The sequence below is a fragment of the Streptomyces sp. CB01635 genome, assembly GCF_002803065.1.
Classification (GTDB): domain Bacteria; phylum Actinomycetota; class Actinomycetes; order Streptomycetales; family Streptomycetaceae; genus Streptomyces.
On the sequence record NZ_NNBL01000011.1, the window covers coordinates 106,424 to 218,626 of the forward strand.

The window sequence follows — 112,203 nt, forward strand, 5'->3', positions numbered from 1 at the left end:
CCGGTGGCCTGGTTGTTCTGGTTCCCACCCGCGTTACCGGTGGCCTGGTTGTTCTGGTTCCCACCCGCGTTGCCGGTGGCCTGGTTGTTCTGGTTCCCACCCGCATTGCCGGTGGCCTGGTTGTTCTGGTTCCCACCCGCATTGCCGGACGCCTGGTTGTTCTGATTACCGCCCGCATTGCCGGACGCCTGGTTGTTCTGATTACCGCCGGTGCAGGGGGTTTGCTCGGTGCACGCTGTCGGCGCGGCCTTTGCCTTTGGTGCCTCCTGATGTGCCGCTGTGGCGGTCGCCGCGCCTGCCCCGAGAGCAAGCGTCGCGGCCAGGCCGGACGCGCTTATCAGGCGAGGGATGCGACGCCGGATGCTTGTCACCATGGTGGCTTCCTTACATGTGAAAGCGGGGTTGCGCTTACCTGTCCCAGTCATCGTGGGGCGCCAGGCATCACCGTCGCGTGACGCTGGCGTGACCGGGCTGACGGCCTTCGCCGACGAGCACCTGCTGCAGCTGGCTCGCATGGTTCAGCCCCACCGCGTCGCCTCACGTCAGCGCCATACATGCGCTCGATGCCACGTGCCCCCGAGGGGCAGGGCCGAGGCCCATTCGCCAGATCCCACCCCGAAACCGACGGAACCCGCCACGAGACCGTGACGGGTTCGCATTGTCAAAGCCGATCGGCAGGGGTCGGCGTCTTCAGTTACCCGACACAGTCTGTGCCTGCTTCAGATCCAACTGCTGGATGGCCGGCGCGAACGCGATCCTGGGCCCGTTTACCTGGTTGTTCTGGTTGACGCCACCAGAAGCGCCATTCGCCTGGTTGTTCTGGTTCACGCCACCAGAAGCGCCATTCGCCTGGTTGTTCTGGTTGACGCCACCGGAGGAGCCATTCGCCTGGTTGTTCTGGTTCACACCACCGGAGGAGCCATTCGCCTGGTTGTTCTGATTCACACCACCAGAAGCGCCATTCGCCTGGTTGTTCTGGTTCACACCACCGGAGGAGCCGTTTACCTGGTTGTTCTGGTTCACTCCACCGGAGGCGCTAATTGCCTGGTTGTTCTGGTTCACTCCACCAGAGGCGCTAATTGCCTGGTTGTTCTGATTCACTCCACCAGAGGCGCCGTTTACCTGGTTGTTCTGGTTCTTCCCGCCGGCGGTCCCGGCCAGCTGGCGCGGCAGTTCCAAGAGACCGTCCGGCAGGCCGACAGTGCGGAGGATGTCCCTCGTCCGCGCGTTCGCCTGCCACGCGGCCGTCCGGTTCACACCCTTCGACGCCTTCTTCTCCAGCGCCTCTCGCTTCTTTTCCGCCGGTTGCTGCGCTTGCGGGGTGACGTCGCCCGACAGACCGACGGCGACGAATGGCCGAGTTCCTCCGTGGCCGGAGTCGCTGTAGTTGGCGGCATAGGCGCTTCCCGAGCCGAGAGCGACCAGACCGCCGACCGTTGCAGCGGCGATCACGACCTTCTGGAGCATGAGCATGAAATCTTGCCCTCCGTGCGTCTGCAGTGCAGAGCTGCATTACCCATTGCAATGCAATGACTACTTAACGTACATGCGCATTGGATGAGTCTTCCGCCAGGGGCCCGTGTCGCACCTCCCGATCACTCATTCATCCTCTCCAGCAGCGCTTCACACGCGTACGCCGTGAGCCCTCGGCATCTAAAGGCTGAGGGCTTCGTCGTAGGCCGTATGCGGTGGCTCGGCCTTGGCAGACACTTCGAGGTCCTCTCCGCCGACGGGCCACAGGCCTGACACCCGGCCGCTCCGGCGACTCTCGCTGGAAGCGGTTGACCGTCCCTGGTGGAGCCGTCCAGCCCGGGCCCGCGGCAAGGGAGAGCGCACCCGGTTCAGGGCCCGTCGAAGAGGTCACTCTCGCCGAACCCTGTTCGGCGGAGGTTGGTCGTTGTGACGCGCTGGCATCTACGTCCGACATCAACGACAGCGGAGTCGCACAGCGTGACGGTTCGGATCGACGTATACGGGACTGCCGGCGCATGGGCCGCTGAGGGGAGTGCTTCGTCTACGAGGAGGCCCAGGCCCCCGTCCCGGTACGTCCCGAATACGGAGCGAGTCGACGAGATCCTGCGGCGCCATGAGCCGAGCATTCCCGGAAAGGGATTCCCTACTTCATCGCTTCATCGAGGCTCGCCCCGTACCTGGATCACAGCATGCGTTCCCTTTGTTCGCCAGGATTCGGGTTCCGAGTCGTTCAGCGCGTCCTCCGTTTGTTTGTCCAGGCCCACGATTACGTCTGATTTGAGGGTGCGCAGGGCTGCTACGGGGGATGGGAAGTAGGAGGTGCACGTGGGGAATGGGGTTGTGGGGGGTCGGAGTTGGTCGCCTACCAGGCGGCGGTAGTTCAGGTCGCCCTTCAGGATCGTCAGTGTGGCTTTCTCGAAGCACTTCCTCAGGTCGCCCGGCATTGCGGCGTACGGCAGTGGGGCGCAGGAGAACGGGTGGGCGAGGAGCTGCAGTCGGCCCGTTGATGTCGCGTGCCATAGGCGTTCGCCCGTTTCACCTGCCTCGCCCGGGGCTCGTTTCAGGTGGCGCAGGGCGTCGATTACGTCCGTGGGGGTCGCGTCGGAGACGTAGTACGGGTGTGGCTTTACGTGGAGGACCACTTGTTCCGCGTGTCCGTGACGGAGGAAGTGGTCGATGAGGAGGAGGTCCGGAACCAGTTCGCGGCCCGCGTTGTCCGCCACCACGTGGACCGTGTTCCCGGCCCCGGGCGGCAGGAGCGACCAGAGGCGCTCCGAGTCGTCCACCAAGAGGGGAGTGGTGGGGGTGGGTGCGTCGGGGGCGGTCGCCGTCAGTTGGAAGCCGAGGTCTGCTCTGTTGCCCCACAGGGAGCCGTGGAGCAGCGCCCGGCCTTGGGTTTCCGGCGGTTCCTGCGCCAGGCGGTCCAGAGCGGTCAGTTCCGCCTGCGCCTCCGGGCTCCGTAGCTCCGCCTGTTTGAAGGGGCGGAAAGGGTCGATGCCCTGCCACGGTCCGGCGGAATCGAAGTAGCCGACCGCGTCCAGGAGCCTGCGGTAGAAGTAGCTCTCCGCCCACAGGAACGGCGCGTCGAACCACGACCCGCCCCCGTGCTCGCCGCTCCCCCACTCCTCCCACCGGTCGCGGTCCCGGGCGTCGGCCGGCAGCGGTTCCATCACGCCGGCCGGATCCGTGCTCTCGCTCAGGAGCGCGTCCAGCGCCCGCTGCCGCTCCGGGTCGTACGGGAACGCGTCCCGCACCCGCTGGATGAGCGCCGGGTGCCGTTCGCGCAGCACGCTGTACGGAAATGATCCGGGGGCGTTGCTCCGGATGACGTCGTCAACGTTCTCCATGGCTGATTGATCCTCCGGTCGTCGGGCCGAGCAGCATCGTCACCAGTCTCTCCGTCTGCTCCCCCGGGTCCCGTGCCGCGTCTCCCCATGTCGTCATCAACAGGTGGTGGACCGTCCCGACCAGCGCCAGCGCCGTCGCCGTCGTGTCCGTGGCCGGGGAGAGACGGCCCCGTTCCACTTCCGCGTCCAAGTACGCAGCGATCGACTGCTGGATCGCGTCGAAGCCCGGGGCGCCCGCCTCCAGGGCCTCGCGGATACGGAGCGACGCCGCCGGGTTCGAGACCGCCAGGCCCGCCGTCGTGGGGTTCAGGGACGTCAGGAGCGCGTATCCGACCGTCTTCAGGTTGGCCGCGACCGTGGACTCGCCCGCGCGGGCCGGAAGGTCCTCCGCCAGGCGCGCCGTGTGGGCGAAGCGGGCCAGGACGAGTTCCGCCACGAGTTCGTCCAGGCCCGCGAAGTGTCTGTGCAGCAGGCCCTTCGCGCAGCCGGCCTCCGTCGTGATCGCCCTGCTCGTCAGGCCTGACGGGCCCTCCCGCGCCAGGATCCGCTCCGCCGCGTCGAAAAGCCGCTCTCTTACGTCGGGGATCGCCACTCCGCGCGGGGACATGCTGCCTGCCTCTTCTCGTCGTGTGCGCCATCGGGTCCGGTCGTCGCGTCCGGCCATCGGGGTCGGCTGCCAGGGCCATGCCCGCTCAATGCCCTTGCCATCAGTATGGGCGCGTGCCCATACTTGATTTGGGCGGACGCCCATTCTACGCCGCCCATCGACCGGCGCGCCGCCACGAGGGGATTCCGTCATGCCGCACATCGCGAACGTCGATCAGTCCCGGGCCTGGAACGGGTACGAAGGTGAGCACTGGGCCCGTAACCAGGACCGCTGGGACGCCGTGAACGAAGGGTTCAACGCGCCCCTCCTCGACGCCGCCGCAGTCGGCCCCGGCGAGCGCGTCCTCGACATCGGCTGCGGCGCCGGATCCACCACCCGCCTCGCCGCCCGGCACGCGGGCCCGGACGGACGGGCGCTGGGGGTCGATCTGTCCGGGCCCATGCTCGCCCGGGCCGAGGAGACCGCTCGGCAAGAAGGGGCGGCCGGGGCCGGGTTCGAGCGGGGCGACGCCCAGATCCACCCCCCCCCGCCGGGGCCTTCGACGTCGCCATCAGCCGGTTCGGGGTCATGTTCTTCGCCGACCCCGTCGCCGCCTTCGCCAACATCCGGCGCGCCCTCCGGCCGGACGGGAGGCTGGCGTTCATCTGCGCCGCCGAGCCCGAGCGCAACGACTGGCTCCGGGCCGTCGCCGAGCTGCGCGGCATCCTGCCCGTCGGCGACTTCGGGGCGCCGGGCGGGCAGGAGGCCTCGCGCGGCCCGGGGATGTTCTCCCTGGCCGACCCCGACGCCACGCGCGGCGTGCTGTCCGACGCCGGGTTCGCGGGCATCGAGGTGGAGTCCGTGGAGGCGTACGGGCTGTGGGGACGGGACGCCGGTGACGCCGCCGCCTTCCTGCTCGGCTCCGGCCCCGGGCGGCATCTGACCGAACAAGTCGGCAGCGGCATACGGGAGTTGGCGCACCGCGCCCTCACGAACACCCTGAACGCGTACGAGCACGTCAGCGACGGGAGCGCGGGCAGGGGCGGTGGGGTACGAATGAAGAGCGTCGGATTCCTCGTCACCGCGCACAACCCTGAAGAGGTCGCCCACCCCCTGGCCAAGCCCTCACCTACAGTGTGAAGATCCTGTGTCTACGCAGGAGCTCATCATCTGGGGGGCCTCATGGCACTGTTCGGAAACGCTCACACCGTCGACCCCGTCGGCGCGCAGCAGGAGTACGCCAAGCTGTTCGGCCAGGGCGAGCAGGTGCAGGCCGCGTACCTGCTCATCCGCGACACCATCCTCTTCACCGACCGGCGTCTGATCTTCATCGACAAGCAGGGGATCACCGGCAAGAAGGTGGAGTACCACTCCATCCCCTACCGGAGCATCACGCACTTCGCCGTCGAGACCGCCGGTCACTTCGACCTCGACGGCGAGCTCAAGATCTGGATCTCCGGCACCGCGGCACCTGTCCAGAAGACGTTCAGCAAGGGCGTCGACATCTACGAGGTGCAGGCGATCCTGACGCAGTTCGTGGCCCGGTAAGCAACACGCGCAGCGGTGGCCCGGCGCCGGCGTCCTCGAACGTACGGCCGTCGCCGGGCCGCCACCGCGCAAACCCGCCCACCCCACCTGTTCGGCTCCCCTGGCTCGCCTAAGACGCCCGCCTGCGTGACGCCGCCTTCTTCGCAGGTGCCTTCTTTGCGGTCGCCTTCTTGGCCGTGGCCTTCGAGGCGCTCGCCTTCGAGTTACTCGCCTTGGACGTGCCGGCCTTGGCCGTACTCGCCTTGGACGTGCTCGCCCTCGAAGTGCTCGCCTTCTCCCCGGCCGTCGTCCTCGACGAGGCGGCCGACTTCTTGGCCGTGGTCTTCCTCGCCGTACCGCTCCCGGACGCCGCAGGCTTCGCCTTGGTCGAAGTCGACTTCTTCCCGCCGACCTCCTTCGGTGCCGTACGGGACTTCAGCGGGGTCACCGGGCTCACCTTCGCCTCCCGTTCCGGTGCCGCCGCGTCACCGCGGGCCTCCTTGGCCGCCTTGACGCTGCTCTTCAGGGCCGCCATCAGGTCGATGACCTTGCCGCCGCCCTCGGGGGCCGCGGGCGCCTGCACCACGCCCTCGCCGGACGCCTTCGCCTCGATCATCTCCTCGACCGCGGAACGGTAGTCGTCGTGCAGCGACTCCATGTCGACCTCGCCGAGGGTGTCCATCAACGCGTCCGCCAGGTCGAGTTCGGCCTCGCGCACGGTCACCTCGGTCTCGGGCGCCGCCTCCTCCGGGGCGCGCACCTCGTCGGGCCACAGCAGACCGTGCATCGCGATCACGTCGTCGACGACGCGCAGCATGCCGAGCCGCTCCCGCCCGCGCAGGGCGAACTTGGCGATGGCGACCTTCTTGTTCCGCTTGAGCGCCTCGCGCAGCAGGGTGTACGGCTTCGCCGCGGGGACGCCGTTCGCGGAGAGGTAGTAGGCGGCGTCCATCTGGAGCGGGTCGATCCGGTCGCCGGGGACGAAGGCCACGATCTCGATGGTCCGCGCGGTCGGGATCGGCAGGGAGGCCAGGTCCTCCTCCGTGATGGGGATGATCGCGCCGTCCGCGGCCTCGTACCCCTTGCCGATCTCCGCCGACGCGACCTCCTTCTCCTCCAGCTCGCAGAACTTGCGGTAGCGGATGCGGCCGCCGTCTTCCAGATGGATCTGCCGGAAGGAGATCGAGTGGCTCTCGGTGGCGTTGACCAGCTTGATCGGGATGCTGACCAGGCCGAAGGAGATGGCGCCGTTCCAAATGGATCGCACGGTGTCCCTCTCTGCGTAGTGCTCTGCCCTGTGCCCTGCGTAATGCCCTGCCGCGTGGCCCTGCTCTGCGCCCTGCCGTAGCCGAGCCCGTCGGCCACCCCGCCGTCGCCGCAGCCGGAGCCGAAGCCACCACCGCAGCCCTTTGGGATAGCTCGTCACGATTTCCGTGGGATTCTCATCGTATGACGCCCATCACAGAGGTGGAGGGGCGGCGGCTCGCGCTCAGCAACCTCGACAAGGTGCTGTACCCGGCGACCGGGTTCACCAAGGGCGAGCTGCTGCACTACTACGCGACGGTCGCCGGCGCCCTGCTCGCGCATCTGTACGACCGGCCCGTGTCCTTTCTGCGCTACCCGGACGGGCCCGAGGGCCAGCGGTTCTTCACCAAGAACGTGCCGCCGGGCACGCCGGCGTGGGTGCGGACGGCGGACGTGCCGCATTCGAGGAGCGCCCCGTCCCGCCAGGTCCTCGTACAGGATCTGGCGTCACTCATGTGGGCGGCCAATCTGGTGACGGAGTTCCATACGCCGCAGTGGCAGGCGGACGCACCCGGACAGGCCGACCGGCTGATCCTGGACCTGGATCCCGGGGAACCGGCGGACGTGGTGGAGTGCTGCGCGGTCGCGCTCTGGCTTCGGGAGCGGCTGCGCGCGGACGGGCTTCACTCGTACGTGAAGACCTCCGGTTCCAAGGGGCTGCACATGCTCGTGCCGCTGGAACCGACGCCGTCCGATCGGGTGAGCGCCTACGCGAAAACCCTCGCGGTGGAGGCGGAGGCCGAGCATCCGGAGCTGGTCGTCCACCGCATGACCCGCAGCCTGCGCCCCGGCAAGGTCTTCGTCGACTTCAGTCAGAACGCTGCCGCGAAGACGACGGCGACCCCGTACACGCTGCGCGCCCGCCCGGAGCCGACCGTGTCGGCGCCGGTGACGTGGGAGGAGGTCGAGGCCTGCACGGACGCGCGGGATCTGACGTTCCTGGCCGACGACATCGCGCCACGCCTCGAGACGTACGGGGACCTGCTCGGCCCCCTGATCAACCTGAACCGCGCGGGGCGTGTGCCGTGAGCGGCGCGCCGGGGCTGTCCCGGTGACAGTCCGACGCGAGGGGCGAGCCTCACCTCACCCGCGGGGCCGGCCGGGCAGACCCTGACGGAATGGATGAAAACGAGCCGACCGTGGCCCTACGCCCGCCGGTCGACGTCATGCGTCCCCAGGCTGTGGACGAAATCCCGGAACAAACAGGCACGCCGGAGAGTCTCCAGTACTCGCTCAAACTCGACGGATTCCGCGCCCTGGCCTTCGTCCTCGAGGGCGGCCGGGTCTTCCTGCAGTCACGCTCACAAAGGGACCTGGCCCCGGAGTTTCCCGAAATTGCCGCATATCTCGGAGAGCATCTGCCCGCCGGCACCGTACTGGACGGCGAATTGTGCGCCTACCGCGACGGGCGCCTGAGCTTCACCGATCTCCTCCGGTCCCACGCCGACCGCGCGCGATCGGGCATCCCGGTGTCCTACGTGGCGTTCGACATCCTCGCCGTCCCGGGCCGCGATGTCAGGGCCCTGCCCCTGAGGGAGCGCTGGGAACTGCTCGGCGCAGCGCTCCAAGACGTCGACCCGCCCCTGCAACGAGTACTGGCAACACTCGACGAGGAAACCGCGCACATCTGGTTTCGCGACATAAGGGCTGCCGGCGTCGAAGGAATTGTGGCGAAAGGACTGCGCTCGACCTATCGGGCAGGAGGAACCCAGGCATGGAGAAAGATCAGGCATGCGGATACGACGGACGGGGAACTCCTCGGAGTTTTCGGCCCGTTGGACAGACCGCAGGCACTTCTCGTACAACTCCCCGATGATCGAACCGTGAAGACGTCGCCCCACCTGACCCCGACGCAGTCACGGCAGATCGGCACATTGGTGCAAGGGCGCTTGGAGCACCCGACGGACCACCCGGAACACGGTCCGGTGCGGATGCTCACGGCCCCCCTCCTCATCGAGCTGCGCCGAGCGACCGGACGCCACGAGACCGTCCGCTTCGTGCGCGTGCGGTCCGACGGATGAGATGTCAGTCCTTCGTCGTACGGTGAAATCTCACGTACGGACGGGAGGGCCGAGGTGGCCGAGAAGACGCTGACCGGGACGACGGTCGCCGAGGTGATGGCCGAGCTGGCCGAACTCGAGGACCCGAAGGCACGCGCCGTGAACGAGAAGCACGGCGACGATCACGGCGTGAACCTCAGCAAGCTGCGCGCACTCGCAAAGCGGCTGAAAACGCAGCAGGAACTCGCGAGCGGGCTCTGGGAAACCGACGACACCGCGGCAAGACTCCTCGCCCTCCTCATCTGCCGCCCGAAGGCGTTCCTGCGGGACGAGCTGGACGCCATGGTGCGCGGGGCGCGCACGCCCAAGGTGCACGACTGGCTCGTGAACTACGTGGTGAAGAAGAACCCGCACGCCGAAGAGCTGCGTCTGGCCTGGTCGGCCGACCCGGATCCAGTGGTCGCGAGCGCCGGCTGGGCGCTGACCACAGAACGCGTGGCGAAAAAGCCGGAGGGGCTCGACCTCTCAGTGCTCCTCGACGTCATCGAGGCGGAGATGAAGGACGCCCCGGACCGCCTGCAGTGGGCGATGAACCACTGCCTGGCCCAGATCGGGATCGACCACGCCGACCTCCGCACCCGGGCAATCGACATCGGCGAGCGCCTTCAGGTACTCAAGGACTACCCGACGTCCCCGGGCTGCACGTCCCCGTTCGCCCCGGTCTGGATCACCGAGATGGTGCGCCGCCGACAAGCCCAGTAGAGAGACTCCCTGCCCTCGGGCGGCCCCGACCTCAGCACCCCCGGCCCGAGGGCCTCAGACCCGCAGCCACGTATGGCGGTCGCGGGCCATGGCGTGCAGGGCCTCGACGTCGGCCGGTTTCAGGACGCCGCCCGTGCGCGCCAGTGACTGGAGTTCGGTGTCGAGGACGATGCGTACGTCCCGTGGGGGTGCCGCCACCTCTACCGTCGCGGCACCCGCGACGGCCAGGACCGGGCGGACCTCGGCGGTCAGGGCGAAGGACGCGCGGGAGGCGTCCGCGCGAACGCGGCGCAGCAGCGGGTGCGGCTCCGAGCGGCCGGTCATGACCATCGGGTCGGCGACCCGGACGCGCTGTTTGCGGGCCGGAAGCGTGTGCAGCGCGTAGAGGCCGCCGGGCCCGATGAGGAGGTGGTGGATGCGGGCGCCGCCGGGCAGCGGCACGGAGTGCAGCGCGCGCCAGCCCGCCCGCTCGAACGCGTCGAGCGCTCCGCCGACGCACTGCTCGGCCTCCAGGGCCCGGCGCCGCGGGTCACCGCGCAGCCGCCGTGGCGGCCCGGGATCCCGGTCGACGGCGATCTGGAGGGCCTCGCCGGGCCGGTTCGGCGCGAGGTCGTCGTCCGGGTGGAGGGCGAGCCTGGCAAGTTCGACGGGGGTGGGCACGGGGGGCGGACCCACGGTGACCTGGCCGGTCAGGAAGGGCCCGAGGGCGTCCAGCACGGCGTCCCGGCGGGCTTCGCTGATCAGATTGACCCGGCCGGCCTCACGGTCGTACCAGGCGACATTCCTGCCGTCGTCGCCACAGACATAGAGCCGCTCCCGACCGTGCCGCCAGGTCGGTATGACGCGCAGACCGCTCATGCACCATCACCCCACGACCATGGGACCAGCCCCGGAGCCGCAGGGCAATATGCCGTCCCGCCCCTCGGTGACACCACCGCCCGCAGAGTTTCGGCCCGCTGTTACACAGCTGCCGAATTGCCGTGATGAGGGGTCTTTACGGTGATGAGGTCAGCGTTTACGCCACCTGGTGGAGCACACCGCACCGGGAGTAGAGCAGAGGAGACGTTCCGTGAGCACCACCCGTCGAGCATGCCTGCTGGCCCGCGGCACCTTCGTCGCCGCCGTTCTCGGCGGCGCGCTCCTGGTCCCGACGGCCGCGTTCGCGCACGCCCAGCCCGACCGCGCGGCGGCTCCCGCCCCGGCGAGCGAACCGGGGCACGGCACACCCGACTCGAACCCGCTGTTCCTGGCGGCGGGCGGCGGCATGGCGGCGGCGGGCGCGGGGGGACTCGCCTTCTCGATGTACCGGCGCGGGCGCACCGACGGCTGAGGGTTCGAGGTGCGCACGGTCCCGCGGGTCAATAAAAAGGACTTCCTGACCAATAAGGTGTCAGTGGAGTGACCGACCGGCACGCGGACAGGCAGGAGTGCAGTGAATTCAAGGCGCACCTGTACCGCAGCGACCGCCGTAACGGCGTCGGTACTGCTGCTCGCGGGGTGCGGCGACGCGGGCGAGCTGCGCAGCGCGGGTCCGACGTCCACGGCGATGGGACCCGCCCGGCTCTGGCCCACACTGCCGCCGGCGTCCGCCGCGGCCGACGACTACGGCTCGGGCAAGACCGAAGTGGTGAACGGCATCACCGCCAAGGGTGACGACATCCACCGCGTGAACCCGGTCGACGTGGTCCGCGCACAGGAGGCGGCCGCCTCGGCATCACCGAGCCCGTCCCCGTCCCCGTCACCGGACAAGGTCGTAGGGCTGGACGACTGCGGCACGAAAGACAGTGCCAAGTGCCCGGTCCTGAAGGCGTACTACCGGGACCTGACGGGTGACGGCAAGGACGAACTGGTCCTCGGGATCCGCCTGCCGAAACGCCAACTCGCCGTGCGCTGCTACAAGTTCGAGGACCACAAACTGACGCAGGTCATGGGCACGTCAGACGCGGTCGTGAGCGTGGAGATCGCCGGCCGCGACGTGATCCTGCGGGCGGTGGCGGACCTGCCGGGCTACGAGTACCGCACGGCGTGGTCCTGGGACCCGCACCAGCACGCGATGCTCCCCACCCGAGACGAAATCCTCCGCACGGGCCCCCCGGCGGCCCCGACCCCAACCCCCACCCCCAAGCCCGAACCCGCCTCCCCCACCACCGCCCCGCCGAAGACCCCGACGACAACCCCATCGGCCGCCGCCCGATGACCGGACACACGAGCCGAAGCCGCCCCACGCACACACGCCGGGGCTCCGCCGGCGCCACAACCCACCCGCACCCGCACCCGCGAGCGAACGGGAGCGGCCGGGCCGGTATGTCCGCGCAGAGCCGGCACACACCACTGACGCGTACGAAATCCAATGCCGAACCGTCCGTGCGAGGACGGCAACACCCGACCGGCCCCGCACCCACCCACACACGCAAGGCGCGAGAACACCGGCCAAGAGCAACCCCGCACCCGGCGACACCCGCCACGAGCCGCCCATGACCCCCGCACAACAGGCCGACCCGAGCCGCCCCGGGCCCAGACCCCGGCTCCCCGCCTGGACGGCCACCCTCACCTGGAAGGCTGCGGTCTTCATCACGGTGATGTGCTGCGCACTCGCCGCGTTCCTGGGCGCCCTGGTCCACGTATCGGTCAGCAACCAGACCGTCGGCCAGGCCCGCGACCACGCACTGGACCGGCTGGACGAGGCCACCAAGGCGTACGAGGCCGGCGCGAGGCTGGGCCCGCTCGCAGGGGTCGACCCCCCGGACCTGCCCGACTCGCTGCGCCGGCTCGCCACGGACGGTGAGCGCGGCACCATGGTGAGGAGCCACGCGAAGCAGCCCACGATGTGGGCGGCAGGACCCATCGACAGGAACCGCGTCCTGGCCGTGGAGGTCGACTACTCGCAGGGCGCCCGCACGATCGACGGCCTGGACAGGGCGATCGTCGGCTCGTCCGTGCTGGCGATCGGAGCGACGCTGCTGGTGGGGGCGTTCGCGGTGACGCGCGTGACGCGGCGCCTGCACGCGACCGCGAGAGTGGCCCGGAGGATCAGCGGCGGGGACCTCGACGCGCGGGTGGGCGATCCGAGGACGAGAAATCCGGCCAGGCACCAGGACGAGGTGGCAGCCGTGGCCGGTGCGCTGGACAGCATGGCGTCGTCGTTGCAGCGCAAGCTGCTCAGCGAGCAACGGTTCACGGCGGACGTGGCACACGAACTGCGGACACCGCTGACGGGCCTGCACGCGGCGGCCGAACTCCTCCCGCCGGGCCGCCCGACCGAGCTCGTACGGGACCGGGTCGCGGCGCTGCGGACCCTCACCGAGGACCTGCTGGAGATCTCGCGCCTGGACGCACGCAGCGAGCGCGTGGACCTGGACGACAACTGGCTCGGCCCGCTCGCCGAGCGGGTGGTGCGGGGGTCCGGCACGGAGACGGAGGTGGTCGTGGTGCGGGACGTCTGCGTACTGACGGACCGCCGGCGCCTGGAGCGGGTGCTCGGCAACCTCGTGGCGAACGCGCACAGGCACGGGCGCCCGCCGGTGGTCGTCACGGTGGACGGCCCGGTGATCACGGTGCGGGATCACGGGGAGGGCTACCCGGACTACCTGGTGGAGGGCGGTCCGCAGCGGTTCAGGACGGAGGGCGGCGCGAAGGGCCACGGCCTCGGCCTGACGATCGCGCTGGGCCAGGCGGAAGTGCTTGACGCTTCGCTCAGATTCACGAACGCGGAGGACGGCGGAGCGATGGCAACGCTGACGTTGGACGACCAGCAGCCCTGACGCGTCACCCCCACACATAACCCGGTACGAATCCCCGCCCGAAGCCCTCACCCAGAGCCCCCGCCGGACACACACCCAGTCAGATTAAAGAGACATAGCGGGATTTCCCGGCTATAGCTTGTTACGTTCCCGCCATGACCGGACCGACGGGATCAACGGGACCCATGGGCCCGGCAGGCGCGAGAGGCGGCGTCAGCCCTCCCGCGGTCCCCGCTGTCCGCCTCCCGCGGCGCCGTGGCACCGAACTCGTCCTGATCGTTCTGGCCGTCCTGCTCAGCGTCTACGGCTACTGCGACGTCGGACTCGCCGAGAACGGCTCCGTACCGCCCGGCGCCGCCGGGTACGGCGCCGGGCTCGGCGTGCTCGCGCTCGTGGCGCACGGCGCGATCCGCCTGCGCGCCCCGTACGCGGACCCGCTCCTGCTCCCTATCGGCGTGCTGCTCAACGGCCTCGGCCTGGTCCTGATCTACCGGCTCGACCTGGAGACGCCCGACGACCAGGCGGCGCCGATCCAGCTCATCTGGTCCACGCTGGGTGTGGCCCTGTTCATCGCGGTCGTGGTCCTCGTGCGCGACCACCGGGTGCTCCAGCGGTACGCGTATCTGTCGGCCGTCGCCGCGCTGTTCCTGATGGTCCTGCCGATCCTGTTCCCGGCGGTGAACGGCGCCCGTATCTGGCTCAGGATCAGCGGATTCTCCATCCAGCCGGGCGAGTTCGCCAAGGTGCTGCTCGCGATCTTCTTCGCCAGCTATCTCGCGGCGAACCGCAACGCGCTCTCGTACACGGGCAAGAAGATCTGGCGCTTCCAGTTCCCCACCATGCGGGTCTTCGCGCCGATCCTGGTCTTCTGGCTGATCAGCGTGGGCGTCCTGGTCCTGGAGCGTGACCTCGGGACCTCGCTGCTGTTCTTCGGCCTCTTCATCGTGATGCTGTACGTGGCGACGGGCCGCGGCAGCTGGATCGCGATCGGGCTGCTCCTCGCGGCGGGCGGCGCGGTCTTCGTCGGCGCGCTCGAACCGCATGTGAACAGCCGCGTCCACGACTGGCTGCACCCGTTCGCCTCGATCGACGCGGGCCAGGGGCCCGGCCAGCTCGCCCAGTCCCTGTTCGCGTTCGCGGCGGGCGGCATGCTCGGCGAGGGGCTCGGGGCGGGGCACTCGATCCTCATCGGGTTCGCCGCGAAGTCGGACTTCATCCTGGCGACCGCGGGCGAGGAGCTGGGGCTTGTCGGCCTGACGGCGATCTTCCTGCTGTACGCGCTGCTCGTGGAGCGCGGCTACCGGGCGGGGCTCGCGCTGCGCGACCCGTTCGGCAGGCTCCTCGCGATCGGTATCGCGTCGATCGTCGCGCTCCAGGTGTTCGTGATCGCGGGCGGGGTGATGGGCCTGATCCCGCTGACCGGCATGGCGATGCCGTTCCTCGCGCAGGGCGGCTCGTCCGTCGTCACCAACTGGATCATCGTGGCGCTGCTCGTACGGATCAGTGACTCCGCGCGGGGGCAACTCCTGTCCGACGAGGCGCTGGAGGCACATCGGTGACCCGTTACATCCGCCGGGCCGCGGTCTTCTGCCTGGTTCTGCTCGTCGCGCTGCTGGTCAACGCGGCCCGCGTGCAGATCTTCGAGGCGGACTCCCTCGACGACAACCCGGCCAACCGCCGCAACACGATCACGCGCTACAACCAGGCGCGCGGCAACATCCTCGTCGACGGCAAGGCGGTCACCGGGTCCAAGGATTCCGGCGAGCAGCTCCGCTACGAACGGACGTACAAGCACGGCCCGTTGTTCGCGCCGGTGACCGGGTACGCGTCCCAGATGTACGGCACCTCGCTGCTGGAGAACGCCGAGGACGACATCCTCTCCGGCATGGACCCGATGCTCGCCCCGCTCCCCCTGTGGAACGACCTGACGCGCTCACAGCAGCCGGGCGGCAAGGTGGCGACCACGATCAACGGGGCGGCCCAGCGAGCGGCGTACTCCGGACTGGCCGGGCGCCGGGGCGCGGTCGCGGCGCTCAATCCGGCGACCGGGGCGATCCTCGCCCTGGTGAGCAGCCCCTCGTACGATCCGGGGAAGATCGCCGGGACGGATTCGGCGACGATGTCGGCGTGGACGCGCCTGAACCGCGCGCCGAGTCAGCCGATGCTCAACCGGGCGATCCGGCAGACGTATCCGCCGGGCTCGACCTTCAAGATCGTCACCGCGGCGGCGGCCCTCGACGCGGGCATCGTGACGGATCTGGACGAGCCGACGGAGACGCCGAGCCCCTGGGTCCTGCCGGACACGTCGACCGTGCTGCGGAACGAGGCGCGCGGCTGCGAGGACGCGTCGCTCGCGGACGCGATCCGGGTCTCCTGCAACACGGTGATGGCGAAGCTCGGTGTGCAGGTCGGGCTGAAAGGGATGGTGTCGGCGGCAAGGCGGTTCGGCTTCGACGACGCGGGGGTGAGGATCCCGTCGAGCGTCTCGCGGAGCAACTTCGACACGGACATGGACCGTTCGCAGCTGGCGCTCTCGTCCATCGGCCAGTTCAACACGACGGCGACACCGCTGCAGATGGCCATGGTGTCGGCCGCCGTCGTCAACGGCGGGGTCCTGATGGCGCCTCATCTGGTGGACAGGACGACGGACAAGAACGGGAACACCCTCGCGCAGACCGGTGCGAAGACGTACCGGCAGGCGATGAACCCGGCCACGGCGACGCAGCTCCAGGAAATGATGACGGACGCCGTGGAGGACGGCACGGGCACGAACGCGCAGATCCCCGATGTGATGGTGGGCGGCAAGACCGGCACGGCGCAGCACGGCGTGGGCAACAAGGGCACCCCGTACGCGTGGTTCATCTCCTGGGCGCGGTCCCCGGAGCCGGGCGGCCCGGAGGTCGCCGTCGCGGTGGTCGTCGAGGACGCGTCGGCGAACCGTACGGACATCAGTGGGGGCGGCAGCGCGGCGCCGATCGCGCGGAACGTGATGGAGGCCGTACTCAAGTCGTTCCATCGGTAAGGGCAATTGAGCGATTGGTCCCTGATACCGACAGGTGAAATGGCCCTCTACGGCGACGCGTCCGCTGCCTGTCGTGCAGTCCATGACCGACTACGGGACTGCGCACACGACGGAAAACGGGACTCGGCACGAACTCGCCCAGGTGAACATCGGCCGCCTCACCGCCCCGCTCGACTCGGAGCAGCTGAGGGACTTCGCGGAGGGACTCGATCCGGTGAACGCCGTCGCCGACGCGTCGGACGGGTTCGTGTGGCGCCTGAAGGACGACACCGGGGACGCGACGAGCTTCCGGATCTTCGACGACGCGTGGCTGCCCACCGTCGAGGAAGCGGAGGAACGCCTGGTCCATCTGCGGACGCACGGCCCGACGCCGTACGCGTTCAATCTGCGTACGTCGTTCCCGGCGGGCGACGCCGGCCCCGAGCCGGAGCCGACGTCGGAGCCGGAGTCCGTCAGCCGATCGGCTTCCTGATCTCCGAGCGGATCTTCGCCGCGGTCGCGGCCGCCGCGTCGAGGTCCACCTCGGAGGGGGCCTGAAGGGCGATCTCGGGGGTGATCTCGGCGACGGTGGCGCCGGTGTTCCCGTCGGCCCAGGCGCACATCGGGATGGTCGCCTGCGCCTTGGTGAGCACCTGGCACGTGATGGTGACGTCGGAGCCGGCCGGCTTGAAGTCCTTGGCGGGCACGGCGACTTCGGCGCCGTCGCTCTTGGCGGCGCCCTGCATCATGTTCTTGCGGGCCAGGTCGGTGTTCTTGAACCGGCCGTACATGCCGGAGATCACCACACCCGCGTTCTTCTTGGCGGGGTCGGTCGCGGCGTACTGGCCGACGGCCGCCTTGGTGTCGCGTGCGTCCCAGGCGCCGTCCGCCTCGTCCTCGATCTCCTTGCCCTGGGTGCCGGACAGGTCCTCGGTGAGGGTGTACCTCCCGTCGAGGACGGTCTTCGGGATGGTCAGCTTGTACTCGGCCGCCGGGAAGCTCTTGTCGACCTCCGAGCCGAGCATGGCGACCGCGACGATGCCGATGACGACGACGCCGACCGCGCCGCCGACGATGCCGAGAATCATCCCGACCCGCCGCTTCTTGGGCGGCGGGCCCATCGGGGCACCGCCCCATCCGGGGTAGGGGGCACCGCCCGGGTAGGGCTGCTGGGCGTACGGACCGGGCTGGCCCGGCTGGGCGTACGGACCGGGCTGGCCGTGCGGGCCGGGCTGCTGCGGACCGTAGGGGCCGGGCCGGCCGTAGGGCCCGGCCGGGGGCTGCTGGCCGTACGGGCCGGGCTGGGGTGGCTGAGGCGTGGACACGTCAGCAAAATACTCCATGCGGGTGACACACCCCCACACCCCGGACACCCCGGATGGGCCCGGACTCGCCGGGTCCCGCTCGGGCGAGCCCTAGGGCTGCTGCGCGCCCTCCCCGATCGTCGACTCGACCTCCGCGACGCGCTCCAGTTCCTCCGCCGCGAAGCGTTCCGCGTCGAGCTTCTCGGCGATCTCCTCGTCCTGGGCCATCAGCTGGTCGAGGTTCGAGTTGCCCATCTCGAAGACGCCCATGTCGACGTACGCCTGCTGGAGGCGCTTGCCCCACAGGCCGATGTCCTTGACGCAGGGCACGATCCGGGAGAAGAGCAGCTGGCGGAAGAGGGCCAGGAACTCGGACTGCTCGCTGTACTCGTCGGCCTCCGCCTTGGAGATGCCGAAGTTCTCCAGGACCTCGACGCCGCGCAGCCGGTCGCGCATCAGGTAGCAGCCTTCGATGACGAACTCCTCGCGCTCGCGCAGTTCGGCATCGGTGAGCTGCTTGTAGTAGTCGCGCAGGGCCATCCGCCCGAAGGCCACATGGCGGGCCTCGTCCTGCATGACGTACGCGAGGATCTGCTGGGGCAGCGGCTTGTCCGTGGTGTCGCGGATCATGCCGAACGCGGCGAGCGCCAGGCCCTCGATGAGGACCTGCATGCCGAGGTAGGGCATGTCCCAGCGGGAGTCGCGCAGGGTGTCGCCGAGGAGCGACTGGAGGTTGTCGTTGATCGGGTAGAGCATCCCGACCTTCTCGTGCAGGAAGCGGCCGAAGATCTCCGCGTGCCGGGCCTCGTCCATGGTCTGGGTCGCCGAGTAGAACTTGGCGTCCATGTCGGGGACGGACTCGACGATGCGGGCGGCGCACACCATCGCGCCCTGCTCACCGTGCAGGAACTGGCTGAACTGCCAGGACGCGTAGTGCTTGCGCAGCTCGCCCTTGTCCTGGTCCGTCATCTTCGCCCAGTGCCGGGTGCCGTAGAGGGTCAGCGCCTCGTCGGGAGTGCCGAGCGGGTTGTGGGGATCGACCTCGAGGCCCCAGTCGATGCGCTTGGCACCGTCCCACTGCTTGTCCTTGCCCTTCTGGTAGAGCGCGAGGAGGCGGTCCCTGCCCTCGTCGTACTCCCAGCTGAATCTTGCCGAACCAGCCGCAGGTACTTGCCAGTTGAGCTCCTCGGGCGCCCTGGTGTACAGCTCATGCGTCGACATACAGGCAGGCTCACACGCTTGTGGACACGGGGTCAACAAGTGACGCGCAAGGGATTGACGGCCTTGCTGACAGGCAGTCTCATAAGACGTGACCGCTGGTAACTCCTGTGCCGCGGCACCGTTTCCCGTACGACGAGGTGGAGACAGCCATGACGACCGTGACGGAAGCCGACGCGTTCGAGGGTCTGCGCGACGCGCTCGGGCTGCTCAAGGACCGCGAGCAGGTGGCCGAGCGCCTGCTCGACTCCTCCGCCAAGCACTCCTTCGACCCGGACAAGGAGCTGGACTGGGACGCCCCCGACGTCGAGGGCATGTGGTACTGGCCCCCGGAGCTCTGCTCGCTCTACGACACCCCCATGTGGAAGCGGATGCCGCAGGAGCAGCGCATCGAGCTCTCCAAGTACGAGGCCGCCTCCATGGCGTCCATGGGCGTCTGGTTCGAGATCATCCTGATGCAGCTCCTCGTACGGCACATCTACGACAAGTCGCTGACCAGCAGCCATGTGCGCTACGCCCTCACGGAGATCGCCGACGAGTGCCGGCACTCCATGATGTTCGCCCGCATGATCAAGAGGAGCGTCGGCGAGAGCTTTCCCATGCCGCGTATCCACCACAACCTGGGGCGCGTGCTCAAGACGATCTCCACGACGCCGGGATCCTTCGCGGCGACGCTGCTCGGCGAGGAGATCATCGACTGGATGCAGCGGATGACGTTCCCGGACGAGCGCGTCCAGCCGCTGGTGCGCGGCATCACCCGCATCCACGTCATCGAGGAGGCGCGGCACGTGCGCTACGCCCGTGAGGAGCTGCGCCGCCAGATGGTGAAGTGCGGCCCGGCGGAGGGGGCGTACACCCGGATCGTGTGCGGCGAGGCCGCCCGCGTGATCTACACGGCGTTCCACAACCCGGCCGCCTACGAGCGGGCGGGGCTCGACCCGAAGGAGGCGCTGGCGCAGGTCAAGGCCAGCGGCCACCGGCGCGAGATCATGCAGACCGGCGCCAAGCGCCTGACGGACTTCCTGGACGACATCGGGGTCATGCGGGGCGTCGGACGCAGGCTGTGGAAGTCGTCCGGACTGCTCGCCTGACCGCCACGCAGCGGAGCCGCACATCGACAATGCCTGGACGACACCGGCGTCATGCGGGGCACCGGACACAAGCTGTGGAAGTCGTCCGGACTGCTCGCCTCGGACTGCGCCCGGGGCCCGGCGGAGCGCCTCCGTACAGGACCCTCGCACGAAAAGCCGGTTACGCTGCGGGACATGACCTCGGCACCCGGAACCCGCGCGTACCGACGGCTCAGCGTCGAGGAGCGTCGCAGCCAGCTCCTCGTCGCCGCGCTGTCCCTCTTCGCGCACCGGGCACCCGAGGAGGTGTCCCTCGACGACGTGGCGGAGGCGGCCGGTGTCTCGCGGCCGCTCGTCTACCGGTACTTCCCCGGCGGCAAGCAGCAGTTGTACGAGGCCGCGCTGCGCTCCGCGGCCGACGAGCTGGAGAAGTGCTTCGCGGAGCCGCAGGAAGGACCGCTGAGCGGCCGGCTCACGCGGGCCCTCGACCGCTACCTCGGTTTCGTGGACCAGCACGACATGGGGTTCGCCGCGCTGCTCCAGGGCGGCAGCGTGGTGGAGACGTCGCGGACGACGTCGATCGTGGACGGCGTGCGCAGGGCGGCGGCCGAGCACATCCTGAGCCATCTCGCCGTGGCGGACCCGGGTCCCCGGTTGCGGATGACCGTACGCATGTGGATCACGGCCGTGGAGGCGGCCTCGCTGATCTGGCTCGACGAGGACAAGAAGCCGCCGCTGGACGAGCTGCGCGACGGGCTCGTCGACCAGTTCATGGCCGTCCTCACGGCGACGGCGGGCCGCGACCCGCAGACCGCCGAGGCGGTGCGGCACGCGCTGGCCCTGGAGACGGCGGACGGGCCCGTGGGCCGGCTGGCCCGCCTGGTGCTGCCCGTGGTGAGTGACGCGGCACACCTGCTGTGACACTGGTGCCGTGAAGAGCGAAGAGACGCCGTTCGTCGGCGGGCCGATGGACGGGCGGGTGCTGCCCGTGCTGCTGGGACCGACGGGGCATCCGCCGAAGGTGTACCGCATCCCGGTGCCGGGCCCCGACGGTTCCCCGGGCACGGTGCTCATCTACCGCCGGGTGCCGATGACCCCCGGCAAGATCCGGTTCACTCACCGCTGGAAGTACGAGTACGACCCTTCGGGGCGCGACGACAGCGGGCTCCGGTGGCCCTGGTCCAAGCCGCGTCCGTAGCAGCCGACATCGTAGATCACCTTCGTGGAGTCCCCCGGCCGGGTGAGGTCCTTGGGCCGAACCGCCCAGCAGGAGGCGCGCGGGCGGGCGGACGTGTTGATGCTCACGGTGCGGGACGGACGGACCGCCCCGCACCGGAGGTGATGACGTGTCAGGAAGCCTTCTGCGGTGGGCCTGTGCGGCGGCGGTGGCATCGACGCTCGCGGCGCCGGGGCCCGCGTCCGCCGCACCCACACCGGACCCCCAGCCCCTCCCCGCGGCCAACCGCAACGCCGTCGCCACACTCCTGACGGATCTTCAGCGCCTTTACCAGGAAGCCGAGAAGGCCACCGAGAAGTACAACGCGACCGCCGAGAAGCTCAAGAAGCGCCGGAAGACGGCCGGCGACCTGGCCCGCAAGCTGGCCACGGCCCGCACCTCGCTCCACGAAAGCCGGGGCGCGGCAGGACGCCTCGCCCGCGAGCAGTACCAGGGCAGCAGCAACCTCTCCCCCTACCTGCGCCTGCTCCTCGCCCGCGACCCGCAGCACGCCCTCGACCAGGGCCATGTGATCCGGCGCGTGGCCCAGGAGCGCATGGCGACCGTGGACCGGCTCGTCGGCGGCGAGAAGCGCGCCGACAGCCTGGCGACGCAGGCACGCAAGGCGCTCGCCGAGCAGACTCGGCTGTCGGAGCGGCAGAAGAAGGACCGGGACGCTGTCCAGGCCCGCCTCAAGGACGTCGAGAGGCTGCTCGCCTCACTCGGCCCGGGCCAGCTCGCCGAGCTGACCCGCCTGGAGGACGCGGGGATGGCGAAGGCCCAGAAAACGTTCATGGCGTCGGGCGCGCTCAGTTCACAGCAGGCGCCGTCACGGGCCGGGGACGCGGCAGTCGCGTACGCGGTGAAGCAGATCGGGAAGCCGTACGTGTGGGGCGCGGAAGGGCCCGCGTCGTTCGACTGCTCGGGGCTCACGTCGCAGGCGTGGGAGCACGCGGGCGAGGTCATTCCCCGCACCTCGCAGGAGCAGTGGGCGAAACTGCCGCGCGTCCCGCTGAACAAGCTGCGGCCCGGGGATCTCGTCGTGTACTTCCGCGAGGCCACGCACGTGGCGATGTACCTGGGCGACGGGATGGTGGTGCAGGCGCCGCGGCCGGGCGCGAAGGTCAAGGTGTCGCCGATCGCGGCCAACCCGCTGCTCGGCGCCGTCCGCCCCGATCAGGGAGACGTGTCGATGAAGGGCTACACCCCGCCGAAGCTGCCCGGGGGCGCGACGGGCGGCGACGACACCGGGTACGGCGCCGCGGGGGCGCCCACCGGCTGACCGGTGCGCGCCCCGCCGCGGGATCAGCCGGAGACGGAGGCCAGGTAGGCGTTCGTCTTCTCGGGCTCATAGAAGAAGTTCTCGAAGTCGGCCGGGTTGTTGAAGCCGTTCGCGAAGCGGTCGGCGACCGGCTGGAGCTGGCCGGCGGCGCCGATCAGGTTGAGGACGTGCTCCGGCGGGACGCCCAGCATCGCGTTGGTCCACTTCACGACGTGCTGCGCGGTGTCCCAGTAGCGGTCGAAGGTGGACTGCATCCACTCCTCGTCGAACGGCTTGTCGCCGTGCTCGGTGATCGAGTCGAGGTACGAGGCGGCGCACTTGGACGCCGAGTTCGAACCCTGGCCCGTGATCGGGTCGTTGGCGACGACGACATCGGCGACACCGAGGACCGCGCCGCCGCCGGGCAGCCGCCCGATCGGGTTGCGGACGGTCGGCGCGTAACGGCCGGCGAGGGTCGCGTTGGCGTCGGTCAGCTCGACCTTCGTGGCGCGCGCGTACTCCCAGGGCGTGAACTTCTCCATCAGCTCCAGGGTGAGGGCCAGGTGCTCCGAGGGGTCCTTGACGCCCTTGAAGGCGTCCAGCGGACCGCCGGGGATGCCCTCCCAGAACAGGATGTCCGCGCGGCCCGAGGTGGTGAGGGTCGGCATGACGAACAGCTCGCCGACGCCGGGCACCAGGTTGCAGCGCACGGCGTCGAATTCCGGGTGCTCGGGGCGGGGGCCCATGCCGTGCACGTACGCGACGGCAAGCGCGCGCTGCGGCTCGGTGTACGGGGAGCGCGAGGCGTCGCGGCCGAACATCGAGACCAGCTCGCCCTTGCCGGCGGAGACGAGCACCAGGTCGTAGGTGCGGGCGAAGTAGTCGAGGTCGGAGACCGCGGCGCCGTGGATGACGAGCTGGCCGCCGCGCTGCGCGAACGTCTCCATCCAGCCGGCCATCTTCACGCGCTGGTCGACGGACTGCGCGTAGCCGTCGAGCTTGCCCACCCAGTCGATGGCGCGCTGCGAGGGGCCCGGGTCGAAGGAGCCGGGGGCGGCGACGGAGACGCCGAGGCCCTCGATCTTCGGGGCCTGGGACTCCCAGAAGTTCACCTGGAGGTCGCGCTCGTGCTGGAGCGCCGTGTCGAACATGCACTGCGTGGACATGACCCGGCCGGACCGGATCTCGTCCGCGGTGCGGTTGGACATCAGGGTGACCTCGTACCCGTTCGACTGGAGGCCGAGGGCGAGCTGGAGACCGGACTGTCCGGCTCCGACGACGAGTATCTTCCGCATGCGGGTGCCTCTTCTACTGCTGAGGGGTGGTGGCTATTCGGGGGTGGCGTCGAGCGCGTGGCCGACGAGGGCCAGGAGGGTCTCGACGACCGAGATGCGCTGCCGCGCGTCCATGATGAGGACAGGGATGTGCGGCGGCACCGTCAAAGCCTCGCGCACGTCGGCGGCGGCGAACTCGTCGGAGCCGTCGAAGTGGTTGACGGCGACGACGTACGGGAGCCCGCAGCTCTCGAAGTAGTCGAGGGCCGGGAAGCAGTCGGACAGCCGCCGGGTGTCGGCGAGCACGACCGCGCCGATCGCGCCGCGCACCAGGTCGTCCCACATGAACCAGAAGCGCTGCTGCCCCGGCGTGCCGAAGAGGTAGAGCACCAGGTCGTCGTCGAGCGTGATCCGCCCGAAGTCCATGGCGACCGTGGTCGTGGTCTTGTCCGGGGTGGCGGTGAGGTCGTCGGTCTCCTCGCTCGCCTGGGTCATCAGCGCCTCGGTCTGGAGGGGCTGGATCTCCGAGACGGCGGTGACGAGGGTGGTCTTGCCGACGCCGAAGCCGCCGGCCACCACTATCTTCGTGGCGATCGGGGCGCGGGTGCGGTCCGTCTGCCAGGCCTGGAGCTCTTCCTGGGGCTCGAAGGCGATGGCTTCACGGCCGGACGACGGCTGGGCAGGTACGAAGGCGGGCGTGACGCCCTCGGTGACGCCTTCAGAGACGACGGAGTCCACTCAGCACCCTTTCAAGCAGTGCGCGGTCCGGCTGGCCCGGGCCGTGGCCGGTTCCGTAAACGCGGATCTTTCCCTGGTCGGCGAGGTCGCTGAGCAGTACGCGGACCACGCCGAGGGGCATCTTCAGGAGCGCGGCGATCTCGGCGACCGTGCGCATGCGGCGGCACAGCTCCACGATCGCCCGCATCTCCGGCATGATCCGCGTCGAGAGCGTGCCCTGGCCTATCTCGAGGCGTTCCTCGGGCGCTTCGAGCGCGGCGACGAACGTCTCGACGAGCAGCACATGGCCGAAGCGGGTGCGGCCGCCGGTGAGCGAGTAGGGGCGCACCCGGGCCGGCTTGCGGTCGCCGCCCCGGGTGGGAAGTTTCGGGCCGCCGGTACTGAGATTGGTGACGCTACTGCTGCTGCTCACTTGGCGTTCTCCATCGACTGGCGCAGTTCACTGCGGAGTTCGGGCGTGAGGACGTGCCCGGCACGGCCGACGAAGAGCGCCATGTGGTAGGCGACGACGCTCATGTCGCAGTCCGGGGTGGCGTGCACGCCGAGCAGTGAGCCGTCGCTGATGGACATGACGAAGAGGCTGCCTTCCTCCATCGCGACCATGGTCTGCTTGACGCTGCCGCCGTCCATCAGCTTGGCGGCACCGATGGTGAGGCTGCCGATGCCGGACACGATCGTGGCCAGGTCGGCGCTTGACCCCTTGGGTCCGCCGCTGTGGTCGGCAGGGCTCTCATTGTTCCTGCCGGGGTCGGAGGAGAGCAGGAGCAGCCCGTCGGAGGAGACGACCGCGACCGAGAGGAGCCCTGGCACCTCCTCCACCAGATTGGTCAGCAGCCAGTGCAGGTTGCGGGCTTCGGTACTGAGTCCGAATCCGGGGGTGGACGCACTCGGCGTGCGACTGGGCGCAGTCAACTGCTTGCCTCCTCGACTGTGTCCCCCTTGGGTTCTGCGGTCTGTTCCGTCCCGCCGATCTCGGCCTCGACGTCCCGCCGTCCCTTGTTGGCCCCCTGGTGGAATCCGCCGAGCCTGCGGCGCAGGGCGTCCGCGTCGACGGATCCGGTGCGCGGCGCCGCGGCGGGCGCGGGGGCCGAGATCTTGGGGGTCCTCTTGGGCAGGCCCTTGTCCGTGACGCGCTCCCACTGGGGGGTACGGGCCGCGGGGATCACGGGCTCGTCCGCCGCCTCGGGAGCGGGAGGCGTGTCGGCCTTGGGCCGGGTGGGCAGGCCCGGGGTGCCGCTGGTCTGCCCGGCGCCCGTCTCGTCGGCGACCCGCTCGTGCGCGGGCTCGTCGTCGAGGTGCAGGGTCTGCGGCGCGGGCTCGGAAACTGCCGCCGGTACGGGTTCCGGGTCGACGGCGGGTACGGGTTCCGGGTCGACGGCCGGGATCGGCGCCGTCAGCGTCATGGTCGTCTCGGCGGGCGACTCGGCCGGGACCGCGGGCTTCGTGAGCTCCGGTTCGGGTTCCGCCACCGGTGCAGGCGCTTCGGCGGCTGTGCCCGCTTCCCGTACGGCGTGCTCCGCCGCGGCGATCAGCGGGTCGTGGCCTTCCTTGGAACGGCCGCTCAGGACATTGGAGTTGGCCTCGGCCTCGGATCCGGGCAGGTGCACGGCGGGCGCGGCGCCCGCCACCGGGACCCGCGGCGGCACGGCTGCCGCGGGGGCCGCCGCGAGGAGCGTCCTGGGCAGCACGACGACGACGGCGATCCCGCCCTGCTTCTGCTCGCGCAGCTGCACCCGCACGCCGTGGCGGGCGGCGAGCCGGGCCACGACGTACAGGCCGAGGCCGAGGCCGTCGCCGTCCTCGGGGTCGAACATCTCGTCGTCCGCGAAGGCGGCGAGGCGGGCGTTGAGCTCCTTCATCCGCTCGTCGGTCATGCCGATGCCCTCGTCCTGGACGGAGAGCATGACCTCGCCGCTCTCCAGGAGCCAGCCGGACACCTCGACGGAGGCGTCGGGCGGCGAGAACGACGTGGCGTTCTCCAGGACTTCGGCGACAAGGTGGCTGAGGTCGTCGGCGGCGAAGCCGGCGAGGTGCGCGTGCGGCGGGAGCGCGGAGATCCGGACCCGCTCGTAGCGCTCGATCTCGCTGACCGCGGCACGCACGACGTCGACCAGCGGGACGGCGCCCGGGTTTCCGTGGCCGTGCTCGGCGCCGGCGAGTACGAGGAGGTTCTCGCTGTGCCGCCGCATGACCGTGGCGAAGTGGTCGAGCTTGAAGAGGGTCGCGAGGCGCTCGGGGTCCTGCTCGCGCTCCTCCAGGTTCTCGATGACGCCGAGCTGGCGCTCCACGAGGCCGAGGGTGCGCAGGGCGAGGTTCACGAACGTGCCGTGGATGCTGTGCCGGACCCGGTCCAGGTGGGCCGCGGCCGCGGCGAGTTCGGCGCGCAGCTTCTCGCGCTCGTCGGCCATGGTCGCGCGCTGGCCGATCAGGTGCTTGCGGTCGGCCTCCAGCGTGGTGAGGCGCTCCTGGAGGCCGACCGTGTGCGCGTGCAGGGCGTTGACGGACCGTACGACCTGGGCGAACTCGTCGTTGCGGCCGGTGAACTTGACCGGCTCCTCGCTCACCGGGTCCCCCGCGAGGCGGGCCGAGCCGAGGCGGAGCACCGCGAGCGGCCTGGTCAGTGTGCGGGCCATGGCCATCGAGACGCCGACGGCGACGAGCAGGCACAGACCGGCCAGCGCGATGCGGACCTCGAGCGCGTCGACATCGTCGTCGCGCAGCAGGGCGAGGTCCTTGGTGCGCCGGTCGTAGAGGGACGACTCGGCGCCGCGCATCAGGTCGATACGGGCGGACAGCGCGGCGTCGATGTTCTTGGGGTTGCCGGCGAGGTCGTCGGCGGACAGCGTGGGCTCGTCCGTGAGGGCGGCCAGGTACTTGTCGGCCTTGGTGACGTCGGGCCCCGTGACCGTCGCGCCGTAGGAGGCGACGGACGCGGCCGGGGCGGCGTCCTCGAAGTCGGCGAGCGCGGCCTGTTCGCGTACCTGGGCCTGCTGGGCGGCGGCGCTCAGGGCGTCGCGCTGCTTGCCGTCGGCCGAGTCCTGGGAGACGACGGTCTTCGGCAGTCCGGTGACCGGGTCGATGACCGTGGACGTCTGGCTGGAGCGCGGCACGGCCAGCGCGGCGAGCAGGAGACCGCGGGCGGCGGAGGCCTGTTCGACGGCCCGGTCGAGGTCGGCGAAGGCGTGTGCTCCGGAACCCGCGCGGGGCGGGGTGCTCTCGGCGAGCTGCTCGGCGGTGCGGTGCAGCTCGTTGATCGCGTCGGAGTACGCCTTGTGCGCCTCGAGGGCGCTCCCCTTGCCGGTGAGCGCGGCCCGGCGGACGGCCGCGATGCCGGCGAGGTCGCGTTGCAGCGGGGCCGGTGCGTCGGTGCGGAGCTCTTCGAGCTGCCGGTCGACGCGGGCGCTGCGGCTCTCGGAGAGCCCCTCACCCTTGGGCCGCCCGGCGGCGATGAAGGCGGTGACCTCGTCGCGCTCGTCGGCCAGGGAGTGGGAGAGCGTGACGGTCTGCTGGGTCCGCGCCGCGAGGTCGACCAGCTCCTGGGAGTCGCCGACCTGCCCGGACGCGGTCATGAGGGCGGGTGCGGCGGCACCGGCGATCGCCGCGGCGACTACCGCCACGGCGATGATGAGCCGGTTGCGCACCCGCGCGGTACGTCGTCCTCCGGGGTTCGCGGGGGTGCCCGCCGGGGCCTGCGCGGCGGGTCCTGCGGGAACCGTCGTGCGCCCCTCGTCCGCTTCGGAGGCCGCTTGCTTGCCCTTGCGTCGAGGCCGCATCTTCCGCACCGGTGCTCGCATTCCTGACTCGTCTACCCATGGGCCCGGGTGACGATCTGTCAACGCGCGCGCCCCCTGGAATGGCTCCAGACCATTCCAGTGCCGGTGAGCAGTGGTCGCGCATCACCTAGCCAGCCACCCGAAGGAGTGAACATCGAGCGGGAGTTGGCGAGCAAGTCCCGGTGGCATGGGCACGGAGCCCGAACGGGGCGCCGGTTGGACGTCTCTCACAGGCTTTGGCAAGATGCCCCGCCACTCTCCGGCGGAGTCGATCATTCCGGGCGAAACCAGGCGCCTGACCTGCTGATGCGGCTCAACTCGCGGCTCAACGGGCCTCTTGTGAAGGGCTCGTGCAGACTGGCCGGATGCGCATCGAACTCGCGACGGAGCCCGGAAGCCCCGACCGACCCAACGAGGACTACGCCTCTGCGGCCGTTCCCGCCTCCGGACAGGGTGGAGCACTGGTGGTCCTGGACGGGGTCACGCCGCCCAGGGGCGAGACCGGCTGCCTGCATTCCGTCCCCTGGTTCACGGCCCGGCTCGGCGGCGCATTGGGTGAACTGTCCGTTTCACTCAGGGATATGACGCTGACCGCCGTCCTCGCCGAGGCAATCCGCCGCACCGCCGACACCCATCGGCGCACCTGTGACCTTTCTCACCCGCGTACGCCTCAGGCAACCGTGGTCCTGGCGCGGTGGGACGCGGAGCGGGTCGAGTATCTGGTGCTGTCCGACTCGGTGTTGCTGGTCGAGGACGCGTCCGGCTCGGTCACGGCGCTCGTGGACGACCGGCTCGACCGCGTGCCGCGCTCCGCCCTCGTCTCGGACGAGGTGGCCGACGCGACGGTGCGCAACAAGGAGGGCGGCTTCTTCACGGCCGCCGCCGACCCCTCGGCCGCCGCCCGCGCGGTCACCGGCGAACTCCCCCGCGCGCAGGCGCGCACGCTCGTGGCACTGACCGACGGAGTCACGCGCTGGGTGGAGAAGTTCCGCGAGGGCGACTGGGCAGACCTGTTCGCGCTCGTACGCAAGGAGGGCGCTCACGCGGCGGTCGCGCGCGTACGGGCCCTGGAGGACGCGGACGAGCAGGACCGGGTCTTCCTGCGGCGCAGCAAGACCCATGACGACGCGACGGCGGTGTACGTGGAGCTGTAGGGCGCGACTAGCCCTCGGCCCCGGCGTTCAACTGGTGCAGCAGGCGAGCCAGTTCCGCCACCTCGGTGCGGTCCCAGCCCGCGAGCTGGCGTACGTACGTGGCCCGGCGGGCGTCGCGCACCTGGCGGAAGTTGGCGCGGCCCTCGTCGGTGAGGTGGACGAGCCAGGCGCGGCCGTCGGCGGGGTCGGGCTCGCGCGCGACGAGCCCGAGGTCCTCCAGGGCGCGCAGCTGCCGGCTCATGGTGGCCTTGCCGACGCCGACGTACGCGGCGAGTTCGGTGGCCCGCTGCCGGCCGCACTCCTCCAGGCGTGCGAGGAGGCCGTAGGCGGCGGGTTCGAGGTCCGGGTGGACGGCGCGCGCCATCTCGCCGGAGGAGGCGCGGGCCCGTCTGAGGAAGACCGTCAACTCCCGCTCCAGGGACAAGAATTCGTGGTCCACACCACTCTCCGTCGCGTCGAATTCGGCGCCCGGCCGCGCGCCGTTCCCGTCCTCGTGCACGTCAGCACCCATGCCAGGGTTTCCCGTTCCTGAAAGTTTCCGCCATTCGCGGCCATTGCCGCAGCTCCGCCAGTATTTCGCAGGAGTAGACCAACGGCAGCATCCGGGCCCCCTTCCCTCCCGGCGGTCTACGTGCGTAGCTTCATTGGCGACATGTCCACACCAGTGACATGTCGAAAGGTCCCCCCACCGAGCTCACAGAAGCTCAACGAGGCCTTCGGAGGCACGCAATGCCCGTGCACAGATCCGGAACCGTCCGCCGCCCGCGCCTGAGGCGCATCCCTGCGGCCGGAGTCATCCTCGCGGCGCTCTCGCTGCTGTTCACCCTGCCCACCGCGGCGCAGGCGGCCGACGTCCCCGCCCGTGGCTCCGCCACGATGGGCATGGGCGTCGCCGAGCACGACGGCCGAGGCGGTCTGCCCGCCGACAACAAGGCGACCCAGACCGAGGGCGTGGACACCAGCAGCCACAACGGCAACGTGGCCTGGGCGACCCTCTGGAACAGCGGCGTGAAGTGGGCCTACGTCAAGGCCACGGAGGGCACGTACTACACGAACCCCTACTTCGCCCAGCAGTACAACGGCTCCTACGACGTCGGCATGATCCGCGGCGCGTACCACTTCGCGACCCCGGACACGACGACCGGTGCCGCCCAGGCCAACTACTTCGTGGACCACGGGGGCGGCTGGTCCCGGGACGGCAGGACCCTGCCGGGCGCGCTCGACATCGAGTGGAACCCGTACGGCGCGGCCTGTTACGGCAAGACCGCGGCCGGGATGGTCAGCTGGATCCGTGACTTCGTGAACCAGTACAAGGCCCGCACCGGCCGCGACGCCGTGATCTACACGGCGACGAGCTGGTGGACCGAGTGCACCGGCAACTCCAGCGCCTTCGGGGCGACCAACCCGCTCTGGATCGCCCGCTACAACACCGACCCGGGCGCGCTCCCGGCCGGCTGGGGCTTCTACACGATGTGGCAGTACACGTCGTCCGGCCCGACGGTCGGCGACCACAGCAAGTTCAACGGCGCCTACGACCGACTGCAGGCGCTGGCCAACGGCTAGCGGCCGCCGCACAGGGAAGGCCCGGGCCCCCAAGGGGACCCGGGCCTTCGTCATCCGGCCCCAGTGGGCGAAGCCCACCGAAGGGCAGTCGTCACGCCGCGACCGTAACCTCCAGGGCGGCCGGCGCCAGTGCCAGTTCGAGCACCTGCCGCACGTCCGTCACCGGGTGCACGTCCAGCTTCTCCAGGACCTCGGCGGGGACGTCGTCCAGGTCCGCCTCGTTCCGCTTCGGGATGACGACCGTCGTGATCCCGGCCCGGTGCGCGGCGAGCAGCTTCTGCTTGACGCCACCGATCGGCAGCACACGGCCGGTCAGCGACACCTCACCGGTCATCGCCACGTCCGTACGGACCTGGCGCCCGCTGAGCAGCGACGCGAGAGCGGTCGTCATGGTGACTCCCGCGCTCGGGCCGTCCTTCGGCACCGCGCCCGCCGGGAAGTGGATGTGCACGCCCCGGTCCTTCAGGTCGGCGACGGGCAGCTCCAGTTCGGCGCCGTGCGAGCGCAGGAAGGAGAGCGCGATCTGCGCGGACTCCTTCATCACGTCACCGAGCTGACCGGTCAGGGTCAGGCCGGCCGCGCCGGTCTCCGGGTCGGCCAGGGACGCCTCCACGTAGAGGACGTCGCCGCCCGCTCCGGTGACCGCGAGTCCGGTGGCCACGCCCGGCACCGCCGTACGGCGCTCGGCCGGGTCCTGCGCCGCCTCGGGCACGTGGTGCGGACGCCCGATGAGGCTCCGCAGGTCGGTGTCCTCTACGGTGAACGGCAGCTCGCGCTCGCCCAGTTCGTGCTGGGCCGCGACCTTGCGCAGCAGGCGTGCGACGGACCGCTCCAGGTTGCGTACGCCGGCTTCCCGCGTGTACTCCCCGGCGAGCTTGCGCAGCGCGCTCTCGTCGAGGGTGACCTCGCCCTTGTCCAGACCGGCCCGCTCCAGCTGGCGCGGGAGCAGGTGATCGCGGGCGATGACGACCTTCTCGTCCTCGGTGTACCCGTCGAGCCTGACCAGCTCCATACGGTCGAGCAGGGCCTCCGGGATGGCCTCCAGGACGTTCGCCGTCGCGAGGAACACGACGTCGCTGAGGTCGAGTTCGACCTCCAGGTAGTGGTCGCGGAACGTGTGGTTCTGCGCCGGGTCGAGGACTTCGAGCAGGGCGGCCGCCGGGTCGCCCCGGAAGTCGGACCCCACCTTGTCGATCTCGTCGAGCAGCACGACCGGGTTCATCGACCCGGCCTCCTTGATCGCCCGCACGATACGGCCCGGCAGGGCGCCCACGTACGTACGCCGGTGTCCGCGGATCTCCGCCTCGTCCCGTACGCCACCGAGGGCGACGCGGACGAACTTGCGGCCCATGGCGTGCGCCACGGACTCGCCGAGCGAGGTCTTGCCGACGCCGGGCGGGCCGACGAGCGCGAGCACCGCGCCGCCCCTGCGCCCGCCGACGACGCCGAGCCCGCGCTCGGAACGCCGCTTGCGCACGGCCAGGTACTCGGTGATGCGCTCCTTCACGTCCTCCAGGCCCGAGTGCTCGGCGTCGAGGACGCTCTGGGCGCCCTGGATGTCGTACTCGTCCTCGGTGCGCTCGTTCCACGGCAGTTCGAGGACCGTGTCGAGCCAGGTGCGGATCCACGAGCCCTCGGGGGACTGATCGCTGGACCGCTCCAGCTTCTCGACCTCCTTGAGCGCGGCCTCGCGGACCCTCTCCGGAAGGTCGGCGGCCTCGACCCGCGTGCGGTAGTCGTCGGACTCCTCGCCCTCCGACTCACCGTTCAGCTCGCGCAGCTCCTTGCGCACGGCGTCCAGCTGGCGCCGCAGCAGGAACTCTCGCTGCTGCTTGTCGACGCCTTCCTGGACGTCCTTGGCAATGGACTCGGCCACGTCCTGCTCGGCGAGGTGCTCGCGCAGCTGCTCGGTGGCCAGCTTGAGCCGGGCGACCGGGTCGGCCGTCTCCAGGAGCTCCACCTTCTGCGGGGTGCTCAGGAAGGGCGAGTAGCCGGAGTTGTCGGCGAGCGCGGAGACGTCGTCGATCTGCTGGACGCGGTCCACGACCTGCCAGGCGCCGCGCTTCTTCAGCCAGTTCGTGGCGAGTGCCTTGTATTCGGTGACCAGCTCGGTCACGGAGCCGGGCAGCGGCTCCGGCACGGTCTCCTCGACCGCGAGGCCCTCCACCCACAGGGCGGCGCCGGGGCCGGTCGTGCCCGCGCCGATCCGCACCCGGCTGCGGCCGCGGATCAGGGCGCCGGGGTCGCCGTCGGCGAGCCGGCCCACCTGCTCGACGGTCCCGAGCACGCCGGTGTTCGCGTACGTGCCGTCGATCCGGGGAACAAGAAGCACCTTCGGCTTGCTGCCGCCCACAGACCCGCTGGAACGGGCCGCTGCCTGGGCGGCCTCCACCGCGGCGCGTACGTCGTTGTCGTTGAGGTCCAGGGGCACCACCATTCCGGGCAGCACGACCTCGTCGTCGAGCGGCAGCACGGGCAGGGTGAGCGGTGTGGACGTCGATGCCATGATCTCCCCTTAAGCAGTCAAGTTGAGCTATGGAGACTCAATGCACGTGAGCCCGTGAATGTTCCCCTGCCGCTGTTCGCTCTCGGCGATCAGCGGATGGGCAGGGGAAATCCGCAGTTCAGAGGGGGTGTGTGACATGTACGACCATGGGCCGGCCGGGGGACTGCGTCAGGTCGCGGAGGATCCCGGCACGCGCCGCCACCGGCGCACCAGCGGCCAGGTCCCGATGCCAATGGCGAGGGCCATGAGGTGGCCCCAGTTCGCCATCGGGTCGGTGAACGCGATGAGGTCCTCGACCAGCATTCCGCCGCAGACGGCGAGCACGGTCCAGCGCAGCCAGGGCGTGAGGAGACCGGCGAGGGCGCCGATGCTCGCGGCCACGCCGAAGCTGATGCCGTAGTCGAGGCGGTGCAGGGAGCTCTCTGGCAGATGCCCGGCCATCACGGAGAGCCCGACCGGCACCTCGGTGGCGAGCGTCGCCACGGTGTGGCCGAGGACGAAGACACCGGCGGTGCGCAGGCCGCCGATCCTGCGCTCCAGCGCCGTGAGGACGACCAGGAAGCAGACCGCGAACGGGGATGTGATCCCGCCGGCGATCCACAGCGCGCTCGCGACCAGCACGAACACGGGCGTGTGCGCGAGGTGCGCCACGTCGGTACTGGAACCCCGCAGCGCGGACTCGACGACGCCGGGATCGGCGAACAGCGCGAAGAGGGACGTGCCGATGAGCACGGCGGCGTAGACGAAGGTGAACGGGGTCCCCGTGGGCGTGGGCAACAGCCGCCAGGGGCGCAGCCGGCGACGAGGGGCGGCGGTCTCGGGCGCCGTGCGCCCGCCGGTCGCGTCAAGCGCTGTGCCACTGCCCGGCGCCTGAGCCGGGATGGCGTCGAGCAGGTGCCGCGACAGGAGTGGCGAAGCCTCGGGCAGCGTCCCCGAAGAAACATCCGCCCCGCCAGCCTCGACCGTCACGCCACGCTCCACCTGCGGCATCCTTTCCCGTCCGGCCCGCCCCAACCCTTCGCCCCTCGCACCCGCACTGTCTATGACCGGCGCCACGTGCGGCCCGATCCACAGGACCTGCACAGGAGAGCCGCCAACTCCCTTTCAGGGACAGTCAGGCGTCGCGCCGGTTACGGCAGGATGGACGCCATGTCCACCTCGTACCCCACCCCGTACGACACCGACCACACCGCCCCCGTCGTCCTCGACCGGCGCGAAGGGCCCTTCGGAGAGGTCGTGCTGCGGCGCCACGGCGCGCTGCTCCAGATCATCGCCAACGGATGCTTCCTGATGGACACGTCCGACGGGCGCTCCGAGCGCCTCCTGGTCGACGCGGCGCTCGACGCCCTCGACGACCGCCCGGCGCCAAGAATTCTTATCGGCGGGCTCGGTGTCGGATTCTCCCTCACGCACGCGGCTGCGAATTCCCGCTGGGGCCGCATCGCCGTCGTGGAGCGCGAGCCGGCGATCGTCGACTGGCATCGCGAGGGACCGCTGTCCGAGCTGTCACGGTCCGCGCTCGCCGATCCGCGCACGGAGATTGTGGAGGCGGACCTTGTCTCGTACGTCCAGGAATCGACCGAGACGTACGACGCGCTGTGCCTCGACATCGACAACGGACCCGACTGGACGGTGACGGAGGGTAATGACAACCTCTACTCACCGGTAGGTCTCGCGGCCTGCCGGGAGAGGCTCGCCCCTGGTGGCGTGCTCGCCGTGTGGTCCGCACAGCCCTCCGCAAATTTTGAAGGAACCTTGTGGAATGCCGGATTCCGGTCGGTCCGCACCGAAGAGATCCCGGTTGTCCGGGGCGTTCCGGACGTCGTACATCTCGGGGTCAGGCCTGCGTAGCCGACTCGCGGTAACTCCCCGTACGCTGACTGCCGAAACCCAGATCATTCAAGCGTCAAGCGCACACGGATGTGCGCATTCAGGGGCGGGGCGATGGAGCAGACACACACCTCCCACAACGGCACCACGGCTACGCCGGGTGCCCAGCGACGGGTCCTGGTCGTCGAGGACGACCCCACGATCGTCGACGCCATCGCCGCTCGGCTGCGTGCCGAGGGATTCCTAGTGCAAACGGCACAGGACGGTCCGGCGGCGGTCGACACGGCCGAGGCATGGCAGCCGGACCTGCTGATCCTCGACATCATGCTGCCCGGCTTCGACGGGCTCGAGGTCTGCCGCCGTGTGCAGGCGCAGCGGCCGGTGCCGGTGATGATGCTCACGGCGCGCGACGACGAGACGGACATGCTCGTCGGGCTCGGCGTGGGTGCCGACGACTACATGACGAAGCCCTTCTCGATGCGGGAGCTCGCGGCGCGCGTGCACGTCCTGCTGCGGAGGGTCGAGCGCGCGGCGCTCGCGGCGGCCACGCCCAGGAGCGGCATCCTGCGGCTCGGCGAGCTGGAGATCGACCACGCACAGCGCCGCGTGCGGGTGCGCTCCGAGGACGTCCACCTGACGCCCACGGAGTTCGACCTCCTGGTCTGCCTGGCCAACACCCCCCGCGCCGTCCTCTCGCGCGAGCAGCTGCTCGCCGAGGTGTGGGACTGGGCGGACGCGTCGGGCACCCGGACCGTCGACAGCCACATCAAGGCGCTGCGCCGGAAGATCGGCGCCGAGCGGATCCGCACCGTGCACGGTGTGGGCTACGCGCTGGAGACGCCGACGCCATGACCGGCAGCGGCGGCGCATCCGACGTACGGGACGCGGACGGGTACGAGCCGGGGGCGCCGGGCCTTGCGCCCGGCGCTCCCCCGGCCGCCCGGCCCCTGGCGGGCCACTGGGTGCAGGCCGGCCTGCGGCCGTTCTCCATCAAGACCAAGCTCGGCACGCTGGTCGTCGTCTCGGTGTTCATCACGACCGGACTGCTGATGGTCGCCGTCCGCACCCAGACCGAGCTCCGTTTCATCACGGTCTTCTCGGTCATCGCGACACTCCTCATCACCCAGTTCGTGGCGCACTCGCTGACCGCGCCGCTCGACGAGATGAACACGGTCGCCCGCGCCATCTCGCACGGCGACTACACGCGCCGGGTGCGTGGCGCGGACCGGCGCGACGAGCTCGGCGACCTGGCCGCGACGATCAACCGCATGGCGGATGACCTGGAGGCCCAGGACCAGCAGCGCAAGGAGCTCGTGGCGAACGTCTCGCACGAGCTGCGCACCCCGATCGCGGGCCTGCGCGCCGTCCTGGAGAACGTCGTGGACGGGGTCTCGGCCGCCGACCCCGAGACCATGCGCACGGCGCTGAAGCAGACGGAGCGCCTGGGCCGGCTGGTCGAGACGCTGCTCGACCTCTCCCGGCTCGACAACGGCGTGGTCCCGCTCAAGGCCCGCCGCTTCGAGGTGTGGCCGTATCTGTCGGGCGTCCTGAAGGAGGCCAACATGGTCGCCTCGCAGCGCGCCGGCATCGCCTCGGGCTCCGGCACCCATACGCGTACGGACGTGCATCTGCACCTGGACGTGTCCCCGCCCGAGCTGACCGCGCACGCGGACCCCGAGCGGATCCACCAGGTCGTGGCCAACCTCATCGACAACGCCGTGAAACACAGCCCTCCGCACGGCCGCGTGACCGTGCTCGCGCGGCGCGGTCTCTACCCGGAGTCGCTCGATCTGGAGGTCCTCGACGAGGGCCCCGGCATCCCCCGCTCCGAGTGGCACCGTGTCTTCGAGCGCTTCAACCGGGGCGGCCATGTGAAGGGCGCCGCGCACGGCCCCGGCAGCGACGGCGGCACCGGTCTCGGCCTCGCCATCGCCCGGTGGGCCGTGGACCTGCACGGCGGCCGGATCGGCGTGGCCGAATCGGCTCGCGGCTGCCGGATCCAGGTCACTCTTCCGGGCCTGCCCCGCGTTCAAAGTTGACGTAGGGTTCGAACCGGAAGCACAAGATCGCCGTGCCATTCGCCACGGGGTGCGGGCCGATGGGCCGCACTCGTACAACGACGTACCCAAGGTGAACCGGAACCCCGCTTGTTTCCCGCCATTTCCAGCGCCGAAACACGGCTTCCGGTGTGACTTACGCGACGGATGACCGGCCCGGTCTGCAAGTCCCGGTGTTGGAGGCGTAGCCTTTATTCCCGCTGTCCATCACCTTGTGAGAAGCGGAAGAGGGCGGTTACCGCCGTGTCGCCACAGTCCCCCAGTAACTCGAGCACCTCGACCGACCAAGAGGGGCAGGGCAAGAGCCCTGCCGCCGCTTTCGGTCCCAATGAGTGGCTCGTCGACGAGATCTATCAGCAGTACCTCCAGGACCCGAATTCGGTTGACCGAGCCTGGTGGGACTTCTTCGCCGACTACAAGCCGGGTGCCCCGGCCCAGCCGACGACCGGAGCCCCCGCACAGGGTTCCGGTCCCGTCGGCACCGCCGGTACCGCAGCCGCGGGGGCTGCGGGCACTGCCGCGGCGCCCGCCGCACCGGCAGCCCCGGCTCCGGCCGCAGCTCCGGCTCCGGCTCCGGCTCCGGCCGCCCCGGTGGCCAAGCCCGCCGCCGCGGCGCCCGCGAAGCCGGCCGCCGCTGCAGTGAAGGCTCCGGCTCCCGCCAAGGCGCAGCCCGCGACCGAGGCCGCCGGCGGCCCCGAGTTCGTGACGCTGCGCGGCCCGAGCGCCGCCGTCGCGAAGAACATGAACGCCTCCATCGAGGTCCCCACGGCGACGTCCGTGCGCGCGGTCCCGGTGAAGCTGCTGTTCGACAACCGCATCGTCATCAACAACCACCTGAAGCGCGCCCGGGGCGGGAAGATCTCCTTCACCCACCTCATCGGCTACGCGATGGTGCAGGCCATCAAGGCCATGCCGTCGATGAACTACTCCTTCGCGGAGAAGGACGGCAAGCCGACGCTGGTCAAGCCGGAGCACATCAACTTCGGTCTCGCCATCGACCTGGTGAAGCCCAACGGCGACCGCCAGCTGGTCGTCGCGGGCATCAAGAAGGCCGAGACGCTGAACTTCTTCGAGTTCTGGCAGGCCTACGAGGACATCGTCCGCCGCGCCCGCGACGGCAAGCTCGGCATGGACGACTTCACCGGTGTCACGGTCTCGCTGACCAACCCCGGCGGCCTCGGCACCGTCCACTCCGTGCCGCGCCTGATGCCCGGACAGTCGGTCATCATGGGCGTCGGCTCGATGGACTACCCGGCGGAGTTCCAGGGCACGTCCCAGGACACCCTGAACAAGCTCGGCATCTCGAAGGTCATGACGCTCACGTCGACCTACGACCACCGGGTCATCCAGGGCGCCGCCTCCGGCGAGTTCCTGCGCGTCGTGGCGAACTTCCTCCTCGGTGAGGGCGAGTTCTACGACGAGATCTTCAAGGCGCTGCGCATCCCCTACGAGCCGGTCCGCTGGTTCAAGGACATCGACGCCTCGCACGACGACGACGTCACGAAGGCCGCCCGTGTCTTCGAGCTGATCCACTCCTTCCGGGTCCGCGGCCACGTCATGGCCGACACCGACCCGCTGGAGTACCGCCAGCGCAAGCACCCCGACCTGGACATCGCCGAGCACGGCCTCACCCTGTGGGACCTGGAGCGCGAGTTCGCGGTCGGCGGCTTCGCCGGCAAGACGATGATGAAGCTGCGCGACATCCTCGGCGTCCTGCGTGACTCGTACTGCCGCACCACCGGCATCGAGTACATGCACATCCAGGACCCGAAGCAGCGCAAGTGGCTCCAGGACCGCGTCGAGCGCCCGCACACCAAGCCGGAGCGCGAGGAGCAGCTGCGCATCCTGCGCCGGCTGAACGCGGCCGAGGCGTTCGAGACGTTCCTGCAGACGAAGTACGTGGGCCAGAAGCGCTTCTCCCTGGAGGGCGGCGAGTCCGTCATCCCGCTGCTCGACGCGGTCATCGACTCCGCCGCCGAGTCGCGCCTGGACGAGGTCGTCATCGGCATGGCCCACCGCGGCCGCCTGAACGTCCTGGCGAACATCGTCGGCAAGTCGTACGCGCAGATCTTCCGCGAGTTCGAGGGCAACCTCGACCCGAAGTCGATGCACGGCTCCGGCGACGTGAAGTACCACCTGGGCGCCGAGGGCACCTTCACCGGCCTGGACGGCGAGCAGATCAAGGTCTCGCTCGCGGCCAACCCGTCCCACCTGGAGACGGTCGACCCGGTCATCGAGGGCATCGTCCGCGCCAAGCAGGACATCATCAACAAGGGCGGCACGGACTTCACGGTCCTGCCGGTCGCCCTGCACGGTGACGCGGCCTTCGCGGGCCAGGGTGTGGTCGCCGAGACGCTCAACATGTCGCAGCTGCGCGGCTACCGCACGGGCGGCACGGTCCACATCGTCATCAACAACCAGGTCGGCTTCACCGCCGCCCCGGAGTCGTCGCGCTCCTCCATGTACGCCACGGACGTGGCCCGCATGATCGAGGCGCCGATCTTCCACGTGAACGGCGACGACCCCGAGGCCGTCGTCCGCGTTGCCCGACTGGCCTTCGAGTTCCGCCAGGCGTTCAACAAGGACGTCGTCATCGACCTCATCTGCTACCGCCGCCGCGGTCACAACGAGTCGGACAACCCGGCGTTCACGCAGCCGCTGATGTACGACCTGATCGACAAGAAGCGCTCGGTGCGCAAGCTCTACACCGAGTCCCTCATCGGCCGTGGCGACATCACGCTGGAAGAGGCCGAGCAGGCGCTGCAGGACTTCCAGGGCCAGCTGGAGAAGGTGTTCGCCGAGGTCCGCGAGGCCACGGCGCACCCGGTGGCGGCCCCCTCGGCCGACCCGCAGGCCGAGTTCCCGGTCGCCGTCAGCACCGCGATCTCCCAGGAGACCGTGAAGCGGATCGCCGAGTCGCAGGTCAACATCCCCGACCGCGTCACCGTCCACCCGCGTCTGCTGCCGCAGCTGCAGCGCCGCGCGGCGATGATCGAGGACGGCACGATCGACTGGGGCATGGGCGAGACGCTCGCCATCGGCTCCCTGCTCCTCGAGGGCACCCCGGTGCGCCTCTCGGGCCAGGACTCGCGCCGCGGCACGTTCGGCCAGCGGCACGCGGTCCTGATCGACCGTGAGACGGGCGAGGACTTCACCCCGCTCCTGTACCTCTCGGACGACCAGGCGCGTTACAACGTCTACGACTCCCTGCTCTCCGAGTACGCGGTCATGGGCTTCGAGTACGGCTACTCGCTGGCCCGTCCCGAGTCGCTCGTGATGTGGGAGGCGCAGTTCGGCGACTTCGTCAACGGCGCGCAGACGGTGGTGGACGAGTACATCTCGGCCGCCGAGCAGAAGTGGGGCCAGACCTCCGGCGTCACGCTGCTCCTGCCGCACGGCTACGAGGGCCAGGGCCCGGACCACTCGTCCGCCCGCCCGGAGCGTTTCCTCCAGCTGTGCGCGCAGAACAACATGACGGTCGCCATGCCGACGCTCCCGTCGAACTACTTCCACCTCCTGCGGTGGCAGGTGCACAACCCGCACCACAAGCCGCTGGTGGTCTTCACCCCGAAGTCGATGCTGCGCCTCAAGGCCGCCGCGTCGAAGGCGGAGGAGTTCACGGAGGGCGGCTTCCGTCCCGTCATCGGCGACAGCTCGGTGGACCCGGCCGCGGTCCGCAAGGTCGTCTTCTGCGCGGGCAAGGTCTACTACGACCTCGAGGCCGAGCGTCAGAAGCGCGGCGTGACGGACACGGCGATCATCCGCATCGAGCGCCTGTACCCGCTGCCGGGTACCGAGCTCCAGGCGGAGATCTCCAAGTACCCGAACGCGGAGAAGTACCTCTGGGCGCAGGAGGAGCCGGCGAACCAGGGCGCGTGGCCCTTCATCGCCCTCAACCTGATCGACCACCTGGACCTGGCGGTCGGCGCCGACGTCCCGCACGGTGAGCGCCTGCGCCGCATCTCGCGGCCGCACGGCTCGTCCCCGGCGGTCGGCTCGGCGAAGCGCCACCAGGCGGAGCAGGAGCAGCTGGTGCGCGAGGTCTTCGAGGCCTGAGCAGCCTGACCTCGTACGTACGATTGTGGGGCCCGGGACATCGTCCCGGGCCCCACGTCCGTATCACCCCAGGAGCGACTGGCCCATGTACTTCACCGACCGCGGCATCGAGGAACTGGAGAAGCGGCGCGGCGAGGAGGAGGTCACCTTCGAGTGGCTTGCCGAGCAGCTGCGCACGTTCGTCGATCTGAACCCGGACTTCGAGGTGCCGGTCGAGCGGCTGGCTACGTGGCTGGCGCGTCTCGACGACGAGGACGACGAGGAGTAGTCGGTCCCGGGCAGGTCTCAGTCCCAGGCGCGCAGCCGGTCGTAGGCGAGGCCGAGCGCGCCGTGCACGACGAGGAGCGCGCCCGCGACGGCCCAGCCGATGCCGCGTCGGCGCAGGCCCCAGACGGTGAGCGGGATGCCCACGGCGAGCTGGCCCGCCGCCGCCGTGCGCGCCTTGGGGCCGCGCAGCCAGGGCCCCATGGCGCTGCGCTCGACGACGTCGAGTTCCGCGCGTACGGCGTCCCGCCAGCCCGACCACACGATGTACTCGGCGCCGGGCTGCACGCGCGCGACCGCGCGCAGCCGGTCGGCGGGTTCGCCGGGGATCATGCCCGGCGGGAGCGTCAGCCCCGCGCGCGTGAGGACCGACAGCAGGCCGAGCAGGCGGGCGCGGGCGTCCGCCGCGCTGTCGGGCCGGGTGAGGGCCTCCAGTGACTGCATGTCCAGGACGGGGTCGAGGCCGAGGCGCGCGGCGAACGTACGCATGGCCTCGTCCTCGCCGACGGGCGTGCCGTTCGCCAGCCATACGTAGCCGACGGGGCGGCGGAACCCGGAGGCGAGGGTGTAGCCGCCGTGTTCGGCGTCCCACCACAGGGCGAGCACCGGCCAGGGGGCGCTGACGGCGAGGGCCGCGGCCCAGCCCGCGAGGACGCTGTCGACCGGTTCGCCGCCGTGCAGCCAGGGCTTGCCCTCGGGGATCAGGACGCTCCACTCGGGTCCTGCCTGGGCGAGGAGCATGCGTTCGCGCAGGAGCTGGGCGGCGGGGCCGGCGGTGGCGGGGTCGGCGCGGCAGAGCAGCAGCGCTCCCGCGGCCCTGGCCTGCGGGGCGGGGGTGCCGGCGGAGTCGGCGGTGGCGTCGGACGGCATGGACCCAACGCTAGGTCAGTTTGCGAGGTTCGGCCCCTGAATGCCCCTGTACGGGACGGCCGCTACGACGGAATCCAGTCGCGACTGTCTTGACTTTCCGTAACCGCGATATATCGTGTCTCACGAGGGTGCGATACAACGCGTTCGCTCCCGAACCCGTCCCGCTGAGGAGGTCCCACCATGCCCGAGTGGTCCGTGGCAGAGCCCCACAAGCTCGCCTTCGACGAGCCCGTGACGACGCTCCACGTACGCATCGTCAACGGAACGGTGAACGTCGTGGGCACCGACGAAGGTTCCGCCCGCCTCGAGGTGTCCGGGATCGAGGGCCCGCCGCTCCAGGTGACTCTGGCGGACGGCGTGCTGACCGTCGCGTACGACGACCTCCCCTGGAAGGGCTTCCTCAAGTGGCTCGACCGCAAGGGCTGGCGCCGCAGCGCGATCGTGTCCCTGGCGGTCCCGGCGGGCACCGGAGTCGAGGTCGGCGTCGTCGGCGCCGGCGCGGTGGTCTCCGGGATACAGGGGCGTACGGAGGTCAGGGGCGTCACCGGTGACACGACACTGGTCGGCGTCGCGGGCGACGTGCGCACGGACACCGTCTCCGGGAATCTCGAGGCCCAGGCGGTCACGGGCGATCTGCGCTTCAACTCCGTGTCCGGTGACCTGACCGTCGTCGAGGGCGCGGGCCCCTCCGTGCGGGCCGAATCGGTGAGCGGTTCGATGATCGTGGACCTCGACCCGGCCGACCGGGCGACGGATGTGAACCTGACGAGCGTCTCGGGCGAGATCGCGATCCGCCTCCCGCACCCCGCGGACGCGGAGGTCGAGGCGAACACGGCGAGCGGAGCCGTGTCGAACGCCTTCGAGGATCTGCGGGTCGGCGGCCACTGGGGCGCCAAGAGCATCACGGGCAGGCTCGGCACGGGCCGCGGAAAGCTCAAGGCGACGACGGTCTCCGGATCGATCGCGCTCCTGCGGCGGCCTCCGGCGGAGGACTACACACAGCCCCCCGCCGAGGACTCCCCCGCCACTGACGCCGCCGCCACTGACGCCGCCGCCGGCGGCCCGGCCGACAAGAAGGTGCTCTGACATGCCCCCCGTCTTCGCCCACGGCCGCCTGCGCCTGTACCTCCTGAAGCTGCTCGACGAGGCCCCGCGCCACGGGTACGAGGTGATCAGGCTCCTGGAGGAACGCTTCCAGGGCCTGTACGCGCCCTCGGCCGGCACGGTGTACCCGCGCCTGGCGAAGCTGGAGGCCGAAGGCCTGGTCACGCACACCACGGAGGGCGGCAGAAAGGTCTACTCGATCACCGACGCGGGCCGTGCCGAGCTGGCCGACCGCAGCGGTGAGCTGGCCGACCTGGAGCTGGAGATCCGCGAGTCCGTGGCGGAGCTCGCCGCCGAGATCCGGGACGACGTACGGGGCGCGGCGGGCGATCTGCGCCGCGAGATGCGGGCGGCCGCCTCAAAGGCGAGGAACGGGTCGGGTACGACCACGGGCAAGAGCGAGCGGCAGAACCCGTTCGGCGACTTCCAGGACTTCGGGGACAAGGAGGCGTGGCGCGCGGCCAAGGAGGAGCTGCGCCGCGCCCGGCAGGAGTGGAAGGAGCAGGCAAGGCGCGCGAAGGACGAGAGCCGCCGGGCCCGCGAGGAGGCCCAGCGGGCGCGCCGGCAGGCCAAGGAGGCACAGGAGCAGGCGCGCGAGCAGGCGCAGGAGCAGGTCCAGCGTCTGGCGCAGCGGGTGCAGGACCAGGTCCAGGACCACTTCGCGCAGGGCGACTGGCCCACGGGGGTCAGGGAGGGCCTGACCGAACTGGCCAAGGAGTTCGGCGACTTCGGCAAGTACTTCGGCAAGGAGACGGGCGGCGCGGCCCGTTCGGAGGGCGCCGGGCCCGAGGTGCGGGTCACTCATGGGGACATCCCCGCGGAGTATCTGCCGTCGTGGACCCACGAGGACCCGACCGGTGACCCGGCCCGCGATCTGGACCGCCTCCTCGACCGCTTCCGCGACGACATCCGCGACGCGGCCAGGGACCACGGGGTGTCGGAGGATCAACTCCGCGAGGCCAGGAGCCGGTTGTCGGAGGCGGCGGCGCACATCGGGGCTTCCCTGCAGGCACCCAAGGGCTGACCCGCGGTGAGGCCCGCCGCGAGGAGGGTCGAGGGGCGCCGCCCCTCGACCCTCACAGGCCCGCCGAGGTCAGGCGAGGTCAGACCGTCAGCACGATCTTGCCGAACTGGCCGCCGGCCTCCATCCGCTCGAAGCCCTCGCGGGCGCGGTCCAGCGGGAGGGTCTCGTCGATCACGGGACGCACACCGGTGGCCGCGCAGAACGACAGCAGGTCCTCCAGCTCGTCCTTCGAGCCCATCGTGGAGCCGACGATCTTCAGCTCCAGGAAGAAGACACGGGTCAGCTCGGCGTGCGAGGGGCGGTCCCCGCTCGTGGCGCCCGAGATGACGACCGTGCCACCGGGCTTGAGCGACTTGATCGAGTGCGACCAGGTGGCCGCGCCGACCGTCTCGATGACGGCGTCCACCCGCTGCGGCAGCCGCGCACCCGACTCCACGGCCTCGACGGCGCCGAGTTCCAGGGCGCGCTTGCGCTTGGCCTCGTCGCGGCTGGTCGCGAAGACCTTGAGACCGGCCGCCTTGCCGAGGACGATCGCGGCCGTGGCGACCCCGCCGCCGGCGCCCTGCACGAGCACGGAGTCACCGGGCCGCACACCGGCATTGGTGAACAGCATCCGGTACGCCGTCAGCCACGCGGTCGGCAGGCAGGCCGCCTCCTCGAAGCTGAGCTCCTTCGGCTTGGGCAGTACGTTCCACTCGGGCACGGTCACCTGCTCGGCGAAGGTGCCCTGGTACTTCTCGGTGAGGATGGACCGGCCCTCCCGGGGCCCGACCCCGTAACCGGCCTGGCCGATGACGGAGTGCAGGACGACCTCGTTGCCGTCCTGGTCGATCCCGGCGGCGTCGCAGCCGAGGATCATCGGGAGCTTGTCCTCACCGAGTCCGACCCCGCGCAGGGACCACAGGTCGTGGTGGTTGAGGGAGGCGGCCTTGACGTTCACGGTCGTCCAGCCGGGGCGGGCCTCGGGGGCCGGGCGATCCCCCAACTCAAGGCCGTTCAGCGGCTGGTCACGGTCGATTCGGGCGGCGTAGGCAGCGAACATGACCTTGACCCTAGGTCCGCGCGGAGCCGCGCGGAACACCGTAGGGCTGTGACACGCGCCGCGCCCCGTGCCCCACGGAGTCGATCCGTGGCGCACGGGGCGCGGTCGGGGCCTGCGGCGTGCTCAGCGTCGGGCGACGCCCTCGGCGCGCGCGGCGGCGGCGACGGCCGCGGTCACCGCGGGAGCGACCCGCTCGTCGAACGGCGAGGGGATGACGTACCCGGCGTCCAGGTCGTCACCGACCACGTCGGCGAGCGCGTCGGCCGCCGCGATCTTCATGCCCTCGGTGATCCGCGACGCCCGCACCTGAAGGGCGCCGGCGAAGATACCGGGGAAGGCGAGGACGTTGTTGATCTGGTTCGGGTAGTCGGAGCGCCCCGTCGCGACGACCGCCGCGTACTTGTGCGCCACGTCCGGGTGAACCTCGGGGTTCGGGTTGGCCATCGCGAAGACGAAGGCGCCGGGCGCCATCGAGGCGACCGCGGGCTCCGGGACCGTACCGCCGGAGACGCCGATGAAGACGTCCGCGCCGGCGAGCGCCGTCTCGAGCGAACCCGTGATGTTGGCCTTGTTGGTGAGCTCGGCCAGCTCGCGCTTGACGTCCGTGAGGTCCTCGCGGTCCCGGCTGACGATGCCCTTGCGGTCCGCGACCGCCACGTCGCCGAGCCCCGCCTCGAGGAGGAACTTGGCGATGGCGACACCGGCCGCGCCGGCGCCCGAGATCACGGCGCGCAGCTCGCCGAGCGTGCGCCCGCTGAGCTTGGCCGCGTTCTTCAGCGCCGCCAGCGTGACCACGGCGGTGCCGTGCTGGTCGTCGTGGAAGACCGGGATGTCGAGCCGCTCCTGCAGCCTGCGCTCGATCTCGAAGCAGCGCGGCGCCGAGATGTCCTCGAGGTTCACACCGCCGAACGAGGGAGCGAGCCGGACGACGGTCTCGATGATCTCGTCCGTGTCGGTCGTGCCGAGCGCGATCGGCACCGCGTCGACGCCGCCGAACTGCTTGAACAGGATCGCTTTGCCCTCCATCACCGGGAGGGACGCCTCGGGACCGATGTCCCCGAGGCCGAGCACCGCGGTGCCGTCGGTGACGACGGCCACGACGGACGACTTCCACGTGTAGTCGTGGACGAGCTCGGGATTCTCCGCGATCGCGGAGCACACCTTCGCGACACCCGGCGTGTACGCCAGGGACAGGTCGTCCTTGTTGCGCACCGGCACCGTGGCCTGCACGGCCATTTTGCCGCCGCGGTGCAGCGCGAAGGCCGGATCGAAGGGCTCTTCGGTGCTTTCGTTGCCGGTATGCGCCGGGCCTGCACTGGCCTGGCCGGAACCGGCGTCGCTGCGAGGATTGACGATCTCCGCTGCCACTTGTATGACCCCTTAAGTCTTAAATCATCAGTTGAGGGTGGGTCCGCTCCTGGTTGAGGAACGGGCGGGCACCGCGTATGACCCACATGTCGGGTGTCTTGCACTCGTACGGGTCAGTACGCGATGGGCGCGCCGCACGCGCGCCCTGAGCCCCGGATGAGGGGTGTAAAGAACCTTCTTACCTGACGGACGCCGCCCCGGACGAGTCCATTTGTGATCGATCACAGCGCGGTGACATGACTCATAGCCGTGGATCCGGATATTAGGGGCCGGACCTCAAGCCGGCCTCAAAGCCGACGGAGCGTCGCTCACATGGTGAGACCCGACCCGCGTGGCCGCAGATCTTCCGGCCGGACAGCGGTGTCGCCGCAGATGTTCGCTCACCCGTTGGCGCGATGTACCGGCCTGTCGGGTTCCGGGAGCGGTACGGGGGTAACCCGTTATCCGATTTTGACATAACAAGGGCCCTGAATGGCCCGGTCCGAATGGCAAGATGCCGTAATCACACGAGGTCGCGACACTCGAAGGTGTGTGCCGGATCTCAGCATCGGCTACTCCCTCACCCTGCCGGAGGAACCAGAAATGACCGCAAGCACCACCCGTCGTTCGACCGCAGCGAAGTCCGCGAAGTCCCGGATTGCCGTGGTCGGCGCGATCGCGGTCGCAGGCACTCTGCTGCTGTCCGGCTGCGGTGACCAGACCAAGGACAAGAGCGCGCCCGCCGACTCCACCAAGAACGCCCCGCTCGCGGACAAGCTCCCCAAGGAGATCCGCGACAAGGGCGTCATCGCGGTCGGTTCGGACATCGCGTACGCGCCGGTCGAGTTCAAGGACAAGTCCGGCAACACGGCGGGCATCGACCCCGACCTCGCGGCCGCCATGGGCAAGCAGCTCGGCGTGAAGTTCGAGTTCCAGAACGGCACGTTCGACACCCTGATCACCGGTCTGCGCTCCAAGCGCTACGACATCGCGATGTCGGCGATGACGGACACCAAGGACCGGCAGAACGGTGTCGACTCCGACACCGGCAAGAAGGTCGGCGAGGGCGTCGACTTCGTGGACTACTTCGACGCGGGCGTCTCGATCTACACGCCGAAGGGCAAGACCCAGGGCATCAAGACCTGGGACGACCTGTGCGGCAAGAAGATCGTCGTCCAGCGCGGCACGGTCTCGCACGACCTGGCCAAGGCTCAGGCGAAGAAGTGCCCGGCCGGCAAGAAGCTCGCCATCGAGTCCTTCGACGACGACCAGCAGGCCCAGACCCGGCTGCGCTCGGGCGGCGCGGACGCCGGCTCCTCCGACTTCCCGGTCGCCGCGTACGCGGTGAAGACCGCGGGCGGCGGCAAGGACTTCGAGCTCGTCGGCGAGCAGGTCGAGGCCGCCCCGTACGGCATCGCGGTCGCCAAGGGCAACACCCAGCTGCGGGACGCCCTGAAGGCGGCGCTCGACGCCGTCATCAAGAACGGCGAGTACGAGAAGATCATCGCGAAGTGGGGCGTCGAGGCGGGCTCCGTCAAGGAAGCCACCGTCAACGGCGGCAAGTGACCGCGTCCCTCTCGTCACCCAGCCGTTTGAAAGGCAACACCCGTGTCTGTTGACATAGACAAGACGGACGGGCCCGAGGACGTCCCGACGCCCAAGGCGGGACCCGAGGCCATCAAGGCCATCCCGGTCCGTCACTACGGCCGCTATGTGGCCGCGGTCATCGCGATCGCCGTCCTCGTCGCGATCGTCTACGCGTTCGCCCAGGGCAAGATCAACTGGGGCGCGATCCCCGACTACTTCTTCGACAACCGCATCCTCAAGGGTGTCGGCCAGACCCTGCTGCTGACCGCGATCTCCATGATCATCGGCGTGGCGGGCGGCGTCCTGCTCGCCGTGATGCGCCTGTCGCGCAACCCGGTGACGTCGTCGATCGCCTGGTTCTACATCTGGTTCTTCCGCGGTACGCCGGTCCTGGTCCAGCTGTTCGTCTGGTTCAACCTGGGCCTGGTCTTCGAGTACATCAACCTCGGCCCGATCTACAAGGACTACTGGTCCTCGTTCATGACGCCGTTCCTGACGGCGCTGCTCGGACTCGGCCTGAACGAGGCCGCGTACATGGCCGAGATCTGCCGCGCCGGTCTGCTCTCGGTCGACGAGGGCCAGACGGAGGCCTCGCACGCCCTCGGCATGAGCCACTCCAAGACCCTGCGCCGGATCGTGATCCCGCAGGCGATGCGGGTGATCGTGCCGCCCACGGGCAACGAGGTCATCAACATGCTGAAGACGACCTCGCTGGTGTCGGCGGTGCAGTTCTACGAACTCTTCCGCTACGCCCAGGACATCGGCCAGAACTCCGGCGCACCCGTGGAGATGTTCTTCCTGGCCGCGGCCTGGTACCTGGTGATGACGTCGGTCCTGAGCGTCGGCCAGTACTACCTGGAGCGTTACTACGCGCGCGGCTCCAGCCGCTCGCTTCCTCCGACGCCGTTCCAGAAGATCCGGGCCAACCTGCTGTCGCTCGGCCGGCCGAAGGGAGCCGCGTGATGACCACCAACCCCATGGTGAAGTCCGAGGGCGTCCACAAGTCCTTCGGCAACGTCGAGGTCCTCAAGGGCATCGACCTGGAGGTCAAGGAGGGCGAGGTCTTCTGCCTCATCGGCCCCTCCGGCTCCGGCAAGTCGACGTTCCTGCGGTGCATCAACCACCTGGAGAAGATCAACGCCGGCCGGCTCTACGTCGACGGCGAGCTGGTCGGCTACCGGCAGAAGGGCGACAAGCTCTACGAGCTGAAGGACAGCGAGGTCGCGCTCAAGCGCCGGGACATCGGCATGGTGTTCCAGCGCTTCAACCTCTTCCCGCACCTGACGGCTCTCGAGAACGTCATGGAGGCGCCGGTCCAGGTCAAGCGCCAGTCCCGGTCCCAGGCGCGGCAGCGGGCCGGCGAGCTCCTGGAGCGCGTGGGCCTCGCCGACAAGGCGGGGAACTACCCCTCGCAGCTGTCCGGCGGCCAGCAGCAGCGCGTCGCCATCGCCCGGGCGCTCGCCATGGACCCGAAGCTGATGCTCTTCGACGAGCCGACCTCGGCCCTCGACCCCGAGCTCGTCGGCGACGTCCTCGACGTGATGCGTGACCTCGCCGAGTCCGGCATGACGATGATCGTCGTGACGCACGAGATGGGCTTCGCGCGCGAGGTCGGCGACAGCCTCGTCTTCATGGACGGCGGCGTGGTCGTCGAGTCGGGCCACCCGCGCGACGTCCTGACGAACCCGCAGCACGAGCGCACGCAGTCCTTCCTGTCGAAGGTGCTGTAGCTCCGCGTACGCAGAAGGAGGGGGCGGTACGGACACCATGTCCGCACCGCCCCCTCCCGTATGCGCATATGCGCGTATGCGCAGGGCTACTTGACCGCGAGCACCAGCGCGTCGGAGGGCGAGCGCCAGACGGGGCGGGCCTCGCCGAACCCGGCGGCGCGCAGGGTGCGGGCGTGCCAGTCGGCCGACGGGGTCTCGCCGTCGGCGTGCTCCCCGTAGATCTCGAAGCGCTCGGCGGTGGGTCCGGCGAGTACCGGGTCCTTGGCGGCGAGGGCCCACCACTCGGCCCAGTCGAGGGCGCCGGAGGCCTTGGCGCGGTCCATCTGCGCGTGGCGGTGGGCGCGTTCGGCGGCGTTGATCCGGGGCGTGGTGTCGTCGATCATGTGGTCGGCGTTCATGAAGACGCCGCCGTCGCGGACGAGGCCGGCGATCTGTCCGTAGAGGGTGGCGAGCGGTTCGTTGTGCAGCCAGTGCAGGGCGGTGGCGGTCAGGACGGCGTCGTACGAGGTGTGCGGCAGCCGCGCGGCCCAGTGCGGGTCCTTGAGGTCGGCGGTCACGAAGGTGACGCGGTCGTCGTCCGCGAAGGTGCCCTCGGCGATGGCGAGCAGTGCGGGGTCGAGGTCGACGCCGACGCTGGTGGCTCCGGGGAACCTCTTCAGGAGCCGGTCCGTAATACTTCCCGTACCGCACGCGAGGTCGAGCACGCGCGGCGTGGGCCCGGCGAGGGCCTCCACCATGTCGAGCATGACCCGCAGCCGCTCCTCGCGGTCGGGCATGTACCACTCCTGCTGCCGGTCCCAGCTGTCCTGCCAGGCGCGCCAGTCGGCGGTGACTCCGGCGGTTTCCGTAGATCCCGTCATCGAGAACCCTCCCGTACGTAATACCCTCGAAGCAAGAGCAGCCATTACTCCCGTCATCGACGAAGATAGACCGCCCCGGTAAGGACTACAAGTGGAACTGGCCTATTACTCGGACTACGCCGTACGTCTGGTCAACAGCGAGGAGCCGGGTCGTGGCAAGGACTCCCTGACCACGGTCGAGGCGGTGCGCGACCTGTTCGGCGCCAACCAGTCGGCGGCCCGGCGCGCCACGGACGCCGACCTGACCCGCTTCCGCGGCGTACGGGCGCGCCTGCGCTCGGTCTTCGAGGCTGCGGACGGCGGCGACGAGACACTCGCGGTCGACCTGCTGAACTCGCTCCTCCTGGAGTTCCCGGTGAGCCCGCAGATCTCCGGACACGACCACCGGGACGACGACGACCGCCCGTTGTGGCACATGCACCTCGCGGACCACCCGTCGAACGCGACAGCGGGATACGCGGCGATCGCCGCGATGGGCCTCGCCTTCCACCTCACGGAGTACGGCGTGGACCGCCTCGGCCTGTGCGAGGCGTCGCCGTGCCGCAACGCCTACCTGGACACGTCGACGAACCGCTCCCGGCGCTACTGCTCGGACCGATGTGCGACCCGCGCGAACGTTGCCGCCTACCGCGCCCGCAAGCGCGCCGAGGCGGACCGGTCGGACAGCACGGGCCGCAGCGCCGAGAACGCCCAAGCGGCCACGGCCGCGACGGACCGCTGACGCTCGCCCTCCGCCCACGGCTTGCGGCGGCGCAGGCGCCCGCGCACCTTGGCGAGCACGAGGTCGTCGGGCACCGCCCCGTACACCTCGCTGTCGCCGCCGGCGTCGGGGTTGTCGCCGAGCACCCACCAACCCCCTTCACGCCGCTCGGAGATCCGCTTCACCACGAGCAGATCCTGCTGGAAGGGGTGCCGCAGGATGACCACGTCCCCCGGCCGTACCCGCGCGCCGTGGTGCACGAGCATCCAGTCGCCGGGATACAGCGTGGGCACCATGGACGGCCCGTCCACCTCGATGATTTGGAACGGCACCCTGGCCTCCCGCGTCTCCTCCGCCGTCTCAGGCATCAGACATCCTCCCCGGTTCCGCCCGCCGGTCGTCCGGTCCCATCCTCCACCAGTCCCGGTCTCGCCCTGGACTTTTGTCCTAAGCCCATGGGGGCACCCGAGAAAACAGGTCTGCCACGGAGTAATGTCCCACCTGAGAAGACGATCACGAGGAAGGACTGCTACATGCTTTCCCGCCTGTTTGCCCCCAAGGTGAAGGCCAGCGCGCACTGCGACCTGCCGTGCGGCGTGTACGACCCGGCCCAGGCCCGCATCGAGGCGGAGTCGGTCAAGGCCGTCCAGGAAAAGATGGCCGGCAACGACGACCCGCAGTTCCAGACGCGCGCCATCGTCATCAAGGAGCAGCGCGCCGAGCTCGCCAAGCACCACGTGTCGGTGCTGTGGAGCGACTACTTCAAGCCCCCGCACTTCGAGAAGTACCCGGAGCTGAGCCAGCTGGTCAACGACACCCTGAAGGCCCTCTCGGCCGCCAAGGCGTCGAGCGACCCGGCGACGGGCCAGAAGGCTCTGGACTACATCGCCCAGATCGACAAGATCTTCTGGGAGACGAAGAAGGCCTGACGCCTTCCCGTCACCTGTCCGACAGCACCCGGCGTCCGCGCGGAGCCGGGTGCTGTCGGCGTTTTCGGGGCGCTCGGGTAGCGTCGCCCGGATGGACCACTCGCGCGCCCGCATCCTCTACGTCACCGATCTCGCGTACCCGGCCCGTGGCCGCCGGTACTGCGACGAGGACATCACCCTCTCGGCTCGGCTGCGCGAGGAGTTCGACGTGGCGCTGTGCCATCCGCTGGACGCCGCCGCGCTGATGGACGGCTTCGACGCGGTCGTCGTGCGCAACAGCGGGCCCGTGCTGCACTACCAGGCGGCGTACGACGCGTTCCGCGAGCGGGCCCTCGCGCGCGGGGTGCGGGTCTACAACGCGCTGTCCGGGAAGGCGGACATGGCGGGCAAGGGGTACCTGCTCGACCTGACCGCCGCCGGGTATCCCGTCATCCCGACCGTCGCCCGCGCCGCCGATCTGCATCTCTTGCCCGAGGCGGACGAGTACGTGGTCAAGCCGCTGCTCGGCGCCGACTCCATCGGCCTCGAGTTCGTCGGCCGCGAGGCGCTGCCCGGCCTGGAGTTCGACGGCATCCTCGTCCAGCCGCGGATCCGCTTCCGGTACGAGGTGTCGTTCTACTTCGTCGACCGCGCTCTCCAGTACGCCCTGTACGCGCCCCGGCCGGACGAGCGGTGGGTCCTCGAACCGTACGAACCCACGGACGCGGACCGGGAGTTCGCGCAGAAGTTTGTCGACTGGAACACCGTCGGCCACGGCATCCAGCGCGTGGACGCCTGCCGAACCCCGGAGGGCGAGCTGCTCCTGGTCGAGCTGGAGGACCTCAATCCGTATCTGTCCCTGGACCTGGTCGACGCGAGCACGCGCGACGCGTTCGTGGCGGCGATGGCGGACTCACTGCGGGGGCTACTGGCCGACGAGGTCTGACGAGGACGGCCGGCTGAAGCGGAGCTTGTCCTTCTCGCGGGCGCCCAGGCGCCGGTAGAAGCGGATCGCGCCGTCGTTCCAGACGGGTGTCTGCCACTGGATCTCGGCGATCCCCAGGGCGCGGGCCCCGGCGGCCACGGCGTCCATCATCAGCGGTCCGAGGCCGAGTCCGCGGTGGCCGGGGCGCAGGTACAGGCAGTCCATGTGGAGGTACTCGCACCCGTCCCAGGTGGAGATCGCGGGCTCGCAGGTCGCGTAGCCGGCGAGCGTGCCGTCGGCGAGTTCGGCGACCAGGCAGCGCAGGCGGGGCGTGGCGGTGGTGAACAGGAGCGTGTGCAGGCGGTCGGCGAGGCCGGGCGCCGGCGGGTCCGCCTTCTCGAACGCGGCGTGCTCCGCGGCGAGTCGGGCCACTTCGGGCAGGTCGCCGGGGCGGGCGTGCCGCACGCTCACCTGTGCGTCGGTCACCGGGCGTCTTCCTTGGTGACGTCCGCGGACCAGGCGGCGAGGCGGTCCACGAGAGGCCCTTCGCCGTCGAGGACGTGGCGGGTGAACGCGGTGCGCTCGTGGGCGAGCACGGCCGCCTCCCAGACGCAGGGGGCGAGGCCGGTGCGCCCGGGCCGCAGCAGTTCCGGGTGGCCCACGGGTCCGGTGAGGACCGCGAGGTCGGACATGTGGCCCTCGATCCAGGTGTGGACGAGGACGTAGTCCCCGTCTCCCCCGGCGTGCAGCAGGACGACGGCGAGGCCGAGCGAGCCCCGGACGGCGCCGAGCGCCAGATGGGCGTCGACGAGCGGCATGACCGCGGCGACGTCCCGCTCCGTCACCGCGCGCCCCGGCGCCTCGATGGCGTACGTCTTGACGAGGTGACCGCCGTGCTCGCCACTGCCCAACGGGCGTACGGCACGTGCGTGATGGCCGTCGGCGAGGGCGAGGAGCGCGCCCTGGTCGACGGCCACCGGGAGGGCCGATGCTGCGGTTGAGTTCCCGGTGCGATCGGACATGGCCCCATCATGCAGGGCCAAGGGGTCAGGCGTCCGCCCTGTTCTGTCCGCGCCGGGGCGAGAAGAACAGCGCGGCCAGTGCCGAACCCACCGCCACCAGCAGGGAGTTGACGAGTACGGCCGTGGAGACTCCGGAAAGGACCGCGTGCGGGCCGGTCGCCCCGCCCATGCGGGCCGTGGCGATCGCGCTCATCACCGGGATGCCCAGGGTGATGCCGACCTGCTGGGTCATGGTCGCGAGCCCCGTGGCGAGGCCCTGCTCCTCGTCGGGCAGTCCGGACGTGGCCGTCACCATGAAGCCGACGATCACCAGCATGTTGCCGACGCCCCCGACGAACGTGGCCGCGAGGAGCAGCCAGATCCAGGCCCCCGACGTGCCGAGCGCCACCAGGGCGAGTGTGGCGGCGGCCTGGACGGCGCCGCCGACGACGATCGTGGTCCGGTTGCCGAGGCGTCCGACGGCTCGGCCGCCGAGCGTGCCGCCGATCACGGTGCCGAGCCCGAGGACCCCGAAGGCGAGGCCCGTGGCGAGCGGCGAGTAGCCGAGGACTTCCTGGAGGTAGAGCGTGAGCAGGAAGACGAGGGACGTCTCGGTGACGAAGGCGATGAGCCCGGCCGCGTTGCCCCAGATCACGGTGCGCCGCCTGAGGATGTGGAGCGGGACGAGGGGCGCGGCGGCCCCCTTCTCGACGAACACGAACGCGACGAGGAGCGCGGCGCCCGCGAGCAGCGCGGCCAGGGTCGCGGGGGCGCCCCAGCCGGTCTCGCCGGCCTGCGTGAGCCCGTAGACGAGGAGCAGGAGTCCGCCGGTGACGGCCGCGGCGCCGGGTACGTCGAGGCGCGGGCGCCGGTCCGGGCGCGAGTCGGTGATCACGGACGGGGCGAGGACGAGGACGAGCGCGGCGACGGGGACGTTGACGAAGAACGCCCAGCGCCAGGAGAGCAGGTCGGTGAGAAGGCCGCCGAGGATGGCGCCCGCGGTGAATCCGGCGGACATCAGGGCGCCGTTGAGGCCGAGGGCGCGTTCGCGCAGCGGCCCCTCCTTGAAGGCGGTGGTCAGGAGGGCGAGACCGGCCGGGGTGACGGCCGCGGTCGCAAGGCCCTGCAGCACCCTTGCCACGAGCAGGACTTCGGGTGAGGCGGCGAGGCCACCCAGGAGGGAGGAGGCGCCGAGGACCGCCATGCCGGCGAGGAACAGCCGCTTGCGGCCCACCAGGTCGGCGACGCGGCCGAAGAGGAGCGTGAACCCGGCGGCGGCGAGCGCGAACGCCGTGGCGATCCACTGGAGATGGGAGAGCGAGAAGCCGAGCCCCTCGCCGACGACGGGCAGCGCGACGTTCAGGATCGAGAAGTCCACGGCGATCATGAACTGGGCGCCGAGGAGGAGGGTGAGGACGAGCTTCTGGCGGGCCGTCATGCGCGGGGGTGGTGCGACGGCAGGTGCGGGGGCGGTCTGCGTGGGCGCCGACATGGGGCACTCCTTAAATGGCTCTGCGTTCCCGTTAAGGCGCGCCAAACGTAGCAGAGTGGAGAGCCTTAAGGGAACCGCAGTTCCGTTACGTGTCGGCGAGCACCTCACGCACGTTGTCCCGCACCGTCTCCTGGTCCCGGCGCGCCGCCTCGTACGCGGACCTGTGACGCCCAAGGTCCGCCCGCTGCCGCTCGGACAGCACGGACCACCACACCCCGGCGGTGTTGTGCTCGCGCTTGCATTCGACATCGGCGACGGCCGTGCCCCGCTCACGCCGCGTACGCGCCGTGTTTCCGCCGCGGTCGCGCTTCCACGCCTTGTCGCGGAAGGCGTCATCGGGGGTGCCGTACCGCTTGAACCCCTTGTCCACGACGCACTGCGACCAGACCTTGAGCACGCGCCGCATCCGCCGGTCCTTCGCGGCCGCCTTCTCCAGGACGATCTCCCGCTGCGGGACGTACCCCCACGCGCGGCGCAGGTCCCGCACACCGCGGTAGAGGCGCTTGTCCGCGCGGCCGAGGCAGCCCTCCTGCGGGACGCGCTTGCCGAGGACCGTCGGCTTCCCGCCCGTGCGGTGCCCCCAGTAGACGCGGGACTCTTCGGCCGTCATACGGCGGCCCTCGGGCTCGATCCGTACGTCCCGTTGCGGGTCCCAGCCGTACCCCCAGCGCCGCGCCTTCTCCAGGTCGAGCTGCCCATCGAGATCCTGGGACACGGCCACCATGGCCAACCCGCCGGGATTCGGGTTCTTCGGGTCGCGCGGGAAGTCGGCGAAGCCGAAGTCGCGCATGCACCGCTGGGCGAGGAGCTTCTGGGCGCGCTTGAGCGTGCCGAACGCCCCGTCGTCCTCGGCGGTGAATTCGTAGCGGTGCAGGGGCAGTTCGGGCCGGTCCTTCGCCTCGCGGACGATCGGAACGCCGTCCGCGGTCCGCCGGACGCCGGACGGTGAAACGTCACACCCCGCCAGCAGGACCACCGCCATCGCCGCCGCGACCCCTGCGGGACCGCCCCCTCGCCGTGCGCGCACCGAACCTCCTCGGCCGGCTCACGCCGGCCCGTCCCCGCCCGGGGGCGAGCCGCCCCCAGATCCGAACACCCGTCCGACTGACGGGCAGACCGAGGGGACTTTAGCGGACCCGCCCGCCGTCCCAGTTGCGCACCTCGGTGACGGCGTCGACCGGCAACGGCCCGTAGATGTGCGGGAATTCGTCCGCGCCGGGCTCCGGCGCCTCGAACCTGACGGGCGCGGGCACCCGCGCGCTGTCGATGACCAGCACCACCAGCTCGTCGGGCCCGTCGTACGCGCCGTACAGGAAGTCGGCGACCTTCTGGAACTGGTGCGCCAGCGAGCAGTGGATGAAGCCCTCCTCGGCGAGGGTCCTGCCGCGCGTGGACATCTCGTAGGCGCCGGACGCGCGGGCCGCGTCCCACAGGGAACGCTCGGTGAGGTGCAGGAGTTCGGTCATGCACACCAACCTACGAGCCGACGGCTGCGGCGGGTGTCGCGTATCGGCCGCGGCCTCACCCGAGCCGGGCCGCCCGCAGCTGAAGGTAGCGCTGCTCCGGGCGGCTGAGCGTGCCGCTCGCCGCCTCCTGGTAGGCCGCCCGCGCCGCGTCGCGGTCTCCGGCCAGCTCCAGGAGGTGACCCCGCACGGCGGCGAGCCGGTGGTGCCCGCCGAGGGCGTCCGCCAGCTTGTCCGTCTCCGTCAGGCCCGCCTCGGGGCCGTGCACCATGGCGACGGCGACCGCCCGGCCGAGCGCGGCCATCGCCTCACCCTCGGGCACGATCCGCACGAGCAGGTCGTACAGGGCGAGGATCTGCGGCCAGTCGGTGTCCTCGGCGCGCGCCGCCTCGTCGTGCAACGCGGCGATGGCGGCCTGGAGTTGATAGGGGCCGACCGGTCCGTGCAGGAGGGCGAGGGAGACCAGGGCGACGCCTTCGTCGATCTCCGCGCGGTCCCACAGGGTGCGGTCCTGTTCGTCGAGGCGGACCAGTTCGCCCGCCGCGTCGGCACGGGCCGCGCGGCGCGCGTCGGTGAGCAGCATGAGGGCGAGCAGCCCGGTGACCTCGCTGTCGTCGGGCAGCAGCGCCCGCACGGCCCGGGTCAGCCGGATCGCCTCGCGGGCCAGGTCGGCGCGCTGCAACTGGGGCCCCGACGTGGCCGTATACCCCTCGTTGAAGATCAGGTAGAGGATCTGGAGCACGGCGGGCAGCCGCTCGCGCCAGTCCTCGGGCAGGCGGAGGCGCACGCCCCGTACGCGCTGCTTGGCTCGGCTGATGCGCTGCGCCATCGTCGGCTCGGGGACGAGATGGGCGCGGGCGATCTCGGCCGTCCTCAGGCCTCCCACGGCGCGCAGGGTGAGGGCGACCTGGGCGGCCGGGGTCAGCTCCGGGTGGCAGCACAGGTAGAGCAGGGTGAGGGTGTCGTCCTCGGAGGGGGCGCGGCTCTCGCCGGGCGGCGGGGCCGTGAACGCGTCACGCGGGGTGAGCGCGGCATCCGCCTCCTCGCGTCTGCGCCGCGCGTCGTCGCTGCGCAGGGTGTCGACGAGACGGCGTGACGCGACCCTGATGAGCCAGCCGCGCGGGTTGTCGGGCACGCCGGATTCGGGCCACTGCCGTGCGGCGGCGAGCAACGCCTCCTGCACGGCGTCCTCCGCGGCGTCGAAGTGTCCGTAGCGGCGGACCAGCGCGCCGAGGACCTGCGGCGCGTGGCGGCGCAGCAGGTCCTCGGTCGCCGCGGTCGTCAAAGGTCGCCGCCGCTGCCCATGATGGCGCGGATCACGACGGGGCGGACGGGTGCACCCGCGGGTGCGGGGCACTCGGCCACGCGCTTGGCGATCTCGGTGACGCGGTCGAGGTTCTCGCACTCGAGGATCCAGAAACCGGCGAGCAGCTCCTTCGTCTCCCCATAGGGGCCGTCAGTGATGACGGGCCGCCCCTGCGCGTCCGGCGTGACGAACCGAGCCTTCGCGGGCTCCGCCAGACCTTCACCGGCGAGCATCTCGCCGGACTCGGCGAGGTCGTCGTTGATCTTCTGCATGTGGGCGAACATCGTCTGGATGTCCTTCTCGCCCCAGGCCGGATTGCCCTCGGACGCCTTGCCCGCCATGGCCTCGTAGTCGAGCTGGGTGCCTGTCACCATCATCAGGTACTTCATGGCTGTGCGCTCCTTCGGCCAAGCCGTCCGCCGGGCGCGGGCGGCTTCACTGGAGACGTCGGAGCGGCAGCAGCGTTCTCGACACCGCCCGGAAGAAAATTCTAGCCGGGGATCCCCGGCCTCTTCCTGCTGTACGTCCGCACGATCACGCCGTTGCCGAAGGTCCGGTTCTCTTCCAGCGCGAACTCGCCGATCGCGAAGCCGGAGCCGAACATCGGCATGCCCGAGCCGAACACCAGCGGGTACGTCTTGATCACCAGCTCGTCCACCTCGTCGGCGAGGACGCCGGCGAGCGTCGCGCCGCCGCACAGCCAGATGCCGAACTCGCTGTCCTCCGCCTTCAGTTCGCGGATCTTCCCGACGACGTCCTCGGCGACGATCTCCACGTTCGGGTCGGGGGACTTCTCGATCGAGCGCGCCGCGACGTACTCACGCAGGTGCCCGTACGGGCTGGTCAGGCCGGCGTCGAGGCCGATCTGGTAGCTGGCCCGGCCCTGGATGACGGTGTCGAACCGCTTGTTGACCAGGTGCTCCAGTCCGAGCATCCGCCGGCCCTCCGCCGAGATGGTCTCGGGGTACTCGGTCGTGAGGAACTCGAGGAACTCCTCGTTCACGAAGGGCATGAAGGCGTTCGCGTCTCCGTCGGGGTCGCCGATGAAACCGTCGATCGACACGGCGACGAAGTACGTGAGCTTTCGCAAGTGGGTCTCTTTCCGCAGATGACAGGGGTGTCCGGGCGAGCCGTTGCGCCGTTTCGGCTTCCTGGCCCGCTCGAACAACTGCAGTTATAGTGCTTCATCTGTAGTGGTTGCAAGAGGTTTCCGGATCCACGGTCAAGAGGAGCGCGCAGATGGCACGGAACGCGGAGCGCAGGGTGGCCCTGGTGAACGCCGCGGTGGAGGTACTCGCGGCCGAGGGCGCACGCGGCCTGACCTTCCGCGCGGTGGACGCCGCGGCGGGCGTCCCCACGGGCACCTCGTCGAACTACTTCACCAGTCGGGACGACCTGCTGCACCAGATCGACGCATGGCTGCACGAGCGACTGGCCCCGGATCCGGCGGTGGTCGCGGAACTCCTCGAGCGGCCGCGGGACCGCGAGCTGGTCGCGGCGTTCATGCACGATCTGCTCGGCCGCGCCCAGCGTGACCGCACCGGCTATCTGGCCATGATGGAGATGCGCCTGGAGGCGGGGCGCCGGCCCGAACTGCGCGCGTCCCTGATGAAATCGCTCCGCGGCGACCTCGACTTCGGCATCTCGTTCCACGCCGAGTCCGGGCTCCCCGGCGGCGCGGAGACGGTGACCGTGCTCTATCTCGCCGTGCTGGGGCTCATCCTGGAACACCTGACGATGCCGGGGATGCTGGACGGCGCCGTGCCCGGCGTGAGCGTCCCCGAAGGCCTCATGGACCGGATCGTCCGCACGATCGTGCCGCAGGAGTAGCCGCCCGCACCCTTGATGGACAGCCCCTGAGCCAGGCGCTCAAATCCCCTGCGGATCACGCCACATGGGCCACATCGTCGGCCCGTCCGGCAACGCGATCCCGCTGCCGGTGCACGTGAAGCCGAGCCGCTCGTACAGCACACGGCTGCGGTCGCTGCTCGCCTCCAGATACGCCGCCGTGCCCTCGCGGTCGCAGCGGTCGAGGACGGGCTGCGTCAGCGCGGTGCCGAGGCCCTGGCCCTGCCGCGCCGGGTCGACGGCGATCATCCACAGGTACTCGTGCGCGCGGTCGCTCGGGTGGGCCCCTGCGGTCAACCGGCCGATCTCCTCGACCCGTTCGTTGTCCGGGTCCACGGCGGCGCGCAGTTGCGCGGGGCCGTCGTCGTCCTCGTCCTCGGCCGAGCCGTCCGGCCGGGCCGGCACCGAGAGCCAGAGCGCGGCCGCGGCACCGTCTTCGGTGATGTCGACATATCCCTCGCTCAGCGAGATGTCGATGAAGGCCGCCATGAGTCCGGCGTGCCTGCGGCGCCGGTGCGCCAGGCCGGGGAAGACCCAGCCGCTCACCGGATCGTCCATGAACGCCTCGTCGAGCAGCCGCACAAGGTCCGCCCTATCGCCCTCCGTGGCCCTCCGGATCGCCACGCCCATGGCCCCGCCCCCTCACGTCGCGGCCCGCCTCGACGGGCCGTGTCCCTGCGCCGGTCGGCCGCCACGCGCCGGCCCGCTGCAGCCTAGGCGATCGGTTACGTACGCGCGTTGCGGGCCCCGCGCTCCTGTCGGAGCGCGGGGCCCGCAACGCATGGCAGCTCCCCTCCTCTGTTGCTGGTTTCCCCTAGTGGCTGCGCCGCGTCACGAACTCGGCCAGCGACAGCAGTCCGTCCGCGGCCTCCGGCGCCGGGACCGCCCGGGACAGCTGGTGCACCGCCCGGGACATCCGGTCCGCCGCGTGCAGCTGCGCCCAGTCGCGCCCCCCGGCGCGCTCGACGACCAGCGCCATGGCCTCCAGCTCCCCCTCCTCCGGCGGACCGCCGTCCGGCCCCACCACCCCGTAGAGCGCGGCCAGTTCACCGGCTTCCGGCGTTCCCGAGGCCAGCGCCGCCACCACCGGCAGCGACTTCTTGCGCACCGCGAGATCGGCGCCCGCCGCCTTGCCCGTACGGGCCGGATCCCCCCAGATCCCTATGACGTCGTCGATCAGCTGGAACGCGAGCCCGGCCTGTCTGCCGAACCCGTCGAGGGCCGCGACCTCCTCCTCTCCGGCCCCCGCGTACAGCCCCCCGACCGCGCAGGCGCAGCCGAGCAGAGCGCCCGTCTTCGCCTCCGCCATGACGAGACACTCGTCCAGCGTGACCTCGTCCGGTTCGCGCCTCTCCAGGGCGACATCGGCGACCTGGCCCTCGCACAGCTCCATCACACAGGCCGCGATCCGGGCCGCCGCCGGCCGGGCCGCCGGGTGCGGGTCCTCGGCCAGCAGCCGCTGCGCGAGCGCCTGGAGCGCGTCGCCCGCCAGGATCGCGTCGGCGTCCCCGAAGACGGTCCACGCCGTCGGCCGGTGCCTGCGCGTGGTGTCCCGGTCCATGACGTCGTCGTGCAGGAGCGTGAAGTTGTGGACGAGTTCCACAGCCGCGGCCGCCCGCACGGCGAGCTCCGGGGCGCCCCCGAGCGCCCGTACCGCGGCGAGGACGAGCGCCGGCCTGATGGCCTTGCCCGCGTGCTCCGTGGCGGCGGTGCCGTCCGCGTGCTCCCACCCGAAGTGGTAGCGCGCGACGCGGCGCAGCGACGTGGGCAGGGTCTCCACGGCCCCGCGCAGCTCCGGGTCGACCTGCGCCCTGGCCTGCGCCAGGATCACCGCCGCCTCCTGGCCGTCAACAGCCACTTCTTCGCCCGGTCCCCCTTGCTGCTGCCGCACCATGGACTGCTTCGTCTGCGCCATGAGCTTCAACGCCACCTGCCGATCTCGACGTTCTCCAGGACGCCGAGCGCGTCCGGCACGAGCACCGCCGCCGAGTAGTACGTCGTCACCAGGTACGAGATGATCGCCTGCTCGCTGATGCCCATGAACCGCACCGACAGGCTCGGCTCGATCTCGTCCGGGATGCCCGCCTGCTGGAGGCCGATGACGCCCTGCTCCTCCTCGCCGGTACGCATGCAGATGATCGACGTCGTGCGCGCGTCGGACACGGGGATCTTGTTGCTCGGGAAGATCGGCACCCCGCGCCAGGTCGGAATGCGGTTGCCGCCCACGTCGATGGACTCCGGGACGAGCCCCCGCCTGTTGCACTCGCGCCCGAACGCGGCGATGGCGCGCGGGTGGGCGAGGAACAGCTTCGATCCCCGGCGGCGGCTGAGCAGCTCGTCCATGTCGTCCGGGCTGGGCACGCCGTCGTGCGGCTGGAGCCGCTGCTCGTACTCGCAGTTGTTCAGCAGACCGAACTCCCGGTTGTTGATGAGTTCGTGCTCCTGGCGCTCCTTCAACGCCTCGACGGTGAGCCGGAGCTGATGCTCCGTCTGGTTCATCGGCTGGTTGTAGAGGTCCGCCACGCGCGAGTGGATGCGCAGGACGGTCTGGGCGACGCTCAGCTCGTACTCGCGCGGCGCCGCGTCGTAGTCGACGTACGTGCCCGGGAGCACCGCCTCGCCGACGTGGCCGGCGGAGAGGTCGATCTGCTTCTCGCCGAACTTGTTCGCGCGCTGCGCCGGGATGGTCCGCAGCGCTCCCAGGTGGCCGGCGAGGCTCTCGGAGCGCTCCGCGACCTGCTCCAGGTCCTGGCGCGGCAGCGTGAGCACGGTGCACGCGGTCACGGCGCGCGCCGTGTACTCCCAGATGGCGTCCGGGTCGAGCAGCGCCTGCTCGCCGAAGTACGCACCGTCGGCCAGCACCCCCAGGACCGCGTCGTCCCCGTAGGGACCCGTGCCGACCTTCTCGACCTTGCCGTGCGCGAGCAGGAACACCTCGTCGGCGGAGCTGCCGAACGAGGCGAGCAGCTCGCCCGGCACGTACTCCCGCTGGCGGCACCGCACCGCGAGCTCCTCGAGCACTTCCTGGTCGCCGTAGTCCCTCAGCACCGGCAGTTCGCCGAGCTCCGCGGGGATGACCCGCACCTGGTCTCCGGTCTTCACGAACGTCACGCGTCCGTCGCCGACCGAGTAGCTGAGCCGCCGGTTCACCCGGTACGTGCCGCCCTGCACATTCACCCAGGGCAGCATCCGCAGCAGCCACCGGGAGCTGATCTCCTGCATCTGTGGAGCGGACTTGGTGGTGGTGGCCAGATTCCGCGCGGCGGATGTGCCGAGACTCTGCTGGGGCCCGGCCTGCTCCGTGCGGACTTCTTCGCCTACCGACATGGGCTTTGCCTCCCGATCAAGAACTGACCTGCGGCGACAAGACTTCCAGCACCCACTGTGGCCGCGCCATTACACAAACGAGCGGGGTTGGGCGAGAGTGGACAGGGCACGATGCCCGTTTTTCCGGGTAGGGAACTTCCCGACGGAGGAACTTCAAGATCCCGGCGGGCGTTCAACCGGTACACCGAGGCACCGATGACGGGAGACAGCAATGACAGGCTTCCTGGACCGCGCCAAGGAGCAGGCGCAGCGCGGGCTCACGCAGGGCAAGCAGAAGCTGGACGAGGTGCAGGCGCAGCGGGCGGGCGGCGACCTCCTGAAGAAGCTGGGCGCCGCGTACTACGCGGAGCGGAAGGGCACGGGCACCCCCGAGGCGACCCAGTCCGCGCTCGGAGCCCTGGAGAACCACATCGCGGAGCACGGGGACGGCTTCCTGCGGGCCTGAGGCCGCTCCGCCTCCCTCCCGGTCGGCCCGTAGGCCTCTGGCTGTCCGGAACGGCTCACGATGTCCGGAACGGCTCGCACGCGATGCGAACAAGTAGTCCGGGTGGGCCTGTTCGGGTACAAGCGGCGTACGAGACGGACGCGCCCCGCTTCCGTCGCACCCCGCGAAGGAGGCGGCCGTGGCCACACCCATGTCCGCGAGCAGTTTCCTGGACGCCCTCAAGCGTGAAGGCCTGACGGTCGTCGAGGTCGGCGACTGGAGACACCACAACCGCAACCACAAGGGACCCTGGGGCCCGGTGAACGGCGTGATGATCCACCACACCGTGACGAAGGGCAGCAAGCAGACCGTCGACCTCTGCCAAAAGGGGCACGCGGACCTGCCGGGGCCGCTGTGCCACGGCGTCATCACGAAGGACGGCCGCGTCCACCTCGTCGGCTACGGACGGGCCAACCACGCAGGTCTCGGCGACGACGACGTGCTGCGGGCGGTCATCGCCGAGAAGGCCCTGCCCCACGACAACGAGGCGAACACGGACGGCAACCGCCACTTCTACGGCTTCGAGTGCGAGAACCTCGGCGACGGCGAGGACCCGTGGCCCGCCGCGCAGCTGGAGGCCATCGAGAGGGCGGCGGCCGCGGTGTGCCGCCATCACGGCTGGACGGAGAGGTCGGTGATCGGCCACCTGGAGTGGCAGCCGGGCAAGGTCGACCCGCGCGGCTTCACGATGGCCTCGATGCGGGGGCGCATCCGCGACCGGCTCAAGTAGCCGCCCTCCGGCACGCGGCCCGCGATGACCCGCTTGCACAATGAGCAGGTGACCTCGCACTCCCGCCCGCGCCCGCCTCTGCACCCCCGGCTGCCCTCGCCGGTGGAGCCGGTCGCCGACGACCGGTTCCACCGTCACGGGGTGCGGCTCCTGCTCAAACGCGACGACCTCATCCACCCCGACCTGCCCGGCAACAAGTGGCGCAAGCTGGCCCCGAACCTCGAAGCGGCGACCGCAGCGGGCCACGGCACGCTGCTCACGTTCGGCGGCGCGTACTCCAACCATCTGCGCGCCACGGCCGCCGCGGGCCGTCTCATGGGCCTGCGGACCATCGGCGTCGTCCGGGGCCAGGAGCTCGCCGGACAGCCCCTGAACGCGTCTCTCGCGCGCTGCGCGGACGACGGCATGCGTCTGCACTTCGTCGACCGGACGACGTACCGGGAGAAGCGGGATCCGGCCACGCTCGCGCGCATCCTGCGCGAGGTGGCACCGCCCGACGGCGACGGGAAGACGCCCTACGTCGTCCCCGAGGGCGGCAGCAACACCGAGGCCGTGCGCGGCTGCGCGGAGCTCGGGCAGGAGTTGCGCGGGGCCGCCGACGCGGTGGGCGTCGCCTGCGGCACCGGCGGCACGCTCGCCGGACTGGCCGCCGGGCTCGGCGAGGGCCAGCGCGCACTCGGCATACCCGTCCTGAAGGGCGGCTTCCTCGGCGACGAGATACGCACCCTCCAGGAGGCGGCGTTCGGCGGCCCGCGGGGCGACTGGTCCCTGGACGAGCGCTTCCACTGCGGCGGCTACGGCCGCACCACCCCCGCCCTCCTCGCCTTCGCCGAGGACTTCGAGCAGCGCCACGGCGTGCCCATAGAGCGCCTCTATGTGGCCAAGCTGCTGTACGGGCTGCTCACCCTCACCGAGGAGGGCGCGTTCGCGCCGGGCACGCGGCTCATGGCCGTCGTGACGGGAACGCCCTCCCCGTAGCGGCCGGTCAGTCGTCGACCTCCCGGTAGGCAGCCGCCTCCTCCAGGTCGAGCTTGCGCAGCAGCGTGCGCATCATCTCGTCGTCGATCCGCCGCTCGTCCCGCATCCGTACGAAGACCTCGCGCTCGGCCGCGATGGCCTCCCGCGTGAGCCGGCGATACGTGTCGTCGGCGGACTCCCCCGTCACCGGGTTGGCATGGCCGAGGCGCTCCCACACGGAGTTGCGGCGGCGCTCCAGGACGGTCCGCAGCCGGTCCTCGAGCGGCTCGGGCAGACAGTTGCGCTCGTCCTCCATCAGCTCGTTCACGCGCTCCTCGGCGGCCTGTGAGGCGGCGTTCTGCGCCTGCGCCTCGGCGAGCGTCTCGGCCTGCGTATCGCGACCCGGCAGCTTGAGGATCTTGATCAGCCAGGGCAGCGAGAGCCCCTGCACGACGAGGGTGCCGATGACGGTCGTGAACGTCAGGAACAGGACCAGGTTGCGAGCGGGGAAACGGCTCCCGTCGTCGACGAACAGCGGGATCGAGAAGGCGATCGCGAGCGACACGACGCCGCGCATCCCGGCCCAGCTCACCACGAGCGGCCGCCGCCAGTCGGTGTCCCGTTCCCGCTCCCTGATCCGCGCCGACAGCCACCAGGGCAGATAGGTGGCCGGATACGACCACACGAAGCGCATCACCACGACGAGCACGAAGACCGCGACGGCGTACCCGAGGGCCTCCCCGACGCTGTACTCGCCGAGGTCCTTGAGGACGAAGGGCAGCTGGAGTCCGATGAGCGCGAAGACCGCCGACTCCAGGATGAAGGCGACCACCTTCCACACGGCGGCCTCCTGGAGGCGCGTCTCGAAGTCGACCTGCCAGGCGTGGTGCCCCAGGTAGAGGGCGACCGTGACCACGGCGAGCACTCCGGAGGCGCCGACCTGCTCGGCGGCCGCGTAGGCGACGAACGGGATGAGGAGGGAGAGCGTGTTCTGGAGGATCGCCTCCTTCAGGTGCCTCCGCAGCCAGTGCAGCGGCACCATCAGGACGAGCCCGACGCCGACGCCGCCGACCGATGCCACCAGGAACTCCCTGATCCCGCCCGCCCAGCTCGCGCCCTCCCCGACCGCGGCGGCCAGCGCGACCTTGTAGGCGGTGATCGCGGTCGCGTCGTTCACCAGGGACTCGCCCTGGAGGATCGTCGTGATCCGCGCGGGCAGCCCCACCTTGCGCGCGATGGCCGTCGCGGCGACCGCGTCCGGCGGGGCGATCACCGCGCCGAGCACGAGCGCGGCCGTCAGCGGCAGATCGGGGATCAGCTCGTACGCGAGCCAGCCGACGGAGACGGTCGCGAACAGCACGTACCCGACGGAGAGCAGCGCGACCGGCCTGATGTTGGCCCGCAGGTCGAGGTACGAGCTCTCCAGGGCCGCGGTGTGCAGCAGTGGCGGCAGGATCAGCGGCAGCACGATGTGCGGGTCGAGGGTGTAGTGCGGCACTCCGGGCAGGTACGACGCCACGAGTCCGACCGCGACGAGCAGCAGCGGCGCGGGTACCGGGGTCCGGCGCGCGGCCCCCGCGACCGCCGCGCTCGCCGCGATCAGTGCCACCAGGGGCAATACATCCATCAGCCCGTCCCTCCACCGTCCGCCATGCCGCCGCCCGCCGTAACCTGGCCATCATGAATGAGTGCCCGCATGTCGACGCGCTGCCCCACCCCGAGCCCGCGCCCCTGAGTGACACCTGCCTGGAGTGCCACGCGGCCGGCACCCACCCGGTGCAGCTGCGGCTCTGTCTGGAGTGCGGGCATGTGGGCTGCTGCGACTCCTCGCCCCTGAAGCACGCGACGCAGCACTTCGGGGAGTCGGGACACGCGGTGATGCGGACGTTCGAGCCCGGCGAGAGCTGGCGCTGGTGCTTCGTGGACAGCCTGCTCGTCTGAGGACCGCACCGGTTTGCGGTTCGACCGTGCGAGGCCTGGGTACGTCAACCCGGCGCCCGCTCTTTCCAATTGAGCCCGCACACCCTCTAGCCACTGTCCGTACTCATAGGCTTACTATGAGTGACACCAACGGGCCGGGGGTCCCCGGGACAGGAGACTTGGGCGCGCGGTAGCGTCACCGCTGAACACATAGCGCGTCACCCGGGGGACGTACCCTCCGGAGCCCGAAAGTGCTTGTACCACCATGGAGGTGAGGGTGTCCCAGATCGCAGGCGAGCCCGGGAATCAGGACTTCGTAGAAGTCCGGCTGCCGGCTGCGGGTGCCTACCTGTCGGTGCTGCGGACGGCCACGGCCGGCCTCGCGGCGCGTTTGGACTTCACCCTCGACGAGATCGAGGACCTCCGCATCGCGGTAGACGAGGCGTGCGCGATCCTGCTCCAGCAGGCCGTGCCCGGCTCGGTGCTCAGCTGCGTCTTCCGCCTCGTCGACGACTCGCTGGAGGTGACGGTCTCGGCGCCCACCACCGACGGCCGAGCCCCGGAGCGCGACACCTTCGCCTGGACTGTGCTGTCGGCCCTCGCGGGCAAGGTGGACTCCACGGTCGCCGACGACAACACCGTCTCGATCAGTCTCTACAAACAGCGCGGCGCGGGTCCCGGGCCGGCGTGACGAACGGGGACGGGCCGGTGCGGGACGAGAAGCACGGCACACAGGACCTCCCGGCCGACGGCGGGGAGGGGATGCGGCGGCTTGCCGACGGCATCCCCGAACAGCAGGCCCGGCCGCACCCGGAGGACCCCGCGGACCTCGAACGGCCGGGTCCGCCGGTGGTGGCCGATGCGTCGGAGCAGGCAGAGCCGGCCGGCGGAGAGAAGATCTCCGCAGGACCGGACGCGCGACGGGCGGGATGGATGAGCGAGCACGAGCGACACGGTGACCAGCAGCGCACGCACGATCCGCGGGACCGCAGCGGCGCACGGCTGATGTTCATCGAGCTGCGCACCCTGAAGGACGGCAGCCCGGAATACGCGGACCTGCGCAATCAGCTGGTCCGCATGCATCTGCCGCTCGTCGAGCACTTGGCCCGCCGCTTCCGCAATCGCGGCGAGCCGCTCGACGACCTGACCCAGGTCGCCACGATCGGCCTGATCAAGTCGGTGGACCGCTTCGACCCGGAGCGCGGCGTGGAGTTCTCCACGTACGCGACGCCGACGGTCGTCGGTGAGATCAAGCGGCACTTCCGCGACAAGGGCTGGGCGGTGCGCGTCCCGCGGCGTCTTCAGGAGCTGCGTCTCGCGCTGACGACGGCGACGGCCGAGCTGTCCCAGCTGCACGGCCGCTCCCCCACGGTCCACGAGCTCGCCGAGAAGCTGGCGATCTCGGAGGAGGAGGTCCTGGAGGGCCTGGAGTCGGCCAACGCGTACTCCACGCTGTCCCTGGACGTCCCCGACACGGACGACGAGTCGCCCGCCGTGGCGGACACGCTGGGATCCGAGGACGAGGCGCTCGAGGGCGTCGAGTACCGCGAGTCCCTCAAGCCGCTTCTGGAGGACCTGCCGCCGCGCGAGAAGCGGATCCTGCTCCTTCGCTTCTTCGGGAACATGACGCAGTCCCAGATCGCGCAGGAGGTCGGCATCTCCCAGATGCACGTCTCCCGCCTGCTGGCCCGCACCCTGGCCCAGCTTCGGGAGAAGCTCCTCGTCGAGGAGTGAGACCCAGGGCGTGCGGGCCGGCTACTTCCGGTTCTGCTTCTGTACGGCGCCCGTGGCGCCCGGCGTCGTGATGCCGAGCGCCCGGGTGGTGGCCGGGTTCACCAGGAGCACCAGGGCCGTCACCGCGACGACGGCGAGCGCGATCCCGCCGGGGATCATCACGCTGTCGGCCTGGAGCAGCGTGTAGGCGACCGGCAGCGCCATGATCTGCGTGATGATCGCGGGCCCCCGGCTCCAGCTGCGCCGCTTCAGGAGACCGCGCGCCGCGATCAGCGGCAGCAGCGCGAGGACGACGAGCGTGACGCCGCCGGTCACGGCCTGCTCGGGGTCGTCGGGGTGACCCGCGAGGCCCATGACGAGCATGTAGACGCCGCCGACGAGCAGGGCGGCACCCTCGAGCCCGGCCAGCGCGGCGGCCGCGGTCAGCCGGCCGGGGCGCGGGCCGTCGTCGGTGGTCGCGGCGTCGTCGGGGCTGGGGTTCTGCTCTGAGGTCACCCAAGCAGGGTAGCCCTCGGCCGACACCTCCCGGCCGCCCCGGGTGGGCCCGCGGCGGCCCCGTTCTCTTACCCGACTCCTACCTCGGTCTGGGCCGAGTACCACCCGGTAGGTACCCTGCTTCGCATGCGTGCACTTCTTGTGGTCAATCCGGCGGCAACCACCACCAGTGCGCGCACGCGTGACGTACTGATCCACGCGCTGGCGAGCGAGATGAAGCTCGAGGCGATCACCACGGAGTACCGCGGGCACGCCAGGGACCTCGGCCGGCAGGCCGCGGAGAGCAAGGACATCGAGCTGGTCGTGGCCCTCGGCGGCGACGGCACGGTCAACGAGGTCGTGAACGGCCTGCTGCACCACGGCCCGAACCCGGACCGTCTTCCCCGCCTCGCCGTCGTCCCCGGCGGCTCCACCAATGTCTTCGCCCGCGCTCTCGGTCTGCCGAACGACGCGGTGGAGGCGACGGGCGCCCTGCTCGACGCTCTGCGCGAGGGCCGGGAGCGAACGGTGGGCCTGGGTCTGGCGGGCGGCACGCCGGGCACGGAGGACGAGGCCGCCCCGTCCCGGTGGTTCACGTTCTGTGCCGGTCTCGGGTTCGACGGAGGCGTCATCGGCCGGGTCGAACAGCAGCGCGAGCGTGGCAAGCGATCGACACACGCGCTCTATTTGCGTCAGGTCGTACGCCAGTTCCTCGGGGAACACGACCGCCGGCACGGCGCTATCACACTGGACCGGCCGGGTGAGAACCCCGTCACCGATCTGGTCCTGTCCATAGTCTGCAATACCTCCCCATGGTCATATCTGGGGAACAAGCCGCTCTACGCGTCCCCTCGGGCATCCTTCGACACCGGCCTTGACGTGCTCGGACTCAAGAAATTGTCCACCCCTTCGGTGGCCCGTTACGGCACCCAGCTGCTCACCTCGACACCCGACCGGGGACCCCACGGGAAGAACGCCGTCACCCTGCACGACCTGACCGACTTCACCTTGCAATCGAAGGTCCCCCTGCCCCTCCAGATGGACGGTGACCACCTGGGGCTGCGAACGAGCGTGACGTTCACAGGCGTACGCCGTGCACTGCGTGTGATTGTGTGAGTGGAAGAGCCCAAAGTCCTTTATCTCGAACGTTTGGGCCAGGATCCACCCCATGGAAGTACGGCTGTGACCTAGCCGACACCGAGGAATCAAAAAAAACTTTCCTGAAGGGGTTGTATCCGCCGCCGAGGTTTGCGAATCTCTACATGGCGCTCGGGACGGCCCGCAACATCGGCCCCCACGGAGAGCCCGAACCCCCTCCTCAACACACAGGACATCGTCGCAGATGTGACGAAAGTCCCTTCCGTTGTCGGGGGATTCGTGAAAGCGTTCACATTCACAAGCAACCTGCACGTAATACCAAGGAGAGGTAGCAGCCATGGACTGGCGTCACAACGCCGTTTGCCGCGAGGAAGACCCCGAGCTCTTCTTCCCCATCGGCAACACCGGTCCTGCGCTGCTGCAGATCGAGGAAGCCAAGGCCGTCTGCCGCCGCTGCCCCGTCATGGAGCAGTGCCTGCAGTGGGCGCTCGAGTCCGGCCAGGACTCCGGCGTCTGGGGTGGCCTCAGCGAGGACGAGCGCCGCGCAATGAAGCGTCGCGCCGCCCGCAACCGTGCTCGCCAGGCCAGCGCCTGACGCCCACGCCCCCCACGAGCCTGAGCCCGGCGGCGCGTACAGCGAGTACGCAACTCCCGCCCCCGAGCCGCAGCGCGCAGTACCCCCGATGCTCCACCCAGGCTCAGCCCGGGATGTAGACCCGGGCAACACGAACAGTGAGCCCCGGACCCAACGGTCCGGGGCTCACTGGCGTTTGCGGTCGTGTCGATCTGGTGTTTGCGTCTGTGCCGACGTGTCGGCGCGGCGCCCGTCGGCGCCGGGCCCGCTACTTGTCGGCTGCCACCGGGATGTCGAGGACGACCTGGGTGCCGCGGCCGGGCGCCGGGACCATGTCGAACGATCCGCTCAACTCGCCCTCGACCAGGGTGCGTACGATCTGCAGGCCCAGGTTGCCGGCGCGCTTCGGGTCGAAGCCCTCGGGCAGGCCGACGCCGTCGTCGGTGACGGTGATCAGCAGGCGGGCGTCCTTGGTGGTGCCGCCGCGCACCGCGGAGACCTCGACGGTGCCGGTGTCGCCCTGCCGGAAGCCGTGTTCCAGGGCGTTCTGCAGGACTTCGGTGAGGACCATCGACAGCGGGGTGGCGACCTCGGCGTCCAGGATGCCGAAGCGGCCGGTGCGCCGGCCCGTGACCACGCCCGGCGAGATCTCCGCGACCATGGCGAGCACCCGGTCGGCGATCTCGTCGAACTCCACGCGCTCGTCCAGGTTCTGGGAGAGCGTCTCGTGGACGATGGCGATGGAGCCGACGCGGCGCACCGCCTCCTCGAGGGCCTCGCGGCCACTGTCGGAGTCGATGCGGCGGGCCTGGAGACGCAGCAGGGCCGCGACGGTCTGGAGGTTGTTCTTCACCCGGTGGTGGATCTCCCGGATGGTCGCGTCCTTGGTGATCAACTCCCGTTCGCGGCGGCGCAGTTCGGTGACGTCGCGCAGCAGGACGAGCGAACCGATGCGGGTGCCCTTGGGCTTGAGGGGGATCGCCCGGAGCTGGATCGACCCCTCCTCCCCCTCGATCTCGAACTCACGCGGCGCCCAGCCGCTGGCCACCTTGGCGAGCGCCTCGTCCACGGGGCCGCGCGACGGCGCGAGCTCGGCCGTCGTGCGGCCGAGGTGGTGCCCGACCAGGTCGGCGGAGAATCCGAGCCGGTGGTACGCGGAGAGCGCGTTCGGCGACGCGTACTGGACGACGCCGTCCGCGTCGAGGCGGATGAGGCCGTCGCCGACGCGGGGGGATGCGTCCATGTCGACCTGCTGGTCCGGGAACGGGAAGGACCCGGCCGCGATCATCTGGGCGAGGTCGGAGGCCGACTGGAGGTAGGTCAGTTCGAGGCGCGACGGGGTGCGGACCGTGAGCAGGTTCGTGTTGCGGGCGATCACGCCCAGGACGCGACCCTCCCTGCGTACGGGGATGGACTCGACCCGCACCGGGACCTCCTCGCGCCACTCGGGGTCGCCCTCGCGGACGATGCGGCCCTCGTCGAGGGCGGCGTCCAGGAGCGGGCGGCGGCCGCGCGGGACGAGATGGCCGACCATGTCGTCCTGGTACGAGGTGGGACCGGTGTTGGGCCGCATCTGCGCCACGGAGACGTAGCGGGTGCCGTCGAGGGTGGGGACCCACAGCACGAGATCGGCGAAGGAGAGGTCGGAGAGCAGCTGCCACTCCGAGACCAGCAGGTGCAGCCACTCGAGGTCGGTGTCGCCGAGGGCTGTGTGCTGGCGTACGAGGTCGTTCATGGAGGGCACGGAGCCGAGGGTACCTGGCGGGTCCGGCCTCAGGGTCGACCGAGAGGCCCCGAAGACACCCGCGGGCCGCGGCGCCTGGGAGGGACCCTCAGCCCTCCCGGCACCGCAGCCCGGAGTTGCAACAGCCGTCGGGTGTGCGGTCCCGTCCGGCCATGTGAGGACCCGCCGCAGTCAGGGCAGAGAGCGCCGGCTCCTCGGTCCGTCCTCCTGTGCGGGGAGGACGGAGGCTTTTACCATCGCATTGTGGACTAGACCATTCTGTCATGTCTATGCGTTGGACGATGTTTGTTGTTGTCGCTTCCACCCAGCCTGCCAGAGCCGCCGCGTCCGTGTCGGGTGGAGGCTCCCGTTCCGCGATACCGGCCCGGATTCGGGCCTCGAAAGCGGCGATGCTCGCCTGCCGCCGGTCGCGATTGTCACCGAAGGTCGGGTGGAGGCTGGGGCGCCGATGTCCATGGTGTGGGCCGGATCTGCGCTGCTCGGCCGCCATCCGCGAATTCTATAGCGGGCGCCGGAGAAGGCGGCGGGGTCAGTGCGTCTCCGTCACCTTCGCCAGGGCGCGGGGAGCGTCCGGGTCCTGGCCGCGGGCGATGGTGACCTCGTACGCGAGGAACTGGAGCGGGATGATCTCCAGGACCGGCTGGACCTCCTCCGCGACACCCTGGGTCGGCAGGACGAAGCCGGCCGACGCCCGGTCCACCTGGGCCTTGGGGCCGATGACGACAAGGTCGGCGCCTCGGCCGCGCAGCCGGTCGAGGACGGGCTGGAGCATGAGGCCGCCCTTGCCGTCCGTGACGACGGCGATGACCGGCGAGATGTTGTCGACCATGGCGAGCGGGCCGTGCAGCAGGTCGGCGCCCGAGTAGGACAGGGCCGGGATGTAGCTGGTCTCCATGAGTTTCAGGGCGGCCTCCTTGGCCGTCGGGTAGCCGTAGCCGCGCGAGGTGATCACCATGCGGTCCGCGAAGCGGTAGCGGGAGGCGAGGGCGCGTACCTCGTCCTGGCGAGCCAGGAGCTGCTGGGCGAGGCCGGGCAGCACCTGGGCGGGCGAGCCGTCGCCGCCGCGCAGGCCCTCGACGAAGAGGTAGAGCGCGAGCAGGGACGCGGTGTACGTCTTCGTGGCCGGGAGCGCCTTCTCGGGTCCCGCCATGATGTCGATGTGGTGCTCGGAGACGGCGGCCAGCGGCGAGTCCGGGTTGTTCGTCACCGCGAGGGTGATCGCGCCGGCCGCGCGGGCCGCCTTCGTGGAGGCCACCAGGTCGGGCGAACCGCCCGACTGACTGACGGTGACGGCGAGAACGTCGCGCAGGTCGGGCCGGGCGCCGTACGCCGTCGTGGTGGACATGGAGGCCAGGCCGCAGGGCATCCCGAGCCGGATCTCCAGGAGGTACTTCGCGTACAGGGCGGCGTTGTCGGAGGTGCCGCGGGCGGTGAGCAGGACGAAGCGGGGCGACTGTGCCGCGACGCGCCGGGCGACCTCGTGGATGCGGGGCGCTCCGGTGTCCAGGAGGCGGCGCAGCACCTCGGGCTGCTCGGCCATCTCGCGGGCCATGATCCGGCCCGGCTGCTCGCTCTTCGGGGCCGACGGGGTGGCGGTCATGCGGACTCCTCCGGAGGGGCGGTCGCGAGTGCGGCGGGCTGGGCACGGCCGGCGGCCGGGCTCCTCCTTGCGCGCTTCCTTCCACTCTGGCGGCTGAGGCGGGCGCGCGCCCGGCCGAAGGGACAGCTTCGAGGTGCCGTAGGAGCGGGGAGCGCCGAGCATGGTCGGACGGCGTAGTACGCCCCGTGACCGGCCGGACCGCCTCTGCTAGATTGGTCTATACCACATGCGCGACATCGCACCCTCGACCAGATCGGCAGGCCCAGCGTGGAAGTTGTGATCGTCCCGGACACCAAGGCAGGCGGCGAGCTCATCGCCGAGGCGATGGCCCAGCTGCTGCGGCGCAAGCCCGACGCCCTGCTCGGCGTGGCCACCGGCTCGACCCCGCTGCCCATCTACGAGGCGCTGGCGGCCAAGGTCCGCGGCGGCGAGGTCGACGCCTCGAAGGCCCGTATCGCCCAGCTCGACGAGTACGTGGGTCTGCCGACCGGACACCCCGAGTCCTACCGGGCGACCGTGCTGCGCGAGGTCGTCGAGCCGCTCGGTCTGAGCGAGGGCTCCTTCATGGGACCGGACGGCAGCGCCGATGACGTGCAGGCGGCCTGCGAGGCGTACGACAAGGCGCTCGCGGCGGCCGGCGGTGTGGATCTCCAGCTGCTCGGCATCGGCACCGACGGACACATCGGCTTCAACGAGCCGTGCTCGTCGATCGCCTCCCGCACGCGGATCAAGACGCTGACGCAGCAGACCATCGCGGACAACGCGCGCTTCTTCGGCGGCGACCTCAGCCAGGTGCCGCGTCATGTCATCACGCAGGGCATCGGCACGATCCTGGAGGCGCGGCATCTGGTGCTGCTCGCCACGGGTGAGGGCAAGGCGGATGCCGTGGCGGCGACCGTCGAGGGGCCGGTGGCCTCTGTGGTGCCGGCGTCGGCGCTTCAGCTGCACCCGCACGCGACGGTTGTCGTCGACGAGGGGGCGGCGTCGAAGTTGAAGCTTGCCGACTACTTCCGGCACACGTACGTGAACAAGCCCGATTGGCAGGGGCTGTAGGCGAGTTCGGGACGACATGAAGGTGCCGGTCACCCCTGGTGAGGGGTGACCGGCACCTTCGCGTCGTCGTCCGCGGGAGCGTCGTGGCTTGTCGCACCCACGCGGCGAAGCCGCACCATGGCGCGCCCCCGCGCCCCCTGAAGGGGCGCTCGGCTCACCCGGCGACGATCACCTCGGCGGCGGCCAGACCGCACACCCGGGCCGCGCCGTGGGTCGCCACGTGCAGGGCGCCCTGCGGCGGCGCCTGCGGTACGCCCATCTCGACCACGACCGTGTCGGGGCGGGCCGCGAGGAGCGTGTCCAGCGACTGGGCCATCCACGCGTGGCGGTGGGCGTCGCGGACCACGGCGACGATGCGCCGCTCCCCCGCCGCGGCCAGGGCGGCGGCGCCCGCGTCCGTGCCGGAGAAGCTGCCGGTCTCCGTGCCGGGAAGCAGCCGCTCCAGTTCGGCGGCGACACCCCACGGCGTCTCGTCGCCGACCGCGATGTTGGCGACGGGCGTGAAGGCGGCGACGTACGGCGCCTCGGTGACGGGGGCCGCGTGCTCACCGCGCGTCACGGTCACCGCCCGCCGCGCCGCGACCAGTCCGATCCCGGTGTCGGGCGCGCCCCCCGAGTGCTCGGCCGCGCCCGGCACCGAGGCCCACCGGGCGAGCGAGCGCACCCGCGCCGCGGCGTCGGCGAGCCGCTCCTCGGGCAGATCGCCCGCGTGCACCGCGGCGACCAGCGCGTCCCGCAGCCGCAGCACCGTGTCGTCGTCGGCGAGCCCGCCGCCGACACAGATGGCGTCGGCGCCGGCCGCGATGGCGAGGACGCTGCCGCGCTCGATGCCGTACGTGGCGGAGATGGCCTGCATCTCCATGCCGTCGGTGACGATCAGCCCCTCGTAACCCAGCTCCTCGCGGAGCAGGCCGGTGAGGATGCGACGCGAGAGGGTGGCGGGGCGGTCCGGGTCCAGGGCGGGGACCAGGATGTGGGCGCTCATCACCGCGCGCGTGCCGGCCTCGATCGCCGCGCGGAACGGGGCGAGTTCACGCTCGTACAGCACGTCGAGGCCCACGTCGATGCGGGGCATGTCGTGGTGCGAGTCGACGGCGGTGTCGCCGTGGCCGGGGAAGTGCTTGGTGCAGGCGGCGACGCCCACGGACTGGAGCCCGGTGACGTAGGCGGCGGTGTGGCGGGAGACGAGGCCGGTGTCGGCGCCGAAGGACCGTACGCCGATGACCGGGTTGGCCGGGTTGGAGTTGACGTCCGCGGACGGGGCCCAGTTGAGGTTGACGCCGCAGGCGGCGAGGCGGCGGCCGAGCTCGGCGGCGACGGACCGGGTGAGCTCCACGTCGTCGACGGCGCCGAGGGCGTGGTTTCCGGGGAACGAGGAGCCGGAGCGCACCTCCAGGCGGGTCACGTCCCCGCCCTCCTCGTCGATGGCGACCAGGACGTCGTCACGCTCGGCACGCAACTGGGCCGTCAGGGCGGCGAGTTGCTCGGGCGAGGCGATGTTGCGGCCGAACAGGCCGACGGAGGCGAGGCCTTCGCCGAGCCGGCGCAGCAGCCAGTCGGGGGCGCTGGTGCCGGTGAAGCCGGGCTGGAGGACGGTGAGCGCGTCACGGGTGAGGGTGTCGGTGCCGCGTGCGGTGAGTGTCGTCATCTGGCGGTGTTATCCCTTCACGGCGCCGTCGGTGAGGCCGCTGACGGCCCTGCGCTGCAGGAAGACGAAGAGGATCAGGATCGGGATCGCGAACAGCGAGGACGCGGCCATGGTCGCACCCCAGTCGTCGCCGAACGCGGTCTGGAAACTGGAGAGCCACAGCGGCAGCGTCTGCGCCTCGGGCGACTTGTTGAGGACGAGGACCATCGGGAACTCGTTCCAGGCGGTGATGAAGCCGAACATCGACGTCGACATCAGGCCGGGCGCGAGCAGCGGCAGGATCACCCTGCGGAAGGCCTGCATGCGGGTGCAGCCGTCGACCATGGCGGACTCCTCCAGCTCCCTGGGCACGGCGGCGACGAAGCCGCGCAGCGTGAGCAGGGTGAAGGGCAGGATCATCACCATGTAGAAGAGGGTCAGCGGGACGAGGCTGTTCAGCATCGACGCGTCGCGCACGATCATGTAGATCGCGATGACCATGACTTCCCAGGGCGCCATCTGGGCCAGCATGAACCCGATGATGAAGCCGCGGCGGCCCTTGAACCGCATCCGCGCGAGGGCGAACGACGCGGCCAGGCCGATGACCAGCGAGAAGACGACGGCGAGCACGGTCACGGTGACCGAGTTGCGCACCAGCGTCCAGAAGTTGTCGGCGCCGAACGCCGTCCTGAAGTGCTCGAACGTAATGTCGGTCGGGAACCAGACGGGGTTCTCGCTGATGATGTCGCCGGTCGGCTTGAGCGACGTGGCGAACATCCAGTAGACCGGGAAGACGAAGCCGATGAACAGGATCACGGCCGTCACATTGGGCCAGGCGCGGCGGAACGTCGCCGAAGCGGAGCGCTTCACTGCTCGTCCTCCTCTTGCTTGAGCACGATCCGGAGGTAGTAGGCGGTCAGCATGAGCAGGATCAGGATCGTCAGGACGGCGATCGCCGCGCCCATGCCGAAGTGCTGGTTGCCGACGCCCTCGATGTACGCGTACACAGGCAGGATCTCGGTGAGCCGGTCTGGGCCGCCGCCGTTGATCGTGAAGACCTGGACGAACGCCTTGAAGACCCAGATGATCTCGAGGAACGTCGTCGCGTAGAGGAAGGGCCGCAGATAGGGCAGCGTGACCGAGAGGAAGCTCTTCCAGGGGCCGGCGCCGTCGAGGGACGCGGCTTCGTAGAGCTCCTTGGGGATGGTGGTCGTCGCGGCGTAGAGGTTGATCGCGACGAACGGGATCGACATCCAGACGATCAGCACGGTGACGACGAAGAACGTCGACATCTGGCTGCCGGTCCAGCTGTAGTCGGCCATGGAGTGCCAGCCGAGCTTGTCGAGGACCCAGTTGACGACGCCGAAGCGCTCCGCGAACAGCCACTGGTACACGGTGGTCGCGGCGACGACGGGCATCGCCCAGGCGAGCACGAGCCCGACGAGGAGCAGGACGCGCATGCGCCTGCCGAGCCGGGCGAGGAGCAGGCCGACGAGGGTGCCGATCACCATGATCAGGACGGCGTTGACGAGGGTGAAGACGATGGAGCGTCCGGTCACCCGCCAGAAGTCCGAACTGGTCAGGACCTCTTGGTAGTTGTCGAAGCCGTTCCACTCGGTGACATGCTGGATCAGCTGCCCCATGTTGAGGTTCTGGAACGACAGGAGCCCGTCCTTGAGCAGCGGCCAGCCGAGGAGCAGCACAGTGGCCGCGACCGCGGGGAGCAGCAGCAGATAGGGCACGAGCGCCCCGGCCCGTGCGCGGGCCTGCTTTCTCGGTCCGCCGGATTCCCCGCCGTCCGCTTTCAGGACCTCCGCCGGACCGGAGGGCGGCCGTTCGGTCTGCACGGTCATGCTCGCCATCTCTTTTCTGGGCCTGCCGGGACGCCGTGAACCCCGCGGGGGCGGAGGGCGTGTTGACGCTCTCCGTCCCCGCGGGGCCTGTTGCTGTCTTACTGCTTCTGCGAGAGACGCTTGTTGAACTCGGCCTCGACCTGCTTGGCGGCGGCGGCCGGGGACTTACCCTTCAGCACCGCGGTCATGTAGGTCTTGACCGGGTTGGGCGCGTTCTCGACCGGGGCCCACTCCGGGATCAGCGGGGTGGTGCCACCGCCGGCGGCGGCGGGAGCGGCGGCCTCGGCGGCCGCGTTGCCCTTGAGGTTGGACTGCAGCGCCTCCTTGTTGGGGATCACGCCGCCTTCCTTGGCGAGCTGGCCCTCGAACTGGTCGGAGAGCGCGATCTTCAGGAACTCCTTGGCGAGGTCCTGCTTCTTGCTGCCCGCGGCAACGGCGAGGTTGGAGCCGCCGAGGAAGACGCCCTCGGGCTTGTCGGCCGTGGCACCCGGAACGGTGAAGTAGCCGATCTCCTTCTCGATCTTCGGGTTGGCCTTGATGGCGAGGGCGGACTCCCAGCCCATGCCGATGAAGGAACCGGTCTTGCCCTTGGCGAAGACCTCGGCCTGCTGCGGGGTGGCCTCGTCCTTGTCCTTGGGGGCCTTGGAGAGCGCCTGGAACTTCTTGTACGTCTCCATGGCGGCGCCCACCTTGGGGTCGGCCAGGTTGGAGACGTACTTGTCGCCGTCCTTCTTGACGAGCTCGGCGCCCTCACCGATGGTCAGGCCGACGAAGTGGTACCAGTTCTGGCCGGGCAGGTAGATCGGCTCGGCGTCCGTCTTCTTGCCGATGGTCTCGAGGTCCTTGTAGAACTCGTCGCGCGTCTTGGGGAGGTCCTTGATGCTGGCGTCGGCCCAGATCTTCTTGTTGTAGATGACGACGCGGTTCACGACGAACCACGGGGCGGCGTACTGCTTGCCGTCCGAGACCGCGGACTTGTTCATCGACTCGGCCCAGTCGGCGCCGAGGGACGACTTGAGGTCGGAGAGGTCGGCGAGGCCGCCGGTCTTGGCGTAGGCGGGGGTCTGCGTGTTGCCGACCTCGAAGACGTCCGGCGGGTTCTCCTCGGACAGGGCGGTGGTCAGCTTCTGCTGGATGCCGTTCCACTGCTGGATCTCGATCTTCAGCTTCGCGCCGGTCTTCTTCTCGAAGGCCGCCGTGACGTCCTTCTGCCAGGTGTCCGGCGTGGAGCCGTCCATGGCCCACACGGTCAGCGTCTGGCCCTTGTAGCCGTCGGCGCCGGCTTTCTTGTCCGTGCTGCCGTCATCACCACTGCCACAAGCCGCGATCGAAACCAACATGCCCGCGACACCGATAGCCGCAATGAGCCTGCGCTTCACGTCACCCTCCTCAGGGATGCCAGCAACCCCCCGCCCACAACGACGGATACGACGAACACAACAAACTCGACGTGGTACTGCACGTGGGACTGGGACCTGGTCTTTAATGGTGTAGACCAGTACCCGGAGCTTGGCCTAGACCTTTAGGGGTGTCAAGGGTGTATAAGAAGGGCTGTCACGTCCGTTATCGGACCGACACCTGAGGGAGCACGACTCCCTCGGGGAGGGCCGTGCCACGATGTGAGCCGCGACAGACGGAGGAGCCGGTGACGGCAGCACCACAGGAGCCGGGAAGGCGGACCATGGGCACCCATGCGGGCAGCAGCGGAACCGATGCGGGCGGCGCCACGACGGCGGAGGCACCCGCAGCGGGCCGCACCGCGCGTGTGCCCAAGTACTACCGCCTGAAGCGGCACTTGCTGGACATGACCGAGACGCTGCCCCCGGGCACGCCGGTCCCGCCCGAGCGCACCCTCGCCGCCGAGTTCGACACCTCCCGCACGACCGTGCGCCAGGCCCTTCAGGAACTGGTCGTCGAGGGCCGGCTCGAGCGCATCCAGGGCAAGGGCACGTTCGTCGCCAAGCCCAAGGTCTCGCAGGCGCTGCAACTGACCTCGTACACCGAGGACATGCGCGCCCAGGGCCTGGAACCCACCTCGCAGCTCCTGGACATCGGCTATGTGACCGCCGACGACACCCTCGCCGGCCTCCTCGACATCACGGCGGGCGGGCGCGTCCTGCGCATCGAACGGCTCCGCCTCGCGAGCGGCGAGCCGATGGCCATCGAGACGACGCATCTGTCGGCCAAGCGCTTCCCCGCGCTGCGCCGCTCCCTGGTCAAGTACACGTCCCTGTACACGGCGCTCGCCGAGGTCTACGGCGTACGCCTGGCCGAGGCCGAGGAGACCATCGAGACGTCCCTGGCGACCCCGCGCGAGGCGGGTCTGCTCGGCACGGACGTGGGCCTGCCCATGCTGATGCTGTCGCGGCACTCCGTGGACGGCACGGGGCAGCCCGTCGAGTGGGTGCGCTCGGTGTACCGGGGCGACCGCTACAAGTTCGTGGCCCGCCTCAAGCGCCCGACGGACTGACGGGCGTCGCACGCGAATCCGCTTGCGCCGACCGAGAAGTCGGCACATGAACGGCATGTCGGCCACCGTTTGTCCGTTATCCGGACGGGGGTTCCATACGACGAGATCGTCGCCTAGATTTCCGCCACGTTAAGCATGAGATAAGCGGGATCAGCGAGGGGACGGACCGCCGTATGTCCGATGTGCCTGAAGTGAAACGGCCGGTGGTCACGCCGGTGCGAGTGGTCATTGCCCTGTGCCTCGTCGCACCGTTCGTGGCGATGCTCTGGGTCAGCTCCTACGCGAAGGTCGACCCGGCCTTCATCGGTATTCCGTTCTTCTACTGGTACCAGATGCTGTGGGTCCTCATCTCCACGGCGCTGACGATGATCGCGTACAAGCTGTGGCAGCGTGACCAGCGCGCCCGGAAGACGGGTGGCCAGGCATGAACGGCGGAGTCAACGGCGTCGCGCTCGGCGTCTTCATCTTCTTCTTCATCGCCGTCACGGTCATGGGCTTCCTGGCCGCGCGCTGGCGCAGGTCCGACAACGAGCAGAGCCTCGACGAATGGGGCCTGGGCGGACGGTCGTTCGGTACCTGGGTCACCTGGTTCCTGCTCGGCGGCGACCTCTACACGGCGTACACCTTCGTGGCCGTCCCGGCGGCGATCTACGCGGCCGGCGCCTCCGGCTTCTTCGCCGTGCCCTACACGATCCTCGTCTACCCGCTGATCTTCACCTTCCTGCCGCGCCTGTGGTCGGTGTCGCACAAGCACGGCTATGTGACGACCTCCGACTTCGTGCGCGGCCGCTTCGGCTCCAAGGGCCTCTCCCTGGCCGTTGCCGTCACAGGCATCCTCGCCACGATGCCGTACATCGCGCTCCAACTGGTCGGCATCCAGGCCGTCCTGGACGTGATGGGCGTCGGCGGCGACGAGTCGACCAACTGGTTCATCAAGGACCTGCCGCTGCTCATCGCGTTCGCGGTGCTCGCCGCGTACACGTACTCGTCGGGTCTGCGGGCGCCCGCGCTGATCGCGTTCGTCAAGGACGGCCTGATCTACCTCGTCATCGCCGTCGCGATCATCTACATCCCGATCAAGCTGGGCGGCTTCGACGCCATCTTCCACGCGGCGAACGAGAAGTTCGCGACGCCCAACCCGGCGACGGGCAAGCCGGTCGGATCGCTCGCCCCGGCACCGGCCGGGCAGTGGACGTACGCGACGCTGGCCCTCGGCTCGGCGCTGGCGCTCTTCATGTACCCGCACTCGATCACGGCGACGCTGTCCTCGCGCAGCCGCAACGTGATCCGCCGCAACACCACCATCCTGCCGCTGTACTCCCTGATGCTGGGCCTGCTCGCGCTGCTCGGCTTCATGGCGATCGCGGCCGGGATCAAGGTGCAGAACGGGCAGCTGGCGATCCCGCAGCTGTTCGAGGACATGTTCCCCGACTGGTTCACGGGCGTCGCGTTCGCGGCCATCGGCATCGGCGCGCTGGTGCCCGCTGCGATCATGTCCATCGCCGCGGCGAACCTGTTCACGCGCAACATCTACAAGGACTTCATCAAGCCCGACGCCACCCCCGAGCAGGAGACCAAGGTCTCCAAGCTGGTCTCGCTCCTGGTGAAGGTGGGCGCGCTCGCCTTCGTCCTCACCATGGACAAGACCGTCGCGATCAACTTCCAGCTCCTGGGCGGCATCTGGATCCTCCAGACCATGCCGGCCCTCGTCGGCGGCCTGTTCACCCGCTGGTTCCACCGCTGGGCGCTGCTCGCCGGCTGGGCGGTCGGCATGGTCTACGGCACGCTCGCCGCGTACGGGGTCGCGTCGCCGACGCAGAAGCACTTCGGCGGCAGCGCCAAGGAGATCCCGGGCATCGGCGAGATCGGCTACATCGGCCTCACGGCGTTCGTCATGAACGTGGTGGTCACGGTGGTCCTCACCTTCGTCCTGAAGGCGCTGAAGGCCCCTGAGGGCATCGACGAGACGTCCGCGGCGGACTACACGGCGGACGCCGGCGACCCGGGCGTCCTGAAGAAGCTGCCGGAGGCGACGGCGGGAGCCGGCGGGCACTGACCCGACTTCCCCCGAGTACGGCAACGGGCCGCCGGATCCCTCCGGCGGCCCGTTGCCGTACCGGCGTTCACGAGGCGCCGTAGAGGCCCTTCCCGACCCACCGCGCCGCCTCGGCGGCCGAGGAGAGCGTCAGGTCCATGTCCGTGCCCGCCCCCACGATCACCAGGACGCCGCCGACCCGCAATTCGACCACGTAGTGCGCACTCCCGTCGTACTCGTCGCCGCCCGTGGTCCGTGTCGTCTCCAGGACCGCCTCGTCGCCCAGGTCCGGCAGGGACCGGACCTCGTGGTGCTCCTCGGCGAGCGCGCCGTCGGTGTCGACGGTGACGCGGCCGCACGCCTCGTGGAGTTCGCGGCGCAGTTCGAGATAGCGCCCGGCCCGCCCGGCCGGCATCGAGACCAGGCGCTCGTAGACGAAGGGGTCGTCCTCGCCCACCGCCGCGGGGTCCGGACGGAACGTCCGCTCGGCGCTGGCGCCCCGCATGCGCCACAGCTCCCCGTGCGCGTCCCGGCCCGCGACGCAGGTGCTCCAGTCGCCTCCCCCGGAACCCTGGTCGAAGAGTCCCAGGGAGACCTCTAACGCCTTCGCGCCCTTGCCCACGGCCTCGGCCGGGAGGAGGGCGGCGCCCAACTCGGCGTCCGTGAAGACCTTCGCGGGGTCCGCCGTGCCGTCGACACCGGACGCCGAAGGCCGCTTGTTCCCGCCGTCGCCGCGCGCCCCGGACCCGCCGTGACCGCCGTCGCCGCATCCGGCGAGCAGCACCAGCAGTACGGCGGCACAGGCCGTTCCCCGCCCTCGCACCGCGCCTCCCCCTGCTAGGCCACCAGTTCGGCCGCAACCCTAGCCGACACAAGATGTGGGGCTGCCATCCGAGCCCGACACAAGATGTATGCTCGTGCTCGCTGTCGCCGCAGGGGAATCCGGTGCAAGTCCGGAACTGTCCCGCAACGGTGTACGTATGCACGCATACGTGAAGTCCGAGGACCTGTCGACAGCCTGCCCGAGCCGTCCGGCCCGGGATGACAACGTCCGGGTCTCGTGGAGTGGGCCGGTGACGCGGGCTCCGCCATGCCCCCGTGCCCTCCTCCCCGTCAGGCCCAGAGCCGAGCGAGGGAGAGCTCCACGTGACCATCGCGCCCGCCGAACCGGCCTCAGAGCTGGCAGGGAACCCCGAACAGCACGACGCCCCGGGAACCGCGCTGCTGCGCACCCTGACCGAACTGACCGCCGACCTGACGGACACCGACCCGGGCAAGGTCGCCGCCGCCGCACTGCGCGGCAGGTCCGCCGTGGCGGCCTCCGGCATCACCGCCGAGCTGCGCTCCCTCGCCACCGAGGCCGCCGCGGGCCTCATCTCCGAGGACCCGGAGTACTCGCGGCTCGCCGCCAGGCTCCTGACGATCAGCATCGCCGAGGAGGCCGCGTCGCAGGGCGTCACCTCGTTCTCCGAATCCGTCGCGGTGGGCCACCGCGAGGGCCTGATCGCCGACCGCACGGCCGACTTCGTGCAGCTGCACGCCGAACGCCTCGACGCGCTCGTCACCGCCTCCGTCACCGAGGGCGCCGACGACCGCTTCGGCTACTTCGGACTGCGCACCCTGCACAGCCGTTACCTGCTGCGCCACCCGATCACCCGGCAGGTCGTCGAGACCCCGCAGCACTTCATGCTGCGCGTCGCATGCGGCCTCGCCGAGGACGACTCGGTCCGCGCCCTCGACGAAGTCACCTCCCTGTACCGCCTGATGAGCCGCCTCGACTACCTGCCGTCGTCGCCGACGCTCTTCAACTCCGGCACCCGCCACCCGCAGATGTCGTCCTGCTATCTCCTCGACTCGCCCCTCGACGAGCTGGACTCCATCTACGACCGCTACCACCAGGTGGCGCGCCTGTCGAAGCACGCGGGCGGCATCGGCCTCTCGTACTCGCGCATCCGCTCGCGCGGTTCGCTGATCCGCGGCACGAACGGGCACTCCAACGGCATCGTGCCGTTCCTGAAGACCCTCGACGCGTCCGTCGCGGCCGTGAACCAGGGCGGCCGGCGCAAGGGCGCCGCGGCCGTCTACCTGGAGACGTGGCACTCCGACATCGAGGAGTTCCTGGAGCTGCGGGACAACACGGGCGAGGACGCCCGGCGCACCCACAACCTCAACCTCGCGCACTGGATCCCGGACGAGTTCATGCGCCGCGTCGCCGACGACGGCACGTGGTCGCTCTTCTCGCCGTCCGACGTGCCCGACCTCGTCGACCTGTGGGGCGAGGAGTTCGACACCGCGTACCGCGCGGCGGAGGCCGCCGGGCTCGCGCAGAAGACGATGCCCGCACGCGAGCTGTACGGCCGCATGATGCGCACCCTGGCGCAGACCGGAAACGGCTGGCTGACCTTCAAGGACGCCGCCAACCGCACCGCCAACCAGACGGCGGAGCGCGGCAACGTCGTCCACTCCTCGAACCTGTGCACCGAGATCCTCGAGGTCACGGACGACGGCGAGACCGCGGTCTGCAACCTGGGATCGGTCAACCTCGGCGCCTTCGTGCGCGACGGCGCTGTCGACTGGGAGCGCCTGGACGCGACCGTGCGCACGGCCGTCACGTTCCTCGACCGCGTCGTCGACATCAACTTCTACCCGAGCGAGCAGGCCGGCCGCTCCAACGCCAAGTGGCGACCGGTGGGCCTCGGCGCGATGGGCCTCCAGGACGTCTTCTTCCAGCTGAAGCTGCCCTTCGACTCCCCCGAGGCGAAGGCCCTGTCCACGCGGATCGCCGAGCGCATCATGCTCGCCGCGTACGAGGCGTCCGCCGACCTCGCCGAACGCAACGGTCCGCTCCCCGCGTGGGAGAAGACCCGCACCGCGCGCGGCGTGCTGCACCCGGACCACTACGGCGTCGAGCTGACCTGGCCGGAGCGCTGGGCCGCGCTGCGCGAACGCATCGCCGCCACCGGGATGCGCAACTCCCTGCTCCTCGCCATCGCGCCCACCGCCACGATCGCGTCCATCGCGGGTGTCTACGAGTGCATCGAGCCGCAGGTCTCCAACCTGTTCAAGCGCGAGACGCTCTCCGGCGAGTTCCTCCAGGTCAACTCCTACCTGGTCCAGGAGCTCAAGCGGCTCGGCGTGTGGGACGCGCAGACCCGCGAGGCGCTGCGCGAGTCCAGCGGCTCCGTGCAAGGCTTCGGCTGGATCCCGGCCGAGGTGCGCGAGCTGTACCGCACGGCGTGGGAGATCCCGCAGCGCGGTCTGATCGACATGGCGGCGGCCCGTACGCCGTTCCTCGACCAGGCGCAGTCCCTGAACCTGTTCCTGGAGACGCCCACCATCGGCAAGCTCTCGTCGATGTACGCGTACGCCTGGAAGTCGGGTCTGAAGACGACGTACTACCTGCGCTCGCGCCCGGCGACGCGGATCGCCCGCGCGGCGTCCGCCGCCCCCATCCCCGTCCAGCAGGCCGCCGACCCCGAGGCCGTCGCCTGCTCCCTCGAAAACCCCGAGTCCTGCGAGGCCTGCCAGTAATGACCACCCCCAACTCCGAGAAGAACCTGCTCGACCCGGGCTTCGAACTGACCCTGCGTCCCATGCGCTACCCGGACTTCTACGAGCGCTACCGGGACGCGATCAAGAACACCTGGACCGTCGAGGAGGTCGACCTCCACTCGGACGTCGCCGACCTCGCGAAGCTCTCGCCGGGCGAGCAGCACATGATCGGCCGCCTGGTCGCGTTCTTCGCGACGGGTGACTCGATCGTCTCGAACAACCTGGTCCTGACGCTGTACAAGCACATCAACTCCCCCGAGGCGCGCCTGTATCTGTCGCGCCAGCTGTTCGAGGAGGCCGTGCACGTCCAGTTCTACCTGACCCTCCTGGACACCTACCTCCCCGACCCGGAGGACCGCGCGGCCGCGTTCGACGCGGTCGAGGAGATCCCCTCCATCCGTGAGAAGGCAGAGTTCTGCTTCAAGTGGATGGATTCGGTCGAGAAGCTGGACCGCCTGGAGACGAAGGCGGACCGCCGCCGCTTCCTCCTCAACCTGATCTGCTTCGCGGCGTGCATCGAGGGCCTGTTCTTCTACGGGGCGTTCGCCTACGTGTACTGGTTCCGCAGCCGCGGCCTGCTGCACGGCCTCGCGACCGGCACGAACTGGGTGTTCCGCGACGAGACGATGCACATGTCGTTCGCGTTCGAGGTCGTCGACACCGTCCGCAAGGAGGAGCCGGACCTGTTCGACGACCGGCTCCAGGAGCAGGTCACCGCGATGCTGAGCGAGGCGGTCGAGGCCGAGCTCCAGTTCGCCCGCGACCTGTGCGGTGAGGGCCTGCCCGGGATGAACACCGACTCGATGCGCCAGTACCTGGAGTGCGTCGCCGACCAGCGTCTCCAGCGCCTCGGCTTCGCGCCGGTCTACGGCTCGGAGAACCCCTTCTCCTTCATGGAGCTCCAGGGCGTCCAGGAGCTGACGAACTTCTTCGAGCGCCGGCCGTCGGCCTACCAGGTCGCCGTCGAGGGCTCGGTCGGGTTCGACGAGGACTTCTAGGCCGGGGTCTCCGGGCCGGGGTCTCTTGACCGCGATCTCCGGGCCGGGATCTCTCGGCCGCGATCTCTAGGCGACGGTAGTGAACTCGGCCCGGCGGGACGGGCGTTCGGCGTCCCGCCGGGCTGCCCGCTGGGCCTCCCGGATCTGCCGGTCGATCCGGCGGTCGTGGGCGGCCCCGTACAGGGACGGGGCCGCCAGGAGGAGGAAGACGAAGAGGACGGTGAGGAAGTTCATCGCTGTGTTCATGTCCTCCACTCTCGTCCGTCGCGGACCCATCCGGCAGTGGCAGGACTGTCGCTGACCCTCGAATTACTGCCAACCGTGCGGCACACTGGACGGCATGCTGAAGAACGTGGCCGCAGTGCTGCTCGACGGTGTGCATCCCTTCGAACTCGGCGTCATCTGCGAGGTGTTCGGCCTCGACCGGAGCGAGGCCGGGCTCCCCGTGTACGACTTCGCGGCGGTGTCCGTCGAAGGGCCGGAGCTGGCCACCCATGTGCCGGGCATGACGATCTCCACCCCGTTCGGCCTGGAGCGGCTGGAGGAGGCCGACCTCATCGCCGTCCCCGCGGCGGGCACCCTGCGCGACGGCTACCCGCCCGAGCTGCTCGACGCACTGCGCCGCGCGGTCGACCGGGGCGCGCGCGTCCTCAGCGTCTGCTCGGGCGTCTTCGTGCTCGGCGCGGCCGGGCTCCTTGACGGACGGCGGTCCGCGGTGCACTGGCGGTACGCGGACGAACTGGCGGTGCGCCACCCGCGCACCCGCGTCGATCCCGACGTCCTGTACGTCGACGAGGGGCCGGTCATCACCTCGGCGGGCACCGCCGCCGGCATCGACGCCTGTCTGCACATCGTCCGCAAGGAGCACGGCTCCGAGGTCGCCAACGCCATCGCCCGCCGCATGGTGGTCCCGCCCCACCGCGACGGCGGGCAGGCCCAGTACGTGAAGCGGCCGCTGCCCGCCACTCCCTGCGACACCGTGGGGGGCGTACTGGCGTGGATGGAGGCCCATCTGGACGAGACGCTGACGGTCGAGGAGCTCGCGGCGCGCGCCCTCATGTCGCCGCGCACCTTCGCGCGTCGCTTCCAGCAGGAGACGGGGACGACGCCGTACCGGTGGCTGCTTCGCCAACGGGTGCTGCTGGCACAGGAGTTGCTGGAGCAGACGGACGAGACGGTGGAGTCGATCGCCGGGCGGGCCGGGTTCGGCAATGCGGCGGCGATGCGGCATCAGTTCATGAAGGCGCTGGGCACGACGCCCAACGCCTTCCGGCGTACGTTCCGGGTGCGGTCCGCGGCCTGAGTGCGCGGGGAGTCGGCCGACCGGCCCCCGCGCACCGGGCGCGTGGACCGCTACCCGCGCCCCTCCACCCGCAGCAGCGCCCGCTTGGGCTGGAGCGTGATCCCGACGCGGGCCGTGCTGTCCGTCTCCGCGGCCGGAACCAGTCGCCAGCGGGGCGTCACCGTGGCCAGGATGATGGCCAGTTCGGCCATGCTGAAGTGATCGCCGGGGCACTTCCGGTTGCCGACACTGAACGGCATCATCGCGCTCTGCCGGCTTTCCGCGGCGCGTTCCGGCAGCCAGCGGTCGGGGTCGAACTCCAGATGGTCCGGGAAGGACCGCGGATCGCGCTGCATCGCATACGGGCTGTAGACGATGTCCGCACCGGCCGGAATGTGATAGCCGCCGAGCTCGGTATCGACGGCGGCCTGCCGCGTCAATATCCATACGGCCGGCCGTATGCGCATCGCCTCCGTGATGACATTGCGCGTGTGGATTAGGCCCTTGAGGTCGGCGAATGCGACGGGGCGGCCGGCCGTCACGGATTCAACCTCCTCGTGCAACCGGCTTTCCTGCTCGGGGTGTTCTGCAAGGAGCTGGAACGTCCACGTGAGGGTCGACGCGACATTCTCCGCGCCGGCCACGACGAGGGAGACGACTTGGTCGTGCACCTCCTGCTCGCCGACCGTTTCGCCATTCTCGTCCTCGGCGCCGAGCAATGCCGCGAGCAGGTCACCCGGATTGACGCCGGACGCGCGCCGCTCGGCAATGATCTCGTCCACCAGCCGATGCAAATCGGCCAAGGCCCGCTCGAATCGGCGATTGGCCGGAAGTGGCAGCCGGTAGAAGGGGCCGACGGACAGGACCATGCGCCGGTACAGGCCGCTGAAGACCGTGTGCAGCGAGGAGCTGAGCCGGTCGGCGCGCTCGTCGACCGAGTCGACGTGCAGGACGGAGCGGGCGACGATGCGCACCGCCGTGCGGAACACCTCGGCGCCGATGTCGACCGTCTCGCCGGGCTTCCAGCGCGCCGCCATGGCGCGCGCCTCCTCCTCCATCACGGTCGCGTGGTCGGCGATGCGGTCGGTGCGGAACGCGGGCTGGATGGTGCGCCGCTGGCGCCGGTGCATGGGCCCGTTGCTGGTCGCCACGCCCTTGCCGAGGAGCACTCCGAGGGTGTCCCAGAGGGGCCCGCCGACCATGTAGTCGGGGCTCTTGAGGAGCGTGGCCACGAGGTCGGGATCGCAGACCGCGTACGCCGTCTTCGGGCCGAGCCGGAGGCGGACCAGGTCGCCGTGACCGCGCAGTGAGGCCACGAAGGCGAGGGGGTCGCGCACGAGGTTCCAGGCGTGCCCGAGGAGGGGCGCGCCGCCGCCGGCGTACGGCGGTGTGCGTCGCTCACCGGGTTCCGCCACGGCCGGAACGGAGGATTCTGCCGATTCGACGGTCATTCGTCACCTGCCTGGTCGCTGATGTACGGAGGAGTGGCGCGGTCGTCCCAGCTGTCCACCTGATAGCGGCCCGACTCGTGGTGGAACCAGTACACGGAACTGAACCAGTTCCGCATATTGGAGACGCACGACCTGAGTGCCTGGGCGAGGCTCTCGCCCGCTAAAGTCCCGTCGGCCACTTCGTTCGCCATACGCAGAACTTCGGGCTCCGCGACCAGGAATTCAAAAATGCATCCGCGAACCCTTCGGTGGACTTCTTCCACGGCCTCTTCGAGGGAAAGCCCCTCATGCTGGATGAGGCTTATTCCGAGGTTGTGGAGTTCATCGCCCGCGAGTTCCTTGGGCAGTGAGCACAGGTCGTTGTACCACGCGGCGAAATCCTGGCACGCGAGCGCGGCACGCCGGTATGCGGGGCTTTCGAGCACCCATTCCGGGAGCTCGTACTGCGCGGTCGGCTCGAGGAGATCGAGCCATATCCAGTGCGCGAAGGTATTCCTTCGGAGTGCGATGTACTCCTCGACCGAAGGCACCGTTCCCGAGGTCCGGTTCCGGAATTCCTGGTCGTAGGCGTCGATCACCACGTGGAAGTGGCGGGCGAACCGGGCGTTCCATGAACGGGTGAGGGAGCCGTTCAGCCGGAGCACACTGTCGGCGAACGCCGCAACCAGAGGGTCCCTGTGGTGCAGATGGAGCTGAGGTGCCTCAAGTGCCGCGTGGAGCTGGACGGCGAGGCGTCGCCAGGCGCCGGCCCGGCCGTGGATCACGTCGCGGTCGTGGCGGTCGTCCCAGACGAAGAACCACGCGCTGTAGTCGCAAATCGCGGAGAGGAGGTCGTCGGGGGCTCCTATGTAGTAGCCCGCCATGAGGTCGGTGTAGCAAAGGCCATCGGCATATTTCTCCACCTTGTCGGGCGACATGAGCCGCTTTTGGAGCAGCCAGGACCGCGTCTTCTCCTGAAGCTTTGGCCAATACGGATGCAGATTGCGAGGAAACGCCTCCTCGATCACCGGTAGCGCCAGCGCCGGTGGGACCGCTGTCTGCGTCTGTGTCTGCACCCGAGTCCGTGAAGTGCTGTGTGAGAAAGCAGGCACGAACAACCCCTCTCAGCCGCCTGATGGCGTGCGCCCCTCCGCCGTGCCGGGCGCGCGCCGTTGCGTATCCCCGCACTTTCTATTCAGCACTACAACTGACCGTTCTGGGAACGGATTTGCTCCCCTCACTCCCCCCATGCGCCGGAAAAGTCCCCTTAGGTGACTGATTTTGGATCATCTGGGGCCGATCCGGTTCGCACACCTGACCGCAAGGGTGGTCCGGGCCCCGAACACGCGAGCGGCGCCCGGCCAGTTGGGAACCTGGCCGGACACCGCTCGGATGTCACTCGGGTGCGCTCAGGGCCCAACAGGCCCTTCCCACTCAGTCGTTGGAGACGACCTCGTAGCGCGGGGTGCCCTCGGCCATCTGCTGCATGGCGTCCTTGCGCTCGCGCTTGGAGAGTCGGTCGATGTACAGGTACCCGTACAGGTGGTCCGTCTCGTGCTGGAGGCAGCGCGCGAAGTAGCCCGTGCCGCGGACCTTGATCGGGTTGCCCTTCTCGTCCTGCCCGGTCACCACCGCGTAGTCGGGACGCGCGAGCGGCGCGTACGCCGTCGGCACGGACAGGCAGCCCTCGTTCGAGTCGTCGAGGCGGCGCTGGTCCGCGGGCAGCTCCTGGAGCACCGGGTTGCAGACCACGCCGGTGTGGCGCGCCCCGTCGTCGTCCGGGCAGTCGTAGACGAAGACCTTCAGGTCGACGCCGATCTGGTTGGCGGCGAGGCCCACGCCCTCCGCGGTGCGCTGGCTGGCGAACATGTCGTCGACCAGCTGCGCGAGCTCGTCGCCGAACTCGGTGACGTCCTTGCACTCCTTGTGCAGGACGGGGTTCCCGACGACGGTGATCGGCCGCGACGTGCCGCGCGCGACGGCGGCCTCCTCGCGGGCGGCGTTGTCCTCGGTGTCGAGGACGAAGCCCTCGTCGTCCACGGGGAGCACTCCGGCGTGCTCGTGCTCGGTGTCCTGCTGCGCCATGTCCGACGTACGCCTTCCGGTACCTGCTACGACAAATTTTCCGGGGTACAGCCTACGGGGACCGGTCAGCAGACCTCTTCAAGGTCCCGCCAGTCCCTGGAGTCCGGGCTGTCCGCGACCCAGCCGTCGAGCAGCCCCCGCACCAGCGCCGCGGGCGCCGCGACACCGCACTCGCGCTCGGGCACCCACAGCTGGCCGTCCGTGCGGTGGCCGAGCGGCCCCGGATGTCCGGGCTCGCTGTGGTCGTGCGGGTCCAGGTGCTCGCCGTCGCCCTCGTCGGACGGCATCCGCGACTCGGAGCACATCCGGCACAGCAGCCGCACGGAGGACGACCAGTCCTCGGCGGCGAAACCGGCGTCGGAGGCGAGCTGCTCCAGGGCGTCCCGGTCGGCCTCGGTCGCCGCTTCCAGGAGAACGACCCAGGTGGGGACGGGCGAGGGAGCCCACAGCTCGATCTCGTCGAAGACGGGGTACGAGTGCCCGGCGGCCGTCGTCCGCTCCCCGTGGGGCACGCCGTCGTGCAGCACGACCTCGCCCCAGCGCCGCCCGGAGGACGGCAGCGGGATGGACAGGACCTCCATGCGGGCGGGGTCGAGCCTGCGCCCCCACACCACCTCGGCCTCGCCCTCCGGCGACAGCCGCACGGCGGCGCTGCCCAGGTCCATGCCGGTCGGCTCACCGGCGGCGGTCGCGCCGCCCGGCACCTTCAGTCCGTACGCCTGCCAGGCCCGCCGTGCGAGCGGCCAGTCCTGCAGGGCGGTGGCCGCGATGCCCACGTTCCACCAGTCGGGGGCGCCGCTCTCGCGGTCCAGGAGGGCGACCGCGCGCAGGCCCGCGGCCCGCGCCTGCTCCCAGTCATGCCGGAACTTGTGCAGCAGCGCGAGGTTGAACCAGGACTCGGACAGCCACGGCTCGAGGTCGGCGGCCCGGGTGAGCAGGGCCCCGGCGTCCTCGTACCGGCCGTCGCCGATGAGCGTGAACGCCCGATCGGTGGCCTGCCGCCATGAGGCGGAGGGCCGGTGCCGTCCCTTGCCGAAGATCCTCACGATTCCCGCCTGCATTCCCGCCTGTCGGTCCGGGGGACGGTGCCCTCGGGAGGCCTTCCCCCAAGGAGCACGGCCGGGGCCTGAGCCCCCGGACATCCTCTTCTTCGCATCCAACCACGTGCGGCCGGACAGCCGCTCATTACCCATGGGTTACCCAGCCGGGGGCAGGGTCACCCCGCCCCTCGACACGACCCTGGCCAGGGATTCCACCACATCGGGCTGGTAGTCGCGCCCCGTGGCCAGACGCAGTCGCTCCAGGGCGGTGAGGGGGCCCTGGGGACCTTCTCCCCGGGCCATCTCGTCGTATGCGTTGGCGGTGCGGACGATGCGCGCGGTGAGGGGCTGCTCACGGTAGGGGTCGGCCTGGCGCTCGACGACGACGGCGACCTCGGCGTCCACTCCCGTCTGGCGCACGACGGCCCCGCCCAGCAGCGCGATCCGGCGCTGCTCCTGGGCGGGCAGGGCGGCGGTGGCGCCGTCGGCCACGGGGTCGACGAGGGACAGCTGCCCGATGTCGTGCATGAGGGCCGCGTACTCCAGGACGGTGAGGTCGGGCTCGGAGAGACCCAGCTCACGGCCCACGGCGCGGCTGAGCGCCGCGACGCGCAGGGCGTGGCCCTGGGGCGTGTAGCCGGCGATCTCGGTGGCGCGGGCCAGCGAGGCGATCGTCTGCCGGTACGTGGTCCGCACGGCGGCGTACCGACGGAAGGCGAGCTGGGTCAGGAGGAGGGGCAGGCAGAAGACGGGCAGCGCCCACAGTCCGGCGACGGCCACGGCGAGGGCGATGACGGCGCCGGTGGCGCACACCGCGGAGCCGATGCCGCTCATGGCCCGCAGCTCGTCCCTGAGCAGCGGCCCGAACGGCCAGCCGGTACGGGCGTGCGCCATGGCCGCGGCGAGGACGGCGTCGCACAGCGCGGTCAGGACGAGCAGCCCGACGAGCAGCAGCGCGTAGGCCGCGCCGTCGCCGAGCCAGGCGCCGAACCTGCCCTCGTTGTACAGGGGTTGGAAGCAGACGGCGGCGAAGGCGACGGTGAGGACGCGCCGCGCCATGTGGTCGGCGGACGGCCCGCGCCCGACCGCGAGGTGCGGCACGGAGCCGACGAGCGCGGCCGCGACGCAGACGGCGACGACCTGGAGCGCTCCGTGATGCGTCGCCTGCCCCGCCGTCTCCCCGAGGAGTGCGTAGGCGAGCGCGCCGGCGACCCCGAGTGGTGCGGGCTCCCGGTCCTTTCCGGGTGCCCCCCAGCGCGCGAGTTCACCGACGGCGATGAGCACGCCGAAGGCGAGCGCCGTCCCGGGTTCCTCCAGCCCCTTCCAGAGGGTGGCGCCCAGGGAGGCGGCGCTGAGCACGACGGCGAGGCCCTGGACGGCCGCGATCGTGGTGCGCGCCCGGCCGCTCCCCGGACCCGGGGACCGCCTCCACGTCACCGCGGAGCCGCCCGCCGCGTGACGCGGGGCCCGGGCACCTGCCCGGCGGCCTCGTCCGCGGTCACCGCGGGGTTCCATCCGTGCCGCCCGAGCGCCCGCACCAGCGCCCCGACCATCAGCGGGTCGAACTGCGCGCCCGCGCACCGGGACAGCTCGGCGAGGGCGACGTCGACGGGCCGCGCCCGCGAGTAGGACCGGGTGGACGTCATCGCGTCGAACGCGTCCGCCACCGCCACCACCCGCGCGAACTCCGGGATCTGCGCCCCCGTGAGCCCGTAGGGGTACCCGCTGCCGTCCATCCGCTCGTGGTGATGCAGGATCGCCGCCCGCGCCTCCCCCAGGAACCCGATGCCGCGCACCATCTCGTGCCCGTACTCGGGGTGCAGTTCGATGATGCGCCGCTCCTCGGGGGTCAGCGGGCCGTCCTTGCGCAACAGGCGGGTGGGGACGCCGAGTTTGCCGACGTCGTGCAGGATCCCGGCGAACCGCAGGACCTCGGCGCGCTCGTCCGCCATGCCGAGTTCGCGGGCGATCATCATGGACGCCTGGCCGACCCGCTCGCTGTGGCCCCGCGTGTATCCGTCCTTGATGTCGACGGCCTGTACGAGAGCCCGGATCGTCTCCTGGTGGGCGGCGCGCTCGCGGTGGTACTGGGCGAACACCCAGCAGGAGATGTACATCGGCAGCAGCACGAGCAGCGCGGCGAACGGGCCGTACGGGCTGCGCCACAGGACGGCCATCATGAGGCCCGCGAGGCCGTGCACGGCGACGGGTCCGAGGGCGCTCGGGAAGAGGCCGCGCCAGGCGGCGCGCAGCGGGACGCGTTCGGCGGTGGCGAGGATGCCGCCGTCGAGCAGGGCGAGGACGGCGCAGAAGACGAGGACCGCCGCTCCGGCGGGCACGAGCGCGTAAGGGAAGTGGGGCGCGGACACCGCCGCGGTGCCGCCGAGCGCTCCGTGGACGCGGGCGGCGGCCCAGGTGGCGAGGGCGAGCTGGGCGGCGCGCCAGACGCGGCGCAGGCCGGCCGGGCGCCGGTCGGTCCTGGCGACGAGCGCTTCGGGCACGGCGACGAGTGCGGCAGCCGCGGGCGGCAGGAGGAACGCTCCGGCGAGCAGCACCGGGAAGAAGGTGCCCATGCCCTTGGGTACGCGCCGCCCGATCACGCGGCACTGGCCCGCGTGTTCGCATCCCGTGTAGAGGACGGCGAGGAGTCCGACGGCGGGCCAGGGTGTGGCCGGGCCCGCGGCGGGGGCCAGGCACGCGAGGGCGCCGCCGGCCGCGCACAGGACATAGCCGAGGGCCACTGGCGGAACCGTGCGCATACCGACCCCCCTCCCCGTGATCCCGCTTCAGGTTCCGGAGAATAGAGCGGTGGAGAGGGCGCGCGGGCGGCATCGCGAGGATTCCCCGGGCCACCCGACGGCGGATTAGCACATTCGGGTGACGGGGGTGGAGAACGAGGGGCGGGGAACCCGGCCGGGAACGGCGGGGAACGGCGGCGGGACGTGACGTATCGCCGTCACGTCCCGCTCATCACCGCTCGGCCCCGGGGGCCGCAGTCTCAGGCTTCCTTCAGCTTGGGAGCCGACGCCGTCACGTCCTGGTCGGGCACGGCCTGCCCCGAACGGATCAGGTCGATGCGGCCCATGACCTTCGAGCGCAGGTCGCTCGGTACGTCGTCCTGGCCGCAGCACCGCTTGACCAGTTTCTTCACGGCCTGCTCGAGGCCGTACTTCTCGAGGCACGGAGAGCACTCCTCGAAGTGCGTCTCGAACTTCGTGCAGTCGCTGTCCGGCATCTCGTGATCGAGGAACTCGTAGAGATGGTCGAGGACTTCACTGCAGTCCGTCTCGTGGTGCTCGCCGCAGCTCATGAGCCCGAGCCTTTCGCTTCGTTCGACTCCCCGGCACCGGCCGGGACCAGTCCGCGGTCGCGGGCGTAGTCCTCGAGCATGCCGCGCAGCTGGCGACGGCCCCGGTGGAGCCGGGACATCACCGTCCCGATGGGTGTCCCCATGATGTCCGCGATCTCCTTGTACGCAAAGCCCTCTACGTCGGCGAGATAGACCGCGATGCGGAACTCCTCGGGGATCGCCTGGAGCGCCGACTTCACGTCCGAGTCGGGCAGGTGGTCGAGCGCCTGCGACTCGGCGGAACGCAGGCCGGTCGACATGTGCGACTCGGCACGCGCCAGCTGCCAGTCCTCGATCTCCTCGGCGGCACTGCGCTGGGGCTCGCGCTGCTTCTTGCGGTACGAGTTGATGAAGGTGTTCGTGAGGATGCGGTACAGCCACGCCTTGAGGTTCGTGCCCTCGCGGAACTGGTGGAACGACGCGTACGCCTTCGCGTAGGTCTCCTGCACCAGGTCCTCGGCATCGGCCGGGTTGCGCGTCATGCGCAGCGCGGCCGAGTACATCTGGTCGAGGAACGTGAGCGCGTCGCGCTCGAAGCGCAGGCTGCGCTCCGCGGCGGTCTCCTCGGGCTCTTCCGCCTGGCCGTGTTCGGTCCCTGCGTCGGTGCCAGTGACCGGACCCACCTCCTCCAACGACGTGGCGGGGCCGAAGGAGACCCCACTCGAATCGGAGAATAGACGACCTTCGGCCGAAGCGGCCTGGCGATCGGGTCCGCCCGCCGTCCGAATGGGGGCGGTCTTCGCCGCGTGCAGCACGCTCCACTCCAGGTCAGCGGCGCTGCTGCGGCTCGGGCAGATGGTCGAACCCATGCGGCGGACTTCCTCTCGTAAGCACTCGTGACAACGCGTGACTTCTCACAGGCCTTCGACAGCACTCTCGTACCGTCTGTTCCCGACAACAGACGCCCGGGCCGCAACATTCCCGGGCGTTACGCGAGTGATCCGGCCCACTTCGCGACGGCGTCCACGATGAGTGCCACGGCCTCGTCCTGGCCGATGTCCGCCCGCTTGGGCACCGCGAACCCGTGGTCCCCGTAAGGGATTTCGACGAGCTCGTACGCGGTGGATCCGGGGAATTCCGCGGGCTTCCCGAAGGGGTCGTTGCCGCCCTGGACGACGAGGGTGGGGACCCCGGCGCCGAGGAGTTCGTCGGCGCGGGACTTCTCGGGGCGGCCCGGCGGGTGGAGTGGGAAGCTCAGGGCGAGGACGGCGGCCGCGCCGAGTTCTTGCGCCGTGCGGCACGCCACGCGCGCGCCCGCGCTGCGCCCGCCCGAGACGACCGGGAGCCCCGGCTCCTCCAGGGCGGGCCACACCCCGCGCCAGCCGACGTCCAAGGTCTTCGGCGCGGGCGCCACCTTCTTGCCGGCCACCCGCCACGGCTGCTCGACGAGGGCGACGGTCACTCCGTGTGCGGGCAGCTCGGCGGCGACGGCCTTCAGGTCACGCGCCTCGATGCCGCCGCCAGCGCCATGGCTGAGGGCCAGGACGAGGCGGGCTTTCTTCCCGGGGGCCGGGTGCCAGGTGATGCGGGCCTCACCTGCGCCGGTCTCGACGATCTCGGTCTTCGCAGCGGGTCCGGCGGCTCTCGTGGTCGTGTTCTTGGTCACGTCAGAAGAGTGTGCCCTCCTCGGGCCCTTCCAGCTCCTTGAGCAGCTCCGGCCCGTTGTTGCGCACGTTGCTGACCGAGGTCGAGACGGGGTAGGCCCGCATCAGTCCCTCCGGCGGCGGCGCGAGCAGCGACTTCAGGTCGTCGACGTCGGTGTGCGCCGGGTCGAGCCAGGCGTCCCAGCGGTCCGGGGTGAGCATGAGCGGCATGCGGGGGTGGATGTCGGAGAGCGAGTGGGGCCCCTCGTCGGGGGCGACGGCGAGCGGCGCGGTCTCCGCCTCGGTGGTGATGACCGTGCACGTCACCCACCAGGCGAGCGGGTGCTCGTCGGGCAGGGTGCGGTCGCGCCAGAACTCGTACAGGCCCGCCATCGCGAAGACGGAGCCGTCGGCGGGCGTGACGAAGTAGGGCTGCTTGCGCGGCCGCTTCTTCTTGCCCTCGACCTCCAGGTCGCGCTCGCCGACGCCGGTGACCCACTCGTAGTAGCCGTCGGCGGGCAGGATGCAGCGGCGGCTCGAGAAGGCGCGGCGGTACGAGGGCTTCTCGTACACCGTCTCGGCGCGGGCGTTGATCATCCGGGCGCCGCCCTCGGGGGTCTTCGACCACGACGGCACGAGGCCCCACTTGAGTGTGCGCAGCTGACGAACCGGATTCCGGTCGGCAGCGTCCTTCACAGGGCGGTCGAGTACCGCGTAGACCTCCTTGGTCGGGGCCACGTTGAAGTCGGGCGCGAGGGTCTCCTCGGGCTCCCACTTCTCGATCTCAAAGATTCCTGCGAGATCCTCGGGCCTACGACTCGATGCATACCGTCCGCACATACGTGCCACAGTGCCAGATACTGGCCCGCCAGAGGGAGCCGCTCCAGCCATGTACGTCACCGCGAGTAGCGGCGCCGCCGACCTGTGGGACCGGGTCTTCGGCAGCCAGTCCGACCCCGATCAGTGGGTGGTGTTCGCCACAGCGGCGGCCGCGCTCGCCGTGATCGTCCCGCACAACATATGGCGGCTCTCCCGCAACGCGATCACCATCGCCCACGAGGGCGGGCACGGCATCGTGGCCCTGCTCAGCGGGCGCCGTCTCGACGGCATCAGGCTGCACTCGGACACCAGCGGCCTCACGGTCAGCCGTGGCAAGCCGTCGGGCCTGGGCATGATCCTGACCGCGGCCGCCGGCTACACCGCTCCCCCGCTCCTCGGCCTCGGCGGCGCGGCGCTGCTCGCCGCCGGGCACATCACGGCCCTCCTGTGGCTGGCCACGGCCCTGCTCCTGGCGCTGCTCGTGATGATCAGGAACGCGTACGGCGCGCTGACCGTGATCCTGACCGGCGGCCTCTTCGTGCTCGTGTCGTGGCTGGCGGGACCGCAGGTGCAGGCCGCGTTCGCATACGTCGTCGTGTGGTTCCTGCTCCTGGGCGGCGTGCGGCCCGCGTTCGAGCTGCAGAGCAAGCGCAGGCGGGGCGGGGCCGGGGACTCCGACGCGGACCAGCTGTCGCGGCTCACGCACGTGCCGGCGGGAATGTGGCTGTTCTTCTTCCACGCCGTCTCACTGTGCTCGCTGCTCGGCGGGGGCCGCTGGCTGCTGGGACTCTGACCCCGGGTGGGGGCTCGTGATCCGGCCCGATCGCCTGAGCCCACTAAAGTAAAGGCATGACCGAAATCCCCGTGCACACCTCTCTCTGGCCCGCCCCCCACGCGAGCGGCCCCGTCTTCGCGACGGTCCATGTGCCGGGGTCGAAGTCGGTCACCAACCGCGCGCTCGTCCTGGCCGCGCTCGCCGCCGAGCCCGGCTGGCTGCGCCGCCCGCTGCGCTCGCGCGACACGCTCCTGATGGCGGCCGCCCTGCGCGCCATGGGCGTCGGCATCGAGGAGGGCGTGGGCCCGGACGGTTCCGGCGAGGCCTGGCGCGTCATCCCTTCGGGGCTGCGCGGCCCGGCCACGGTCGACGTGGGCAACGCCGGTACGGTGATGCGCTTCCTGCCCCCCGTCGCGGCGCTCGCCGACGGATCGGTGCGCTTCGACGGCGACCCCCGTTCGTACGAGCGGCCGCTGAACGGCGTGATCGACGCGCTGCGCGTGCTCGGCGCCCGGATCGACGACGACAGCCGCGGCTCGCTCCCGATGACCGTGCACGGCACCGGCGCCCTCGACGGCGGCCGGGTCGAGATCGACGCGTCCTCCTCGTCGCAGTTCGTCAGCGCCCTCCTGCTGTCCGCGCCGCGCTTCAACCAGGGGGTCGAGATGCGTCACGTCGGCGGCCCGCTGCCCTCGATGCCGCACATCCGGATGACCGTCGACATGCTGCGCACGGTCGGCGCCCAGGTCGACACCCCGGAGTCCGGCGGCGAGCCGAACGTCTGGCGCGTCACCTCGGGCGCCCTGCTCGGCCGCGACCTGACGGTGGAGCCCGACCTGTCGAACGCCCAGCCGTTCCTGGCCGCGGCCCTCGTCACCGGCGGCAAGGTCACCGTCCCCGACTGGCCGGAGCGCACGACGCAGCCCGGCGACCGGTTGCGCGAGATCTTCACCCTGATGGGCGGCTCCTGCGAACTGACCGGGCAGGGCCTCGAGTTCACCGGATCCGGCGCGATCCACGGCATCGACGTGGACCTGAGCGAGGTCGGCGAGCTGACGCCCGGCATCGCGGCCGTCGCGGCCCTCGCCGACTCCCCCTCCACGCTCCGGGGCGTGGCGCACCTGCGCCTGCACGAGACGGACCGCCTGGCCGCGCTCACCAAGGAGATCAACGAGCTCGGCGGCGACGTCACCGAGACCGCCGACGGCCTGCACATCCGGCCGCGCCGCCTGCACGGCGGGATCTTCCACACGTACGACGACCACCGCATGGCCACCGCGGGCGCGATCATCGGCCTCGCCGTGCCGGGCGTGGAGATCGAGAACGTGGGGACGACCGCCAAGACACTGCCCGACTTCCCCGACCTGTGGGCCGGGATGCTGGGGAACTGACGGGCGGATCGAGATCATGCGCCGCTACGGCAAGAACCCCGACGAGGACGACATCCGCGTCCGCCCCAACCGCAAGGGCAACCGCCCGCGCACGAACATCCGCCCGAAGCACGAGGACGCCGCTGACGGCATGGTCCTGACCGTGGACCGGGGCCGCCTCACCGTCCTCATCGACGACATCCCCGTCACCGCGATGAAGGCCCGCGAGCTGGGCCGCAAGGCGGCCGTGGTCGGCGACCAGGTCTCCGTCGTCGGGGATCTGTCCGGCAAGAAGGACACCCTCGCCCGCATCGTCCGCATCGGGGAGCGCACCTCCGTCCTGCGCCGCACGGCCGACGACGACGACCCGTACGAGCGCGTGGTCGTCGCCAACGCGGACCAGCTCGCCATAGTCACCGCCCTCGCGGACCCCGAGCCGCGCCCCCGCATGATCGACCGCTGCCTCGTCGCCGCGTACGACAGCGGCCTCGACCCGCTCCTCGTCCTGACCAAGTCGGACCTCGACCCGCCGGACAAGCTCCTGGAGATGTACGGGGCGTTGGGCGTCCCCTATGTCGTCACCAGCCGGGACGAGCTGGAGAGCGGGGCGGCGGTCGCCCGGGTGCGCGAGCAGCTCGACGGCAAGATCACCGTGTTCGTCGGCCACTCCGGCGTCGGCAAGACGACGCTGGTGAACGCGTTGGTGCCGAAGGGCAGCCGGCGTACGACGGGCCATGTCAACGCGGTCACGGGCCGCGGCCGGCACACCACGACGTCCGCGCTCGCGCTGCCGCTGCCCGACGACAGCGGCTGGGTGATCGACACCCCGGGCGTGCGCTCCTTCGGTCTGCACTACGTCGACCCGTCCCGCGTCATCCACGCCTTCCCCGACCTGGAGCCGGGCACGGAGAACTGTCCGCGCGCGTGCAGCCACGACGAGCCGGACTGCGCGCTCGACGAGTGGGCCGCTCAGGGACATGCCGACCCCGCGCGTCTGTACTCACTGCGGCGGCTGCTCGCCACGAGGGAGCGACGCGAGGGCGACTGACCTCAGCGTTGTTTGCGACCGCCCCGCGACGGTAAGTGCATACTCGCACCAAGCCGGATGCAAGATCGAAAGCGTACGAAGCGGTCACGGAAGTCGAAGATGCTGGAGGCAAGCACATGGCGTGGCTGCTGGTCATCGTGGCGGGGATTCTCGAGACCGGCTTCGCGGTCTGCCTGAAGCTCTCGCACGGCTTCACCCGGCTCTGGCCGACGATCGCCTTCTCGTGCTTCGCCCTCGGCAGCTTCGGCCTCCTCACGCTCGCGCTGCGCAAGCTCGACGTGGGTCCCGCGTACGCGGTGTGGACGGGCATCGGCGCGGCGGGCACCGCGATCTACGGCATGGTCTTCCTCGACGACCTGGTCTCCACCCTCAAGCTCGTCTCGATCTCGTTCGTGATCGTCGGTGTGATCGGGCTTCAGCTGTCGGGCTCGGCGCACTGAGCCGCCACGCTCACACGACGTCCCGTACGCGCGGGAAGTGGCAGGCAGCGCTCTGCTTCCCGGCCACCGGGCTCGCGGGCACCTCGCGCTCGCAGCGTTCCCTGTCGGCCCCGGGCAGGTCCGCGTAGACGGGGCAGCGCGCCCGGAAACGGCATCCTTCGTAGCGCCGCGTCGGGCTCGGCGGATCCCCGGCGAGCAGGATCCGGTCCCGCTGCCGTACCCGCTCCCGCTCGGGGTCGGGCAGCGGCACCGCGGACAACAGTGCCTGGGTGTAGGGGTGCAGAGGCCCCCCGAAGACGTCGGCCACGGGCCCGGACTCGACGGTCCGCCCCAGGTACACGACGCTCACACGGTCCGCGATGTGCCGTACGACGGACAGGTCGTGCGAGACGAAGAGGTAGGCGAGGCCGAGTTCCGCCTTGAGCCGCTGGAGCAGGTTGAGGACGCCCGCCTGTACGGAGACGTCGAGAGCGGAGACGGGTTCGTCCAGGACGAGCAGCTCCGGCTCGACGGACAGGGCCCGCGCGATCCCGACGCGCTGCCGCTGGCCGCCGGAGAACTCGTGCGGAAAGCGCTCCGCGTCGGCGGGGTCGAGGCCGACCTGTTCCAGGAGTACCGGGATCCGGCGCGCGATCGCCGCCCGGTCCGCGCCCTGGGCGCGCAGCGGCTCGGTGATGATGTCGCCGACCGGCATCCGGGGATCCAGGGAGGCCATCGGGTCCTGGAACACGATCTGCACGCGCCGCCGCAGCGCCGCCCGCCCCGCCTTCCCCAGCCCGCCCACGGACTGCCCGAACAGCTCGACGTCCCCGGCCTCGGGCCGTGCCAGTTCGAGGAGTTCGAAGAGGGTGGTGGACTTCCCCGACCCGGACTCGCCGACGAGCGCGAGGGTCTCTCCGCCGCGGATGTCGAGGTCCACCCCGTCGACGGCGTAGACGCTCCCGACCCGCCGCCTGAAGGCACCCCCCTTGAACACGGGAAACGTCCTGGCAAGCCCACGCACCTTCAACACGGGCTCCGCCGGGGGGCGTTCACCGCGATCGGGGATCCCGGGCACGGGGAAGACGTCCTGCGGGGCGAGTCCACGAACCTCGTCGGCGCGCACACAGGCGGCAAGGTGAGGTGTCGCCGAACCCGCAGCGTCCCGCAACGGAGGCACCTCGCTCAGACACGCCTCCACCGCCAAGGGGCACCTGGGCGCGAACGCGCACCTCCCGCCCAACTCCCCGGCCCCCGGCGGAGCCCCCGGCACGGGTACCAGCACGTCCGCCGCCCCGTCGAGCCGCGGCACCGCCCCCATCAGTCCCAGCGTGTAGGGCATCCGGGCCTCCCGGAACACGTCGTCCACGGGCCCGCTCTCGACCACACGGCCGGCGTACATCACCGTCACCCGGTCGGCCATCCCCGCGATGACCCCCAGGTCATGGCTGACCAGCACGACGGCCGCACCCGTCTCCCGCTGAGCCGTCCGCAGTACGTCGAGCACCTGGGCCTGGATCGTCACGTCGAGCGCCGTCGTCGGCTCGTCGGCCACGATGACGTCGGGGTCGTTGGCCATGGCCATCGCGATCATGGCCCGCTGGCGCATACCCCCGGAGAACTCGTGCGGGAAGGCGTCGGCGCGCGCGGCCGGTTCCGGGATCCCTACGAGGTCGAGCAGCTCGACGGCGCGTGCCCGCGCCGCTTGCCCGGACACTTTCTGGTGGGCACGCACGGCCTCGGCTATCTGGTCCCCGATCCGGTACACGGGCGTGAAGGCCGACAGGGGATCCTGGAACACCATCCCGATCCGGCTGCCGCGCACCCGCGAGAGATCCCGGTCGGACGCGCCGACCAGCTCCTGCCCGTCGAGCCGCACCGATCCGCGGACGGCGGCGCCGGCGGGCAGCAGGCCGAGGAGGGCCAGCGCGGTCGCGGACTTGCCCGACCCCGACTCGCCCACCAGGCCGAGGACCTCTCCCCGCTCCAGCGCCAGGTCCACGCCGCGTACTGCGGGCTTCCCGTCGAAGTCGACCTGGAGCCCGGACACCTCAAGCAGCACGGCGCGCCCCCTTCCTCGTGTCGGCCGCGCTCGTCGGATCGAACGCGTCGCGCAGCCCGTCCCCCACCAGGTTCACCGCGAGCACGAAGACGATGAGGAGCCCGGCGGGGAAGAAGAACATCCAGGGGTAGGTGATGGCCGCGCCCGTCGACGAGGCGATCAGGGTTCCCAACGAGACGTCGGGCGCCTGCACGCCGAACCCGAAGTACGACAGCGCCGTCTCGCTCATCACCGCGCCGCCGACCGCGATCGTGGCGTCGATGATCAGGAAGGAGGCCACGTTGGGCAGGACGTGCCGCCAGATGATCCGGAAGGGTCCGACGCCCATGTAGCGGGCGGCGCGCACGAATTCGCGTTCCTTGAGGGACACGGTCATCGAGCGCACCACCCGCGCGGTGATCATCCAGCCGAAGACGGCCAGCAGTCCCACGAACGCGAACCAGCCGCCACCTCTCAGCCGCGGCGAGACGATCGCGATGATGAGGAACGAGGGGAAGACGAGGAGCAGGTCGACGACGAACATGAGCCCCCGGTCCGCCCAGCCGCCGAAGTGCCCGGCGCACGCGCCGACCAGCGCCGCGAGCCCGGTCGAGAACAGAGCCACCAGAACCCCGATCACCAGGGACTTCTGGAGCCCGCGCACGGTCTGCGCGAAGACGTCCTGACCGATGCGGTTGGTGCCCCACCAGTGGTCGGCCGACGGGCCCTCGCGCAGCGCCGTGTAGTCGACCTTGCTGTACGTCCACCCGGCGAGGTACGGGCCGAGCACGGCGAGGGCGACGAGGAGCAGCAGGACCGTCGCCCCGGCGAGGGCGCCGCGGTGGCTCAGGAAGCGGCGTGCGACGACACCGGCCCGGCCCCGGGGGCGTACGGCCGGGAGCAGCGGGTCGAGCACGGCGTTGGCGGTGGTGGTCATTGGCAGGGGACGTCCTCGGGCGTCAGGCGCGCCGGACGCGCGGGTCGAGTGCGGCGTGCAGGGCGTCGGCGAGGAAGCCGGACAGCAGCACGACCACGGCGGCGAACACATTGACGGCGACGACGGAGTTGACGTCGTTCTTGCCGATGGAGGAGACGAACCACTCGCCCATGCCGTGCCAGCCGAAGATCGTCTCGGTGAAGGTGGCGCCCGTGAACAGAGCGAGGAAGCCGTAGCTGAAGAACGTGGACATGGGGATGAGGGCCGTACGCAGTCCGTGCCGCAGCAGCACCGTGCGCCGGGTCAGCCCCTTCGCCTGGGCCGTGCGCAGATAGTCGGCGCCGAGCACGTCGAGCATGGCGGAGCGCTGGTAGCGGCTGTACCCGGCGACGGCGCCGAGGGCGATGGAGATCGTCGGCAGCAGCAGGTGCACCGAGCGGTCCTTCAGGACGGCCCAGAAGCCGGAGTCGACACCCGGGCTCTTCTCGCCCGTGAACTGGATGAGCTCGGTTCCGGTCCGCTGGTTGAACCAGATGGCGCCGATCTTGAGCAGTACGGCCAGCAGGAAGACCGGGGTCGAGAGCAGCGCGAACGACGCGAGGGTCAGTGCCCGGTCGGACAGCCGGTACTGGCGCACCGCCGTCCACGCCCCGGCGATCACCCCGACCACCGTGCCGGCGATCGTGCCGAGCAGCAGCAGGCGCAGGCTCACCCCGATCCGCCGGCCGAACTCGGCGGCGACGGAGGACCCGTCGATGGTCTGCCCGAGATCGCCGCGCACGGCGTGCCCGGCCCAGGCCAGGAACCGTTCGGCGAGCGGCTTGTGGTCGTTGACGCCCATCGCGGTGAGGTGGTGGTCGACCGCCGAGGGTGACAGGGGCGGCTGGCGGCCCTCGTAGTACGCGCGCGGGTCGAGCGCGAGCGAGGCGATCAGGTAGGAGAGGCAGACGGCGACGAGCAGCAGGACCACGTAGTAGCCGAGCCGCTTGGCCAGATATGCCGACACCGTTCCTGCCCTCACTGCGGATTGCGCCGAACTCTCGCTGAAACACACCTGATGACGCCCGGGGACCCTGCCCGGATCCCCTCATCGGCTGTCATCGACGCAGGGGTCATCAGCTTTCAACTCCAGCATGATCGCGGGTTGTTGCTGCTTTGTGAAGAGCGCATGTCAAGGTCGCCGCACTCTTCCGCCGTCGACTCCCGCGGGTCTACGGTCTCGGCTGACATGCGGCCGCTCCGCCGCCGCAGCCCGGACCGGAGGAAGACCCATGCGCAGATCCACCGTCACCGCCGTCGCCGCAGCCCTGTCGGCCACCCTGGTGCTGGCGGGCTGCGGGTCGTCCGACGACGGCAAGCCGGTACGGAAAGAGGCCGCGCCGGCGGTGGACGGCCAGGACATCAACGCGCATCCGGTGAGCGATCTCCGGCAGGGCGGGACGCTGAAGATGGGCCTGTCGACATGGCCCGCCAACTTCAACTGGAACACCCCCGACGGCTACCAAGGTGACGCCACGGAGGTGGACGCGGCGCTGCTGCCCGACCTGTTCGACAACGACGCCAAGGGCGCCCAGCACGTCAACCCGAACTTCCTGGTCTCGGCGAAGGTCGTCTCCACCGACCCGCAGGTCGTGGAGTACGAACTGAACCCGAAGGCCAAGTGGTCCGACGGAAAGCCGCTGAGCTGGAAGGACTTCGCCGCTCAGTGGAAGGCACTCAACAACACGGACAAGGACTACGAGGCGGCCGTCACCGACGGCTACGAGCAGATATCCAAGGTCGAGCAGGGCAAGGACGCGCACGGCGTCCGGATCACCTTCGACAAGCCGTACGCCGAGTGGCAGAACCTCTTCGATCCGGTGTACCCGGCGGCGTACATCGACACCCCGGAGAAGTTCAACAAGGGCTGGACGCAGAAGCTCCCGGTCACCGCGAACGCCTTCAAGATCAAGAACATCGACAGGACAGCCCAGACGATCACCATCGTGCCGGACCCGGCCTGGTGGGGTCCCAAGCCCAAGCTGGACTCCGTCGTCTATCGGATCGTCGACTTCACCGCGACCACCGAGGCGTATCTCAACAAGGAGATCGACTCCGCCACCGCGCTGCTGCCCGAGGACTACAAGCGCCTCGTGAAGTCGGCCGGCACGGACATCCGGCGCGGCGCGCGCTGGGACGAGGTGCACATCGCGCTCAACGGCGCGCACGGCCCGCTGAAGGACGTCCGCGTGCGCCAGGCGCTCGGCAACGCGATCGACCGCAAGGGCATCAACGCCGCCTTCAGCAAGGACCTCTCCTTCGAACTGAAGCCGCTCGACAACCACTTGTTCATGCCCAACCAGGAGGGCTACCAGAACAACTCGGGCGAGTACGGGAAGTACGACCCCGAGAGGGCGGACAAGCTGCTCGACGAGGCCGGCTGGAAGTCGGCCGGTGAGGGCAAGACGCGCACCAAGGGCGGCAAGGACCTCACGCTCGAGTACACGCTGAGCGCGGGCAGTTCGTCGGCCCAGGTCGACCAGGCTGAGCTGGTGCAGCAGCAGCTGGCGGCCGTCGGCATCAAGGTCACGCTGAAGAAGGTCCCGGCCAACGACTACTTCACGAAGTTCGTGAACACCGGCAACTTCGACCTGACGAGCTTCCGCAACGTGGACGCCGTCTTCAAGAACATCGTCATCCCCACCTTCGTGCAGCCGCAGGGCGGGAACCTCTTCCAGAACTACGGCTCCATCGGCTCCCCGAAGATCGACGCGCTGCTGAAGAAGGCCCAGCAGACCACGGACACCACCGAGGCGAACAAGCTCTACAACGAGGCCGACAAGGAGCTGTGGAAGCTCGGCCACTCCATCGAGCTGTACCAGCGGCCGCAGATCGTCGCGGTCCGCTCGAGCCTCGCGAACTTCGGTGCCGAGGGCCTCGCCAGCAGCGACTACACGAAGATCGGCTGGCTCAAGTAGCCCACCGGGTACGTCACTTCAGGTGGTGGCGTCCCGGCGCCGGTACGACAGCGCCTCCCTCAGGAGGCGCCCCACCCCACCGTCGCCCGGCGGGGCGAGCAGACAGGACAGGGCGAGCCGGACGGCCAGCTCGCAGTCGCGGGCCAGCTGGTCCGCCTCCGCCCACGGCCGCCCCGCCGAACGGAGCGCGGCCGCGGCCCGTTCGCGGACCAGCTTCACCACGTCGCCGGGACCGGGGAGCGGCCCGTCGGCCCGGCGCTGCGCGGGCACGGTGGACGACGAGGGCACCCCGGCGAGCGCCGGGGCCGGCAGCCGCTCGCCCCAGCAGCCGGTGAGCACGGCCCGTACGAGCGCGCTGGAGCCGGCCGCGGTGACGGTCCACTCGGCGACGGCCTCGATCCCGGCCTCCTTCAGGGCCCGGTCGACGCCCGCCAGATAGGCGTCGGCCTCGCGTCGGACCAGGGCGCGCGCGAGCCCGTCCTTGCTGCCGAACTCGTTGTAGAGGGTCTGCCGGGACACCCCGGCGACGGCCGCCACGTCGATCATCCGCACCAGGGGCCAGGGGCGCCCGGCCAGCGCCGTACCGGCCGCGTCCAGCAAGGACTCCCGCGCTGTGGGCATCGTCGCCTCCCCACGCCGTAGCGGCTCAGTCGCCAGAGTTGACGCGCCCGCGTGCCCTGTCAATAGCCCTCGCGGACCGCCGGGCCCGGCGCCCTGTGGCCCCGGACCGACCTCGATCGATACTGTTCATCCATGCCCGACTATCACGATGATCTGCGTCTCGCCCACGTCCTCGCGGACGCCGCCGACGCCGCGACCATGGACCGGTTCAAGGCCCTCGACCTGAAGGTCGAGACCAAGCCGGACATGACGCCGGTGAGCGAGGCCGACAAGGCCGCGGAGGAACTCATCCGCGGTCAGCTGAAGCGGGCACGGCCGCGGGACGCGATCCTCGGCGAGGAGTACGGGATCGAGGGGACGGGCCCGCGCCGCTGGGTCATCGACCCGATCGACGGCACCAAGAACTACGTACGCGGCGTGCCGGTCTGGGCGACGCTCATCTCGCTGATGGAGGCGGGCGAGGGCGGCTACCAGCCGGTGGTCGGCGTCGTCTCCGCACCGGCTCTCGGCCGCCGCTGGTGGGCGGCGAAGGGCGCGGGCGCCTACACGGGCCGCAGCCTGACGTCGGCCTCGCGCCTGCACGTCTCCAAGGTCGGGCGCCTCGCGGACGCCTCCTTCGCGTACTCCTCGCTGAGCGGCTGGGAGGAGCAGGGCCGGCTCGACGGCTTCCTCGACCTCACGCGCGCGGTGTGGCGCACGCGCGGATACGGCGACTTCTGGCCGTACATGATGGTCGCCGAGGGCGCTGTCGACATGGCGGCGGAGCCCGAGCTCTCCCTGTGGGACATGGCGGCGAACGCGATCATCGTGACGGAGGCGGGCGGCGTCTTCACCGGCCTCGACGGGCGCCACGGCCCGCACAGCGGCAACGCGGCGGCGTCGAACGGCCTGCTCCACGGCGAGCTGCTGAGCTACCTGCAGACGTGAGCGTCGCGCCGCTACGGCGCGCGGAAGCTCCGTAGCGGCGCAACGAACCTTCCGCGCCCCCTTGTTGACGGCCCGAACGGCTGCGACTCTGAGAGTCCCCCCACTTGTGAACTTGTGAATCCGTTCTCCAGGTCGGGACCGGAGGCAATCCTTCGGCATCCCGGAGGTCGCGGATTCACCAAGGAGGTGGCTCACGCCCATGCTCGTCCGCGACGCCATGAGCACGATGGTCCTCACCATCGGCCCCGCCCACACACTGCGCAGGTCGGCCCGGCTGATGTCCGAGCGCCGCGTCGGCGCGGCGGTCGTCCTCGACCCCGACACCTGCGGGATCGGCATTCTGACCGAGCGCGACATCCTCAACTCACTCGGCCTCGGCCAGAACCCGGACCACGAGATCGCCGGCACCCACACCACGACCGACGTCGTCTTCGCCGCCCCGGCGTGGACGCTCCAGGAGGCTGCCGAGGCCATGTCGCACGGCGGCTTCCGGCATCTCATCGTGCTCGACGACCAGGAGCCGGTCGGCATCGTGTCGGTCCGCGACATCATCCGCTG

107 protein-coding genes, 1 pseudogene and 1 riboswitch (1 of these 109 running past the window's edge) are annotated in these 112,203 nt (G+C 70.5%); of the genes and pseudogenes, 53 read left to right on the forward strand and 55 right to left on the reverse strand.

The features are described 5' to 3' along the window. Window positions 1-690: 690 nt before the first annotated feature. The 3 genes from CG723_RS25885 to CG723_RS25895 all read right to left on the reverse strand — a co-directional run bounded on the left by CG723_RS25885 (window position 691) and on the right by CG723_RS25895 (window position 3,927). Window positions 691-1,473, reverse strand: coding sequence for a hypothetical protein (locus CG723_RS25885; protein WP_100595877.1), 783 nt, complete (start codon window positions 1,471-1,473; stop codon window positions 691-693). Between the two features lie 656 nt (window positions 1,474-2,129). After that, complete coding sequence (locus tag CG723_RS25890; RefSeq protein WP_100595878.1) at window positions 2,130-3,320, reverse strand: damage-control phosphatase ARMT1 family protein; 1,191 nt, start codon at window positions 3,318-3,320, stop codon at window positions 2,130-2,132. Then, entirely contained in the window at window positions 3,307-3,927 is a 621-nt protein-coding gene (locus tag CG723_RS25895; protein WP_100595879.1) for a TetR/AcrR family transcriptional regulator, read from the reverse strand. The genes CG723_RS25890 and CG723_RS25895 overlap by 14 nt, the downstream gene beginning before the upstream one ends. Window positions 3,928-4,117: 190 nt before the next feature. Here CG723_RS25895 and CG723_RS25900 point away from each other — a divergent pair. Together CG723_RS25900 and CG723_RS25905 are read left to right on the forward strand one after the other, a co-directional pair. After that, window positions 4,118-5,046 (forward strand): annotated as a pseudogene (locus tag CG723_RS25900) (class I SAM-dependent methyltransferase). A gap of 42 nt (window positions 5,047-5,088) precedes the next feature. Continuing rightward, a complete protein-coding gene (locus tag CG723_RS25905) occupies window positions 5,089-5,454 on the forward strand; it encodes a PH domain-containing protein (RefSeq protein ID WP_100595880.1) in 366 nt (121 codons plus the stop codon). 109 nt (window positions 5,455-5,563) lie between these two features. Here the strand turns inward: CG723_RS25905 and ku are convergent, their stop codons facing one another. Further along, window positions 5,564-6,700 carry a non-homologous end joining protein Ku gene (gene ku / locus CG723_RS25910; protein WP_100595881.1) on the reverse strand — a complete coding sequence of 379 codons (1,137 nt, stop codon included), beginning with the start codon at window positions 6,698-6,700 and terminating at the stop codon, window positions 5,564-5,566. Between the two features lie 182 nt (window positions 6,701-6,882). Here ku and ligD point away from each other — a divergent pair, with 182 nt between their 5' ends. The 3 genes from ligD to CG723_RS25925 all read left to right on the forward strand — a co-directional run bounded on the left by ligD (window position 6,883) and on the right by CG723_RS25925 (window position 9,500). Beyond that, on the forward strand, window positions 6,883-7,767 hold the full coding sequence (gene ligD / locus CG723_RS25915) for a non-homologous end-joining DNA ligase (RefSeq protein WP_100595882.1): 885 nt from the start codon (window positions 6,883-6,885) through the stop codon (window positions 7,765-7,767). Between the two features lie 89 nt (window positions 7,768-7,856). Next, window positions 7,857-8,759 carry an ATP-dependent DNA ligase gene (locus CG723_RS25920; RefSeq protein ID WP_234374516.1) on the forward strand — a complete coding sequence of 301 codons (903 nt, stop codon included), beginning with the start codon at window positions 7,857-7,859 and terminating at the stop codon, window positions 8,757-8,759. Between the two features lie 96 nt (window positions 8,760-8,855). Continuing rightward, on the forward strand, window positions 8,856-9,500 hold the full coding sequence (locus CG723_RS25925; protein ID WP_199841900.1) for a DNA alkylation repair protein: 645 nt from the start codon (window positions 8,856-8,858) through the stop codon (window positions 9,498-9,500). Between the two features lie 54 nt (window positions 9,501-9,554). On the opposite strand, the gene CG723_RS25930 is transcribed toward CG723_RS25925, so the two are convergent. After that, complete coding sequence (locus CG723_RS25930) at window positions 9,555-10,358, reverse strand: NERD domain-containing protein (RefSeq protein ID WP_100595884.1); 804 nt, start codon at window positions 10,356-10,358, stop codon at window positions 9,555-9,557. Window positions 10,359-10,569: 211 nt separating this feature from the next. On the opposite strand from CG723_RS25930, the gene CG723_RS25935 reads away from it, so the two are divergent. From CG723_RS25935 to CG723_RS25960, 6 genes are all read left to right on the forward strand, one after another. Beyond that, the gene (locus CG723_RS25935; protein ID WP_100595885.1) at window positions 10,570-10,830 is read left to right on the forward strand and encodes a hypothetical protein; all 261 of its coding nucleotides are present in this window, start codon (window positions 10,570-10,572) and stop codon (window positions 10,828-10,830) included. Window positions 10,831-10,932: 102 nt separating this feature from the next. Further along, complete coding sequence (locus CG723_RS25940) at window positions 10,933-11,697, forward strand: hypothetical protein (RefSeq protein WP_100595886.1); 765 nt, start codon at window positions 10,933-10,935, stop codon at window positions 11,695-11,697. A gap of 277 nt (window positions 11,698-11,974) precedes the next feature. Beyond that, entirely contained in the window at window positions 11,975-13,261 is a 1,287-nt protein-coding gene (locus CG723_RS25945; protein WP_100595887.1) for a sensor histidine kinase, read from the forward strand. Between the two features lie 164 nt (window positions 13,262-13,425). Further along, the gene (locus CG723_RS25950; RefSeq protein ID WP_100595888.1) at window positions 13,426-14,799 is read left to right on the forward strand and encodes an FtsW/RodA/SpoVE family cell cycle protein; all 1,374 of its coding nucleotides are present in this window, start codon (window positions 13,426-13,428) and stop codon (window positions 14,797-14,799) included. Next, on the forward strand, window positions 14,796-16,262 hold the full coding sequence (locus CG723_RS25955; protein WP_100595889.1) for a peptidoglycan D,D-transpeptidase FtsI family protein: 1,467 nt from the start codon (window positions 14,796-14,798) through the stop codon (window positions 16,260-16,262). The genes CG723_RS25950 and CG723_RS25955 overlap by 4 nt, the downstream gene beginning before the upstream one ends. 82 nt (window positions 16,263-16,344) lie before the next feature. Next, window positions 16,345-16,734: a DUF3291 domain-containing protein gene (locus CG723_RS25960; RefSeq protein ID WP_100595994.1), complete on the forward strand. Its 390-nt coding sequence runs from the start codon at window positions 16,345-16,347 to the stop codon at window positions 16,732-16,734. Here CG723_RS25960 and CG723_RS25965 read toward each other — a convergent pair. Together CG723_RS25965 and CG723_RS25970 are read right to left on the reverse strand one after the other, a co-directional pair. Then, window positions 16,715-17,566, reverse strand: a complete 852-nt coding sequence (locus CG723_RS25965; protein ID WP_100595890.1) for a hypothetical protein — start codon at window positions 17,564-17,566, stop codon at window positions 16,715-16,717. The two genes, CG723_RS25960 and CG723_RS25965, sit on opposite strands and share 20 nt — an antisense overlap. A gap of 90 nt (window positions 17,567-17,656) precedes the next feature. Further along, window positions 17,657-18,766 (reverse strand): ferritin-like domain-containing protein, encoded by a 1,110-nt coding sequence (locus CG723_RS25970; protein WP_100595891.1) that lies wholly within the window; start codon window positions 18,764-18,766, stop codon window positions 17,657-17,659. Window positions 18,767-18,915: 149 nt separating this feature from the next. On the opposite strand from CG723_RS25970, the gene CG723_RS25975 reads away from it, so the two are divergent. The 4 genes from CG723_RS25975 to CG723_RS25990 all read left to right on the forward strand — a co-directional run bounded on the left by CG723_RS25975 (window position 18,916) and on the right by CG723_RS25990 (window position 22,331). Then, window positions 18,916-19,854 carry an AurF N-oxygenase family protein gene (locus CG723_RS25975; protein ID WP_100595892.1) on the forward strand — a complete coding sequence of 313 codons (939 nt, stop codon included), beginning with the start codon at window positions 18,916-18,918 and terminating at the stop codon, window positions 19,852-19,854. 174 nt (window positions 19,855-20,028) lie between these two features. Further along, complete coding sequence (locus CG723_RS25980; RefSeq protein ID WP_100595995.1) at window positions 20,029-20,754, forward strand: TetR/AcrR family transcriptional regulator; 726 nt, start codon at window positions 20,029-20,031, stop codon at window positions 20,752-20,754. A gap of 10 nt (window positions 20,755-20,764) precedes the next feature. After that, a complete protein-coding gene (locus CG723_RS25985) occupies window positions 20,765-21,031 on the forward strand; it encodes a hypothetical protein (protein ID WP_100595893.1) in 267 nt (88 codons plus the stop codon). A gap of 148 nt (window positions 21,032-21,179) precedes the next feature. Further along, on the forward strand, window positions 21,180-22,331 hold the full coding sequence (locus tag CG723_RS25990) for a C40 family peptidase (protein WP_100595894.1): 1,152 nt from the start codon (window positions 21,180-21,182) through the stop codon (window positions 22,329-22,331). 23 nt (window positions 22,332-22,354) lie between these two features. Here CG723_RS25990 and CG723_RS25995 read toward each other — a convergent pair whose 3' ends face one another. The 5 genes from CG723_RS25995 to CG723_RS26015 form a co-directional block, all read right to left on the reverse strand. Further along, entirely contained in the window at window positions 22,355-23,605 is a 1,251-nt protein-coding gene (locus tag CG723_RS25995) for a styrene monooxygenase/indole monooxygenase family protein (RefSeq protein ID WP_100595895.1), read from the reverse strand. Between the two features lie 33 nt (window positions 23,606-23,638). Next, window positions 23,639-24,238: a GTP-binding protein gene (locus CG723_RS26000; RefSeq protein WP_384258726.1), complete on the reverse strand. Its 600-nt coding sequence runs from the start codon at window positions 24,236-24,238 to the stop codon at window positions 23,639-23,641. A 64-nt stretch (window positions 24,239-24,302) separates the two neighbouring features. Next, entirely contained in the window at window positions 24,303-24,734 is a 432-nt protein-coding gene (locus CG723_RS26005) for a DUF742 domain-containing protein (protein WP_100595897.1), read from the reverse strand. Beyond that, window positions 24,731-25,234 (reverse strand): roadblock/LC7 domain-containing protein, encoded by a 504-nt coding sequence (locus CG723_RS26010; protein ID WP_100595898.1) that lies wholly within the window; start codon window positions 25,232-25,234, stop codon window positions 24,731-24,733. Before CG723_RS26010 ends, CG723_RS26005 begins: the two co-directional genes overlap by 4 nt. After that, complete coding sequence (locus CG723_RS26015; protein WP_100595899.1) at window positions 25,231-28,116, reverse strand: sensor histidine kinase; 2,886 nt, start codon at window positions 28,114-28,116, stop codon at window positions 25,231-25,233. Before CG723_RS26015 ends, CG723_RS26010 begins: the two co-directional genes overlap by 4 nt. A 344-nt stretch (window positions 28,117-28,460) precedes the next feature. Here CG723_RS26015 and CG723_RS26020 point away from each other — a divergent pair, with 344 nt between their 5' ends. Then, a complete protein-coding gene (locus CG723_RS26020) occupies window positions 28,461-29,249 on the forward strand; it encodes a protein phosphatase 2C domain-containing protein (RefSeq protein WP_100595900.1) in 789 nt (262 codons plus the stop codon). 7 nt (window positions 29,250-29,256) lie between these two features. On the opposite strand, the gene CG723_RS26025 is transcribed toward CG723_RS26020, so the two are convergent. Next, window positions 29,257-29,760 carry a MarR family winged helix-turn-helix transcriptional regulator gene (locus CG723_RS26025; RefSeq protein ID WP_100595901.1) on the reverse strand — a complete coding sequence of 168 codons (504 nt, stop codon included), beginning with the start codon at window positions 29,758-29,760 and terminating at the stop codon, window positions 29,257-29,259. Window positions 29,761-29,978: 218 nt separating this feature from the next. Between CG723_RS26025 and CG723_RS26030 the strand changes: the two genes are divergently transcribed. Continuing rightward, complete coding sequence (locus CG723_RS26030) at window positions 29,979-30,812, forward strand: lysozyme (RefSeq protein WP_100595902.1); 834 nt, start codon at window positions 29,979-29,981, stop codon at window positions 30,810-30,812. A gap of 91 nt (window positions 30,813-30,903) precedes the next feature. On the opposite strand, the gene lon is transcribed toward CG723_RS26030, so the two are convergent. Together lon and CG723_RS26040 are read right to left on the reverse strand one after the other, a co-directional pair. Then, window positions 30,904-33,318 carry an endopeptidase La gene (gene lon / locus CG723_RS26035; protein WP_100595903.1) on the reverse strand — a complete coding sequence of 805 codons (2,415 nt, stop codon included), beginning with the start codon at window positions 33,316-33,318 and terminating at the stop codon, window positions 30,904-30,906. Between the two features lie 168 nt (window positions 33,319-33,486). Then, the gene (locus tag CG723_RS26040) at window positions 33,487-34,287 is read right to left on the reverse strand and encodes a rhomboid-like protein (RefSeq protein ID WP_442802587.1); all 801 of its coding nucleotides are present in this window, start codon (window positions 34,285-34,287) and stop codon (window positions 33,487-33,489) included. 180 nt (window positions 34,288-34,467) lie between these two features. Between CG723_RS26040 and CG723_RS26045 the strand changes: the two genes are divergently transcribed. The 5 genes from CG723_RS26045 to CG723_RS26065 all read left to right on the forward strand — a co-directional run bounded on the left by CG723_RS26045 (window position 34,468) and on the right by CG723_RS26065 (window position 41,529). Beyond that, complete coding sequence (locus CG723_RS26045) at window positions 34,468-35,169, forward strand: spermidine synthase (protein ID WP_100595904.1); 702 nt, start codon at window positions 34,468-34,470, stop codon at window positions 35,167-35,169. A gap of 93 nt (window positions 35,170-35,262) precedes the next feature. Then, the gene (locus tag CG723_RS26050; RefSeq protein WP_100595905.1) at window positions 35,263-36,000 is read left to right on the forward strand and encodes a response regulator transcription factor; all 738 of its coding nucleotides are present in this window, start codon (window positions 35,263-35,265) and stop codon (window positions 35,998-36,000) included. After that, entirely contained in the window at window positions 35,997-37,187 is a 1,191-nt protein-coding gene (locus CG723_RS26055; protein ID WP_234374519.1) for a HAMP domain-containing sensor histidine kinase, read from the forward strand. The genes CG723_RS26050 and CG723_RS26055 overlap by 4 nt, the downstream gene beginning before the upstream one ends. A 261-nt stretch (window positions 37,188-37,448) precedes the next feature. Next, window positions 37,449-41,261, forward strand: a complete 3,813-nt coding sequence (locus CG723_RS26060) for a multifunctional oxoglutarate decarboxylase/oxoglutarate dehydrogenase thiamine pyrophosphate-binding subunit/dihydrolipoyllysine-residue succinyltransferase subunit (RefSeq protein ID WP_100595906.1) — start codon at window positions 37,449-37,451, stop codon at window positions 41,259-41,261. An 85-nt stretch (window positions 41,262-41,346) separates the two neighbouring features. Further along, the gene (locus tag CG723_RS26065) at window positions 41,347-41,529 is read left to right on the forward strand and encodes a DUF6104 family protein (RefSeq protein WP_005312030.1); all 183 of its coding nucleotides are present in this window, start codon (window positions 41,347-41,349) and stop codon (window positions 41,527-41,529) included. A gap of 17 nt (window positions 41,530-41,546) precedes the next feature. Here the strand turns inward: CG723_RS26065 and CG723_RS26070 are convergent, their stop codons facing one another. Continuing rightward, the gene (locus CG723_RS26070; RefSeq protein ID WP_100595907.1) at window positions 41,547-42,395 is read right to left on the reverse strand and encodes a hypothetical protein; all 849 of its coding nucleotides are present in this window, start codon (window positions 42,393-42,395) and stop codon (window positions 41,547-41,549) included. Window positions 42,396-42,575: 180 nt separating this feature from the next. On the opposite strand from CG723_RS26070, the gene CG723_RS26075 reads away from it, so the two are divergent. Further along, window positions 42,576-43,481, forward strand: coding sequence for a DUF4097 family beta strand repeat-containing protein (locus tag CG723_RS26075; protein WP_100595908.1), 906 nt, complete (start codon window positions 42,576-42,578; stop codon window positions 43,479-43,481). A 1-nt stretch (window position 43,482) separates the two neighbouring features. Beyond that, a complete protein-coding gene (locus CG723_RS26080; protein ID WP_100595909.1) occupies window positions 43,483-44,523 on the forward strand; it encodes a PadR family transcriptional regulator in 1,041 nt (346 codons plus the stop codon). A gap of 79 nt (window positions 44,524-44,602) precedes the next feature. On the opposite strand, the gene CG723_RS26085 is transcribed toward CG723_RS26080, so the two are convergent. Both CG723_RS26085 and CG723_RS26090 read right to left on the reverse strand, forming a co-directional pair. Then, on the reverse strand, window positions 44,603-45,565 hold the full coding sequence (locus CG723_RS26085) for a zinc-binding dehydrogenase (protein WP_100595910.1): 963 nt from the start codon (window positions 45,563-45,565) through the stop codon (window positions 44,603-44,605). Between the two features lie 123 nt (window positions 45,566-45,688). Beyond that, window positions 45,689-46,933 (reverse strand): NAD(P)-dependent malic enzyme, encoded by a 1,245-nt coding sequence (locus tag CG723_RS26090; RefSeq protein WP_100595911.1) that lies wholly within the window; start codon window positions 46,931-46,933, stop codon window positions 45,689-45,691. Window positions 46,934-47,515: 582 nt separating this feature from the next. Between CG723_RS26090 and CG723_RS26095 the strand changes: the two genes are divergently transcribed. From CG723_RS26095 to CG723_RS26105, 3 genes are read left to right on the forward strand one after another with little or no spacing between them, the layout of a single operon-like run. Then, window positions 47,516-48,478 carry an ABC transporter substrate-binding protein gene (locus CG723_RS26095; RefSeq protein WP_100595912.1) on the forward strand — a complete coding sequence of 321 codons (963 nt, stop codon included), beginning with the start codon at window positions 47,516-47,518 and terminating at the stop codon, window positions 48,476-48,478. Window positions 48,479-48,520: 42 nt separating this feature from the next. Continuing rightward, entirely contained in the window at window positions 48,521-49,462 is a 942-nt protein-coding gene (locus CG723_RS26100) for an amino acid ABC transporter permease (protein WP_100595913.1), read from the forward strand. Then, window positions 49,462-50,229: an amino acid ABC transporter ATP-binding protein gene (locus CG723_RS26105; RefSeq protein ID WP_100595914.1), complete on the forward strand. Its 768-nt coding sequence runs from the start codon at window positions 49,462-49,464 to the stop codon at window positions 50,227-50,229. Before CG723_RS26100 ends, CG723_RS26105 begins: the two co-directional genes overlap by 1 nt. Before the next feature lie 86 nt (window positions 50,230-50,315). Here the strand turns inward: CG723_RS26105 and CG723_RS26110 are convergent, their stop codons facing one another. Continuing rightward, on the reverse strand, window positions 50,316-51,089 hold the full coding sequence (locus CG723_RS26110; RefSeq protein WP_100595915.1) for a class I SAM-dependent methyltransferase: 774 nt from the start codon (window positions 51,087-51,089) through the stop codon (window positions 50,316-50,318). Window positions 51,090-51,180: 91 nt separating this feature from the next. Between CG723_RS26110 and CG723_RS26115 the strand changes: the two genes are divergently transcribed. Then, complete coding sequence (locus tag CG723_RS26115; protein WP_100595916.1) at window positions 51,181-51,810, forward strand: CGNR zinc finger domain-containing protein; 630 nt, start codon at window positions 51,181-51,183, stop codon at window positions 51,808-51,810. Here the strand turns inward: CG723_RS26115 and sodX are convergent. Next, window positions 51,714-52,157 (reverse strand): nickel-type superoxide dismutase maturation protease, encoded by a 444-nt coding sequence (gene sodX, locus CG723_RS26120; RefSeq protein ID WP_100595917.1) that lies wholly within the window; start codon window positions 52,155-52,157, stop codon window positions 51,714-51,716. The genes CG723_RS26115 and sodX overlap by 97 nt on opposite strands. Before the next feature lie 165 nt (window positions 52,158-52,322). Here sodX and sodN point away from each other — a divergent pair, with 165 nt between their 5' ends. Together sodN and CG723_RS26130 are read left to right on the forward strand one after the other, a co-directional pair. Next, entirely contained in the window at window positions 52,323-52,718 is a 396-nt protein-coding gene (sodN, locus tag CG723_RS26125) for a superoxide dismutase, Ni (RefSeq protein ID WP_100595918.1), read from the forward strand. Window positions 52,719-52,809: 91 nt separating this feature from the next. Next, window positions 52,810-53,643 carry a hypothetical protein gene (locus CG723_RS26130; protein ID WP_100595919.1) on the forward strand — a complete coding sequence of 278 codons (834 nt, stop codon included), beginning with the start codon at window positions 52,810-52,812 and terminating at the stop codon, window positions 53,641-53,643. Here the strand turns inward: CG723_RS26130 and CG723_RS26135 are convergent. The 8 genes from CG723_RS26135 to CG723_RS26170 form a co-directional block, all read right to left on the reverse strand. Then, window positions 53,623-54,108, reverse strand: a complete 486-nt coding sequence (locus CG723_RS26135; RefSeq protein ID WP_100595920.1) for a GNAT family N-acetyltransferase — start codon at window positions 54,106-54,108, stop codon at window positions 53,623-53,625. The genes CG723_RS26130 and CG723_RS26135 overlap by 21 nt on opposite strands. Further along, a complete protein-coding gene (locus tag CG723_RS26140) occupies window positions 54,105-54,644 on the reverse strand; it encodes a hypothetical protein (RefSeq protein WP_100595921.1) in 540 nt (179 codons plus the stop codon). Before CG723_RS26140 ends, CG723_RS26135 begins: the two co-directional genes overlap by 4 nt. Before the next feature lie 25 nt (window positions 54,645-54,669). Beyond that, on the reverse strand, window positions 54,670-56,115 hold the full coding sequence (locus tag CG723_RS26145) for an MFS transporter (protein WP_100595922.1): 1,446 nt from the start codon (window positions 56,113-56,115) through the stop codon (window positions 54,670-54,672). 85 nt (window positions 56,116-56,200) lie between these two features. Next, window positions 56,201-57,142 (reverse strand): hypothetical protein, encoded by a 942-nt coding sequence (locus CG723_RS26150; RefSeq protein WP_159032545.1) that lies wholly within the window; start codon window positions 57,140-57,142, stop codon window positions 56,201-56,203. A 100-nt stretch (window positions 57,143-57,242) separates the two neighbouring features. Continuing rightward, a complete protein-coding gene (locus tag CG723_RS26155) occupies window positions 57,243-57,581 on the reverse strand; it encodes a DUF952 domain-containing protein (protein WP_100595924.1) in 339 nt (112 codons plus the stop codon). Between the two features lie 55 nt (window positions 57,582-57,636). Further along, window positions 57,637-58,863, reverse strand: a complete 1,227-nt coding sequence (locus CG723_RS26160; RefSeq protein WP_100595925.1) for an RNA polymerase sigma factor — start codon at window positions 58,861-58,863, stop codon at window positions 57,637-57,639. Further along, window positions 58,860-59,273 carry a YciI family protein gene (locus CG723_RS26165; protein ID WP_100595926.1) on the reverse strand — a complete coding sequence of 138 codons (414 nt, stop codon included), beginning with the start codon at window positions 59,271-59,273 and terminating at the stop codon, window positions 58,860-58,862. Before CG723_RS26165 ends, CG723_RS26160 begins: the two co-directional genes overlap by 4 nt. Window positions 59,274-59,374: 101 nt before the next feature. Next, window positions 59,375-59,974 (reverse strand): dihydrofolate reductase family protein, encoded by a 600-nt coding sequence (locus CG723_RS26170; protein ID WP_100595927.1) that lies wholly within the window; start codon window positions 59,972-59,974, stop codon window positions 59,375-59,377. A 149-nt stretch (window positions 59,975-60,123) separates the two neighbouring features. On the opposite strand from CG723_RS26170, the gene CG723_RS26175 reads away from it, so the two are divergent. Beyond that, a complete protein-coding gene (locus tag CG723_RS26175) occupies window positions 60,124-60,714 on the forward strand; it encodes a TetR/AcrR family transcriptional regulator (RefSeq protein ID WP_100595928.1) in 591 nt (196 codons plus the stop codon). A gap of 39 nt (window positions 60,715-60,753) precedes the next feature. Here CG723_RS26175 and CG723_RS26180 read toward each other — a convergent pair whose 3' ends face one another. The 3 genes from CG723_RS26180 to CG723_RS26190 all read right to left on the reverse strand — a co-directional run bounded on the left by CG723_RS26180 (window position 60,754) and on the right by CG723_RS26190 (window position 64,059). Next, window positions 60,754-61,362: a GNAT family N-acetyltransferase gene (locus CG723_RS26180; protein ID WP_100595929.1), complete on the reverse strand. Its 609-nt coding sequence runs from the start codon at window positions 61,360-61,362 to the stop codon at window positions 60,754-60,756. Between the two features lie 184 nt (window positions 61,363-61,546). Next, a complete protein-coding gene (locus tag CG723_RS26185) occupies window positions 61,547-62,626 on the reverse strand; it encodes a family 2 encapsulin nanocompartment cargo protein polyprenyl transferase (protein ID WP_234374523.1) in 1,080 nt (359 codons plus the stop codon). A gap of 26 nt (window positions 62,627-62,652) precedes the next feature. Continuing rightward, the gene (locus tag CG723_RS26190; RefSeq protein ID WP_100595930.1) at window positions 62,653-64,059 is read right to left on the reverse strand and encodes a family 2B encapsulin nanocompartment shell protein; all 1,407 of its coding nucleotides are present in this window, start codon (window positions 64,057-64,059) and stop codon (window positions 62,653-62,655) included. A gap of 211 nt (window positions 64,060-64,270) precedes the next feature. On the opposite strand from CG723_RS26190, the gene CG723_RS26195 reads away from it, so the two are divergent. The 3 genes from CG723_RS26195 (at window position 64,271) to CG723_RS26205 (ending at window position 66,251) form a co-directional block, all read left to right on the forward strand. Next, a complete protein-coding gene (locus CG723_RS26195) occupies window positions 64,271-64,504 on the forward strand; it encodes a hypothetical protein (RefSeq protein WP_100595931.1) in 234 nt (77 codons plus the stop codon). Between the two features lie 190 nt (window positions 64,505-64,694). Then, window positions 64,695-65,273, forward strand: a complete 579-nt coding sequence (locus CG723_RS26200; protein WP_100595932.1) for an N-acetylmuramoyl-L-alanine amidase — start codon at window positions 64,695-64,697, stop codon at window positions 65,271-65,273. A 24-nt stretch (window positions 65,274-65,297) separates the two neighbouring features. Then, complete coding sequence (locus CG723_RS26205; RefSeq protein WP_100595933.1) at window positions 65,298-66,251, forward strand: 1-aminocyclopropane-1-carboxylate deaminase/D-cysteine desulfhydrase; 954 nt, start codon at window positions 65,298-65,300, stop codon at window positions 66,249-66,251. A 7-nt stretch (window positions 66,252-66,258) separates the two neighbouring features. Here the strand turns inward: CG723_RS26205 and CG723_RS26210 are convergent, their stop codons facing one another. Next, on the reverse strand, window positions 66,259-67,857 hold the full coding sequence (locus CG723_RS26210) for a Na+/H+ antiporter (protein ID WP_100595934.1): 1,599 nt from the start codon (window positions 67,855-67,857) through the stop codon (window positions 66,259-66,261). A gap of 53 nt (window positions 67,858-67,910) precedes the next feature. Between CG723_RS26210 and CG723_RS26215 the strand changes: the two genes are divergently transcribed. The 3 genes from CG723_RS26215 (at window position 67,911) to CG723_RS26225 (ending at window position 69,884) form a co-directional block, all read left to right on the forward strand. Then, on the forward strand, window positions 67,911-68,171 hold the full coding sequence (locus CG723_RS26215) for a UBP-type zinc finger domain-containing protein (RefSeq protein ID WP_100595935.1): 261 nt from the start codon (window positions 67,911-67,913) through the stop codon (window positions 68,169-68,171). 256 nt (window positions 68,172-68,427) lie between these two features. Further along, window positions 68,428-68,841: an anti-sigma regulatory factor gene (locus CG723_RS26220; protein ID WP_100595936.1), complete on the forward strand. Its 414-nt coding sequence runs from the start codon at window positions 68,428-68,430 to the stop codon at window positions 68,839-68,841. Beyond that, window positions 68,838-69,884, forward strand: coding sequence for an RNA polymerase sigma factor SigF (locus tag CG723_RS26225; RefSeq protein ID WP_100595937.1), 1,047 nt, complete (start codon window positions 68,838-68,840; stop codon window positions 69,882-69,884). Before CG723_RS26220 ends, CG723_RS26225 begins: the two co-directional genes overlap by 4 nt. Window positions 69,885-69,905: 21 nt before the next feature. On the opposite strand, the gene CG723_RS26230 is transcribed toward CG723_RS26225, so the two are convergent. Then, complete coding sequence (locus tag CG723_RS26230; RefSeq protein ID WP_100595938.1) at window positions 69,906-70,379, reverse strand: hypothetical protein; 474 nt, start codon at window positions 70,377-70,379, stop codon at window positions 69,906-69,908. Window positions 70,380-70,505: 126 nt separating this feature from the next. Here CG723_RS26230 and CG723_RS26235 point away from each other — a divergent pair, with 126 nt between their 5' ends. Both CG723_RS26235 and CG723_RS26240 read left to right on the forward strand, forming a co-directional pair. After that, a complete protein-coding gene (locus tag CG723_RS26235; RefSeq protein ID WP_100595939.1) occupies window positions 70,506-71,474 on the forward strand; it encodes a diacylglycerol/lipid kinase family protein in 969 nt (322 codons plus the stop codon). Window positions 71,475-71,793: 319 nt separating this feature from the next. Then, a complete protein-coding gene (locus CG723_RS26240) occupies window positions 71,794-72,051 on the forward strand; it encodes a WhiB family transcriptional regulator (protein WP_016639615.1) in 258 nt (85 codons plus the stop codon). A gap of 247 nt (window positions 72,052-72,298) precedes the next feature. Here the strand turns inward: CG723_RS26240 and CG723_RS26245 are convergent, their stop codons facing one another. Further along, window positions 72,299-73,765, reverse strand: coding sequence for a sensor histidine kinase (locus tag CG723_RS26245; protein ID WP_100595940.1), 1,467 nt, complete (start codon window positions 73,763-73,765; stop codon window positions 72,299-72,301). 538 nt (window positions 73,766-74,303) lie between these two features. Next, window positions 74,304-75,374, reverse strand: a complete 1,071-nt coding sequence (locus CG723_RS26255; RefSeq protein ID WP_100595941.1) for an SIS domain-containing protein — start codon at window positions 75,372-75,374, stop codon at window positions 74,304-74,306. A gap of 267 nt (window positions 75,375-75,641) precedes the next feature. Here CG723_RS26255 and nagB point away from each other — a divergent pair, with 267 nt between their 5' ends. Continuing rightward, entirely contained in the window at window positions 75,642-76,427 is a 786-nt protein-coding gene (gene nagB / locus CG723_RS26260; protein WP_100595942.1) for a glucosamine-6-phosphate deaminase, read from the forward strand. Between the two features lie 154 nt (window positions 76,428-76,581). On the opposite strand, the gene CG723_RS26265 is transcribed toward nagB, so the two are convergent. The 4 genes from CG723_RS26265 to CG723_RS26280 form a co-directional block, all read right to left on the reverse strand. Next, the gene (locus CG723_RS26265) at window positions 76,582-78,075 is read right to left on the reverse strand and encodes a glycoside hydrolase family 3 protein (protein ID WP_100595943.1); all 1,494 of its coding nucleotides are present in this window, start codon (window positions 78,073-78,075) and stop codon (window positions 76,582-76,584) included. Window positions 78,076-78,084: 9 nt separating this feature from the next. Beyond that, window positions 78,085-78,924 carry a carbohydrate ABC transporter permease gene (locus CG723_RS26270; RefSeq protein WP_100595944.1) on the reverse strand — a complete coding sequence of 280 codons (840 nt, stop codon included), beginning with the start codon at window positions 78,922-78,924 and terminating at the stop codon, window positions 78,085-78,087. Further along, a complete protein-coding gene (locus tag CG723_RS26275; protein ID WP_100595945.1) occupies window positions 78,921-79,907 on the reverse strand; it encodes a carbohydrate ABC transporter permease in 987 nt (328 codons plus the stop codon). The genes CG723_RS26270 and CG723_RS26275 overlap by 4 nt, the downstream gene beginning before the upstream one ends. A gap of 98 nt (window positions 79,908-80,005) precedes the next feature. Next, entirely contained in the window at window positions 80,006-81,286 is a 1,281-nt protein-coding gene (locus CG723_RS26280; RefSeq protein WP_100595946.1) for an extracellular solute-binding protein, read from the reverse strand. 302 nt (window positions 81,287-81,588) lie between these two features. Here CG723_RS26280 and CG723_RS26285 point away from each other — a divergent pair, with 302 nt between their 5' ends. From CG723_RS26285 to mctP, 3 genes are all read left to right on the forward strand, one after another. Next, window positions 81,589-82,377: a GntR family transcriptional regulator gene (locus CG723_RS26285; protein WP_100595947.1), complete on the forward strand. Its 789-nt coding sequence runs from the start codon at window positions 81,589-81,591 to the stop codon at window positions 82,375-82,377. 173 nt (window positions 82,378-82,550) lie between these two features. Next, a complete protein-coding gene (locus tag CG723_RS26290; protein ID WP_100595948.1) occupies window positions 82,551-82,805 on the forward strand; it encodes a DUF3311 domain-containing protein in 255 nt (84 codons plus the stop codon). Continuing rightward, the gene (gene mctP / locus CG723_RS26295) at window positions 82,802-84,433 is read left to right on the forward strand and encodes a monocarboxylate uptake permease MctP (RefSeq protein WP_100595949.1); all 1,632 of its coding nucleotides are present in this window, start codon (window positions 82,802-82,804) and stop codon (window positions 84,431-84,433) included. Before CG723_RS26290 ends, mctP begins: the two co-directional genes overlap by 4 nt. A gap of 67 nt (window positions 84,434-84,500) precedes the next feature. Here the strand turns inward: mctP and CG723_RS26300 are convergent, their stop codons facing one another. Further along, window positions 84,501-85,235, reverse strand: a complete 735-nt coding sequence (locus CG723_RS26300; RefSeq protein WP_159032546.1) for a hypothetical protein — start codon at window positions 85,233-85,235, stop codon at window positions 84,501-84,503. 88 nt (window positions 85,236-85,323) lie between these two features. Beyond that, window positions 85,324-85,441: riboswitch (cobalamin riboswitch) on the forward strand. A gap of 117 nt (window positions 85,442-85,558) precedes the next feature. On the opposite strand from CG723_RS26300, the gene CG723_RS26305 reads away from it, so the two are divergent. Both CG723_RS26305 and CG723_RS26310 read left to right on the forward strand, forming a co-directional pair. Beyond that, window positions 85,559-87,943, forward strand: coding sequence for a ribonucleoside-diphosphate reductase subunit alpha (locus CG723_RS26305; protein ID WP_100595951.1), 2,385 nt, complete (start codon window positions 85,559-85,561; stop codon window positions 87,941-87,943). Next, on the forward strand, window positions 87,943-88,962 hold the full coding sequence (locus CG723_RS26310; protein ID WP_100595952.1) for a ribonucleotide-diphosphate reductase subunit beta: 1,020 nt from the start codon (window positions 87,943-87,945) through the stop codon (window positions 88,960-88,962). Before CG723_RS26305 ends, CG723_RS26310 begins: the two co-directional genes overlap by 1 nt. 66 nt (window positions 88,963-89,028) lie before the next feature. Here CG723_RS26310 and CG723_RS26315 read toward each other — a convergent pair whose 3' ends face one another. Continuing rightward, window positions 89,029-89,208 (reverse strand): hypothetical protein, encoded by a 180-nt coding sequence (locus tag CG723_RS26315; protein ID WP_100595999.1) that lies wholly within the window; start codon window positions 89,206-89,208, stop codon window positions 89,029-89,031. Between the two features lie 94 nt (window positions 89,209-89,302). On the opposite strand from CG723_RS26315, the gene CG723_RS26320 reads away from it, so the two are divergent. Next, on the forward strand, window positions 89,303-90,265 hold the full coding sequence (locus tag CG723_RS26320) for a helix-turn-helix domain-containing protein (protein WP_100595953.1): 963 nt from the start codon (window positions 89,303-89,305) through the stop codon (window positions 90,263-90,265). Between the two features lie 50 nt (window positions 90,266-90,315). Here the strand turns inward: CG723_RS26320 and CG723_RS26325 are convergent, their stop codons facing one another. From CG723_RS26325 to CG723_RS26370, 10 genes are all read right to left on the reverse strand, one after another. Further along, on the reverse strand, window positions 90,316-91,695 hold the full coding sequence (locus tag CG723_RS26325) for a bifunctional albaflavenone monooxygenase/terpene synthase (RefSeq protein WP_100595954.1): 1,380 nt from the start codon (window positions 91,693-91,695) through the stop codon (window positions 90,316-90,318). Further along, the gene (gene cyc1 / locus CG723_RS26330; protein ID WP_100596000.1) at window positions 91,692-92,786 is read right to left on the reverse strand and encodes an epi-isozizaene synthase; all 1,095 of its coding nucleotides are present in this window, start codon (window positions 92,784-92,786) and stop codon (window positions 91,692-91,694) included. The genes CG723_RS26325 and cyc1 overlap by 4 nt, the downstream gene beginning before the upstream one ends. 322 nt (window positions 92,787-93,108) lie before the next feature. Beyond that, window positions 93,109-93,759 (reverse strand): peptide deformylase, encoded by a 651-nt coding sequence (gene def, locus CG723_RS26335; protein WP_100595955.1) that lies wholly within the window; start codon window positions 93,757-93,759, stop codon window positions 93,109-93,111. Between the two features lie 65 nt (window positions 93,760-93,824). Next, window positions 93,825-94,805: a tetratricopeptide repeat protein gene (locus CG723_RS26340; RefSeq protein WP_100596001.1), complete on the reverse strand. Its 981-nt coding sequence runs from the start codon at window positions 94,803-94,805 to the stop codon at window positions 93,825-93,827. Between the two features lie 150 nt (window positions 94,806-94,955). Then, window positions 94,956-96,236, reverse strand: a complete 1,281-nt coding sequence (locus CG723_RS26345; protein ID WP_442802588.1) for an HD-GYP domain-containing protein — start codon at window positions 96,234-96,236, stop codon at window positions 94,956-94,958. After that, complete coding sequence (locus CG723_RS26350) at window positions 96,233-97,558, reverse strand: HD-GYP domain-containing protein (RefSeq protein ID WP_100595957.1); 1,326 nt, start codon at window positions 97,556-97,558, stop codon at window positions 96,233-96,235. Before CG723_RS26350 ends, CG723_RS26345 begins: the two co-directional genes overlap by 4 nt. A 239-nt stretch (window positions 97,559-97,797) precedes the next feature. Further along, window positions 97,798-98,109 (reverse strand): mycothiol system anti-sigma-R factor, encoded by a 312-nt coding sequence (gene rsrA / locus CG723_RS26355; RefSeq protein WP_100595958.1) that lies wholly within the window; start codon window positions 98,107-98,109, stop codon window positions 97,798-97,800. Then, window positions 98,106-98,771, reverse strand: coding sequence for an RNA polymerase sigma factor SigR (gene sigR, locus CG723_RS26360; RefSeq protein WP_199841903.1), 666 nt, complete (start codon window positions 98,769-98,771; stop codon window positions 98,106-98,108). The genes rsrA and sigR overlap by 4 nt, the downstream gene beginning before the upstream one ends. Window positions 98,772-99,076: 305 nt before the next feature. Continuing rightward, window positions 99,077-99,754 carry an alpha/beta hydrolase family protein gene (locus tag CG723_RS26365; RefSeq protein WP_100595960.1) on the reverse strand — a complete coding sequence of 226 codons (678 nt, stop codon included), beginning with the start codon at window positions 99,752-99,754 and terminating at the stop codon, window positions 99,077-99,079. Window position 99,755: 1 nt separating this feature from the next. Continuing rightward, a complete protein-coding gene (locus tag CG723_RS26370; RefSeq protein ID WP_100595961.1) occupies window positions 99,756-100,571 on the reverse strand; it encodes an SOS response-associated peptidase in 816 nt (271 codons plus the stop codon). Between the two features lie 49 nt (window positions 100,572-100,620). Here CG723_RS26370 and CG723_RS26375 point away from each other — a divergent pair, with 49 nt between their 5' ends. The 4 genes from CG723_RS26375 (at window position 100,621) to CG723_RS26390 (ending at window position 104,183) form a co-directional block, all read left to right on the forward strand. Continuing rightward, window positions 100,621-101,343, forward strand: coding sequence for a M50 family metallopeptidase (locus CG723_RS26375; RefSeq protein WP_100595962.1), 723 nt, complete (start codon window positions 100,621-100,623; stop codon window positions 101,341-101,343). A 56-nt stretch (window positions 101,344-101,399) separates the two neighbouring features. Further along, window positions 101,400-102,716, forward strand: a complete 1,317-nt coding sequence (aroA, locus tag CG723_RS26380; protein ID WP_100595963.1) for a 3-phosphoshikimate 1-carboxyvinyltransferase — start codon at window positions 101,400-101,402, stop codon at window positions 102,714-102,716. A 16-nt stretch (window positions 102,717-102,732) separates the two neighbouring features. Further along, window positions 102,733-103,743, forward strand: coding sequence for a ribosome small subunit-dependent GTPase A (rsgA, locus tag CG723_RS26385; protein WP_100595964.1), 1,011 nt, complete (start codon window positions 102,733-102,735; stop codon window positions 103,741-103,743). A gap of 116 nt (window positions 103,744-103,859) precedes the next feature. Then, window positions 103,860-104,183 (forward strand): DMT family transporter, encoded by a 324-nt coding sequence (locus CG723_RS26390; protein WP_100595965.1) that lies wholly within the window; start codon window positions 103,860-103,862, stop codon window positions 104,181-104,183. 10 nt (window positions 104,184-104,193) lie between these two features. On the opposite strand, the gene CG723_RS26395 is transcribed toward CG723_RS26390, so the two are convergent. The 3 genes from CG723_RS26395 to CG723_RS26405 are packed head-to-tail and all read right to left on the reverse strand — an operon-like array spanning window position 104,194 to window position 108,146. Then, on the reverse strand, window positions 104,194-106,221 hold the full coding sequence (locus CG723_RS26395) for a dipeptide ABC transporter ATP-binding protein (RefSeq protein WP_199841904.1): 2,028 nt from the start codon (window positions 106,219-106,221) through the stop codon (window positions 104,194-104,196). Further along, window positions 106,214-107,140 (reverse strand): ABC transporter permease, encoded by a 927-nt coding sequence (locus tag CG723_RS26400; RefSeq protein ID WP_100595967.1) that lies wholly within the window; start codon window positions 107,138-107,140, stop codon window positions 106,214-106,216. Before CG723_RS26400 ends, CG723_RS26395 begins: the two co-directional genes overlap by 8 nt. A gap of 22 nt (window positions 107,141-107,162) precedes the next feature. Continuing rightward, a complete protein-coding gene (locus CG723_RS26405; protein WP_100595968.1) occupies window positions 107,163-108,146 on the reverse strand; it encodes an ABC transporter permease in 984 nt (327 codons plus the stop codon). A gap of 265 nt (window positions 108,147-108,411) precedes the next feature. Here CG723_RS26405 and CG723_RS26410 point away from each other — a divergent pair, with 265 nt between their 5' ends. Next, the gene (locus tag CG723_RS26410; protein WP_100595969.1) at window positions 108,412-110,097 is read left to right on the forward strand and encodes an ABC transporter family substrate-binding protein; all 1,686 of its coding nucleotides are present in this window, start codon (window positions 108,412-108,414) and stop codon (window positions 110,095-110,097) included. A gap of 18 nt (window positions 110,098-110,115) precedes the next feature. On the opposite strand, the gene CG723_RS26415 is transcribed toward CG723_RS26410, so the two are convergent. Then, window positions 110,116-110,718: a TetR/AcrR family transcriptional regulator gene (locus tag CG723_RS26415; RefSeq protein WP_100595970.1), complete on the reverse strand. Its 603-nt coding sequence runs from the start codon at window positions 110,716-110,718 to the stop codon at window positions 110,116-110,118. A gap of 132 nt (window positions 110,719-110,850) precedes the next feature. Here CG723_RS26415 and hisN point away from each other — a divergent pair, with 132 nt between their 5' ends. Further along, window positions 110,851-111,645, forward strand: coding sequence for a histidinol-phosphatase (gene hisN, locus CG723_RS26420; RefSeq protein ID WP_100595971.1), 795 nt, complete (start codon window positions 110,851-110,853; stop codon window positions 111,643-111,645). Window positions 111,646-111,844: 199 nt separating this feature from the next. Further along, window positions 111,845-112,203: the 5' portion of a CBS domain-containing protein gene (locus CG723_RS26425; protein WP_100595972.1), read on the forward strand. Its footprint extends 43 nt past the window's final position; 359 of the gene's 402 nt are visible here — the first part of the coding sequence; it begins with the start codon at window positions 111,845-111,847; its stop codon lies beyond the right edge, outside the window.

What these genes read in the sequence shown, in the direction of transcription:
- CG723_RS26095 (WP_100595912.1), top strand. Translation starts at nt 47,516, where the DNA reads ATGACCGCAAGCACCACCCGTCGTTCGACCGCAGCGAAGTCCGCGAAG.
- CG723_RS26315 (WP_100595999.1), bottom strand. Translation starts at nt 89,208, where the DNA reads ATGAACACAGCGATGAACTTCCTCACCGTCCTCTTCGTCTTCCTCCTC.
- CG723_RS26105 (WP_100595914.1), top strand. Translation starts at nt 49,462, where the DNA reads ATGACCACCAACCCCATGGTGAAGTCCGAGGGCGTCCACAAGTCCTTC.
- CG723_RS26265 (WP_100595943.1), bottom strand. Translation starts at nt 78,075, where the DNA reads ATGACGACACTCACCGCACGCGGCACCGACACCCTCACCCGTGACGCG.
- CG723_RS26410 (WP_100595969.1), top strand. Translation starts at nt 108,412, where the DNA reads ATGCGCAGATCCACCGTCACCGCCGTCGCCGCAGCCCTGTCGGCCACC.
- CG723_RS26350 (WP_100595957.1), bottom strand. Translation starts at nt 97,558, where the DNA reads ATGCGCACGGTTCCGCCAGTGGCCCTCGGCTATGTCCTGTGCGCGGCC.
- CG723_RS26290 (WP_100595948.1), top strand. Translation starts at nt 82,551, where the DNA reads ATGTCCGATGTGCCTGAAGTGAAACGGCCGGTGGTCACGCCGGTGCGA.
- CG723_RS26070 (WP_100595907.1), bottom strand. Translation starts at nt 42,395, where the DNA reads ATGCCGTCCGACGCCACCGCCGACTCCGCCGGCACCCCCGCCCCGCAG.
- CG723_RS25950 (WP_100595888.1), top strand. Translation starts at nt 13,426, where the DNA reads ATGGGCCCGGCAGGCGCGAGAGGCGGCGTCAGCCCTCCCGCGGTCCCC.
- CG723_RS26390 (WP_100595965.1), top strand. Translation starts at nt 103,860, where the DNA reads ATGGCGTGGCTGCTGGTCATCGTGGCGGGGATTCTCGAGACCGGCTTC.
- CG723_RS25930 (WP_100595884.1), bottom strand. Translation starts at nt 10,358, where the DNA reads ATGAGCGGTCTGCGCGTCATACCGACCTGGCGGCACGGTCGGGAGCGG.
- CG723_RS26030 (WP_100595902.1), top strand. Translation starts at nt 29,979, where the DNA reads ATGCCCGTGCACAGATCCGGAACCGTCCGCCGCCCGCGCCTGAGGCGC.
- CG723_RS25945 (WP_100595887.1), top strand. Translation starts at nt 11,975, where the DNA reads ATGACCCCCGCACAACAGGCCGACCCGAGCCGCCCCGGGCCCAGACCC.
- CG723_RS26370 (WP_100595961.1), bottom strand. Translation starts at nt 100,571, where the DNA reads ATGTGCGGACGGTATGCATCGAGTCGTAGGCCCGAGGATCTCGCAGGA.
- hisN (WP_100595971.1), top strand. Translation starts at nt 110,851, where the DNA reads ATGCCCGACTATCACGATGATCTGCGTCTCGCCCACGTCCTCGCGGAC.
- CG723_RS26195 (WP_100595931.1), top strand. Translation starts at nt 64,271, where the DNA reads ATGACAGGCTTCCTGGACCGCGCCAAGGAGCAGGCGCAGCGCGGGCTC.
- CG723_RS25925 (WP_199841900.1), top strand. Translation starts at nt 8,856, where the DNA reads ATGGCCGAGCTGGCCGAACTCGAGGACCCGAAGGCACGCGCCGTGAAC.
- CG723_RS25890 (WP_100595878.1), bottom strand. Translation starts at nt 3,320, where the DNA reads ATGGAGAACGTTGACGACGTCATCCGGAGCAACGCCCCCGGATCATTT.
- CG723_RS26180 (WP_100595929.1), bottom strand. Translation starts at nt 61,362, where the DNA reads ATGGGCGTGGCGATCCGGAGGGCCACGGAGGGCGATAGGGCGGACCTT.
- CG723_RS26130 (WP_100595919.1), top strand. Translation starts at nt 52,810, where the DNA reads ATGGACCACTCGCGCGCCCGCATCCTCTACGTCACCGATCTCGCGTAC.
- CG723_RS25970 (WP_100595891.1), bottom strand. Translation starts at nt 18,766, where the DNA reads ATGTCGACGCATGAGCTGTACACCAGGGCGCCCGAGGAGCTCAACTGG.
- CG723_RS26415 (WP_100595970.1), bottom strand. Translation starts at nt 110,718, where the DNA reads ATGCCCACAGCGCGGGAGTCCTTGCTGGACGCGGCCGGTACGGCGCTG.
- CG723_RS26175 (WP_100595928.1), top strand. Translation starts at nt 60,124, where the DNA reads ATGGCACGGAACGCGGAGCGCAGGGTGGCCCTGGTGAACGCCGCGGTG.
- CG723_RS26325 (WP_100595954.1), bottom strand. Translation starts at nt 91,695, where the DNA reads ATGACCGTCGAATCGGCAGAATCCTCCGTTCCGGCCGTGGCGGAACCC.
- CG723_RS26310 (WP_100595952.1), top strand. Translation starts at nt 87,943, where the DNA reads ATGACCACCCCCAACTCCGAGAAGAACCTGCTCGACCCGGGCTTCGAA.
- CG723_RS26050 (WP_100595905.1), top strand. Translation starts at nt 35,263, where the DNA reads ATGGAGCAGACACACACCTCCCACAACGGCACCACGGCTACGCCGGGT.
- CG723_RS26055 (WP_234374519.1), top strand. Translation starts at nt 35,997, where the DNA reads ATGACCGGCAGCGGCGGCGCATCCGACGTACGGGACGCGGACGGGTAC.
- CG723_RS26155 (WP_100595924.1), bottom strand. Translation starts at nt 57,581, where the DNA reads ATGACCGAACTCCTGCACCTCACCGAGCGTTCCCTGTGGGACGCGGCC.
- CG723_RS26235 (WP_100595939.1), top strand. Translation starts at nt 70,506, where the DNA reads ATGCGTGCACTTCTTGTGGTCAATCCGGCGGCAACCACCACCAGTGCG.
- CG723_RS25905 (WP_100595880.1), top strand. Translation starts at nt 5,089, where the DNA reads ATGGCACTGTTCGGAAACGCTCACACCGTCGACCCCGTCGGCGCGCAG.
- rsgA (WP_100595964.1), top strand. Translation starts at nt 102,733, where the DNA reads ATGCGCCGCTACGGCAAGAACCCCGACGAGGACGACATCCGCGTCCGC.
- CG723_RS26210 (WP_100595934.1), bottom strand. Translation starts at nt 67,857, where the DNA reads ATGGATGTATTGCCCCTGGTGGCACTGATCGCGGCGAGCGCGGCGGTC.
- def (WP_100595955.1), bottom strand. Translation starts at nt 93,759, where the DNA reads ATGGCGCAGCAGGACACCGAGCACGAGCACGCCGGAGTGCTCCCCGTG.
- CG723_RS26255 (WP_100595941.1), bottom strand. Translation starts at nt 75,374, where the DNA reads ATGACCGCCACCCCGTCGGCCCCGAAGAGCGAGCAGCCGGGCCGGATC.
- CG723_RS25995 (WP_100595895.1), bottom strand. Translation starts at nt 23,605, where the DNA reads ATGCGGAAGATACTCGTCGTCGGAGCCGGACAGTCCGGTCTCCAGCTC.
- CG723_RS26145 (WP_100595922.1), bottom strand. Translation starts at nt 56,115, where the DNA reads ATGTCGGCGCCCACGCAGACCGCCCCCGCACCTGCCGTCGCACCACCC.
- ligD (WP_100595882.1), top strand. Translation starts at nt 6,883, where the DNA reads ATGACGCCCATCACAGAGGTGGAGGGGCGGCGGCTCGCGCTCAGCAAC.
- CG723_RS26065 (WP_005312030.1), top strand. Translation starts at nt 41,347, where the DNA reads ATGTACTTCACCGACCGCGGCATCGAGGAACTGGAGAAGCGGCGCGGC.
- CG723_RS26020 (WP_100595900.1), top strand. Translation starts at nt 28,461, where the DNA reads ATGCGCATCGAACTCGCGACGGAGCCCGGAAGCCCCGACCGACCCAAC.
- CG723_RS26085 (WP_100595910.1), bottom strand. Translation starts at nt 45,565, where the DNA reads ATGTTCGCTGCCTACGCCGCCCGAATCGACCGTGACCAGCCGCTGAAC.
- sodN (WP_100595918.1), top strand. Translation starts at nt 52,323, where the DNA reads ATGCTTTCCCGCCTGTTTGCCCCCAAGGTGAAGGCCAGCGCGCACTGC.
- CG723_RS26205 (WP_100595933.1), top strand. Translation starts at nt 65,298, where the DNA reads ATGACCCGCTTGCACAATGAGCAGGTGACCTCGCACTCCCGCCCGCGC.
- CG723_RS26110 (WP_100595915.1), bottom strand. Translation starts at nt 51,089, where the DNA reads ATGACGGGATCTACGGAAACCGCCGGAGTCACCGCCGACTGGCGCGCC.
- CG723_RS26025 (WP_100595901.1), bottom strand. Translation starts at nt 29,760, where the DNA reads ATGGGTGCTGACGTGCACGAGGACGGGAACGGCGCGCGGCCGGGCGCC.
- CG723_RS26400 (WP_100595967.1), bottom strand. Translation starts at nt 107,140, where the DNA reads ATGACCACCACCGCCAACGCCGTGCTCGACCCGCTGCTCCCGGCCGTA.
- sodX (WP_100595917.1), bottom strand. Translation starts at nt 52,157, where the DNA reads ATGCCTGAGACGGCGGAGGAGACGCGGGAGGCCAGGGTGCCGTTCCAA.
- CG723_RS25980 (WP_100595995.1), top strand. Translation starts at nt 20,029, where the DNA reads ATGACCTCGGCACCCGGAACCCGCGCGTACCGACGGCTCAGCGTCGAG.
- CG723_RS26245 (WP_100595940.1), bottom strand. Translation starts at nt 73,765, where the DNA reads ATGAACGACCTCGTACGCCAGCACACAGCCCTCGGCGACACCGACCTC.
- CG723_RS26240 (WP_016639615.1), top strand. Translation starts at nt 71,794, where the DNA reads ATGGACTGGCGTCACAACGCCGTTTGCCGCGAGGAAGACCCCGAGCTC.
- CG723_RS26215 (WP_100595935.1), top strand. Translation starts at nt 67,911, where the DNA reads ATGAATGAGTGCCCGCATGTCGACGCGCTGCCCCACCCCGAGCCCGCG.
- CG723_RS25895 (WP_100595879.1), bottom strand. Translation starts at nt 3,927, where the DNA reads ATGTCCCCGCGCGGAGTGGCGATCCCCGACGTAAGAGAGCGGCTTTTC.
- CG723_RS26275 (WP_100595945.1), bottom strand. Translation starts at nt 79,907, where the DNA reads ATGACCGTGCAGACCGAACGGCCGCCCTCCGGTCCGGCGGAGGTCCTG.
- CG723_RS26185 (WP_234374523.1), bottom strand. Translation starts at nt 62,626, where the DNA reads ATGGTGCGGCAGCAGCAAGGGGGACCGGGCGAAGAAGTGGCTGTTGAC.
- mctP (WP_100595949.1), top strand. Translation starts at nt 82,802, where the DNA reads ATGAACGGCGGAGTCAACGGCGTCGCGCTCGGCGTCTTCATCTTCTTC.
- CG723_RS26200 (WP_100595932.1), top strand. Translation starts at nt 64,695, where the DNA reads ATGTCCGCGAGCAGTTTCCTGGACGCCCTCAAGCGTGAAGGCCTGACG.
- CG723_RS25975 (WP_100595892.1), top strand. Translation starts at nt 18,916, where the DNA reads ATGACGACCGTGACGGAAGCCGACGCGTTCGAGGGTCTGCGCGACGCG.
- CG723_RS25885 (WP_100595877.1), bottom strand. Translation starts at nt 1,473, where the DNA reads ATGCTCATGCTCCAGAAGGTCGTGATCGCCGCTGCAACGGTCGGCGGT.
- CG723_RS26140 (WP_100595921.1), bottom strand. Translation starts at nt 54,644, where the DNA reads ATGTCCGATCGCACCGGGAACTCAACCGCAGCATCGGCCCTCCCGGTG.
- lon (WP_100595903.1), bottom strand. Translation starts at nt 33,318, where the DNA reads ATGGCATCGACGTCCACACCGCTCACCCTGCCCGTGCTGCCGCTCGAC.
- CG723_RS26190 (WP_100595930.1), bottom strand. Translation starts at nt 64,059, where the DNA reads ATGTCGGTAGGCGAAGAAGTCCGCACGGAGCAGGCCGGGCCCCAGCAG.
- CG723_RS26285 (WP_100595947.1), top strand. Translation starts at nt 81,589, where the DNA reads ATGGGCACCCATGCGGGCAGCAGCGGAACCGATGCGGGCGGCGCCACG.
- CG723_RS26015 (WP_100595899.1), bottom strand. Translation starts at nt 28,116, where the DNA reads ATGCGAGCACCGGTGCGGAAGATGCGGCCTCGACGCAAGGGCAAGCAA.
- CG723_RS26075 (WP_100595908.1), top strand. Translation starts at nt 42,576, where the DNA reads ATGCCCGAGTGGTCCGTGGCAGAGCCCCACAAGCTCGCCTTCGACGAG.
- CG723_RS26045 (WP_100595904.1), top strand. Translation starts at nt 34,468, where the DNA reads ATGTCCACCTCGTACCCCACCCCGTACGACACCGACCACACCGCCCCC.
- aroA (WP_100595963.1), top strand. Translation starts at nt 101,400, where the DNA reads ATGACCGAAATCCCCGTGCACACCTCTCTCTGGCCCGCCCCCCACGCG.
- CG723_RS25920 (WP_234374516.1), top strand. Translation starts at nt 7,857, where the DNA reads ATGGATGAAAACGAGCCGACCGTGGCCCTACGCCCGCCGGTCGACGTC.
- CG723_RS26165 (WP_100595926.1), bottom strand. Translation starts at nt 59,273, where the DNA reads ATGAAGTACCTGATGATGGTGACAGGCACCCAGCTCGACTACGAGGCC.
- rsrA (WP_100595958.1), bottom strand. Translation starts at nt 98,109, where the DNA reads ATGAGCTGCGGCGAGCACCACGAGACGGACTGCAGTGAAGTCCTCGAC.
- CG723_RS26080 (WP_100595909.1), top strand. Translation starts at nt 43,483, where the DNA reads ATGCCCCCCGTCTTCGCCCACGGCCGCCTGCGCCTGTACCTCCTGAAG.
- CG723_RS26320 (WP_100595953.1), top strand. Translation starts at nt 89,303, where the DNA reads ATGCTGAAGAACGTGGCCGCAGTGCTGCTCGACGGTGTGCATCCCTTC.
- CG723_RS26375 (WP_100595962.1), top strand. Translation starts at nt 100,621, where the DNA reads ATGTACGTCACCGCGAGTAGCGGCGCCGCCGACCTGTGGGACCGGGTC.
- CG723_RS25960 (WP_100595994.1), top strand. Translation starts at nt 16,345, where the DNA reads ATGACCGACTACGGGACTGCGCACACGACGGAAAACGGGACTCGGCAC.